A 115,343-nucleotide genomic window follows, 5' to 3' on the forward strand; every position below is an offset into this window, starting at 1 on the left:
TGCTGCGTCAGGCTTTCGCCCATTGCGCAAAATTCCCTACTGCTGCCTCCCGTAGGAGTATGGGCCGTGTCTCAGTCCCATTGTGGCTGATCATCCTCTCAAACCAGCTACTGATCGTCGCCTTGGTAGGCCTTTACCCCACCAACAAGCTAATCAGATACAGGCTCATCCTAAGGCGATAAATCTTTCATGATTAGTATTTCAACTAAGCACATATGGGGTATTAGCAGTCGTTTCCAACTGTTGTCCCCCTCCTTAGGGCAGATTTCCTATATATTACTCACCCGTCCGCCACTGTCCACAGGAGCAAGCTCCTGTTTCTCGTTCGACTTGCATGTATTAGGCACGCCGCCAGCGTTTGTCCTGAGCCAGGATCAAACTCTCCGTTGTCGAAAAGCTTTTATGAAATCGAGCTTTCGCTCGAAACGCTAGCTAATTGTTGTCCAGTTAATTGTTTAAAGAATTAACGATTGTATAGTTTTCAGTTATTCAATTTTCAAAGTTCACTTGCCATTATAACTCGAGCCTAGCTCGTTGTAATTTGTTCGCTTGAAAAAACTTAAATTTTTCTTTAGCTCACTCATTATAAAACCGCCATTCGTTTGACGGTAATTGTTATGTTATCACCAGCAATTTTTGAAGTCAAGCGTTTTTTTAAATAAATTTTTATTTCAAATTTTTTTTAAAAGTACTATCCCAATTGCTTCTGACATATTACTAACTTACGTTAGTTGCTTGTCATTTGCGTCACAATTAATAATGTAAAACAAACATATTTTTTTGGCTAGTTTTTTTTCATTTTTTTTAAGAAAATGTAAAAATTTTTCAAAAGCCTTATTTTACGCCTGTTTCAAGCTATATCAATCTAAAACAAACCCGACAAAATCTTAACCGCCTTAAGCGATTTAAGCTCATGCCTGTTCATTTTTTTAATATCGTTAGAAAGTCTGGAACCAAAATTGTCATGGTATCTCTTATCTACTTGCTGCAGAAACTCGCTTCCAATATTGCCATGATTAAAGACGAAATCCACGTTATTTTGTTCCGCAAGGATTACATTTCTAAGTGCAAAAGCCGTATTTGTAGGGGATACAAGGGCTGTGCGCTTAAGGTTATTTATCAAATTCTGCACAAAATTAGTGAGTTTAAAGGCATGGATAATATCAGAACTCAAAAGAGAGGCATGTTTATCAAAGTACATAATCTCAAAAGCCGCTAATTTATATATATCTTTGGATAGACCCGTAATCAAGTTTTGCAAAAGCTCAAACTTTTTCTTTTGGATAGCCATATTTACTGACTCAATCAGCATTTCAAGCTCTGCTGCAAGGTCTTTATCGTTTAAATATCTAAGAATTTTAGAATTATTATCAAGAATTTCGGTATTGGCATGCCCTTGCGAACTCATATCCATATCAGAAAGCACTTCCATACGGCATGCCGCATAATTTTTATATAACTCAGAATATTCCGATTCTAACTGCTTTAACATATTCGCTCCTCTAATAAAATGTTTTTATCCTTACCTGAATAAAAACATTTCAAGAAGACCAATCCTATTTTTATAAAAAAACGAAACAATTGTTTACAAAAGCTATTTTAACAAGTCTTTTACCGCAACACCAAACTCTTTAGCTATCAATTCCAATCTATCAAGAGTTATATTTATTATACATTTTTCAAGTTTACTTATACAGGAATTATCGAACCCAAGCTTTAAAGAAAGTCCTTCTTTCGTAAAACCCTTTTCAATACGCAATTTTGCGACATTTTTAGCTAAAATTCTTCTAATATCTTGACTCATATTCCAATTTTGCTATATAACTCAACCTAATAACAGGAATGACATTCCATTTTTACCCGCAAACTCAATCCCGGCTTCTTAACTTCCTCAAGCTCTTTACCTCTTCACCCCTTCACCTCTTAAGCTTAATCCCGGCTTCCTAGCTTCATTCAAACTGCTAGTCGATAAAGCCCCAGGGTAAAATTTTATCATTATCTTTTGTTCTATATATATATTTGGAAAAATGTATGAGCGGTTGTTTCAGCTTGGAGTTTTTAAGGCGCATAAAGTTTTTATATTCTTTAAAAATATCTTTAATCGGAGTGTTTTTAGTAAAAATATGTTTAATAAACTGACCCAGACGCCTGTCGCCCTGTGAAATCAAAGTATTGAAAGCATCGTTTTGCAGGACGGGAAGCTTAACACCAATGTCGTTTTCCTTAAAGAGCGTTTTGATTTTTTCCATTTCAGTTTTAAGGTAAGCGTTATTCTTACGAGGCTCACGCTCGTACGGTGTTTGGGGCTTAGGAATAAATGCACTCACAATATGTGTAAAAGCCGTTCCCTCAAAAGTATTCTTCAAATCAACCGCAAGTTTTATATATTCATCAATATCGCCGGAAGTTTCATCAGGCAAGCCTATCATAGAATAAAGCGTTATTTTTTTAACACCGCCTTGCGCATAAAATCCTATCGTATTAAAAATATCATCGTTAGAAAGCTGCTTGCCAAAACTCCTTCTGAGCGCTTCGCTGCCTGATTCTATAGCAAGAGAAATTTCGTTATTGTTGTAGGAAACAAGCCGCAATGCTCCTTGCGATACTTTCTTAACGTTTAAAGAAGACAATTCAACCTGAAAATCCCGCTTAGGTTGAAGTTTCAAAATACAATCACAAATCTCTTCAAAATCAGGATGTTCACTAATCATCGCACCTATAAGCACAAGTTTTTTGGCATGTCTGGATGTTTTTTTGACAGCTTTTTTTATGGATGTCAAACAAGCAAACCTGCAAGGCATGTTATGATAGTGCGCCGTGCAAAATTTACATTCATAAGGGCATCCCCGTGCTATTTCAATAAAAGCGGTTTCATTGTAAAAAGTTTTGTCTGAAATAACAGGAGAAAAAAGACACTCGCTCAGGTCGGCTTTTCTTTTTTGAACTTTTGCAGGCACTTCCAAGCTCTGCGGTTTAAATCCGCTTATTAATCCGTCTTCATAATTTACGTCGTATAAAGACGGTACATAAATCCCTTCTGTTTTTGCAAGTTCTTTAAGTATCTCATTCTTATTCTTATGACGGTTAAGCTTATAAACTTTAGCGATTTCACAGGAAACACCTTCGCCATCCCCTATAATAAAAAAGTCAAAAAACTCTGCAAAAGGTTCGGGGTTAGCGGTAATAACAGGACCACCCGCAAAAATAAGCGGTTTGTTTTTTCTTTTTTGGGCAGATAACTCAAGCCCGTATTTTTTTAAAATTTTTAAAATCTGCAAAATATCAAGCTCAAAAACACAAGAAAAACCAAGCATATCAAAATGTTTAGGGTCAAATGCAAGAGTTTTTGTATCTGTAAAAATCCTCTGCGCCGAAACAAATTCGCAAGAATCCAGCTCTTTAAACATCGACAAAAAACCCAGCACACTCATACCGTAAAAATATGTCGAAGGGTATGCAAGCCCGACAGATACGGTATAATCTTCTTTTTTAGGGGTTTTATATAAATAAATTTCTTTCATACCGTCTTATTTTATGGCTGTTTATGAATTTTTGTCAAATCCAGAATACTTACGCGAAAAAGTTCATAAAAGCAAAGAATGCATGATAATATATATATATGTTTAAAAAAATTTTTATTTTTGTCATATTGTTTGCCATAATATATTTTGCCTTTGCGTCCGGCTCTTACGCTAAAGTAAGAAAAGTCAAATGTAAGACTCCCATATATTTTTTTACTGAAGTTACAAAACATGATTTTTTCGGCATTATTGATGAATATTTGCAAAGCAAAGAAGCAAAAGTTACAAAATTTTATCCCGAAATTGGTTTTATTTATGTGCAAAAAACAAACGGCAAAGAACCCCAATTTGCGGCTATTAATATGAAACAATTCGGCAATGATGTATATATGTTTGTTAATGAAGACAAGGACAAACGTGATTTTCAAGAGAAAATGTATAAAGTAATCAGGTATAAAAATGACGCCAATTATAGAATTGTGGATAATTATTTCTGCGAAGAATTTAAAAAAGACACGAACTCCATACTCAATAAGAAAAAAATATTATTGCAGGATGATATTTATAATCCTTTTGTCTATACAATCAGCGTTAAAAGATATGTCGGGTATAAAAAAAGCAAAAACTCCAAAGATAAAAAAGAGAAACAAGATAAAAAAGAAAAGCTGTAATCACCGGTATTTTTTATTAACTACCGCAAATTATATGCTATAATCAAAATCAATAAATCAATGGAGAGAGTATGTTTAAAGATATCAGAAACCAATACGCGGTCAAAACATGCCCGCTTGACGATGCGCAGGGGCTGGAACTTCTTCTGAACACTATGGCATTTGAAGGCTGGGATTTATACACAATGAACGAGGCGGAAACACCCACGGGCAAAGCTTGTTACAATTGTATTTTTGTCAGAGAAATTGAAATTCTGGAAGAGCAGGACAATTCTGATATCGGAGATTTAAAAAGCCCGCTTGAAAAAATGTTTGAAACCTCAGATGCACCATACAACCAGTGTTTGCAAATTCAACGTAAAATCAAAGAAAAAAAAGAAGAAATAAAAAAAATAAAACAAGCGCTTGAAGTTGTAGGTGATGAAAAAAAACATCAGAAGCTTAACAAACAAATAGCCGAAGAATTAAGAGAGTTAAAAGAGATGAAGCTTGAACTTTCTTTGGCTATAAACCCCGAAAAAATGTTTGAAGGTATTGAAACAAACAAAATAACAATTATGCTAAGTGAAGAGCTTTCAAGGTTAACCGATACCAACGGTGAGAATTTGCTCCTAAATGAAACCGTAAAATCAAGACAAAAATTAACCGAAAAACTGGGATTTGTGCTGCCTTATGTCAAATTTGACAGCTGCCAGAACCTGGAGCCCAATGAATTCACCATACTTATAAGAGATATCGAAGCTTATAAAGGAACAGCATTCCCGGGTTATAGAGTATTCGACAAAGACGGATTAACCAAAAAACCCAAAAGTGCCATTGCATCTTTTAACTCAATTACTTTGGAAGAAAATTTTTGGGTGGAAGAATCAAAGACAAAAGACTTTTGGAATAAGGGCAAAAGTACGGTAGAATTCATAGTTGAGGCGCTTGAGTTTATAACAGTCAAGAATGCCGACAGCATACTGGATTATTCGGATATTAATAATTATATGGATTTAGCGCTGAAGAAAAACCACTACCTTGTAGACAGTCTTATCCCTGAAATGATTTCTATCGGCGAAATCCGTACAATCTTGGCGCAGCTTATAAGCTCCTATGTAAGTGTGCGTGATATAGTTTTCATTTTTGAAAAAATTAACGACTACATAGGAGAAGATGAAGAAATCGATATTTTAACGGAACTCAGAATCGGGCTAGCCAGACAAATTAGTGCCATGTACGCTGATGAAAACCGTGAAATAACTGTGATAATGTTAGGAGATAAGGTTTCAAAGAAATTTGAAAGCCTTATTTACATCAGCCCTGATGAAGAAATTCAGGAAAGAAATATTGAAATAGATATCAAAGTTATTCAAAAGGTAATTACAAATATTATGAAGGAAATCAAAGAAAATAATCTTGAAATCAGCAATACCCCTGTTATAACCTCTTGCGAGATAAGGGACATCGTTCACAATGTATTAAGAGAGTTTATACCTCAAATAAGAGTATTGGCAAGGGAAGAAATTGCCAAAGACTTTAACCTTAATGTCGTAGGAGTTGCTGACAGTTAATTTATTTAAGGGAGGAAATTATCATGGAAACAATTAGTGCGATATTTACAAACAAATTCGTTATATTGCTTATGACGTTGATTTTATTTGCAATTATCGTCAAAATAATGGACATCGTAGTGAATAAAATATTTAAAAATTTACCATATACGGATAACCCCCAACGTGTAAAACAGCTGCAAACCATTAAACAAATTATTCAATCGACAATCTTGGCCGTTTTTATAGTTATTGCGCTGCTGCAAGCTATGACAACCTTTGGCATAGATATTAAACCGCTTATAGCAACAGCCGGTGTTGCCGGTGTTGCCATAGGTTTTGGCGCAAAAAGATTTGTGGAAGATTTGATTATGGGGGTATTAGTACTCTCCGAAGGTCAAATAAACGTGGGCGATTATGTTGAAATTGCAGGGCTTAAAGGCAATGTCGAAAAAATAAGCCTCAAAATGATAGTTTTAAGGGATACATCGGGTCAGGTTCACTATATCCGCAACGGATTAATTACGACCGTAACAAATTATACACAAAATTACGGCTACAATATTTTAACTGTAGCCGTGCCTCATGATTCTAATGTAGAAAGTGTTTATGACGCTATGCGCCAGGTTTATGCCGATATGAAAAACAATCCGGAAATCTCAAAGATGATTTTGTCAGATATAGAAATTCTTGGTGTAGACAGAATTGTACAAACCGTTATTTATACGTTATGCAAAGTCAAAACAACATCAGGTTCGCAGGCAACTTTTAAAAACCAATTCAACCAAAGAATTAAAGAAAAACTTGATGTAAGTAATATAAAGCTTATTTCAACGCTATCAAGTTAGTAGTAATTCCAAGTTCCTGCTGAATCATCTTCGCCTTAGAAATTGCCATGGAACGACGTTTTTTGCATGCACGTAATATAAACCTGTTTGCATTAGACGTGTTTGAGTTATTTGAATAATTTCTAATCATAGAATTTCATATCCCTAATAAAACTGACATTTAATATATCGGCAAGAATTCAAAATTCTTTAACGATTTATCCCATAATTCCGTTAATTATTAACAAAAATTTACAATGTGGGTCTGGCATGAAAAATATTCTATACTCAAATTAATATAAAGAGGCAATGTAATCGAGGGAAAGAATATGAAAATAAGAACAGGATTTTGGATATTAATACTAATATTAACCACAACTTTAATACAAACAGGCAGCAGTGTTATGTCGGCGCCCGGTTCGTCAGGACCTGTAAAAATAGAAGTTTCATCAAGAAGAATACCTGAAGGCACTGTTGTTCCTTTGAAAATGGAATCAACCGTAAGTTCAATAACATCAAGTGTAGGCGACCAGTTTAACGCTTCAATTACCGAAGATATTATTCTCGGCGATAATATTATTTTACCGGCAGGAAGTATGATCAGAGGTACCGTAGGAAAAGTAAAAAAAGCTAACTTACTTGTTAAAGGTGCAAGAATTTTGTTATTTTTCGACCATATCGTAACGCCTGTAGGCAAACAAGTTCCTCTTTATGCCTACATTACGGATAATCCTAACGTAAACTACGAAGGTGATATTGTTTCCCCTACTTCTTACGGCAAAGAATTCAAAAAAGATGCCTCTAAGAGCAAAGCTATAATAGTAAATTCTACAAAATGGGGAGTAGATACAGGGCTTGAACACCTTGCAGGAGTGCCTGTTGTTCTAACCGCACCTGTCGGCGCTATCGGCGGTTCATTGGGCGGCAGCGGATTTTTGGTAGGCAAATCCATCTATAATATATTTAAAAAAGGCGGAGATATTGTAATTAACCCCGGGCAGATTATTCATATAAAAACAGCACAGCCTTTGGACATTCCTGTTAATTAACAATATTTTTCAAAAAATTTAACGCGTCTTTTTTTGAAAGAACTTCACCGCAAGCCTGCGCTTCCTGAAGTTCTTTTATTATCCGACCCAGTTCTTTGCCTCTTGGAATATTCAAAAATTCCGCTATTTCATTTCCATCCAGAAGCTTTGGCAAGGGTTCTTTAGTTTGGGCAAACGCCTTATACTGATTTAAAAATATTGTCAAGGCATTAAAATTATCTTCTGAAATTTGCTTTGTAATCTCAGGACCAAGAGCAGAAAATCTGTCTGCCATAGCCAAAATTATGACATCTATTGTTTCATTATCAAGCTTTCTAAACATCCTGTTTATTGCTTTTTGAGAAGCAGCTTCCTCGCTTCTTGTCAGCTGCGAGGGGTAAATATGATATCTAACAAGCTTCGTTACATAAGCTGTTTGAGCCTTGCTGAATTTTAACTGTTTTAAAACGGGCTTTAAAAGCATAGCGCCGACTTCATCATGGTTTATAAAGCGGTGTCTGCCGTTTTCTTCGATTGTCCAGGTTTCCCTTTTACCAATGTCATGCAAAAGACAGGCAACTTTAAACAGAGAAGAAACTTTCAGCGCATGGTTAAAATTCTCATCAAAACGGGCGGAAACCCATTCAGGCATTTCTTCAATCAAATACTCTGCCTGCCTTAAGGTTTCCATGGAATGGTGAATTAAATCCAAGTGGTGATGGCTGTTAGGCGGAATTCCTTCCTCTATTTCCAAAATCGGCAAAATCTTATATAGCAAACCGATATCATACATAAATTCAACATACTTTGCGCTGTTTTTAGCTTCCAAAAGTTTCAAAAACTCCGCCAGTATTCTCTCTTTTGACACACTATCAATCAAATCCAAATGCTTTTTTGCATACTTAAGCGTTTCAGGGTCAATTTTAAAGCCAAGCTGAACAGCAAAACGAAATACCCTCAGAATTCTAAGCGGGTCATCTATAATATTTTGCTCTGATATAACCTTTATTTTTTTATCATGAAAATCTTCAATCCCCTTGTTAATATCATAAAGTTTAACGGAAGGGAAAATCTCAAGTGCTATAGAATTAACCGTCAAGTCCCTTCGCTTTAAATCCTTCTCAATATCATCTCCCAGACACCTTGCAAAATCAAAATAATGAAGTTTATCATCTGCAACAACCCTTGCTATTTCATAATCCTTATCAAGCAAAACAAAACTCCCGCCTATTTTTTGGGCAAATTTTTCAGCAAGTTCAAGTGCATTTTGGCCCTGAACTATAAAATCCATGTCAAAACTTTCTTTAGCGCAGAGTTTATCACGCAAAAAGCCTCCCGCTAAAAATAATTTAGCTTCTTTACCGGCTAAGCATGCTAAAACCTTTACAGGCTCTAAATCTAATATGTCATCATAGTTCATATTCATAAATCACACTCGCTATTGCAGCAATAGAAGCTGTTTCGGCACGATAAATCAAATTCGACAGACTGACTCGTTCCATGCCCGCCTGTTTAAAAAATTCCGTTTCAATATCTTCAAACCCGCCTTCAGGACCTATTATAACCAAAACCCTGCGTGCTTTGGGGTACTTTTGCATGGCGGTTTTGATGGAATTATCGCTTGAGCGCTCGACACATGCCAGACATACGTCGTAATCTTTCGCCAAGCATGCCAACTCCTCAAACGACGGCAAAAAATGCACTGCCATCTTGTCCGCTCTTTCGCACTGTTTGCAGGATTCTTCGACAATTCTCTTCCACTTTGAAATCTTAGATAATATATCTTTGCCCGTTAACTTCGCTACACTTCTTTTAGCCGGCATGGTAAAGAAATTTCTCACCCCGAGCTCTGTCATCTTTTGAACAACCAAATCTTGCGCCGTCGATTTTAAAAGGCTTTGCGCCAAATCCACCTGAACGGAAAGCTTTTTATTTGAAGCATGCTTATCTATAACTTTAGTTGTAATAAGAGTAGGGGAAATTTCTAAAATTCTTGTTTGATAAACAATCTCATGCTCATCAATCAAAAGAATTTCATCATTTTCCTTTAATCTCAATACGTTTAAAATATGCTTAATATCTGATTTTTCAGAAATCTTAGCAATGTCATTATCTATATTTATTGAGTTTAAATAGAATTGAGGCATTTATTTTCCTTTATTATTAATGATTTAAGCTAAAATAATATCCTAAAGCGGTTGTGTCGACCGAATTTTAGGGCTATTTTGAAAATCAGTTCTACATCAAACAGAGGATATTCAAAAAAAACGTTAAAGCAGCTGAAATCATCTAATACTTTAGTTGTAGAGGTATTTTACCATAAAAACAAGGGTTTTTAAGGTTAAAGTTTCAAAAAAAAATGCCGATTACTTTTTTGTGAAGAGAAATCACAGAGACTTTAGAACAGGGTAGAAATACACAAGGAGAGTTATTATGCCACTTTACATTAATTCTAATGTCGCCTCGATGGTTTCACAGAGGTACTTATCGAAAAATACGGACGCTTTGGCAAAAACGTATGAAAGATTATCAAGCGGGTACCGAATAAACCATGCAGGAGACGACGCCGCCGGACTGTCCTTATCAGAGGGGTTAAAAGCCCAGGTAGCAGGAACAGAACAGGCAACCAAAAACATCCAGGACGGTATTAACATGTTGCAAATCGCAGAGGGCGGTTTTGAGATTATCGCAGACAATTTGCAAAGAATTCGCGAATTATCTGTACAAGCCGCTAACGGAACGTATGCAACAGCAGAAAGACAAGCTATGTTGAACGAAATTCAACAACGTGTTTTAGAAATCACAAGAATTTCACACACAGCTACTTACAATGGAATATCATTGTTGAGTTCCGAGGCAACAAGCATTATCCTACAAATCGGTGCAAGTACTGACGAATACTCAACTTTAAATATAAGAGATGCATTTACTACATGTACTGCAACAACTTTGGGTATTTTAATCAACGAGACAGGTTCAAGCTGGACACCGGACAAAATCCATGAATATATGGATAAGTTAGACAAAGCTATTGGAACGGTAGTACAAAGCAGGTCAATGATTGGCGCTTATCAAAACCGTGTAGAAAGTGCTCTTGGGAACTTAACTATAATGTCAGAAAATCTGACTGCAGCTGAATCAAGAATCAGAGATACAGATATAGCCAAGGAAACATCAACACTTACTAAATATCAAATATTGCAGCAAGCATCGTCAAGTGTATTATCACAGGCGAACCAATTGTCTGCAGTAGCTCTACAGTTACTACAAGGATAGATTAGCGTTTTTAAAAATGTTAATCTCCCCTAAAAATTATAATATACTCTCCCTGTATGACCGGCCAATTTGTGCCGGTCTGTTTTTATGTTAACTAAAACAAGCCCTCAACAAGAACAAATCGTCCCAGCTTAACCACTGTGCAATAATTAGCCAGTGCATCAACAAAACAGCCGTTTTCACAAAATCCGCCCGATAAATAAATAACATCAGGTTTTTGCGCAAAATTCCAGGCATTAAACGCAATTCCATGGATATATTTTGCAACAGCAGCGTCAGGTTTTTTTGTTTTCGAGATTTCATCCATAATTTTTTCCATCCCGAAAACTCCGCATGTTACGGGAAAGCGTTCCTTAACTGCCCGCAGCTCGTCAGAATTAATATTATAAAATTTACATATCATCTCAATAGTAGCTCCTGTTGCACTGGCACAGGCGCTATTCCAATCAAGCTCACGATATTTGCCGTTTTCAAATTTTACCCACTTTGTGTCACGGCTGCCTATGTCTAAAATCGTTCCGTCTTTAAGTTCAGGTACAAGCTTCTTAGTCCCTAACGCCAGAGCTATGATTTCATTCTCAAGCTTTGCCCCCTGTTTAAGATAATTTTTAGCGCTATGCCCCGCAGCGGCATCAAATTTTATCTGCAAAGCCCCAAGCTCATCTGATGGCAAAATCCTGGTTGTTTTCAGACCATCTTCGCCAATTTCTATAATTTTACTAAAACTTGTTCCCGCATCAACGTATATCATTTTATCCCAACCTTATAAATGCTTCTATCTTTGCCTTTGCAGAATTATTAGCCGTATCATCAACATCAATAAATAAGCCGGAATGCTTTTTCGCCAAATATTTTGCTATCTGGTTTTTTGAACAAAAAGTTTGAGAAAAAAACACAGTCGGCAAATTCTCATCTACCATAAGCTCAAGTTCTTCATCAGCAGGTCGTTTCGCCTCCACACAACGCACCCAGCCGAAAAGATGGGTAGCGTCAGGCAGCAAATCCAAAAAACTAAAATCATTCGGCGGCACACCCCAAAAACCCATAACAGGCTCACAGTATGTATAAGTTTCAAAATCTTCTTTAATTATATTAGTTGTAATTCTTGTGATTTTTTCTCTGACAGACAAACCGCTTGTCGAAATGGGCGTTAAAATCTCACCGTCAGCGTAGCTTTCATATTTTGACTCTATTATACTGAACCCCATATCTTTTAAAATCTTTGCAATATATCTGCCGGAATCACATTTTTCCTTGCCGACAGATGCCACAATACACTCCAGTTTATCTTTAAAGAAAATAGCATTATCTAAAATATTGGCAATAATTTTACAGTTAGCTTCCGGGATAACAGCCGATTTTGGCGCACCATATTCCACACATAAATCACAAAATTCATATTCATCATGCTTTCGGGTATATTCCTGCATAACTTTTGGATTGGGAAACCCCCAGAAACCTATTAATTTTTTCATTTTTCTTCCGAATTTTTATAAAATCTGAACAACCAAAATGCCATAAACCCTATCGCATAAATAATAATTTTTTCGATATAAAGAACCGTCTTGGAGGGATTAATGTGCAAAAAGGCTAAAATATCCTGCAAAAACAAGCCTGTTATCAAAAAAACAGAGCCTATAATTAAAAGTAAACTAAATAAAAATGTTCTTTTCATATAAGTTAAAAATCCTGACTTTGTAAAACTATTTGCAACATCGACAATTTAAAAGGTATAATTAATTAAGTAGTTATAGGAAGAGTATACTCAAAAAATGAATTTAAAGGAAATACTTTTAGAATTACCTGACGTTTTAAATGCACAGCTTGAACCGCAAGAAGCCTTGCATTTAATCCAAAATAAAATAAAAGCCCGTTTAAATGCCGATTTCGCAATGATTGCATACCTTAGCAGCAACGGCATAGATATTAAAGATATTTCGGATTTTGACAATACTAAAATAGAATTCCATTATAACAACATTGCGGGGTTTGCGCTGCAAACTTTTTTGAAAAATAAAAAAACAACTCAAATAACCGGTGAAAAAGGCAAAAATACTATACTTAACGAACTTGGTATTAAAATAAAAAAAAGTTATTCGCTGCTGATTTTGCCTCTGAATATCAAAGAAGCCGTTTTCGGTGTGATATTTTGCGTAAGGTTCAACAATAAAAAACCGTTTTCGGAAGAGGAGATTATTGTAGCACAGGCACTAAGTTCCATAGGCTCTTATATAGTAAAAGACGCTGAATTAAGCAATGTATTTAAACTGCAGTTAAAAATGCTTAATGAAAACGTAATAGAAAAAACTCATGCAATTGAAAATGTTCGGGAAGAAAATGACAAAATACGTGAAGCCGACAAAATAAAAAGCGAATTTTTAGCTAATATGTCGCATGCTCTTCGCACCCCGTTAAATGCTATTATAAGCTTTTCAGAAGCGCTTGATATGGAAATATTCGGAAACTTAAATGCCAAACAGCAAGATTATGTACTGGAAATCCAAAACAGCGGCAAAGAAATGCTGGCATTGGTTAATGACTTGCTTGATATGTCCAAGATTAAAGCCAAAGCAATGAAAATAATTAAATTAAAGTTTGATGCTAAACGCTCTATTTTAGAGGTTATAAACGTGGTAAACAGCCTTGCTTTGAAAAAAGAAATAACAATTTTTACAAAATTACCGGCAGCAAAAATAGAAGTAACCGCCGATGAACAAAAATTTGACCAGATTATGTATAACCTGCTAAGCAATGCCATTAAATTTACCGACAAGAAAGGTAAAATTGAAGTAGGTATCAAAAAAAGCAAAAACAAAATCCTATTCTATGTCAAAGATAACGGCATAGGCATAGATGAAAAATATCACGGCAAAATTTTCGGAAAATTTGAACAGGTAGACAGCTCCTACAGCTCCAAATACTCTTCTACGGGATTAGGGCTTACTATTACAAAAGAGCTTGTTGAAATGCACGGCGGCAAAATATGGCTCGAAAGCCGTCTTAATAACGGTACAACTTTTTGGTTTGAATTACCCGCATAACTCGGTTTAAGCGGAGGCTGAGGACAGATGAAGAGCTTAGGGATTAGCTCTTTTAATCATATTGAGTGAAGCAATTCGGTCTGCAATTTTATGTAAAGAAATCTAAAGTTTTTAAAAATTGTGCAATTTTTGCATGATTTTGAAAATTTGCAATAAAAAATCCCGATTTTTTGTCGGGAAGAAGAGATCATGAGGCAGATAAATTCTTATATAAAATAAGAATTACTATGTTTATTCTACAACGATTTTACCTAATTGAAATTAGCCTCAAGAATATAAAATATTATTCTTAAGAACTAGTAAAAATTAACGATTTAACTTGGGAAGAAAAAACACAACAAATTTTCTTATCACGTCAAAAAGCAAAATCGTTTTTTTAAATTTTCCAAACGGCAAAATCGTGAGGGCAAGAGCCTTTAGCGGCTCAACAAAAAACAAAGCCCAACGTTTTTTCTTGTTGTATATAATTATTCTGGATATAACAGCCTTAATATTTCTGCATTTATTTTGAAAGGCACGAAGTTTTCTTTTAATATTTTTTCGTTCTAAGGCAATTTTATACGTACAGGCTGATATTTTTTGGCTTAAAGAATAGAAATAAATCATAAGCAGCGATGTGATACTTACTAAAAGAAAAAAACTTAAAACAACCAAAAAGATTTCCATACAACCTTATACTATGCTAACTTGTTTCTGTGTTCTATAATTATATAGTAGAAATTAAGATAATACCACATGAATAAAGATATAATAGCTGTAAACGCTGCTAAATTAACAAGCCTGATATTAAAAGTACTGCATTTCGGTGCAGCAACAAGCATGCCCGGAATTATCGCAAGCAGTATTTCGCCCAAAATCCTGTCCCGTCTTGTTAACCAAACAAAAAAAGAAATCATCGCCATAACGGGCACAAACGGCAAAACGACAAGCGCAAACTTTTTATCAGCTATCTTGCAAAAAGACAACCGTAGAGTCGCCCATAATAAAAAAGGTGCAAATATGCTGACAGGTGTAACAGCAGCCGTAGTGGAATGCGCCGATATAAAAGCCCGCCTGAATGCTGACAACTGTATTTTAGAATGCGACGAAGCCTATTTGCAAAAATTCGCCGACTATTTTTTAGCCGATTATCTTATTGTAACAAACCTGTTTCGCGACCAATTAGACCGATACGGTGAACTTGATACAACAGCTAAGATGATAAAAAAAGCCGTAGATAAATTTCAAAAGAATGACAAATTCACAACGGTCTTAAACGCCGACGACCCTACTATTCTTTCTCTTGCAGGCGCAAACAGCATTTACTTCGGATTTGACGATATAGAATATGAGAAGCCCGACGAAAATATCAGCGCCAATGCAGAAGCGGCAACCTGCAAATGCGGCAAAGACATCAAATACACAAAAATTTACTACGGGCATATAGGTCACTATTACTGCGATTGCGGGCTTGCCAGACCAAAAACCTTTGTTTCAGCAAAAGCAAAAATATTAGTCGACCATTCTATTATAAAAATTTATTCGGAAGAATACGGCTATGACTTTGAAGTAAGCGTAAACCTTCCGGGTGTATATAACGCTTATAATGCTTTAAGCGCTATAGTCCTGTCTTTAAAGTTAGGTATCAAACCTGAAATAATCTCGCAAGCGTTTGAAAATTATCAAACGGTTTTTGGCAGAGCGGAAAAAAGAATTATCAACGGCAAAAATGTACTTGTCCAGCTTATAAAAAACCCCGCCGGCACAAGCGAAGTACTCAGAACCGTTAAAGATGACCCGAAAAGCAAAATTTTAATCATAATTAACGATGACTATGCTGATGGTCGTGATGTATCCTGGCTTTGGGATGCAAATTTTGAACTGATAAATTCGAATCAAAAACAAATTATCACAAGCGGTATTCGCTATGCTGATATGGCTGTCAGGCTAAAATATGCAGGAATACCCGCCGAAAATATAGTTATGAAATCTAATATCAAACAGGCAATAGATTATGCACTAAAAGAAACCATGCCTGATGAAAAACTGTATATTCTGCCGACTTATACAGCGTTATTAAAAATGCAAAAAATACTAAAATAGAACTGATAGGCTGCAAATAGGCGAACAGGCGAATTTGTTAGCATTGTGCCAAAAGTCAGGACTCAATATGACAAAGGCTTTTACGGCTGTGTTTGTTCCGATTGATTTATCATCTTTCCATCGTTTTTCAAGCCAATTGGGTTCTTTTGCTTGTTTTTTAGCTAATTCTTCATTTGTCACTTCTCCCGCGACATAAGGTACTAATACATCTGCAATTCTCGGTACAGACATGTTTCTTTCCATATATAAGGATTTATATTAGAATACACACAATCTGTTAAAAATTATTGCGTTTCGTAAACAAATATGTATCAAACTAACACAAAATCTTAAAAAAATGGTTTAATATATCCAGAACAGCGCAAGCAGTGTGTGAAGCCTGAAAAGGCTTGCTAAAGAGCAAGGCTTTGGAAGGCGAAACCGTTCTACACCGCCGTTGTGAATGAATTTGCGCAAGCAAATGAATGAACGAAGCAATCTATATTGAAACAAATTGCGACAGCAAATTTGCTTTCAATGATTGCACAGGCGGAGAACAGCGCAAGCAGTGTGTGAAGCCTGAAAAGGCAAGACGGGTGATTGGTGGAATAGTGTTAATAAACAGACTCGGGCAGAATTTTTACAATGCTCCTTCATTTAAAGCTATAGTTGTGAAGCCTCCTATAATTACTGTTGTAGGTCCTACGGAAGAAAAAAGAAAAAGGACAACCTGCCATTTTGACTTTAAAAAAATACCCCATATGCCTTGTGCATGCTGCGGGAAAGAAGTACTTACGTTCAAAGAAATTGACGGGTTTCAAAATACACTGAAAGATGCGACAGGTACTGAGTTAAGACATCATTTAAGAAAAAGATGGAACAATTACAAAGCAACCGAAAAGAAAGTAGTAAGAAAAATAATAAAGACTTCTTATGATTATGAAGATAAGAATTTGCAAGAACTATTACAAGTAACGTTTGATAATTCACGCAAAGAATTAGTTGAAACACAAAAAAACATAATTATTAAACTAAAAAACATATCCAATAATTTAGAAGGTCCAATCAAGCCGAAGTTAAAACATTTTTTTGATAAAGCAATAGAAATCGTTGAGAGTGAAGACATAGCATTTAAAAGAAAGACTTTTTTGCAAAGTTTAGCGATGAAAGCAGCAGAAGACAAAGACCCTCGTAATATAAAAGCTTTAACATACATATTAGCCAAAGCCGAAACAATCCCGACATCTGCCGAAGACGTTAATGCTTTTATTGTTAAATATTCCAGACGCTCACCCAAAGAAATTGCTTACAGACTTCTTTCAAGGAATGCGGCTACGGCTGAACATATCAAAGCTTTTACACGAAACGGCTTAAACGATAAATCAAATTATCTGCTTGAATGCAATAAGTGTAACGAAGCAAGGGGCAGTATTCGATTTAAAGACTGGGTAAAACAAACCCCCCAGTTTATAAATAATGTACAAAAGTTCATAGAAGAAGCAATAGCGGTAATTAAATCAGGTAAAATGAACGGTTATGAAAAGTACCCGTTAGAAGTAAAAGAAACGTTGAAACGGGAATCCGGCGGAATTATAGACATAGACCTGGGAGACTATGAAAAATTTTTAAGCGCAGGATGATAAAAGACTTAATAGTTCAGGCAGCGGTGAAAGGTATAGCATTTTGAAAATTAATACTCTGTTTATCAACAATTTAGCAGCCTATCAAATATTTTTTAGCGGAGATAAAAAATATAAAAATTTTTCTGCGAAAACTTTACCTGCCGAAGATACATATGTGTCATTAAAGCAAGAGCGCCCACCCTGTACGTTTGAATTAAAAAAAGTAAAAGGCTTATGCTGCGCAGCATGCGGAAATGATGTAGTAACTTATGAAGAAAGCAAAGACTTCCAAAATCTGATTGAAAACGCAAAGGGAAAACAATTACGCAATATTTTACAAAGCAGACAGCGTTTATATAACGGGAACGAGCAAAAAATTGTAACAAAATTACTGGGTTTATCTTCACAGCATGAAGACAAGAATATTCAACAGCTTTTTCAGGTCGCTTTTGAAGATTCAAGAAAAATTCTCGTCCAAAAACAGATTGAAACTCTTTATAAACTGAAAAGGCTAAGTAAGCTTGTACAAAATCCCGAACATAAAAGAAATCTTAAAGAGTTTATAGACAATATGATTGAGCTTGCTCAAAGCAGAGATAAAATCTTTAAAAGAAAAGATGTAATTTATGAATTAAACAAAATTCTAAAAGCAGCAAATTCTGAAGCAGACCGTGCTGTTTTGGGTACTACAATTAAATACGCAAATTATCTGCCTACATCGTTTAACAATGAGCATGCATTTATAGTTAAATACAGCAGGCGCCGTCCCGGTGAAATAGCGTCGATGCTGTTATCACCGCGTATGTCAACAGCCGAACATATCAAGCCTTATTCTTTAGAAGCATCTGACGATAAAAACAACTACATTATAGAGTGCAAAAAATGCAATCAGGAGCGAGGGAATATATTATTCGCCGATTGGATTAAAATGAACCCTCAAATACTGCAAAATATCAAAAAATTCATAGCCAAAACCATAAATGCTATTAAATCCGGCAAGGTTGAAAACTTTGAAGACTACCCGATTAAAGTCAACGAAACATTAAAAGAAAGATCTGCAGGGTTAATCTATTTTTACTTAGATGATTATCAAAAATCAATACGACAAGATAAAGAAAAAACAGGTTAGAGTAAAAATAATTACCCCAAGAAAAACATCTGCAGAAAAAAGCTTTTGTACTATAATAGTGTTTAACAATCGTTGAAAATTTAATACCTGTTTTGATGTCGGTGTGGCACTCTGCCGAACAAAACGATTGCGGATTTTTGGCAGGGCGACGGCTTGCGAAGCAAGACTAGTCCCGTAAGCGCAACTAGCCGAATTGAGCGAAAACTTTTTCATTAGAAAAAAGCTGTAGCGAAATAGAAGGCTATGCGTACCCAAAAATTCAAGACGAGTATCGTTTTGTGAGAGGGGTAGACGCGCCGAAAAGCTTTTGTACTATAATAGTGTTTAACAATCGTTGAAAATTTAATACCTGTTTTGATGTCGGTGTGGCACTCTGCCGAACAAAACGATTGAGTATCGTTTTGTGAGAGGGGTAGACGCGCCGAAAAGCTTTTGTACTATAATAGTGTTTAACAATCGTTGAAAATTTAATACCTGTTTTGATGTCGGTGTGGCGGAATGGTAGACGCGCACGTTTGAGGGGCGTGTGGAGAAATCTGTGGGGGTTCAAGTCCCCCCACCGACATTTTTAAAATTTGATAAATTAAATTAATCGGACTTAGAACCCCGGTTGTGTCTTTCGACACAACGGTGGTTGCCGATACTCGGCATCCTAAGGCGTAATGCTCGGTGTCCATCACCTCGCAAACGCCTCAAGACAACTCCCCCCACCGACATTTTTAAAATTTGATAAATTAAATTAATCGGACTTAGAACCCCGGTTGTGTCTTTCGACACAACGGTGGTTGCCGATACTCGGCATCCTAAGGCACTAAAAGACTATAGCTTTTAATCACTCAAATCAATTCCGTTGTATTTATTTTGAGCTTCAACAATACCGGATTTTAAATACTCTTCAACAGCGTCAACAGACGCGGGAATAACCCTTTGCAAAATCTCCGTTTCCTGCGCCGTAAATTTGCCCAAAACATAATCTTCCGATTTCATATAATCAGGCTGAGGACCTATACCTATTTTTAAACGGGGAAAATCATTGGAAGATAAATGCAGTGTCAATGATTTTATACCGTTATGCCCGCCGTCAGAACCTTTGGACTTAAACCTCAACTGCCCTATAGGGATAGAAATATCATCAAAAACAACGAATATATTTTGCGGTTCAATTTTATAAAACTGTGCTATTTTTACAACGGCTTCGCCTGATAAATTCATATATGTAAGCGGTTTGGCTAATATAACTTTTTCACCAAAAACATTTCCCGAAGCAATCTCTGCTCTGAATTTAGGTTCGGTTTTAAACGACAAACCATGCCTGCGCACAAACTCATCCGCACAGATAAACCCTGCGTTATGTCTTGTTTGTTCATATTTAGGACCGAAGTTTCCCAATCCGACAATTAAAAACATTTTAATCTTTTAAACCAATTTTCTGACAATATTTGAAATATAAGGAACTTGTGAATAAATTCCTGATAAAGAACATATTATCAAATAAATATTCAAACCCAAAACCAAAATTCCTAATATAGAAAATCCCATAAAAAGCTGGTATTGAACGAGATAAAAAAGTATAAAGTCAAAGAAGCTGTTAATAAACCCGCCTATAAAAGGTATGACTCTTACAATGGATAATATATTCATAATAATGTTAACAGACATAGAAAGAACGGCGAATACAAGTGCGATAAAAATACTTTGAATAATATTAAATTTCAAAAACGGTTTGATAGTTTTTTTGCCAAGCGCAGCAATAATCAGCCAAACAAGCCCGACAAGTCCATACGTCAAATATGACAAAGCCGAAAGTACCCGCTCTGCCATAATTGGTTGTTTATCATAATTGTAAGAATAGTTGCTCATTTTCCCCCAAAGGATAAAGAATTATCCTTCAAAAACATAATCTAACAAAGCAGCTTCTCTGGCTCTTTTAACAGCAAGAGTAACTTGTCTTTGGTGTTCTGCGCAAGTTCCTGTAATTCTTCTTGGGAGAATTTTTCCTCTTTCGCTTAAATATCTTTTAAGTTTATGTGCATCTTTGTAGTCAATATATTCCACTTTGTCAGCACAGAAGTTACAATTTTTTTTCTTATTAACCTGTTTTTGTTTGTTGTACATTGCCATGTTTATTTATCCTTCCTAAAATGGTATTTCATCATCGCCTATTAACTCATCAACTTCGTCCGAAGGACCGTATGAGAAAGAATCGTCATTGTCAGCTAAACTTGAACCTGAAGCTGAAGAAGAATTAAATACGTCAAAATCCGCTGCCTGCAGCTCAATAATTCTCTTTTCTTCGCCTTTGCTGTCTTTAACGGTATTAGTTTGCAATCTGCCTTCAACAATAACTTTGCTGCCTTTAGTAACTTGCTCCGCGGCTTTTTCGGCTAATTTACCGATAGTGATAACGCGCAAAAGTGTTTCTTCACGCTCGTCTATATTCATAACAAAATTAGCAATTGCTAAATCATTGCCGGTAAATCTTTTTTCCGGTTCTCTGGTTACAATACCCGAGATAACTGCTTTGCTGACTGACATTATTAATCCCTTATGCTTGTGCTTTAGTTTCTACATCTTCTATAATCATATCTCTTAAGAAGTTGTCGTTCAATTTTAAGTTTCTTTTTAAAGTCTTAATGGCTTCTTGAGGTAACTCTAATTTTGTAACGGTATAAAAACCGTCGCGGTAGTTATCTATATCATAAGCAAGTTTTTTTCTGCCTATTTTATCGGTATTTGTAATAGTACCGCCAAGATTTTTGATGGTTTCTTCAAGCTGCGATAATACTTTATCTACTTCTTCAATATCCAAGTTGGGTTTAATGATTGATAATAATTCGTATTTTTTCAATTGATTACTCCTGTTTTTTATACTTACATGTAAGGATTATACTAACATAAACAAAAAAAATATAACAAGACTTTGTAAAGTTGGGCAACTTAAAAGATAATTTATACTAGCCTATAGCGTAATTTTATTTTAGAATTAAAAGGATTATGATAAAAAGTCAACAAAAAACGAAAGGAGTTTTAAGATGACAAACCAAGCAGAAGTTTACAAATGTAATATTTGCGGCAACATAATAGAAGTTCTGTTTCCGGGTGTAGGCACGTTAGTATGCTGCGGAGAAGATATGCATCTATGCGCTCCGAATACAACAGACGCTGCGGGTGAAAAGCATGTTCCTGTTTGTGAAGATGAAAACGGAACAATCATGGTAAAAGTAGGGTCAGTTCCTCATCCAATGCTTGAAGAGCATTATATTCAAATGATAGAAGTCTTTACAAAAGACGGTGTTATAAGAAAATATTTAAACCCCGGTCAAAAACCTGAATTTTCATTGCATTGCGAATGCCATACAACATCACCATGCGATTGCGGCTGCAGCGAAGAAGTTTCAAATAATGAAGAAAAATCCGAATGTGATTGTATTGCCATTAACTGCGATTGTGATATTGTTGAAGTTAGAGAATATTGCAATCTGCACGGACTGTGGAAAGGAGAATGCAAATGTTAACAAAAAGAATAGAAGACGCTTTAAACCAGCAAATTAATAAAGAATTTTATTCGGCATACCTTTATTTATCTATGTCGGCGTACTGCGCTTCAATAGGGCTTGAAGGCTTTGCTAACTGGATGAAGGTTCAGTACGAAGAAGAAGTTTTTCATACTATGAAAATTTATAACTATCTTTTAGACCGTAAAGGCAAAGTTATATTAGAAACTATTGAAAAACCTGATAATGAATGGATAAACGTTATAGAGTTGTTTGAAAATGTACTGAAACATGAGCAATTCGTAACACAAAGTATAAATCATCTTATGGATATCGCAATTGAAGAAAAAGACCATGCGACAGTATCTTTCCTAAAATGGTTCGTTGATGAACAGGTAGAAGAAGAGGTTGCGGCAGAAGCCATCATTGACAAGCTAAAACTTATCAAAGGCGAAGGCAACGGTATCTTTATGATAGATAAAGACTTAGCGGCAAGAGTATTCACGGTTCCCGCAGATACTCAACAATAGTAATATACAAAAATCCCCTAAGCGTCAATGCCCGGGGGATTTTTCATTTAAAAGGAATTAAGAATGCTTTTGGCTCTTGATATAGGTAATTCATCAATTTCAATAGGAATTTTTAAAGAAAATAAATTAGTAAAAACTTTTAAGGTCGCAAGCGATAAAAAACGCTCCTGCGACGAATACGGGGCTGTTTTGACTACCATCTTAGAGCAACATCAGCTAAAATCAGAATTAAAATCAGCTGTTATAGCAAGCGTTGTTTTACCGCTGACCGATGTTTTAAAAGAGGCAATAGACAGCTATCTCAATATCCCTGTTTTTAAAATCACCTCCAAAGTAAACACGGGCGTAAAATACAAAGTGGATAACCCCAAAGAAATAGGCGCCGACAGAATCGCAAACGCAAGGGCTGCTTATGAACTTTACGGTAAACCCTGCGTAGTAGTGGACTTTGGAACAGCAACAAACTTCGATGTTGTGTCAAAAGAAGGCGAATTTTTAGGCGGAGTAATAGCCCCCGGGCTTGGTATAAGCGCTAATGCTTTGAGTACTTACACTTCACTTCTGCCAAAAGTAAAAATAGAAAAACCATCCTCCGCCATAGGCAAAAACACTATAGACAATATTTTATCGGGGCTTGTCATCGGGCATGCCAAAATGATAGACGGCATGATAGAAGAAATAGAAAAAGAACTGGGCGAAAAAGTAATCACCATAGCAACAGGCGGATACTCGGATATTTTAGAAAGCAGCCTGAATCGCCGGTTTGACTATATTAACCCCAACTTGACCTTGGAAGGTCTGAGGTTAATTTATAACAACATTAAGAGTTGAACAGATGAATAGGTGAAAATATTAACAAATAATTGTCATGCTTGTATATGTCAACTAATTCGATGACAAAAATTCTTCAGGTAAAATGTTAATCAAACCTTAAAATCCCGCTGCCCCAAGCGAGTCCCGCACCAAAACCACTTATTGCAATAGTACAGGGTCTTTCAAATTCTTTCATCTCAAAAGCTTCTGTTAAAGCCACAAATATTGAAGCAGCGGAAGTATTACCGTATTTGTGAAGGTTATGAAATACCTGTCCGTCATGAAAGCCCAATCTTTCCTGCACCGCTTTTATAATTCTTACGTTAGCCTGATGAAGCACCAAATAATCAATATCACCGATAGTTAAACCCGCCTGCTCTACCACGGATAATATCGAATCAGGGATGGTATTTACCACAAATTTATAAATCTCTTTGCCGTTCATATAAAGGTGTTGAGGCAAAACTTCTTTTTGTGCAACTAAAGGTGAGTTTTGTGTTCCCATAGGCAGCGTTAACTCCTGCCCCCTTGAGCCATCGGCATGTATCGACATAGAAAGAATGCCCTCAAAATTATCCGAAGCCTGCAAAATCATAGCTCCTGCGCCATCACCGAAAATTATACAGGTATTTCTGTCTGTCCAATCAACAAATCTTGAGTGCGCGTCTGCACCTATGACAAGAATTGTTTTATACATTCCGCTTTGGATATAAGCTCTTGCGGTGTTCATTGCATAAATGGCACCCGTACAGGCAACTGCCATATCAAAACACGGAATATGTCTTTCTATGCCGAGCATACTTTGCACTTCGCTTGCTAAATTGGGATAAATGCTGTCATTAACGGAAGTAGCAACTATTATCATATCTATGTCGTTTTTGTCGATTTTGGCGTCTATAATAGCATCTACTGCAGCATCGTGGGCAAGCTCGGAAAGTCTTTCATCCCCTGCTAAAACACGTCTTTCTTTAATACCTGTGCGTGTAGAAATCCATTCGTCATCGGTTTCTACTAATTTTGCCATGTCAAAATTGGTTAAATATGTTTCGGGTAATGCTTTTCCCAGTCCTGCTATTTTTACTTTTGGAGCCATACTATTTTCTCTTCTGTGTTTTATTTAACCTGCGAACTTATTTTTTCATTCACACCTTTTTCGACGGCATCTTTAGCAACACGAATGGCATTTTTTACAGCTAATGCCTTGCTGCTTCCGTGAGATATTACGGAAATACCTTTAACACCTAAAAGCAAAGCTCCGCCGTATTCTTGATAATCAAGTTTTTTCTTAATGTTCATAAACAGCGGCTTTGATAAAAGCCCCAAAATTTTGGCAAAAGGCGATGATGTAAACTGCTCTTTAATCATCTTCATCATTGTATAGATTGTTCCTTCTGCTACTTTTAGCACCACATTACCTACAAAACCGTCAGCTACAATAACATGACAATCACCGATAAATACATCTCTGCCTTCAACGTTGCCTATAAAATTCAATTCTTCTTTTTTTGCCGATAAAATATTAAATACTTCTTTCACAAGGTTGTTACCCTTGCCCTCTTCTTCGCCGATATTCATAACTCCGACGGTAGGGTTGTCATAACCTAAAATACTTTGAGCAAAAACCCTGCCCATGATAGCAAACTGATAAAGCATATTCGCATCACAATCGCTGTTTGCACCGGCATCAATAAGAACAACAGGGTTTTTAAAACTGGGCAGAGTAGCACATATTGCGGGTCTTGAAATTCCGCTCAGCCTGCCCAGCCCAAATAAACTCGCAGCCATAGCAGCACCTGTGGAACCCGCTGCAATAAGCCCTTGCGACTCACCTTTTGCAACGCTTTCAACCGTTAAAACTATTGAAGCTTTTTTCTTCGTTCTCAAAGCTTTCGCAGGAGACTCACCCATTTCAATAACTTCATCAGTATGGGTTATTGCTATATCAAGCCCTTTTGTGTCATATTTTGCAAGTTCTTTCTCTATCTCGGGTTGCACCCCGATAAGTTGAATTGCAACACCGTATTCTTTTGCAGCATCAACCGCCCCTTTAACTGTCTCTAAAGGTGCAAAATCTCCGCCCATTGCATCTACTGCTATTCTAATTGTCATTGTTGTTCACTCTAAAATGTAACTAGTCTTCAACAACTACTTCTTTTTTGCTTGCTTTTTTGTCTTTGTCATAATAACCGCAAGCAGCGCAAACAGTGTGCGATAATTTTGTTTCACCGCATTGTCTGCATGTTGTTGTAGTCGGTAATGTAGCTTTCCAGTTAGCTCTTCTGTGCGCTTGCGCTGATGCGCCTGTTCTTTTCTTTGGTACTGCCATGATTTTTTCCTTTACTTTATTATTTATTTTTATCGTTTTTCTTTAAAGGGATTTCTATTCTAACGGTATTCTCATCATCTTTGAGACACCTTTGAACTTCATCCGTTCCTATACAATTTATATCACAAAGTTTTTTATTTGGGACATTTAAAATTATACTTTGGTAAATTAAATCTCTCAAGTCAATTTCTTCCCTGCCGTATAATTCTTCTGCAAAATTACTATGCTTAATTTCGTATTCTTTAGTATTTTCGGGGATAAACGACTCTTTATAAAATTTTTCGTCAATATTTATAATGAAATTTTCCGTGTATGTTTTTAAACATCTGTCGCATTCACACTCAAGCTCAGCTTCAATCTCGCCTGTGATTTCTATGATATCACCATTCATGGACGCTTCAACTTCACCTTGCGCATGTGCTTTTAAATCTTCAAAATCCTCGTCAATGGAAAATTCCTGCACTCTGTCGATTTCTAAATCTTTAATATTAATAATCATACCTGTTCCAAACTCTGATTTTTTAATGTTAACACAAAAAAACCAAGGCATGAACCTTGGCTTTTTTATATATAAATACTTCTATGATTTTGATGTAACTGCTTTGTAAATACCGCCTATCGCAGCCCCAATTGCAGCAGGAATAAGCGCACCCATTGCAAGAGCACCAACAATAGGTAGTTTTAATGCCTCTTTTGTTCCAACAATCTTGACGACCGATATCATATTATGTATAAAATTTGCTCCAAAAACTAATAAACCTCCGCCTAAAAGACCTTTGCCTATAGCAGACGCCTTAGAAGGAGTATAACTATCCGCAGTTGTCGCAACGGCAGCTGAGCCAAAAGATTGCGCCTGCACCATATTATCTTTTGTTTTAATCGGTTGTGCGCCTTGTGCTAAATTTACAGATTCTATGCCCATGTTTATACCTCGCTTTACCTTATGCACTAATAAAAACACAAAGGCGCAGAAATTTGTCTGTTATTACAAAAACTTTACAAATTCGGCATTTGTGGCTTGTTCATAGCTGTAAGCAAAGTTCAAAAGTTTCTGCTCCTCAAGTACATTGGCTGTAAGCTGCAGCCCTATCGGCATATTTTCTTTATCAAAACCGCAAGGAACGCTCATAGCAGCAACACCCGCAAGGTTAGCCGTAATAGTACCTATATCCATTAGATACATGCTCAATGGGTCTGAAATTTTGGAATTCAAATCAAACGCTGTAGTCGGGCATGTAGGAGATAAAAGCACGTCCGCCTGTTCGAAGGCTTTGTCATAATCCTGTTTAATTAAAGAACGGATTTGCTGTGCTTTTTTATAATAAGCATCATAGTAGCCTGAGCTTAATGCGTACGTGCCAAGCATAATACGTCTTTTAACTTCATCGCCAAAAGCTTCGGAGCGTGTTTTTGTAAACATTTCAATCAAGCTTTCGGTGTCTTTTGCCCTGTAGGTATAGCGAACACCGTCATACCTTGCAAGGTTAGAGCTTGCTTCTGCCGTAGCGATAATATAGTAGGTGCCGATTGCATATTTTACGTGGGGTAAAGAAACAGGCACTATTGCTGCACCAAGGCTCTCATATAACTTGATGGTACTTTCTACGGCAACTTTTACCTCATCCTGCACGCCTTCTGCCAAAAGCTCTGTAATAACACCTATTTTTAGACCTTTTAAATCAGAGGTTAAATTCTTTGAATATTCTCCAACAGGGGTATTGATAGAGGTAGAGTCGTTTTTGTCGTAACCTGAAATGACTTCTAAAAGCATAGCTATATCTTTTGTGCTGCGGGCAAAAGGACCTATTTGGTCCAAACTGCTTGCAAACGCAATCAAACCATATCTTGAAACCCTGCCGTAAGACGGTTTTAAGCCGAAAATACCGCAAAAACTTGCAGGAAGTCTGATGCTTCCGCCGGTATCGGAACCCAAAGACAACAAAGCCTCGCCTGCTGCAACGGCTGCAGCAGAACCGCCTGAGCTTCCGCCCGGAACTTTTGTTGTATTATGAGGGTTTTTGGTAATTTTAAAAGCGCTATTTTCGGTAGAGCTGCCCATCGCAAATTCATCCATATTAGCTTTCGCTACAACAGGGATAAGGTTTTCTTCAAGTTTATTTGCAACGGTAGCGCTATACGGAGATACAAAATTTTCAAGCATTTTACTGCTTGCTGTTGTCAAAGTGTTTTTTACACAAATATTATCTTTAATGATTAAAGGCACACCTGCAAGCAAAGGCAGCTTATCACCCTTAGCAATTTTTTCATCGACATTTTTTGCTGTTTCATAAGCCAATTCTTTGGTTAAAGCGTTAAGCGCTTCGACTTTTGGCTCTTGCTCTTCTATCGTTTTATAAGAAAAATCAACAAGTTCTTTTGCGCTGATTTTTTTTGATAATAATGCTTCTTGTGCTTCTGTGGCGGTTTTGAACATTAAATTTTCTCCAAGTGCTATTCTTTACTTATATTTTACAACAAACAAAAAGAAGCTAAATGTTTCGGTCCTTATTTTTATCATCAAAAATTATTTAAAATATTCTTTATCTTCTGTAGGATTTGCGCCATCATTAAACTACATCCATCGACAACCTCATTTTTTTCTTCGCTATATTTTAGCGCAGAAAGCAAAACTTGAGACATTAAAATTATATCTAACAACTCTTTTTCTATATTAACAATTTTTTTATAACTTTTCATATATTACCCGCAAAAAGAAGCATAGTTTGCTTCTTTTATATACCTGCATAATTTTCTATATAATAACATCCATTGTTTGCACATGCAATAAGAAGCATAATACTGTTATATAGTTGTACAGGTATACTATGAATAAAACTGAAAGAATATCCGATTTAAAAACAAATAAAACACACAAGGTCGCTTTTATGTTCAATGAAGATTTATGGCAAATGTTTAAAGTTACTTGTGCGAAAAATAGTACAAAACCCACTTGGGAACTTGAAAAATGGATTTTAAGCTATTTAGATAAAAATAATATGCTGGATTAAAACCCTATTTCATTGCAGTATGATAAACTTGGAATACCGACGAGAAAATAATACTTATGTCAAATAAAAACGAAAGTTTAGTGAAGCTGGGTGAGCAAATAAAAAAACTAAGGAAAGAAAAAACTTTTTCTCAGATTAAGCTTGCTCTTTTATTAGGTATTAGCAAAGAACATTTATCAAAAATTGAGCGAGGCGCAACCGCACCAAGTATCAATTTATTGCTTGAAATTTTAAAAATTACAGGCGGTCATTTTATTATTCAATAAACTATCCTTGGCAATTATGGCTTTGTTTGATTGAAGCTTATAAATATATAATTGTGTTTTATATAAATTTAAAGTATAGTATCAGTGTAATAACTATTATTTTAAGGTTTGTCGGAAGTGCATAAAATAACATTTTTGGATGGCACAATAATTTTTTGTTTTATTATTGCAGTTTTGCTTTATATTCAACTGATTACATTAACGGGGCGTATTACTCCTGTTGACTTAGTTTTTGTGTTGTTTGCATTAATACCCTGTTTTTTGTTAGTACTGCTAAAAATTGCCGAGGATTACCTGAAATGGAAGAAGACTTCAATTATTTCTATATTAGCTCCCATTATACCTTTAAGTATATTTTATTTCGCACTATTGTCCGGAATTATTTTCATAGGCTCAGAAATGTTTCCGGATGGACCTGAAACACCCTCGGCTTACTCCTATTCTGGAAAAGTTAGAAATTTAAAACGTTATGCAGGATTTGAACATTTCCCAAACCAACTGCCTGATGGTATTTCGGATTACCACTTTCAAATTGATAGGGCTATGAATGATAATACTCATTATGTAAAATTTAATATCAATAAACAATATATTGAAAACATAATGAAAGAATATGGTTCAAAATGTATCATATTTACGGATAAAGAAAATTTTGACAAGTATGATATAACAATCTATCCGGATGAAATAACAGACGCCGACAAGATTTGTATTTTACATAAGGCCTCTTTTCAGGACAATGCTCCTTATACAAGCGGAATAGCTATTTACAATACGAATACCATTTATTTTTTCCTTGCAGATTACATATGATGATATCATTACTGCTATACAAGCTTACAAAAAATCGCACAACCCTTTGATAAAGTTTTATTTTTCCTATAATATTAGTTTTGTTGTAGGGCTTTATTCAAAAGTATGTTAAAAGATAAAATAAAAAAAATAATCACAGCGGCGATAAACAAAGCTTGCGAAGGAAAAAAACTGGGTTCACTTGAGAGCGCAACCCAAGTGGATATCATCATAGAAAAACCGAAAAATCCTGACTTCGGCGACTTTTCAATAAATGTTTCGCCCTACGCACGAGCGGCAAAAATTGCTCCGCCTCTTATTGCCCAAAACCTTGCAGAATTTTTAACATCAACTTCATTTGAGGTTAATATAATAGGCGGATTTATGAATTTTAAGCTGTCAGACGGGTTTTTTAACGAAGCTTTGCAAAACATCCTTACAAAAAAAGCGACTTTCGGCGCAAATACCAGCGGCGGCAAAGAAAAGGTTATGCTTGAATACATAAGCGCCAATCCCACAGGACCTTTGCATATAGGACATGGCAGATGGGCTTGTATGGGAAGCGCTTTGGCAAATTTATTAAAGTTCTCGGGCTATGACATTTATCAGGAATTTTATATTAACGATGCAGGCAACCAGATAAACAATCTGTCGCATTCTCTTTTCATAAGAGTTATGCAGGAATTAGGCGAAAATATTAATTTCCCGACCGATGAAGCGGAAGTTAAAAACTTCTATACAGGCGAATATCTAATCCAAACAGCAAAAGACTTTATTGCACAAAACCCCGAAACAGCGGCAAAAATCAAACAGGGGAAAAAACACTCTGAATTTAAAGAAGAGCTTGCGGATTTTGCGAAAAAATATATGCTTGATGAGCAAAAAAGGCTTTTGCAAAAACTCAATGTAGAATTTGACAATTATTACAGCGAACTTGACCTTCACAGACAAAATAAAGTGGTTGAATGCCTTGAAAAACTTAAGCAAACGGGTCATACCTTTGAAAAAGACGGCGCTTTGTGGTTCAAAAGCACAACTTTTGGCGATGACCAAGACAGAGTTTTGATTAAAAATGACGGGGCTTACACTTATTTGAGCGCGGATATAGCTTACCATATCGATAAAATGCAGCGCGGTTTTGAAAGGCTTATAAATATTTGGGGGGCAGACCACCATGGTTATGTAGCAAGAATTAAAGCCTCATTGGAAGCTTTTTCCTACGACCCGACCCACCTGGAAGTTCTTTTGGGGCAGCTGGTAAACCTTTTAATTGACGGCGAGCAGGTAAGAATGGGCAAGAGAAAGAAAATGATTACACTTGAAGACCTTGTCGATGAAGTCGGAGCAGATGCCACAAGATTTTGGATGATAATGCGAAGCATAGATACAACGCTTGATTTTGATGTTGATTTGGCAAAATCAAAAGCCGATGAAAACCCTGTTTTTTACGTCCAATACGCTCATGCCCGGGCTTGCAGCATAATAAGAAACGCACTGGCAAAAAGAGTTGATACCGTTAACAAAATAGAACTTGAACCTGCTTTTTCACAAGATGAAATTGACGAAACATTTAATACCAAAGAATTTTCGCCGCTGTATGACAAAAAGGACAAGGCTTACAGTGCAACAAAAACACTGCTTTTGAAGCTTGATTCTTTTGAAGATATGATACTTTCAGCAGCAAAGCTTCGTGCGCCGTATTTGATAGCAAAATACGCCCAGGAGCTTGCGGGAGATTTCCACAGGTTTTATTCCGTAGCAAGGGTAATTACAGAAGACAAAGACCTTTCTAAATCAAGAATAGCTGTTGTTTTAAGTGTTCAAACCGTGCTTAAAAATGCGCTTGACCTTCTTGGCGTAAGCGCCCCTGAAGCTATGTAGAATTATTTCGAGCGGTAATAGCCCCTGACTTTTGTGCCGTCGGCTCTTGTATAAGAATTAACCCAAACTAAATTCCCAGATTGAACTTCTTTTTTAGCATTCTCTTCTGATAAAATCTTTTTATTGGCAAAATCCTCAAGAATTCTTTGCCTGTTTTGTAAAAACTCTTCTTTCGGCATATTTTTGATTTCTTCAAGCGTGTAAACTCTGTTTATGTCATCAACAGGAGCAGCAAAACCCGTTAAATTGGTATTTTGAAGCCTATTATAATTTTTTCTAAAATCTCTTTTATCATTTGGGTTAGTTATCAAGTCACATTTTCGCATACGCTGCATAACTTTTTCGGCAATAATATCATCCATTTTACCGGTGGCTTGTAGCCTTAATACTTCTAAGAAATTGTATTCTTGCCTGATTTCTTTGGCAATATCTCTTCCTGCTTGATTATTCCACCAATCCATATTTGATTCGTTATATGAACTTTGGGCTTGCAGATTTTCTTTTTCATGTTTATCTCCAATTATTTTACTTCCGGCTTGAGTTAATTTTAATGCTAAATCTGCAGATGCAAAAGCGTGTTTAAATGCATCGGCTTCATTATTCCAAGTATCATTTTTAGAATTCTTACCTATTTCAAAGCCGTATTTTTTTTGATAATGCTTTGTTTTTCTATAAATTTCATTATTATAATGTTTAGCAGGATTTAACTTATCTGTTAATTTTTTAAAGCGGTCTGACATAATTGTAATTCTCCTATTTTTACAGTAAACTTTGTATATGCTATATAAATATATTTCCTTAAAAATCTTATCTTTGTTGGGTTATTTGGGCTTTATTTTTAGCCTATATTTTCTTTTTCAAGAAAATTTTTTTAGTGTTGGTTTTTCATTACCTTACTTAACAATTAGTAATTTTGCTCTATACTATACGATATATTCGATTGTTTGTTCTTTAATATTTTTACTTTTTATTTTAGAAATTGTTATAAAAAAAAACATTGATTTTAAAAATGAAAAACCAAATGTTAAAACCATGCTCAAATTTATTTATTCCTTTTTTTTCTATTTCGGTTTAATAACTGCTCTCTTATTAATTACGGGTAATATCTATCTTTGGGTGATAATAGGTTTTTAGATTTTGTATGTTTTATTTATAACCACTATACAAGCTTACAAAAAACCCTCATAATAAAATATTCGATAAAAAGGCTAACAATCAATCTCATCTATACACGCAAACTTATTTCGTGTATATTTAGGATGAAAGTTTTATCTTGTCCACGTAGTTCAGCAGGATAGAACGTCACCCTCCTAAGGTGGATGTCGCGCGTTCGAATCGCGCCGTGGACAGTTTTCAGAGTTTGGAATAACAATGGTTTCACAAGTTTTTACAGGTACAACCGTTGCAATAGACGGATATAAGATAATTACAGAAGTAGATATGAACAACTCTATTCCGGGTATTACAATTGTCGGGCTGCCTGATACAGCCGTGAGCGAGGCAAAAGAGCGTATCCGCTCCGCCATAAAAAACTCCGGCTTTACAATCCCTGCCAAAAAAATCATCATTAATCTTGCCCCTGCGGATATTAAAAAAGAAGGCTCAAGCTTCGACCTTCCTATGGCAATAGGCGTACTTAGCGCAATAGGTGAAATAGATGAAATGAAGTTAACCGATATTGCTTTTTTAGGCGAACTTTCACTCGATGGCAGCTTAAGAGCAGTAAACGGGGTTTTGCCCATCGCACTCGGACTAAAAGAGCAGGGAATTCAAAAAATAATAGTACCAAAAGATAACGCAAAAGAAGCAGCTCTAATTGGAGGTATAGCTGTTTATCCTGCCTCACATCTGAGTGAAGTAATAGAATTTTTATCGACCGAGCAAACAGAAGAATTAAAAATTAACGAGTTCAAAGTCAATATAAATGAATTTTTAAACAATGCTTCATCAGCAGTACCATTGTTTGATTTTAAGGATGTCAAAGGACAAACCAAAGCTAAGCGTGCTTTAGAAATAGCAGCTGCAGGCGGACATAATATACTAATGGTAGGCTCCCCGGGAGCAGGTAAAACTCTTTTGTCAAAGTGTTTTACAGGTATATTGCCGCCGCTTGAATCAAGCGAAGCTATTGAACTTACCAAAATTTACAGTATAAGCGGACTACTTGACAAAGATGTACCTTTAATAACCCAGAGACCCTTCAGAAGCGTTCACCACAGCGCTTCAGCTATAGGAATAATAGGCGGGGGCAGCAATCCAAAACCCGGAGAAATCACACTTGCCCACAGAGGGATTTTGTTTTTGGACGAGGTCGTAGAATTCCCCAGAAGCGTGCTTGAAGTTCTGCGCCAACCGTTGGAAGACGGCGTAGTAACAATTTCAAGAGCGCAACAGAGCGTCAAATATCCCGCCGATTTTACATTGCTTGCCGCTATGAACCCCTGTCCTTGCGGACACTACGGAGATAGCGAAAAACAATGTATATGCCCTGATTTTCAAATACAAAGATACTGGTCAAAACTTTCAGGTCCTCTGCTTGACAGGATTGATATTCAAATTAATGTACCAAGACTTAAAGAAAGTGAACTGATGGCAAAAACCGAAGCCGAAAGTTCTGCCTCTATAAGAAAAAGAGTAATAAAAGCACGTAACATTCAAGTTAAAAGATTTGAAAAGGAAAATATTATCTGCAACTCTCAAATGATTCCAAAACAAATTAAAAAGTACTGCCAACTAACTCACGACTGCGAAAACATAATAAAAACCGCAATCACAAAATTCAAACTTTCAGGCAGAGCATTTGACCGTGTATTAAAACTTTCAAGAACAATCGCCGACCTTGATAATTCAGATAATATTGCACCAAAACATATTTTAGAAGCAGTACAATACCGAAACCTTGATAGAGAGTAGTGAAGAGGTGAAGGAAGCTGAGAAAAGTTGTCATGCTGAGGAGCGAAGCGAGCTCAGTATCTTACCGACTCGGGGCTAAGAGGCTGAGAAGCTGAGATTGAGTTTAAGAGTTCATCGCAGCCTTTTTGCATTGCATCGGCTTGCGCATGCAATAAAAAGAGGCTTTTGTAAGCCTCAAGTTAAACCCCTATATGAACCCGTTGGAATTAATTTCTTTTTAAACAGGTATATACCTGTAATTCTTGTACGCTGATTTAGCTAACAATTTGTTACCTAAAACATTTAATTTATCTTTCATTTTAAGCATTGCCAGCTTATCATTTGCAAAATTTTGCATATTAGCTAACATTTTTTGCTCATCAATTTGAGTTTCTTTAAGACTTTCGTGATTTTCAACTTTTAATTCTGCATATTTACGAACTAATAGTTTATCAATATGATCTCTTGCTCCAACTGCCATAGTTAAATTCCTTCCGGGTCTTCCTAATTTCTTCTTTCCATATTTATATAAAAACAAAGTATGAAAAAAAATTGCGTTTTTGGAAGGAAAATTTTTAAAACAGTGAATTTAAAGGGGTTAAGTCCCTATTAACCTAATGAACTTTGGAAATCTTTTTGTACGTTCTTTTCAATTTGTTTTTGAACAGATTCCTGCTGGGTTGTAATAGCTGTTACCTGAGTTTGTATATTAGTTCTTTGTAATTCTAAAGCTTTATCCTGATATTCAAGTTTTTTCTGTGCCGCCGTGTAATCAGCCTGGAATACTTCCCAGTTAAACGTATCAACATTATCCTCGGCTGCACCTGTTTCCTGCGAAGTCAAAGCCCATTTTTCCATATATTCTTCCATGAGCTTGCCGCCTTGTAATGTTAATGTTTGTCTTCTTCTGTCTATAACATTTAAAGAAAATTCATAATTTGCCTTTTGTGCTGTTAAAGTTAGATATGATGCCTGTAAAGCTGCAATGCCCATGTTTATCTCTCTTTCTTTATATCCTCTGTATATATTATTAAAAACGTTGAGTATATATTTATTGCTTATTTAGTATATATTCTGCTTAATATTTTGTTACATTCGGGAAATGCAAGTGTTACAAATTGTTAACAGGAGTACAATCATGTCCTATTGCATGTCTGACATGGGTTTTGGCATGTTTTGTAAAGTCATTAATAATAAGTATTTGAAAAAACTTTGTAGTTTTTAAAAATTGTATAATAATATAATAATCAGATATGTACAATGAAGCGCCTTTTGAATAAATGAACAATTTAAAAGCCAACTATAATGAAGTATTAGATGAGCTCAAGGAATTTGATTTAAGGATAATTGCGGCTTCTAAGTACATAGATGAAAATGGTATAATTGCCGCCTACAATTTGGGGATAAGAGATTTTGGCGAAAACAGAGTGCAAGACGCGCTTAAGAAGCTGAATAATCTGCCCGATGAAATCAAAAACAATTGTGAATGGCATTTTATTGGACATTTACAATCGAATAAGGTAAGAAAAGTTGTAGCAAATTTTGACTATATTCATTCAATTGACAGCCTTGATATCGCACAAACAGTAAATCGTGTGGCAGGCGAGATGAATAAAATTCAAAAAGTGTTACTGGAAGTTAATATTTCGCAAGAAAAATCCAAGTGGGGATTGAGCGAAAAGGAGGTATACGACATTTTTGAACAACTGCTGAAATTACCCAATATTAAGGTTATCGGTCTTATGGGCATGGCAGAGAATACATCAAACGAAGGATTATTAGAAAAAACCTTCACACATTTAGCAAATTTGCAGTATAATATACAACATAAATATCAGGTTGAGTTTAAAGAGCTGTCTATGGGGATGAGCGGGGATTACAAAGTAGCTGCCAAAGCAGGCTCAACAATGATAAGATTGGGACAAAGATTATTTAAGTGAAAAATATAACGGGGAGGATGAACATTGTCAGCATTAGTTAATCAAATTAAGAAGATTTTCGATTTGGGATTAGAGTCAGAAGACGGATTCGACATTTACGATGAAATCGGTGAAGAAGTGCAAGAAGAGCCAAAAAAGAGAGAAAAAGAATTAAAAGTAGTAAGACCGATTACAGGTCGCGGCTATGAAGTTATGGTTGTAGAGCCAAAAAGCTTTGATGATGCTTTATCTATAGCTAAAAACTTGATAGAAAGAAAAACCGTAGTATTAAACGTAGAAATGCTTGACAGCGAACAATCGCAAAGAGTTGTAGACTTCTTGGCGGGCGCTACTCATGCACTGGAAGGTCATCAACAAAGAATTGGCGACGGTGTATTTATATTTACGCCTAACAACGTAAACATCAGTGCTGAAAAAGCAAGAGAAAAATCTTTAACGGATGCTTTTTGGAATCCTGCTAAAGGTTAATTAAAATCATTAAAAATATTCCTAAAAACAACGACTTATTAATTAGGTCGTTGTTTTTGTGTGGAAAATTATATAATAAAAGCCACCTATACAAGCTCGGCTCCAGCTTGACCCAAGCGGATTTTACTCTCTTGCCCGATTTTGAATGTTTTTAGTGTCGTCATATTGTTTCCTCAGTTATTACACTATACTTAACCTTATCAAACTTAAAACAAATATTTATTTCATTATAGTTTGATAATATACGCAAAAACATTTATTGTCAACATTCATTTATAATGAACAATTATGGATGTAAAAAATGAAATAAAATCATTAATAGCTAAACGGGGAATGACTTTAAAGCAAGTTTGCCAAATTTTGAGTGAAAAAACGGGAAAAAGTTATTCGGGAAATAACATTACTAATAAATTGAGAAGAAAAACCATTAAGTTTGAAGAAGTCCAACTTATATTTGCAATATTAGGCTATAAATTAGAGTACTCAGAACAGTAAAGCTGCTTTAGGTATTCATCTTGTTCTATTACAACTTACCCGCCGGGCTTCCATACCTCTATTGCGCCAATTGAATATACTTGGAAGTAAGCAGGTTTTCGATTTGACCTGCTTTAATAGCAGCTTCTATGGTGTTTAATACTTCTTCCAACTCTGCTTTTGAATATTTTTTTAGCGGATTGCATAATTTTGGCAGTTTAAGGTCTTTGGTTGTTTTAATGTTTACAAAATAATGGTTGATATCTAAGAAATTCTCATATTCTGCGACTATAATTTTATAAACAGGGTTTATTTTTTGGGTGGCAAAGGGGCTTTTTTCGTGCATAGTCAGGAATTTTGCCAAGCTTTTGACTTCTGCTGTTACTTCGCTGCTGCGGCAATATTCTTCATCAAGACCGTAGAAATCATTGCCTTCAATTGATTTTGCTTCGTCAAAATACAGGTTTAAATATGCCGCATACAGCATACAGCCCAGATAAAACGCTGCAACGTTATCAGCTAAACGGAAAAGGGAAGGCTCAAGCGCTTTGTATTTTTGTTTTCTTTGAGAAATATTTTTGAACTTGCGGACTTCACCCTCAATATAATCATAACTTTCGCCAAAAGCTAAAACATAAGGCGCAAAACCCGGATCAAATTTAACTGAAGTATTTTCACTCATATTAATCCCCTCAAATAAATTAACTGTTTATTTTTTTAAGGTATAGTTCCTGAATTACAACATACAACGCCGCTGCAATTGCAGGGGAAAGAATAACTCCGAACACGCCCAACGTAACGCTTGCAATTAATATTGCACTGATTATAACGATAGGAGGCATATCCAGGAACTTGCCGTAGACAAACGGTGTAATAAGATTTTCCACCCTTTGAATAACTAAATAAGCTATAATTACACCGAGTGCAAGCCATGGATTAATCATAAATGCTAAAATTACAGCCGGCACCGCCGATAAAATCGGACCTATAATAGGTACAATCTCCAATATTCCTGCTATTATCCCAAGCAAAAGCGCAAACGGGATTCCCATCAGGTGCATTATTACCCCTGTAATCAAACCGACTAAAAACATTATCATAAGCTGCCCTCTGACGTAACCGCCTAATCTTGTTGTTATATTTTCAGCGATTTTGCTTATTTGCTCACGTTTGTTTTTGGGAAAGAAGCTTAATATTCCCTGTTTAATTTCATCTTTATCAATCAAAATAAACAATACTATAGCTGCTAATGTGAAAAACCCGACTATCATTCCAAACAACATCATGGTAAAGTCAAGTGATTTTAGCACAAGGCTTTCGCTGTAGTTTAACACTTTGGATAAGATTTCATGGTTTGATGGCAGGAAGTTTGAAATATAAGAACTTTTGTACGTTGCAAGTAACGCTTGTATTTTATTTATAATTTTCGGCAAATGGTTTATAAGTTCATGGATTTGGTCTACCAATAAATATAAAAACGGAACAAGGATTGTTATTACGATTACTAAAATAGCTATAAAAATCAAGGTAATTGCCCAGGCTTTCGGCATTCTTTTGCCCAAAAAATCTACCAGCGGAAACAAAGCGCTGGAGAGAATATATGCTGCAAATAAAAACAACAGAATATCTTTTATTAAAAATATTCCTATGCACAAAAGGATTAAGCCCAGAATAACCATTAAGGTTTTAAGTGAAATTACAACTTTTATTTCATTCATGTTTATCTCCGTTTTTTAAGTAACTTTTATAACAACTTGGGTGTGAAATTCTTTTTCCATAAGGAGTTTTTTCTTAGCAAAAATTTTCACATCCGGGAAGTAACCTTTTTGCAGCACCTCAAGAAGTAAGTACAGTATTTTATTCTCATTGTCAAGCTCAAAGTAGATATTTTTAACAAGCTCAAGGTGTTCTCTGTCTAAAACATCCGCTAAGCGCAAAATTCCCGCCAGAATTTTTACTGTTTTTTGCTCTGATTTCTCAAGATTTCTAAAATCTTTATCGTCTTTTTTAGGTATTTCGCCTGAATGATATCGGGCAACTAATGCAATAATTTCCAGCTCTGCGGGGGTTAAATTTTTTATCCTTGCAAAGTCAGACTCTTTGATAACTTTATAGCTGTTTAAATAGTGTTTGCTTGAGCCTATTATCCTGCCGATATCGTGATATTTTGCAGCGAGGGTTAAATAGTTCAATTCTTTTTCTTCAAAATCATGAAAAGCTTTTGTTTCTTCAAAAATCAGCCTGCTCAAAAACACAACTTGTTTTGCATGGGATTTTTCATTTTCGCTATAAGTATTATATACAGACTCCAAATCAAACATTAAATCTTTTCTATGCTTGCTTTAATCTCTTCACGGGTTAACCCTGTAGATTCAAGAGATTTCATAAAATTTTCCGCTACACTTTTTTGTACACTGGAAGGCACCACTCTTAACAGCTCTATTGCTTTTGAAATAACAGGGTCTTTGTCATACCAGCGTTTTCCGCCATCTACGGGTTTTACCATGCTGTAAAACCTGTCTACGGTTTCTTTTCCTGCCTGAGCTTCGATTTTTTCAAGAAAAATTGCCGCCTGCGCTTTAAGTTCATCCTGATAGTTTCTTAAAATTTCAATTACTTCAAGCAAGGTTGGGTCATAATCGTACCATCTTTTGTATTTTTTCATCTTATAGCCCTGTTGTTTTAATAACCTGATTATCTAACAAATTAGAATTTTGTTCAATTCTCTTAATATTTGCGCCTAAAAGACTGAGTTTCTCTTCCAGTTTTTCATAACCTCTATCGATATGATGAATATCCGTAATTGCAGTTGTACCGTTGGCGGCAAGCCCTGCTATTACCATTGCGGCTCCTGCCCTGAGGTCGCTGGCTTTTACTTGTGTACCGGTAAGTTCTCTGACACCTTTTACTATAGCATGCAAACCTTCATGCTGTATATCCGCCCCCATCCTTCTAAGTTCCGGAATTTGCATAAATCGGTTTTCATACAGGCTTTCCGTAATGATACTTATGCCGTCCGCTAAAGTTAAAACACTCATCATAGGCGCCTGCATATCCGTCGGAAATCCGGGATACGGCTGCGTAACAAGGTCTATAGCCTTTAATTGTTTATCTTTTGATATTCTCAAAGAATAAGGGTCAACAACCTCTATATTTGTTCCTATTTCAATTAATTTGTTTGTAAAAAATGTTATATGAGAAGGCAAAACATTTCTTACGACGACATCTCCGCCTGCTGCAGCCACGGCACAAATATATGTTCCCGCTTCTATTCTGTCGGGTATCGTTGAATATTCGACCCCTCTTAGTCTGCTGCGTTCCACTCCGTTTATAATTAATTCGGAGCTTCCCGCGCCTACTATATCAGCTCCCATCACGTTTAAGAAGTTTGCCAAATCTATAATTTCAGGCTCTTGCGCAGCGTTTTTTATCCGGGTTACACCGTTAGCGAAGATGGAAGCCAGCATTATATTTTCTGTAGCGCCTACAGACGGTATGTCTAAAAATATATCGGCTCCGTTTAATTCCGCTGCTTTTGCTATAACATAACCGTTTTCTATGACTACCTCCGCACCAAGCTGCTGTAGTCCTTTTATATGAAAATCAACACGCCGTTCGCCTATAGCGCAGCCGCCCGGCAGGGCTACTTTTGCTTCACCGCAACGACTTAATAATGCGCCTAAAACATTGAATGACGCTCTCATTTTGCTTACAAAAGCATAATCCGCCGTGCAGTTTGTAATATCTGCCGCATTGATTTCTATTGATTGTGAAGCCTTGCAATACTTGGTTTTTGCGCCTAAACAGTTAATAACTTCAAGCATTGTTTCAACGTCCGATAAATCAGGAACGTTATGTATAATGCAGACATCTTTCACCAAAAGAGCTGCTGCCATAAGTTTAAGCACGGCATTTTTTGCCCCGCCTATGTGAACTTCTCCGTGCAGTTTATTCCCGCCTTCTATTAAAATTTGTTTAGTCAATTCTTCTCTCAAGTACACCCTACATTACAATTTTATTACTCTAATCGAAATAAGTAAAGAAAAAGTTAATGTTTACAAGACATTGCTGTAAAAAAATGTAACAATATTATTGTAAACTGACAAAAAATATATTTATCTGTCTCTATAGTGGCAGAGGGAAAAAAAAGAGGTATTTATGCGCATAAAAAATATCCGGTTTTTTGAAAGCCATTTTGGCATTGCTTTTAAAAATGATGTTTTTGTTGCGTTTAAAACCCCAACTATTCTAGCACAGAATTCTTTGCCATTTGATAATGTATCTATCTCTCATCCTAAACAAATATCTTCTGTGCAACCCCAAAATAATATGCTAAAAACAACCTCAATAATTGCAGGGAGTGTACTGGCGGGTATTGGCGGGATTTTCTTAATCAAAAAGCTAGCCTCACGAGGGGTTAATAAATCGACAGAAGATGTCTACCAAACATTAAAAACCCAATATCAAAATATCTTACAGCAATTTCCTCAAGATAAATTTTACTATGAGCAATTGGCTAAAAGCGTAGGATTGCAAGCCGGAGAAGAATTTAAACTTGCTTCAATTGTAGGAACTACGCAGCTTAAAAAATTTTTAAACACTTTTACACCGCAGGATTTTCAGGTCGGTAAAAATATCGAAGCAATTGACAATTTTACATACAGAGTAAATTTGCACAATCATACAACCACTTCTGACGGTAAATTATCTGTAGAACAATTTTTGGAACATGCACGTAGGTGGTCTGATAAGGTCGCACAAAAAATCGGCGATGACGGGAAACCTCCTTTTACAATAGCAATAACCGACCATGATACAGTGGATGGTGCCAAAAGAGCAGTGGAAATTATCGCAAAAAATCCTGATGCCTACAAAAATCTAAGACTTGTTTTGGGCGGTGAGTTTTCATTAGTACATACTGACGCCAATGATGTCAACACTCCGCTTAATTATGAAATTTTAGGCTATTGCCTCAATCCATTTGATAAAGTGTTAGATGGATTTTTACAAAAACTTAGAAATTCAAGAATTATTGTTATGAAAAAAATTCTTGAAAATGCAAATAAACTTTACCCTGAATACAGATTTGATTGGAAAGAAGCTCAACTGTGCGGAAATAACTTGGGAAAAGCATTATCCAACGGCTATATTTATAATCTAAGAGATTATATGGCACTTAAAGCTGGGATATACGAGTTCGCCAAACAAAAAAATAATGATTTTATTACAAATCTACTCCACACCGTAGGAGCAGATTTTATAGAAAAATCAGCTTTTCAACGAGTTGATAATGCATACATAAGTCGTTATTTAGAAAACTCGAAATTATCCGCAAATTTTGATACGGTCGCATCAAAAATCAAGCCGGAATTTTTAGAATATATAGATAAAACAAGAGATAACTACACCAAAAGCCTTCAAGCGTTAATTGATACAAACGCTTCAATTACTTCAAATAAATTTTTCAACGAGGCAACTGGTACTGATTTTAACGGATTTTTCGGATTAGCACACCCCGGATTGGTTGCATTAGCCGAAGGAAAAGATTATGGGCACGCTTTGCAAGTATATTGCAAAGATAAAAATATAGATTGGAAAGAACATTTGTTTGAAAAATTTTTAAATAAATTGATTTCTGACAGTAACGACAGATTAAATGCAGTTGAAATCAACTATCAGTCTTATGGGCAACGGTATAACGGTTTTGAAGATTATATCAAATACATAACAACAACTGTAAACAAGGCTAAACAAAAATTATTTAATACAGGTGGCGTAGATTGTCACGGCGAAACCATTTTCAGTGCAAAATAAATTTTTGAAGTTGGGTAATTATTTAGATATGCATGATGATGCTTTTGCTCCGGAAAATAAAAAAATCAGAAGGACTAATTTAAATTTTTTAGATAAATTAACAACTGATATAAACAAAAAACGTTTTATAGATCATTATTGTTCGTTAACAGGCTTTCCAGATCTAAAAAAAGTTGCACAAATGATAGAAGATACCTTTTTAAATGCCATCACTAAAAGCTCTAATGACCTTAAAAATTCTAATAGCTATCAGAGCAGTTATTTTGACATAATAAAAGTTGGTTATGATGATACTTGTTCAGTTGGACTACAAAAGGCTTATCCTGGTTCAGATATTGATAAAGGGTACGTTATTATAAAAGGCAGCAATAATGATGAATTAAATGAAAAATTGGTTAATGAGTTCAAAGGAAAATTATGGGAAAATACTGATCAAAGAATCTTAAGTTTTAATCGTGGAGTATCATCAGTTCCTATAGTTTATACGCTAAAACAAATTATTGATATGTCAAAAAAGATTGAAAAAAATATGGGACAAAAAAATATAAATAAAGAACTAATAACTAAGGCTTTTACAGTATATGATACTGAATTTAAAACTTCTGCTTATTATAATGAGATGGTATCTGAAACTTTTCCAAGAGGACATTATACAAATATTAAGTATTTAAATCCTGCAAACCCAATAAAAAATGATATTAAAAATTTCGCCTTTTTTATCGAAATACTAAGAGAAGGTAAGACTCTATTTGAAACAGATAATAATAATTATTTGAGTTCAATGAACTACATTAAAAGTACGGATTTTTATAAATATTCGAATTTATGTCAAACAAATTATATTAAACTTTCACTAAAACCTAAAATAATAAGAAAGATCATCAAAGGTTTTTTCAAAGATACTATTATAGAAATATTTCAAGAACCTCAAAACAAAGGTAAATCAAAATTAATCAGAAGACAAGAATTAGCAACAAAATTTAATACTATGCCAATTTCAGATCAATATGCACTTATTAAATCAATTATATATGCGAGTTGTGATGACAAAATAGATAACAGCTTGATTTTTGAAAATGATTTTGATATGGCAGTGAAGCTAGAAACGATTTTTAATTATATGGTTACAGGGAATAGAAATTTATTATATATCCCTAAATTAGCTAGTTTTGCTGATGGTGAGTGGAGTTTCACATATGGTACACAAGCTCATCAAAGAGCAAATCTTTATTTGGGAAATTACGGTGGGGATAAAACAACATTATGGATAGATACAACAGACCCGGTAGCAATTGAACAAGCCATTAATAACATAGTTCTTATAAAGCAAATTGCAAAATTTAAAGATATAACAAAAATACAAGCACCTTGCTATACGACTGAAAAAGAAACAAGGAACATAAATCAAAAATCATTTTATAATAAAGATATTTACGAATATAAGGTTTGAGTTAGAAACAAAAGGGTTTATCAGAGAATAAACAAAGGTAATCATATTGAGATAGACCTAACAGATAATAGCGGTTATTAAAAAAATATTAAAATATTGTAAAAAAAGCTTTGATGGCTTAAAATTGTTTTACGTGGTAATTAGTGTGAGAGGAATTATTGTGAAAGATCAAAAGAGCTATACGCTGGAACAAATTAACGACATAGTGGGAGGTATACTAAACAAATTAGCCGATGGTATACAGGTCAGGAAAATTGCCCCGCCAAAATTGGCTGATGAGAATACCCTTGCGCTTGCCCTTTCTGAAGAAGAAATCGAAAATCTCTACACTTCAGAAGCAAAATGTGCGCTTGTTCCGTTGGGAGTGTCGTTGGAAAATCTTTCCACCATAGAAGTTGAACGTCCTCGTTTAGCAATGATGAAGCTTATTCATTTATTTTATATGCCGCCTGATGCGCCTCAAGGTGTCCATTCGAGCGCAGTGGTTCATCCCGATGCCAAACTGGGCAAAAATGTTTCTATCGGTGCAAATGCCGTTATCTCAAGAGGAGCGGAAATAGGCGACAGCACAAAAATTCTTCCTAACTGTTACGTAGGCAGAAACACAAAAATAGGCAACAATTGTTTCTTCCATGCGGGTGTTAATGTCGGTGATGATGTACAAATCGGCAGCAATGTAATTATCCAGCATGGTGCAAGTATCGGCGCTGACGGTTTCAGCTTTGTTACCGAAACCCCAAGCAATATAGAGCAGGCAAAAGAAGATGGTGCTATTCAAGGCGAGCAGGCACAGCAAAGAATTTATAAAATTCCTTCAATCGGTACCGTTATTATTCATGATGATGTAGAGATAGGCGCTAATGCTACCGTTGACAGAGGTACTATTGAAAATACCGTTATCGGCAAAGGTACAAAAGTCGACAATTTGGTTATGATTTCTCATAACTGTAAAGTAGGTGAAAATTGTATGATAGTTTCGCAGGTAGGTATTGCGGGCAGCTGTAATATAGGTGACAGAGTAGTACTTGCGGGGCAGGTAGGTTTGGCTGACCACCTTAATATCGGGCATGACTCTATTATTATGGCTCAGGCAGGTGTCAGCAAAAGCTTTGGTCCTAAGAGCATTGTCGTTGGTACCCCTGCTGTTCCGAGGAAAGAATTTATTAAACAGCTTAAATATATAAAAGAGCTTGAAGATATAGTTAAACAATTCAAGCAATATAAATCACAGCTTGACGAATTCATGTCAAAAGACGGCGGTAGTAAATAATGATTAATACTCCGGTTCCTTTTGAAGGAAAAGCATTAATGAGCGGACAAAATGCCTGTATTACTATCGAACGCAGCGGCAAACCCGGAATTTGGTTTTCCCAAAACGGGGAAGAAATTCAGGCGCTTGCCGATAACGTTATTTCTACAAATAACTTTGTCGTGGTTGGTAATCAAAATGTGCAAGTTGCTCTGATTGAACATTTGATGGCTGCATTTGCTTTTTGCAATATTAAAAATGCGTTAGTTAAACTTGACGGCAAAGAATTGCCGATTTTTGACGGCAGTGCTTCAAAATGGGTTGAGGCTTTAAAAAATTCTGACTTGGTTTCACAAGCACCTGTTGAAATAACAGAATTTGATGAGCCTTTATTTTATGAAGAAAACCTGACAAGTATTGTTCTTTTGCCTTCGGACAAATTCAGAGTTACTTATATGATTGATTTTGACCACAAAGAGCTTAAAAACCGCTATGTGAGTTTTGAATTCGGCGAAGATAACAGCGAAATTATTAACGCCAGAACTTTTGGATTTGTAAGAGATTTAGAGAAATTTCACCAAATGGGTATCGCACTTGGCGCAGGGCTGGATAATACGGTCGGGCTTACGGATGAGGGCGGTTATACTTGTGAATTAAATTCCGAATTTGAGCCTGTAAAACATAAGATACTTGATATGGTCGGTGATTTACATTTAACAGGCAAAAATCCTCTGGGCTTCAAGGCTCATATCATTGCTAAAAAAGCAGGACATAAATCCCATGTTGAATTTGCAAAATTAGTAAGGACAAGTTTTAAATAATAACAGGAGTAAATAATGACTGAAGAAACAAAAACAGAAAAACAATCTATGGATATACTGAAAATAATGTCTATGGTTCCCCACAGATATCCTTTTTTGTTGATTGACAGAATTACTGAATATGAGCCTGGGAAATATGTTAAAGGCTACAAAAATGTTACTATGAATGAAAATTTCTTTATGGGACATTTCCCTGAGAACCCGATTATGCCGGGGGTCTTACAGATAGAAGCTTTGGCTCAGATTTCTGCCGGCATGGTTATGACCTTGCCTGAATATAAAGGCAAACTGGCTCTTTTTGCCGGTATTGATAAAGCAAGATTTAAAAGAATAGTTCGTCCCGGCGACAGGCTGGATATGGAAGCTACGGTTTTAAAAGCTAAAGGACCTATTATAAAAGCCGGAGTCAGAGCCTCTGTTGACGGTGTTACAGCTGTTGAGGCAGAACTTTTGGTTGCTATAAATTAATATAACAACTTGCTTTGTATAGGCGTTTCTCCAATTTACCGGTTTTAAAATTTTCTTAAAAGCTGTATTATATAGCTATGGAAGAAATTTTGCGCATAGAAAATTTAAAAAAGAAATTTCCTAAGAACAGGGATTTTTTTGGACGCTCAAAAGGCTGGGTTTTTGCACTGAACGGTGTAAATTTAACTATTAACAAAGGCGACAGTATGGGTTTGGTCGGAGAAAGCGGCTGCGGTAAATCAACTGTAGGACGATGTATTTTAAAGCTTATTGAACCCACCGAAGGGAATATTTTTTTTAATGGGCAGAAAATAACCGCTATAAAAAATTCTGAATTTAAGACTATCCGCCCCAATCTTCAAATAGTTTTTCAAAACCCTTATTCCAGCTTAAATCCCAGAATGAAAATAAAAGATATTCTGGAAGAACCGCTTAAAATTAATACAAAATCGAATAAAAAAGAACGCCGCGGCAAAATCCTTGAAGTACTTGAAATGGTTGGATTAGGTGAAGACATACTGGATAACTTTCCCCATGAATTTTCAGGCGGTCAAAGACAAAGAATAGTCATTGCCAAGGCTTTGATTTTAAACCCCGAATTTATTGTTGCCGATGAACCTATAAGCGCTTTGGATATCAGCATCCAGGCACAAATTATTAACCTGCTTAAAGAATTAAAAGAAAAATTTAATCTCACTTATTTATTTATCTCTCATGACTTAGGTACGGTTAAACATTTTTGCAACAAAGTAGCGGTTATGTACTTGGGCGAAATTATAGAATTTGCACAAACAAACGAGCTTTTTGATAATCCTTTGCACCCTTATTCTAAACTGCTTTTAGGTTCACGACCGCTTATCGGCGTTAATAAAATTGACCGTGAAAATATTATTGATACTGAACCGCCAAGCAATGAAAATCTCCCCGGAGGCTGCAAATTTGCTTCAAGATGTGCTTACAAAATGGATATCTGTACCCAAAAAGAACCGCCCGATATACAAATTTCGCCCTCTCACTCCGTAAAATGCTTTCTTTATAACGAACAAAAAGAGCAGTAATCGAAAAAAACAAATTTTTCTGATTTGTGCAGCGGTCTTGTGACGTTGAGTTTCACAAGCTAAAGCATTGCTCAACGCAAGCGCTTCAGCTTGTTCACATCCGACAGGGTCGACTAATGCACAAATCGAAAAAAACAAATTTTTCTGATTTGTGCATTAGTCTCCGTCTGTAAAAATTTATTAAAAATTTTGGTTTTCGGCAAAATTTTAATATCATGGTTAAATGAACGAACAAAAAAAGTTTTTAATAATAAGATTTGGAGCAATAGGTGATGTAGTTGTAACTACAGGGCTTGTTCGTGCGCTAAAAAAAACAGGCGCACAAATAGACTATCTCACGACTAAAGCCCCGTCTTTGCTGCTTGAAAACGACCCTGATATAGAAAAAATTTGGCTGCTTGAGAGTAAATCCTATTTTAATATACTTAATCTGGCTGACAAATTCAGACAGGAAAAATATGATTGCATATTTAATTTGCAGCCTTCCGTAAGGACAAAAATCTTATGCACATTAAGCTTCCCTAAAAAAACAGTTACTTACAAAAAGGATTATAAATTTCATGCTGTCGAAAATTTCTTCGATACAGGCAAAAAATACTGCCCTGATTTAGAATTGGACAAAAATTTAAAACTCTTTTTACCTGAAGAACTAAAAGAAAAAATGAATACCCGTCTGGAAAACAAGAAACGTATTTGCTTCAACATAGGCGCCAACTCAAGCAGACAAGGCAGAAAATGGGAAGTCAAAAATTGGGCGCAGCTTGCTCAAATGATAAAGGAAAAATATGACGTACAAATTGTAGCGATAGGCGCACAGGAAGATGTTGAAAAAGTAAATGAACTCACCTCGCTTTACAGCGGCATAACGTCTTTTGCGGGCAAATTATCATTAACGGAGTCCGCCTGCTTAATTTCCTGCTGTGATTTAATAATCTCGGGCGATACAGGTCCGTTGCATATAGCAACTGCATTAGGACCCGTATGTATAGGGCTTTACGGTTGCCCTGCCCCCTCAAGGAGCGGGCCTTACGGTGAAAAACACAGTGTGATTGTCAGTACTCTGCCCTGCGCCCCATGCGACGGGCGTAAATGCAAACTTTACAAATCAGAAGATGATAATATGCCCTGCATGCAGGAAATTAAACCTAAAAAAGTAATGAATTTAGTTGATACCGTATTAAACCAAATAATATATAATTAAGTAAAACTTATATAAATAAAAAGAGGAGAATCGAATATGAAAAAAACAATTTTAACACTAGGTGCCTGTTCACTTTTAGCAATTGCGGCAAACCTCCCTGTTATGGCAAACGACGATATTTTCGGCGAAATCGATGTAAAAAACTACACGGAAGTTAAACCTCCTGCAGCAGCTGAACCTGCATTAACCTCTACATTAACCCCTGCGGTTACCAAATCTGCCGATAAAAACGCCGAAGTGATTGTACCGGGTGCAAATCAAATGAAAAAAAGTGAAGTGATGACTACCCAAAACCTTCAAACTTCTATCTCCAATCTGGAATCGGCTCAAGCAGATTTAAGAAGTAAGTTAACTACAGCCCAGCAAAATTATGCTACCGTTGATGCCAACTATGTTCGTATTAAAAAAGAAAGAGAAGCTTTAAACAAGATTGTTAAACAAACAACAAACAGAATTAAAGCTTTGGAAAAAACAAAAAAGAACATCCGCAAAACAATGGAAACTGCGCAGTAATCAAACATTTTCTATACAGCCGCCAAGACAGTATTCCCTACGCTTCGCTCCGGTCAGCCTGGTGTAGATTCGCCGTGTCACAACAGTTAAACACCATGTTCTAAAATCTTGCAACAATCCGACCCGCGTCAGCGGCTGTCTTGGATTATGCACAACTCATAATGCTTAGTTTCATTTCGACATTTTGCTATCGCAAAAGTCTTCATTGCACTGCATTATTCGAACAGACGGCATTCCCTACGCTTCGCTCCGGTCAGCCTACCGCAAATCCGCTGTCTTGGATTTTTGGGCGTGCATAGCCTGCCATTTCACTACAACATTTTTCTGACAAAAAAGTTTCCGTTCAATTCGGCTATTGCTCTTACGGGTTGGGTTCGGCTTTGCCTCACACGGCACCCTTCCAAAAATCCGCTGTCTTGGATTATGCGGGTCGTCGGAAAACTCATCGCTTCCCTCCGACTTACGGCGTTCCTTCACTATGTTCAGTCAGCCTACCGCAAATCCGCAAAAAAAGAGGCACTGTGTGCCTCGTACTTCCATTAAAATCTTCCCAATTTTTAGAGTTATAAAATCTTTTGATTAATCTTGTTTGTGGTGTCTTATGTTTATATAAACGTATCCAAAAAAGCTTAATTGCGCTCATTTTTCCGTCAAAATTTTTAAATTATCAAAAATAATGTAAAAGTATATACCAATGATATAAAAAATATTTTTCTTTAATATACATAAGTGATAAAAAATCAATAAAATTGATTTGTAACGGTTTGTTTACATTTGGCGGGTTTTGATTTTATTTATAATCATTACGGCAGGCGAAAGTTTTAGTTTCAACGACAACAGGAAGTAAACAATTGCGCACAAAACAGTTATTATAGTTAGTTTAACAATCAAAAATATAATTGTGTGTTCAGGATGTAAATAAATAAAGAAAATATTTGCCAAAATCGCAACACCCGACATAATCATTGTAGCGAAGAAAATTTTCACCACGGGTGTGGCAAACTTCAAATAATTCAACCCTATTTTTTTGCGTATTAAAAATGCCAGCAGCGTTGCATTAAATATCGTAACCATAGTCGTAGACAGCATAATACCGCCTATGCCCATAGATTTTACAAACAGGTAGTTGGTGATAAATTTTACCGCTATGGAGAAAAACGCAATGACAAAAGGAGTTCTTGAGTCATTAAAAGCGTAGAAAACCCTTGTTAATGTATCTCTTGCCATATAAGGAATCATTGACAAAGTTATATAGAACATGGCTTCTGATACCATTAAAGTTGCATTAAGACCAAAAGCCCCCCTCTGGAACAAAATTGCAATGATGTCCTGCGTAAATATAAGACAAAACGCCGTTAAAGGAAATGCCAGAAACCACAAAGAATTAAGTCCTTCGTGAAAATATTTTCGCAGCGAGCCAAAATCCTGTTTGCCGACAAACGATGAAAACATCGGAAACAAAGGCACAAGCATAGCGGTTATCAGCACCCCTACAGGGAATTGGAAAACTCTGTTTGCATAGCCGATAGCAGACCATGCACCTTCTTCAAGCCCTGAGGTAAAGAACATATCAACGTAAATATTTATCTGTCCTATAGTTGTGCCGAGCATTGCAGGGAAAAGAATTTCGCCTATATTTTTGAGATTATCATCATTCAAAAAAAGTTTCGGATAATAAGAAAATCCTATTTTTGCAAACACCGGCAGCTGGATTAAAAGCTGACCTATTGCCCCTGCCAATGTTGCATAAGCAAGTACCAAACCGCTTTTATCCACAGGTAGAAGCAAAAGCGCCGCTATAACTACGAAGCTTAAAATTGTAGGGCTTAGCGACGTGTAGAAAAATTCTTTATAAACGTTGGAAATACCGTAAAAAATCCCTATGATACCGCCTATAAATATCATAGGCGACATTATGCGCAAATGCTCCACTGCAAGGAATTTTAGCTGACTGCTTCCTGCTTGTGCTATAAAATCAATAATTTGCGGAGCAAAGAAGAAAAACAACAGTGAAAATATCAAAAACACTATACCCGTGAGGGTTACAAAAGTATTAAACAACCTTTGGACATTAATTTCAGGTTTTTTCTCCACGTCGGGAATTAATTTTGAAAACACACTAACCGTAGCTGTGTGGAAAGGTCCGCCAAGTCCGCCCAATAAAATAATGGCAAGCGCCGGAAATTGGTATGCATAAAAGTAAGCGTCGCTCACAAGAGTTGTCCCGTAGCACTTTGCTATGACAACGTCACGCAAAAAACCTGCTAATTTGCTAAAAATAGTAATTACGGCTATCATAACTGTCGTTTTGTAAAGATTACTTTTCATCGCTGCTGCCTGATATTTCTACATAAAATTTTACATTATTCGGGGAAAGTTCAAACAACCGTTGATTATTTTTAACAAGGTTTATTTGATTTTGACCTTTAATCAGATAGTCTTCTACATTGACTTTGGCTTTTTTGTTTGAAAATTCGTTAGCGGAAATTTTCAGTTCTTTGCCGTTAATTTCAAATAGGGTATCATGCGCTATAAATGAATATTCTACGATTAAATTCCCTTTCGGCTGCGGGTCATAAAAAGAAACCCCGCATACTGCATTTGATTTCAAATGACATACCAAAGGAAAAGTTCCTATGGCTATTCCCGTATAATAGTGTTTTAAAATATCATCGTATTTAAAACCGTGTTTTGCCATGTAACCTGCGCCGTATTGGCTCAACCCCACTCCATGCCCAAATCCGCCGCCAAAAGCCCTAATGTCCGTGATTTTGCCGGTATCATCGCTTTTAATATCAAAGAAAACATTTCCGCTTGGCAGCCATTTGTTATTATATTGAAAAATTTTTCTTATTGTAATTTCTTTTGCTATGTACCAAATTCCTTTTGTAGTTTCGATTTTAACGTACATTGCTTTGCCGCTTACGCCTCTTTTTAAAACAGAAATATCAAGAATTTCGCCAAAATCGGCTTCATTTTCAAGTTTTGGTTTAACAAAGCCCGATGAAGATTGTTGTTTTAACGTTTTCTTCAAAATATTTTCAAGTTCATCCTTTCCCCAGGTATAATCCCATCTGTAGAGCGGAGAATCTATATCGTAAGTCTTTACTTTATTTTCCCAAAAGACCCTTGCAAGCGTCTCATCAGACAAATCATAATCACCTTTTGTGTCTTTTACCCCTTTTAAATAAGAAATCGGGTCTGAGGGATATTTGATTTTTTTGCCGTTTGATGTTGAAAAAACATTTTCATAATTCTCCGTATGCCCGCCTGCTGTTGATGAATAAAGCGATAAAATTATATCTCCGTTATAAAGCGCAAACTGCCCTTTAGTTTCATCCACTGCCCTGTCTGATAATTCATCGTGGGTATTTTTGCCGAAATATACCTGCGAGCTTGTTGTATCACTTACATCATAATCACGGTTTTGGTCGGTATTTTCTCTGAAAACATAACCCCTTGCAGCAACTGCTTGTGCTTTTAGCGCTTCCAGCCCGAAATACACAGGCATTTCGTTAGGTACAACACCTTTTAAATATTCTTCGACATCAAGAATATTTATAAGTTTCAATTTATTTGTATTGTTTATACTCAGTTCCAAAAGTCCGGCATACAATGCAGGCTTGGATTTTTTACACAAACTCGCAACAGATAAAGGTTGCTTGGAATTAATAAAAACTTTGTTCGCTTTTAATACTTTATAAATTTTTCCCGCATTAGCAAACAAAATAAAATCATTGTCTACGGTAATATTAGTTGTTTTATCAGGTTCTGATTTAAAAAGAAAATTCTGCCCGTCAAATACAAAATACTCCTCTGCCGAAGTTATAGCCAAGGAAGTATGGTCATATCTGCCGCTTTTGGTATCTGAAATTAAAACTCTTACCAGATTTTTTTCCACATCTACAGCATAAATCGGCTGCAAATAAAATAATTGCAGACAAAAAATAATTATTAACCCAAACAAAATTTGCTTCAAAAAGCTGTTAAACAATTTTAAAACCTAAAAGAAATGATACCACAGTAAAAATTACAGCAACTATTGTCGTCAATTTATTAAGCCCTGCTTCTGCACCTTTTTGACTTGAAAATAATTGCGCAGCTCCGCCAAGCATGCTCATTCCGTCGCCTTTGGGGGAGTGAAGTAATATTAAAAATATTACAAGTACTCCTGATAGGACTTGAACTATTTGTAATGCATTAACCATCTTTTTCTCCTTGAAATATTTTTAATAATACCACAAATAAAAAACAAATTTTAAAAATTGTAAATTATTATTACATAACCTCAAAACATGTAGCAACTTTATCTTTTCACCAATTTATAATAAACGTAAGCATCTTGAGGTTAAGGTTTTAGTTAAATGGTATCAGCTGTAAATCTTCCGTTAACAACGAATAAGCCGACCACACCGGCAGGATATCAAATGGAGTCTGTACAAGGCTCCAGATACCAGATGGCGCCTTCTGAAAAGGGCGCTTTTGACGCGACTACAGCTCATAATATGAAAGACACCATGCTTTCTAACGGTATTATCACCAAATTTAAGGTAGGGATAGAGCAAGGTGCTAAAACCCCTGAATATATGTATAGAGGGCTTAAAGGCGATCCTGATTTTAATTTCTTTGAATTTCTGAAAGTTTGTAAATTTCCCTATCTTATAGGTGGACCTGTTTTGGCATTAGTTTATCTTGCCGGCAGAAATACCGCTACCAATGCTTTAAAAAATTCTAATACTAACCTGTTTAAAAAGATGGCTTTGGGTGTTGCCCTTTACTATGCAGGCGTTGAGCTTGCAAAAATGGCTATAAATACACCCGTTAAATTAATGAGAGGGATTGACCTAAACCACCCATACAAAGATGTTGTTGACTTAAGAGAGGGTACACCGCTTGAACTTCCTGCCAATAAAAAGAAAGAATACCATAAGGTTTTTGAGAGCTGTGAGTTTACAAGATGGGATTTAATGTACAATTCCAAAGGCAAAAATAATAAAGACATTAATGAAAACTACAACCGCCTGGCGCGCAGATTTGGAATGAAAGGACCGATTGCAGACAGTGATTCTGCGGTTCAGGACAAAGTCAAAAAACTGATTATTATGTCAACGGCATGGAAAACCATGCTTATGATTCCGTTTGTTACCCTGGGTATTGGCTTGGCTCAGCAAGACAGCATTAATAACATAAGCTTTAGAAACATTATCAATAATACAAAAAATTTATTTACTAAAAATCCTAATAAATTTTTAACCTTTAAAGTTTCCATGCAAGAGGTCGGCAAAAATATTAAAAACGGTTTTATTGAATTATGGAAAGGCAATAACAAATTTTCGGGCGCTTTAGGCAAAGCTGTTATTTTATCAAGTATTATTTTACCTGTTTTAGCTAATACTCTGATTTTCCATAAGACTTCTTTAAGCGGTGAAAACACTCCTTCTAAATCAAGGAGGGCATAATAATGACTTCAATGCTTACGAATTATGCCAACCTGCTGCAAGTAAAAAACAATACTCAAGCACCTCAACAAAAAGGTGTAATCCCTGCTGTCATTAATCAGGAAAGTTTAAAAACAGGCGTAGCTGCTTATGCCCCCAAAGGACATTTGGTAAAAGACTCTTTCTTAAAATCTCTTGCCACTCCTTTTGTTCAGGATTATCAAAATATTAAAAATTTCTTCAAAGCAATAAACGGCAAAGGAACAGATTATTCAATCGGCAGAATTAACGACACCGCAATCAAGCTCGGCAGTTTAGGCATCGCTGCAATACTAGCTTCTTCCAAAGGTTCTCCTCTCAGAAAAGGTATGGAGTTCATAGGTCTGGGATGTTGGTTTGGAGCTATGTCGCTTTGGCCAAAACTGGCTGTTTACGCTCCTATCAAACTAACCAAAGGGGTTGACCTGGAATTAAAATACGTTGACAGCTACGGCAGAAAAAAACTCTTCTCTCAAGACCCTCAATATATTTGCTGGGATTTAATTTCTGATAAAGAACTTAATAGAATAGGCGATAAACTGGGTGTTCCTCGAAATATTGATGACAGAAAAGGTGCGATTAGGGATAAATATAAACAAATATCTGTTCAAGGCAATACTATTGCTATGATGACGGCAGGGTTCGCTACTCCTCTTGTTGCAAGTTTAGCCGCTGACCAAATAGGCAAACACGTCTACAGCCCTTTGTTAGGCAAAATCCAAAACGCTTCTGCGGCAAAAGCCTTAGCCAAGCTAGACGGACACATAGACAAAATTCATACAAATCAAACCCTTGAAACACAAATTGAAAACATGCTAAAAGGGTCTTCTTTGGATGAAAAGCTTAAATCATCGGTTAAAGCTTTATTTAAAGCTGAAGCAGTGGGAACAGAAACTCAGGAAACCGTTGCACTTACCGTAGATAAAATATTTAAGTCTTTGTCGGGCAAAGAAGCTGTTACGGTTGTTGATGACAATTTAGCTCAAGAAATTATCAAAACTATTCAAGGCTCACAAAAACGAGCCATTGACCCTAGAGTGCAAACAATTTTAGATAAACTTCCAAACAGTATCAAGGGTAAAACTTTAAACCGTATGGAAGTCGATACTTATATAGCGCAAGTTAAAAATACCTTGATAAAAAACCGTGTTTTAACAGATAACAGAAGAATAAATCAGGCGGTCGAAAATTTGAACAACTTATTCAAATCAAAAGCAACGGTTCAAATGGCAAATCCACAGGCAGCTGTTGATAAGTTAAAAGATGTTGCCCGTATGATTCAAACTTATAAAGTTTCTGTTAACCAAAGTATGGATAAGGTTCTAAAAGCAACTGTTTTGGGTGATTCTTCCAATATTGCCAAACTTTGGGAAAGTACTTTTAAAAAGGTTATCCAAGCCTTTGATATCAAAGGCGCAGCTCTGAAGGAACTTGCCGCTACACCTTCCATAGAAAGAAGAAATGAAATTTTAGAAAAAGCTCTCAGAGGTATCGTTAGTCCTGACGGCAAATTTGAACAAACTGTTAAATCTTTGCAAGTTATTGCAGACAACGCAATTGAAACTAACAAAAAGGCGCTTGAAACTTCTTTAAAATATCTTGATAATATGGAAGAAATGTTTGCTAAAAATTTCCCTGCAGGGGAATTAAAGGAACTGCACAACCAGTTTGCAATAATGATTTCACAAAGAAGACAAAATCTTATCGCAAAATATGTCAGCACTAATAACACCTTCCAGGCTCCTTTAAGAATGCTTAGTGTTTTTGATAACCTCAAGGCCGACCTTGGTACGGCATCGGATTACATGGCAAAGCTTACCCGCGATTACGGCTTTGATACTAAAACAATCAAATCCTTGTTTGATTCTGATGATGCCGGCGTGAGAAGTATTCTAAAGAACGTTAACCTTAATTTTGGCGAGGATAAAATTAAAGATATAATTGCATCGTTAAATTCCAACGAAGCTAAGATTGCAAAACAGTCTAATATCATTAAAAATATGTTATTTGATTCTCTTAACGTAGATAATTTTATAAACAAATTCGACAAGTACAAATTACAGATGAATAACCAAAAGGCTTATGATTTTTGTTTAGATACCGTGTTAGGTCCTTTGGGTAATCGTGTAAAAGGGGCAATGTCAAATTCAGCGCATAATACTGCTGATGTTATAGACCAAAATAATCGTATTTTCAGAGTTCTGTTTACTGATTTATGTGATGATGTAAATATGCGGTTTGGCAAAAGACCATCGCTGGTACAAACGGTTGAAACCCTCAAAGGCTCCGTCATAGGTAACTATATGGACGACTTCTTTAATATTGGCAAAAACGGTGAATCTACAGAATATGCCAAAGCTGTTTTATCCAAATTTATTCCTTCTGAAGGCAATGGTCTTGATGCTATACAAAAATTCAACTATAAACTGCCTATTGCCGCTCAAAAAGGTGTGGAGTTAAGTCAGGTTCCATACATTAATTTAAAAGAATTCTATAGTATTGCGGATAAAAGTGCATATGATCGTTTAACCCATATAAAACACTCCGGCAATAAGAATTTATCTTTAATTAACGAGTTTTACGAACAATTGAATAGTTATGCCAAAAACGGTAAGGCAAAAATCAGAACATTTTTTACTTTATTTAATGAGAAGGACTTAACTCTGGGTGCAGATAACAGTGCAATCAGAAAATTGTTCTATAATTCTAATCTTGGTTATGCAAAACCCGGCAAGTTAACCGATGTAGGAGGTAAAGTGTTCGGTGATTTCTTACAAGAATCTGCGCAGCAGGTACTATCTTACAAGTCATGGTTCACAAGAGTAGGCATAGCTTTAGGTGTCCTCGCAGGGGTTACGGCTGTGGCGGTAGCAATGGTAGGCAGAAAAAATGCATTTAATCCTGATGTTTATGAAAAAAAGAAAGGGGCGTAATTAAATGATAGTTAATTCCTCCTCTAATAAATATTCTTTCAAGGGCAGTGATTTTATCGCAAATTATGCGCAAAATTTTATCACTAAACCAATCCCTGAAGTAAAACAGGAACAAGCACCCGCAGCAAATACCGCTTTGACGGGTAATGACTTTATTGCAAATTATGCACAGGTTTTAGTAAACAGGACAAAGCCTGCGGTAAAAACTGAACAAGCTCAAACACCACAAATTGCGTGGAAGAATGATTTGCGCTCTATGTTTGAAAATAATAAAGTAGTTATGCATGCCTTAATTCCAAGAACCTTCAATGCCAAAGACAAAGACGGCAACCACCTTATAGAAGACGGCGAAGAGCAGGGAACTTTTTACAATGCGGTTGAAAGGCTTGATGAATTAAAAAAATACGGCGTAAATACTCTTCACCTTCTGCCTATTAATCCTCCCGGAACAACAGGAGCGTTTGGTACCGCCGGCAGTCTTTATGCACCAAAAGATTATCTTCAGATTGATGAAACCCTGGGCGGCAAAGAAGGGTTTAAATACTTCGTAGATGAATGTCATAAAAAAGGTATAAGAGTTATGGTAGACTTGCCAAGCTGTGCTTCTTTAGACTTGTTTAACGCAAGACCCGATTTGATGGCTGTAGATGAGCGCGGATACGCAGAAACACCGCAAGGATGGCAAGATATCAGAATGTTTGACCCTTATACGGACAAAGATAAGAAAATTTTAAATAAAGCTTTGGTGGATTATCATAAACAATTTGTAGATATGCTGCTTGAATGTGGCGCTGACGGTATCAGAGCAGACGTTGCAAGAGCGAAACCCGCAGAGTTTTGGGATGAGATAATTTCTTACACAAGAAGCAAAAATCCTGAATTTGCATTCCTGGCAGAAACTTATACCTATGAAGACGCTTCGCCGATGTTAAACATGCCCCATGACAGACCTGAAGAGCTTCTGGCTGTGGGTTTTGATTCATATTACGGACAATATCACATCTTCCCGTTACGCCAAAAAGCGAGTTACCTTCACGATTATGTTGTAGAAAACCTTGATATGAGCCACAGATTGCCAAAAGGGAAGTCGTTAATAGGTTCATTTGCCACTCACGATGACAAAAGCCCTATATCAAACGGCGGAGTGCCTTATTGTAATCTGACAACAGGTTTACAGTTTACTTTGCCCATGACTAATCCTTATTTTGTTACAGGCTTTGAATCCGGTGATACATACATTTATCCTTACAAAGATAAACCCGCTCAAAAAAGCGCCACTGATTCTTTCCAATATATTGTCCACTCTCAAATGGTAGATATATTTAACCTTTCAAGAAAACCCGGCGGCGAACACCCTGAAATAGGTGATTTTATGGGCAGAATGGCTCAAATAAGAAAAGACCACGAAGATTTAATAGCTAAAGGTTCTTACATTCCTTTCAAAGATACCCAAAATAAAAATGATAAAATTATTGCTTATGCAAGACATAAAGACGGTAAAACCCTTTTGACAATTGCAAACAGAGATGTTAATGCAGTGCAAAAAGGTAAAATTACCATCCCCGGACTAAAAGCTTCACAACCTTTGGTAGATTTAACCCTTCCATACGGGCAGCCAAGCAGATACACGGCGCTAAATAATACCGTTGAAGTTGAATTAGGACCGGCAAGAGTTCATGTGTTTGAAATAGATACTCCTGATATAGAAAAAAAAGCAAAAGAAGTTTACAAGCAAAATATTTAAAAACGAAGTTGCAGTGGTGCAGGCGCAAGGGGCTACAGGTGTAGGTGGTGCAGGGGCGGCGCGGCGGTGGTGCAGAAGCGCAGGCAATACCTGGCTTAAACTGATTTTCGGTTCCTCACTGCGCCCGTTACGGCACAGTAACAAAAACATTAAGAAATGTTACAATTTTTCTGTTTGTTGAAATATCAGATAATGTATAACTTTTATATATAATATGTACGGGTAAAATAAGGAGTAGCAGCATGACATCAATCCAAAATAATATGAGTTATGATTTTAACAAAGACGGCAAAGTAACTTATGATGACTATGAATATGCCGTAGAACAAAAAATCACTTTGACTACGGATGAAGTGAACGCATTTGATACGTTGAAGTTGAATGAAATAGTCAATCAAATCGAAGAAGATAACGGTGAAATTGAAACAGCTATTGTTAATGAAGAAAAAGCATTAAGTTTTGCTACAAATTTATCGGAACCGCCTGATACCAATGATGCTAAAACGTTAAATGCATTACAGCTTATAGCTGCCGATTTGTCAGCCTATATCAAAAATTGTGCGCAATCTATAAAATATTTGGAAAGCGTCAACGAAGATTTAAAAATTGAGTTAAAGGAAGTTGAAAATGAAATTAATATAGCCAAAGAAAAATATGAAGCTAAGACGAAAGAGCTTGCTCAATATCAAACTGAATTGACACATGAATTACAAAGGGCGCTGACAATTTCCGAAGAAGAAACGGATGCTATGAATGCCCGTTCAAAAAATGCAATAGATAAAGCCATATCGGATTACAAGGATGGTAACTATCCGAACCAAGATCTTCAAGATGTTATTACCGCTAAATTATCAAATATAGGTATTGATAAAACCCGAATTGATGCAGCATTCAGCATAGCGGACTCAACAGCGAGCAATATAAGAAGATGCGTAGCGGGTATTGAAACTATAACTTATAATATAAAAACAGCTAATGAAAAATATAATTCAATAAATGCACCTTATAACAACAATGTAAATTTGATAAATTCTCTGTTATCGTCTTCAAAAAAAGCGACAGACAGTTTCCAAAACGGATTTACCGCAAGACAAAATTTAAGGCAAGCATTGGTTGATAAATATTACGTGTCAACAGGCGGTGTTAAACCATCGTCCATATCAAACCCTCAAGTACAAATGCTTAATGAATTTTTGAAGAATAGAGAACTTGATAATATGCCTTTTTCTGATGCAAGAGTCTTATTAATACAGATATTCGGAGATTGTATTTCTTATAATGAAAGTAAAAATAAATTTACTATTCCAAAAGGGCATGGTGCAGCGGCCAATATCTACAACGCTTTAGTAGCTTCATTAAAGGTAAACTATAATACTGACGTTGTCTTTATAGACGAATTAACAGGTGAAGCAGATGAACAAAGCGGAAGTGACATAAAAACTAAACGCCGCGACCCTATAGGGTTTACATATAATAATACCCAATATGAATTCATCGCAGACAAAAATAATGACGGTAAATTTAATAACGAAAATGAATTTCTCGGAGCAGACAAAGGCTGGAATGAAATGATAGCCTATGATGTTGACGGTAACGGATTAATTGAGGGCGAAGAGCTTAAACAACTTAAACTTCTCGGAATATCTGAAGACGGCAAATATTCATTCACCAGTGCCGATAAAATCGGAATTGACAAAATTGACCTCAATAGCTATAACAAAATCAGCGAGAAGCAAATTAACAACAATATATTAGAAGGTACTTATACACTTTCAATCAACGGTGAAGATGTTGACGGTATACAAACTTTTGATACGGTAAAAAATCTGGAAAATACTTTTTCCACTGTATTTGATCAAGAAATATCCGATGAAAACCAAAGTTATAAAGAAAATCCTTTTATGGCAGAATTTGCCGGAAAAGTAAATACTAAAACAGTTTTATCTGATACGGATTTTGATAAATCTAAAACCGAAAACACCGTAGATATAAACACTTCAACTGCTGAATCAAAAGCCAAAAACTATACAGTAACTGCTCAGGATAAAAGTTTAAGCGAACCCAAAGATACTTCAAATGCGGAAGAACCGGCGGTAGCAGAAGAAAATACGGTAGAAAAGAAGTATAAATAAAAATTGCTAAGATTTTTTCCATTCCTCCAAATGGTTGTCGAAATATTAAATAATTAAGAAATGTTACAATTTTTCTGTTTGTTGAAATATCAGGCAATATATAACCTTTATATATAATATGTACGGGTAAAATAAGGAGTAATGGCATGACATCAATTCAAAATAATATGAGTTATGATTTCAACAAAGACGGCAAAGTAACTTATGATGACTATGAATATGCCGTAGAACAAAAAATCACTTTGACTACGGATGAAGTGAACGCTTTCGATACGTTGAAGTTGAATGAAATAGTCAATCAAATCGAAGAAGACAACGGTGAAATTGAAACAGCTATTGTTAATGAAGAAAAAGCGTTAAAATTTGCTCAAAATTTGTCAACGCCGCCCAATACTGATGATGCCAAAACATTAAACGAATTACAGCTTATAGCTGCCAATTTATCAGCCTATATCAAAAATTGTGCGCAATCTATAAAATATTTGGAAAGCGTAAATGTTGATTTAAAAGCTGACTTGAATAAAATAGAAAATGAATTAAATATAGCAAAAGAACAATATGAAGCTAAGACGGTAGAGCTTGCTCAATATCAATCTGAATTGACACGTGAATTGCAAAAGGCGCTGACAATTTCCGAAGAAGAAACGGATGCTATGAATGCCCGTTCAAAAAATGCAATAGATAAAGCCATATCGGATTACAAGGATGGTAACTATCCGAATCAAGATCTTCAAGCTGTTATTACCGCTAAATTATCAAATATAGGTATTGATAAAACCCTTATTAATGCGGCATTTAGTAATGCGGATTCTGCGTCCAGTAACATTAGAAGATGTGTAGCAGGGATTGAAACTATAACTTATAATATAAAAACAGCTAATGTTGAATACAATTCTGTTAATACTAAGTACAATGCAAATGTTACTTCGGTGAATTCACTATTATCTGCTTCAAGAAAAGCAGCCGATAGCTTCCAAAACGGATTTACCGTAAGGCAAAATTTAAGACAGACTCTTATTAATACTTATTATACCGCACCGACCGGCAGCGACCCCGCTTCAACAAGTAATGCACAAGTACAAATGCTTAGTGAATTTTTGAATAATAAAGAGCTTGATAATATGCCTCTTTCCGATGCAAAGGTGCTATTGCCTCAATTATTTGGCAGCTGCGTTGCTTATAATGAAAATACAAACACATTTAGTATCCCTAAAGGGCATGACTCAGCGGCAAATATTTTCAACGCTCTTGTAGTTTCATTAAATAATTACAATACCAACGTTGCTTTTATAGACGAATTAACAGGTGAAGAAGAGGGCGAGGAAGTCGGTACCACACGGACAGATCCCATAGGGTTTACATATAATAATACCCAATATGAGTTCATCGCAGATAAAAATAATGACGGTAAATTTAATAATGCAAGCGAATTTCTCGGAGCAGAAGACGGCTGGAATGAAATGATAGCCTACGATGCTGACGGTAACGGATTAATTGAGGGCGAAGAGCTTAAACAACTTAAACTTCTCGGAATATCTGCAGACGGTAAATATTCTTTCACCAGCGCAGATAAAGCCGGAATTGACAAAATTGACCTCAATAGCTATAACAAAATCAGCGAGGAGCAAATTAACAACAATATATTAGAAGGTACTTATACACTTTCAATCAACGGTGAAGATGTCGATGGCATACAAACTTTTGATACTGCAAAGAACCTTGAAAACACTTTTGCTAACGTCTTTGATAAAACAATAACCGATAAAACAGAAAATTATGTTGAAAATCCGTTTATGGAAGAATTTGTAGAAAAAGTAAATACAAGATCAGTTTTAGCCAAGACTGAAACCAACAAAACCCAAAATGAAGATACTATAAATGCAAACGTTGCAAAAGCAGAAGAAAAAACAAAAAACTATACGGCAACCGAGCAAGATAAAAAACTAAACGAGTCAAAAGATACTTCAAATGCGGAAGAACCTGTAGTAGCAGAAGAAAATACGGTAGAAAAGAAGAAAAAAGAAGTATAAATATAAGCACAAGCATTTAGAGGCGCAGAAGATTTTTAACTTCTGCGCCTCTTGATTTTCGATATAATTTATTTTAATTTTTACTACAATTGTAACAAATTGTGTAATACTCTAAATATGTGATTTAAAATTTGCAAAAATGTGGAATAATATACATGTAAAGAATTAAAGGTTATAGTTATGAAACAAAGACTATCAGCTTTTGATGACTTTCACAAAAAGTATTTTGTGATAAATAACTATTTTCTGTCCTTTAATTCTGACGAGATTTTTAAATTTGAACCGCAAAATAATACCTGCTCATCAAAAAGCAGGTATTATTTTGAGCTGAAAAAAATAGTTAACCTTCCTTGTCCTTGCTGCGGAAGGATTATGACAACCAGAGATGAAATGAACGATTTTGTAGAAAATATTAAAATGGCAAAAGGTCAGACTTTAATTGAGGAGTTAACAAAATACGAGGGGCGCATAAAAGGTATAGAAAAACAGGTATTAAAAAAAGTTAAAATTAACGCAAAAAAACACCCCGACAAAAATTTAAAAGAGCTTTTTAAACAAATGTACAGAAATTCCATACAACAGCTTGAAAATTCACAACAAAAAGTTATAGCTAAAGTTATGAAATTATCCGACGGGCTTGAGGGTCGGACTTATATAACAGTAAAAAAGGATATAAAAACCGTAAACACCCTTTTGCAAAAAAGGCGTAACTCACAAGTTTTCAAAAGAAAAACTTTTATTACAAGTTTTTATAAATTGATAATGGAAGAAGAAAACCCTCGTAATAAAAAAATTCTTGAACTTATTGCCCAAAAAGCCAAAGGTTTGCCGACATCAGGTAACAGCACGGATGCGTTTATTGTTAAGTATCATAGACGACGAATTGACGAAATCGCCCAACGATTGCTTGACGCTTCCCTTGCCAGCACAGAACATGTAAATCCCCGCAGCTGCGGCGGGGTAAATGACCCTTCTAACTATCTTGTACAGTGTAAGTATTGCAACAGCGAAAGAAGTTCGCTAGAGTACAAAGACTGGCTAAAAAAACACCCGGAAATGAAAAGAAATATTCAGGTTCATATAGATAAAGTGATATCTTTAATTCTTAACGAACAAATAAACGGTTATGATTTTTATCCTTTGGTTATAAAATATACACTTGTAAAAGAGTCAAAAGGCTTGCTTGATATTAATATTGAAAATATTATAGATTATTTAAAGTATAAGTACCTTGCCGCTTAAAAATATTTTCTCGCAAAACCGTATACTTTACCTATAATGTATAATTTGTTAATTTCTTCTTTCCTCAAAATAATTTGTGCATAGTCTTTATTATCAGAAGTTATAATGACTTCATTAATATTTTTGGACAGACGTTTAACAAAAATTTCATTCTCATACATAAAAATATAAATATGATTATCGATGATTTGTTCGTTTCCGTAATGTTCTATCAAAACCAAATCCCTGTCCTTGATTTCAGGCTCCATGCTATTTCCCCGGATTTTTATAACGGAGTATTTTTTACCCGGTCTAATTTGCTTAGGCATCAATTCTAAAGGAAGAGCAATTTTTTCTGAATTTTCAGATGCTGCAATGCCCCCGATTCCGCAAGATGCATAGATATCATAATAAAAATCTAACGTAACTAAATTACATTTTAATGTATTTTTTTCACTATCTTCATCGGTAAAATAAGATAAAGGAACTCTAAAATTATTACAAAATATCCTCAATTTATTTAACTGCGGTTCATTTATACCATTTTCCCAGTGAGATATGGTTTTCTGATCGACGCCTATCGCCCTTGCTACAACTTCCTGTGAAAGCCTTAGTTCTTTCCTTTTCAGCTTAAAACGCCGAGATATTGTATTTACCATTTCCATTCCTTTTTCTTATAAATGCCCTTGACAATTATTACAAATTATCCTATTATTGTTCCAACATGCATGTCATAAAAATAATAATAAAAAAAAATTGTTTTTACAAGTAAATTAATTAGAAATTGTGGAGTATGAAAATGTATCAAAAAACGAAAAAATGTGCGTATTGCACTGCCTTTTTGAGGTGCGAAATTTGCGGCGCTCAGACCTGCGACAATACTGCGGAAGAGAATTATTTAATTTATCAAACAGGGGAAAAAAGTCTTTTTTACAACTTTTTGGAGAAAAAAATTTACAAAAACTCCTTAACTAATGAGTTTAAGGAAATTGATTTTCAAACAGCAATCAGGGAAATTGATACCTTGCCGGATAAAACGTCAGACTGGAAACGGCTGCAAATTATCAATATAGCAACAGATTTAGGGTTGTTGGCTTAATGAGAATTAAACAAATTATTAATGAATTGGATAATATTGATAGAGTAATTTTATCAATAAGTGATTTGCTGGAATCTGCAGATAAGGCAAAAGATATTACTAAAATACAACAGGAAATTAATCAATTAACTGACAAATTAATACGATTAAAAGAAACAGTTAACGAAAAAAGGAGAATTTAGGGATATGAAACGTGATATTTACGGCTATTTAGAAGCCTTGGGGTTACTTTTAATATTGATAATCTATTACATATATTTTGTAACCGTGTAAAGGAGTAATATTGTGATAAATTTAGACGAAGCGGCAAAAATGCTAAAAATGAAAACTACTACTTTGCGTTATTGGTTGAAAAAAAATATCCTTGATTGTAAAGAAAACGGCTGTACTTTTGATTTGAATAACTTAACTTCAAAAACAAAAGTGTCAAAAACAATACAGACCCAAAGAACAATAAAAAGGTATTATGAACAAATTATGATAGAAAATCCAAATATATTTAAAAAAATCTTTGAAAATTACATGGAATTCGTAAAAAAGATAAAAAGTATAAACAAAATGTGCAAAAACCTTAACTGGACAACCTCTGCTATTGATTGTTATTTGGCAGGATTGAACTGCTCAAAATGCTTTAATGAGCGGATATGCAGTAAATTTACCAAGGAGGGGCAAACTCCTCCCATGAAAAAAACTGTCCTGCTGCTTATTAAAAACAGAGGAATTCCTGTATTTACAAGTCCTTTTGAAGAAGAAGAATCTATTCGTCTTCTATGATTGATATTTCGGGTTTGGAATTAAAATTGTCTATAAAGTGGGAGTATCTTTCCATTCTGAGTTTTAACCAGCTCACCATGGTATCTGAACCATATACTTCCACTATTCTTTTTCTTGAAAATTCTCTGTAAGGCGTGATTTTAGATTCTTCAAGGTAAGTATTGCACTTGCAATTAAGCTCTTCTATTAAATCGTAGAGCGTTTTAAGCCATGCAGCCTGAACGTTATTTTCTTCTACCTGAAATTTTAAAATCATTGTGTACGCTTATTCCTGACTATTCTCGATATATTACTACTATAATTGTAACATATTGTGTATTTTTTTAAAGTATTAAATATATATATTATAAGCATTTGTTGAGCATGTTTTTAATAGACTGAAACTTACAATAAAAAGTGTAAATTTTTCTTTACATTCTCGTTGAAAAGACTAAAGTTTTCCTTAAAACAGTCGATATACATGTTATCGGATAGAAAAGGAGTTATCGAACATGAGTTTTAATTCAGGAAACAATATTCAATTTAATCCGGAACGCTATAAACCGATTGAAAAAACTCAATTGGAAAAAACTATTGATAAGTTTTTGTTTCCCGTTTTTGATTTCTTTTCAAGAACAACCGAAGAGGATGCACCTGAAGCTGAAATTGCTATGGACAAAGAGTTCGCTCAAGAATATGAAACATACAAAAATATTAACGGTAATATAAGAGCAATTTTGACCGCTAATGATAAAAAAAGCGGACATAGCTTTAATATGGTTATTTAGGCTTATAATATTGAATGTCATAAGCCCAAACATTGCTCAACGCAAGCGTTTTGGCTTATTCTGTATAGTTTTGTAAATAAAATAATAAAATAGTTGAAAAATTTTTTTGTGGTAGTAATATAATAATATAACTAACCATAGATAGTAGGATAAATTGTTTCCTTAATAGTTACCTAACGCTGCTAGTAATAGCAGCTTTTTTATTATGTATAAACATGCCCGAAACTTGTATCATATCGCTAATTTTGTTAATATAAAACAGTGACTTGATAAATGGAGAAATAATGCCAGCCAAAGTAAAAGAAGTAAAAACGGTTAATTATCCGTTTTTGACTGCTCCGGTTGAAATTTACGAGCTTGAAAACGGACATAAGGTTGTCTTTGCGAAAAAAGAAGGCGATTTAATTAATATAAGCTCATGGGTAAAAACAGGGTCTATCAATGAAGATGACCATAATAACGGGATTTCGCATTTTTTGGAACATTTAATGTTTAAAGGAACAACTAAATTTAAAGCCGGCGAATTTGACAGACTTTTAGAGTCAAAAGGAGCTGTCATAAACGCCGCAACCTGGAAAGATTATACATTTTACTATATAACCATGCCTAAAGGCGTACACGGACAAAATGTTGATTTTGCCATAAAAATGCATGCCGATATGATGGTAGATGCACGGCTTCCTAGGGAAGAAATAGGTCCTGAATTTGACCCTGCCAATCCTGACGTAAAAGAAAAACGCGAAAGATACGTCGTTATTGAAGAAATCCGCATGAGAGATGACCAGCCCTGGACAAAAACTTACAACGAGGCTAACCATAATATGTATGATAATCACCCTTACGGACGTGATGTTATAGGTACTAAAGAAATTATTGCAAATATTTCCCAAGAAGAGATTGTGGATTATTATAACTCTTACTATACCCCTGAAAATATTACCACTATCGTCGCAGGGGATATAGATTTTGAAAAAGCACTTACATTAATCCGGGGAGAGTTTAAATTCAAACACCAAAAAGGCAAAGAAAAACCCGGGCTTGCCGAAGTTGAGCCTTTAAAGGCGCCCGTATACGTTGAAAACAAAGGCGAAATCAATACGGGATTTTTGATTATGGGCTTCCACGGGGCTAAGGCAACGGATAACAAAGGAACAATTTTGCTTGAGATTGTAAGTTTAATTTTAGGGGACGGTATAAGTTCGAGGCTTTATCAAAATCTTATTGAAAAAAGCACCAAATCTATTTTTAACGTAATTGACAGCGGGCAATACCAGTTTAAAGACGGTAATACTTTCTTTATTAATGCGAATTTTGACCCACAACATAAAGAGCAGGCAATCACAGCCATCAAAGAAGAGGTCCGCAAAATGCAAGATGAGCTTATCAGCGATGAAGAGCTTGAAAAAGCCTGTAAAAAACTAAAAGTCAAATTTGCAGACAGTGCGGAAACAGTTTCTGAAATAGCAGAAACTATCGGATATTATATGACGGTATGTGAGAGCCTTGAGCAGTGTGGAGAGTATCTCACGGTGCTTCAGGATATTACAAAAGAAGATGTACAAAAAGCCTGCCAAAAGTATCTTGATTTGAATACATATTCAATGTCTATACTTATGCCACAGTAATTAAGGAAAAATTATGATAAAGAAGTTTAATTTACATAACCAAATCAAAGTAGTGTATAAAAAAAATCAGTCAACGCCAAGAATTAGTATTAATTTGTTTTTAAATACCGGAATTATAGATGAGCCTAAGGCCGGGATTGCTTCTTTGGCGTGCAGACTGCTAATGCAGGGTACAAATAAGCGCAGCTCGCAAAAACTGGCTGATGAGATTGATTTGCACGGGATTGAACTGTCTTGCGACTCTAAGCAGGATTATTTGAAAATTCGGGCTACTTTTTTAAACGAAGATATCGAAACAGCGTTAGATTTAATGAACGATATTGTTTTAAATTCAACTTTTGAAGAATTTGAAAAAGAAGTAAATAAGATAAAGGGCGAAATTATTACCGATTTAGACTCACCTCGTACAAAAGCGCTTGATAATCTTATAAAAACTCTTTATGAAAATCATCCTTACGGCAACAGCCATACAAGAATTTTGGGAGAAATTGATACTATTACAAAAGAAGAGGTAAAAGAATTTTTCTTATCCGAATTATGCGCTGAAAATGTAATAATAAGTGTAGTTGGAGATATTGAAGAAGATACAATCAAAGCGTATTTGGAAAAATATTTCGGCGCTATATCTCAAAATCCTGCGGGATACCGTAATCGCAAGACCCCTGTTTTAACAGAATCAAAAACCGTTAAAATCGCCAAAGAAGACGCCTCACAAGCACAGGTTATTCAGGCATGGTTTGGACCGACACTGATTAATGAAGATTTTCCCGCTTTTATGGTTTTAAATACCCTCTTGGGTGCAGGCGGGTTGAGTTCACGCTTGTTTTTGGAACTGCGTGATAAAAAAGGTCTTGCTTATGTTGTAAGAAGCAATATAGACGGTATGAAATATGCGTCAACATTCAGTATTTATATCGCAACAGAGCCTAAAAATATACGAGTAGCGCTTGAAGGGTTTAAAGAAGAAATCGGCAAAGTCCAAAACACGCCTGTTTCACAGGAAGAGCTTGAAGGGGCTAAAAATAACATAACAGGCAAAAGAGCCTTCTTACATGAAACAAATTCGCAGCAGTCATACTACCTCGGGTACTATGAATTGTTAGGGCTAGGGGCAGAGTTTGATGAGCATTTAAATGAAAAAATTAATGCAATAACCCCTCAAGACGTTCAAAACATTGCAAAAAAATATCTTAGTGAAAAATCGGTTATCTCGCTGCTTGCACCTAAGGATTATTTATAAAGGGGGCAATCCTTTCACCTCTTAACCTTTATGAGCAGGTCTTTTTGCTCTCTTGTTAAAGCTTTTATTCTAAGCTCTTCTTTCATTGCTTCTGATTTTGTAGCAAACTCCTGTGAATAGACAACTTTTACGGGTTTGAACGCACGGGTGTATTTCGATGCTTTACCTTCAAGATGTTTTTTAAAACGTGCCTCGACATCATCCGTATAACCACAGTAATATGTGTTATTTTGGGTTAAAAGTATATACACAAAGTAACTTTTAGGCATTTTGTCTAATTTCCTCATAAACCTTCAAAATCTCATCAAAAGTGGGGATTTTCACTAATCTGTCACGATATGCCGCTGCGCCCCTGATATTTCTTATGTAATGAGAGTGAAATTTCCTCATAAACCTGACGGCATGAGGCTCTGAACGGTAAAAAATCTCCCGTTCAAAATGCTTTATAAGAATGTCGATACGCTCATTCAAAGAAGGTTCGCTCAAAATTTCACCGGTTTTAAAATAATGCTCTATTCTTGCTATAAGACCCGGGTCGCCTATAATTCCCCTGCCTATGGCTACTCCGCTGCAATTTGAGAGTTTTTGGCATTCAATGGCGTCTTGCGTTGAATTTATATCACCATTGGCGAAAACAGGGATGCTGACCTCGTCTGTCAATTCCTTTATTGCTGCCCAATCCGCTTTGCCTGAATACATTTGACTACGTGTTCTGGCATGAAGCGTAATCATATCTGCGCCGGCATCTTGCATAAGCTTGCCGAATTCGACGTAATTTTTGGAGTTGTTATCCCAGCCGAGTCTGAATTTAACGCTTAAAGGCACGTCAATCACGTCTTTTACCGCTCTTACTATATCAAATGCCAATTGAGGATTTTTCATCAAAGCTGAACCGTCCTGATTTTTGACGATTTTATTTACGGGGCAGCCCATATTAATATCAATCATATCAGCTCTTGAGAGAATTTTTTTGGCTGCTTTTGCCATAATATCGGGCTTGTGTCCTGAAAGCTGGTATGCAACAGGGTGTTCAAAATCTTCGCAATGCAAAATTGATTGTTCCTTGTTCCACAAAACAGCCTCTGAACTCAGCATTTCCGTGGTAAGCAGACAATCAGGCGACAATTCCCTTACAATCTGCCTGAAGGCGGCATCCGTTACTCCTGCCATAGGAGCAAGTGAAACTTTTGAATTTAATTTTAGTATTCCTGCTTCCAAACTGTTTTTATACATTTTATTTAATTTGAGATAACCTTTGTTTTGCATATTTTACATATTCATCGTTAGAATTTCCTGAAAGTTCAACAAATTTTTGATACATTTTTTTAGCTTCAACATAATTTTTCAAAGCGTCATAATCCAGCGCTATTGAATAGTATGCCATATGTAAATCGGGGATAAGCGAAACAGCTTTTTTATAATCTGTTATTGCTTGAGCGGGTTTACTCTGAACATCATAAACCATTCCCCTGTAATAATATGCGTAACCGTTTTCAGGACTTAGAGTAATAGCGGCGTTTAACATAGTCAACGCTTCCGTATAGGAATTCTTATCAAATAATTCCACGGCTTTATTCATTTTTTCTTCACTTTGAGCAAATTTGACGGTTTTTAGAGCATCCTGAATATCGGGATTTATATTATCCAAAGAGGCTGCTTTTTTCAAAGAAGCTTCGGCTTTTGCATAATCTTTTTTATAATAGTATGCTAAGCCTAAAAAATAGTGCGCATTAGGATTTGAAGGGTCCATAGCGGCAACTTTTAAATAGTTTGCTATGGCATCATCATATTTTTCCATCGCCTGATAACAAGCCCCTATTCCTAAATAAACATCTTCTGTGGGTTCAGAAATAGAGCGGTATATATCAATTGCTTCCTGATATTGCTTTTTATCATATAATTCCGCCGCTTTATCCATTTTGGAAAAAGATACTTCCGCATTAAAGTCCTCAAGCATTTGAACAATTCTTTTATCGGACGGCAAGACAGACTTTGCCGTCTGCAGCTCTTCAATAGCTTTAGCGGTGTTATTTTGGGATTTATAAATCGCGGCTATATTCAAATAAGCATCCGCTGATTTATTGTTAAGCCTTAAAGCTTTTTGGTAATACGAGAGGGCTTCATTGTACCTTTTATTCTGATGAAGCATATAAGCAAATTCATACTGTATAGTATAATCATTCGGATTTTTTGCCGCAAGGTCATACATGTTATTTAAGGCAGCTTCTGTGGGCATTTCTTTAATAGTGGTAATGATATCTTCTTTTATTTGTGAGTTATTGGGGTTAGAAGCCAAAAGCGTTTTATAAATATCTATTGCTCCGGCTTTTTGCCCGCTTTTTCTTAATGCACTTGCTTTGTAAGAATTAGCCAAAACATCATTGGGATTGGCTTTCAAGACAGAGTCATAAATAGCGAGCGCATCTTGCAAATTTCCCTGCTGTTGGTATAAAGTTGCCATATTTAAGCGTATCATTTGATTTTGAGGGTCGATTGTCTGAGCAAGTTTGTATTGGTTAAGAGCTTTGTCCAATAAGCCTTTTTCCTGATAAACCGCGCCTAAATTCATTTGTGCAACGGGGTCTTTTGGGTTTTGTCGGACTTTTTCACTCCAGATGGCTTCCAATTGCGCCAATGCATCGTCTTTGGTAGAGGGATTTTCCATTGCTATATCAAATTCTTTTACCGCCAAATCTATTTTGCCTAAAGCAAGCAGTACTCTTGCGAATTTCAAATGGGTATTGGGGTCTTTTAAATCAATAGCAAGCGCTTTATCATAATAAACAGCCGCGTTATAGTTATCACCGAGAATTTTTGTAATATCACCCATGGAAACATAGCTCTCATAAGCAAAGTTTCTGTCTTGAGCTGCTGCTGCATATTCTACTACCGCAGGAATAAGTTCGCCTTTACCGCGCAGTTCTTTTGCTTTTTTCAAACGGGCTTGAGGCGATAAAGAAGCTTTTTGCACCTGCATAACAGAGGCAAGATTTTGTTCCGCTATTTTTATATTTTCATTTATAGTCGGAGAGTTCTCATAGTTTCCGTAATATTTTAGATAATAAATAGCGCTTCTATAGTCATTTGCGGCTTTTTCAAGGTCTGTTCCCTGATTATAATAATAAGTTCCTCTTGAGGTGTAAGCTACGCATAAATTATTTCTCACAGAAGGTTCCGACGGGTTTTGTTTAAGCGCTTTTGTCAAACTTTCAATAGCTTTTGTGTATTCACGATTTTGGATAAATTCCATGCCCGCATCATAATGATTAATATTATCATTGTAACTTTGGACATATTCGTATGAAAACGCAGGCAAAGAAGCAATATTCAAACATATTAACAAAGCAGCTACGGCATAATTTTTTTTCATATTAATATCCTCAACTAAATCCTACATCAAGTATAGCAAAATAATTGAATTTACGACATTACCATTGTAGTGATTTTTTAATTTTCTTCGTGGTGTAGTATTTCAAATACAGTTTTTAAAAAGTTTTTTTCCGAAAAATCTTTTTTAGATATAAATTCCTGTATGGCAAATTTTGTGCATTTTTCTCTATATTCTTTTGAATCAAAAGAAGAAAGAACTATTGTAGGGATGGAAATATTCTCTTTTTCAAGTTTTTCAAACAATTCCAATCCGTCCATTTCAGGCATTTCCAGGTCGCTGATAAGCAAATCGATTTTTTCATGCAAGAGTATTTTATATGCTTCTAACCCGTTCACTGCTTGAACTACAGTATATCCTGCGGATTTTAATATATTTTTTTCCAATGAAATAGTAGTAACAGAGTCATCTGCTATTAAAATTGTTTTCTGCTTTATTTTTTTGATAGGAATAGCAAGCATTTCCTTTGCTCGTGACAGTTCTTTGTTTTCGGTGGCGGATTTAATAATATCGCTTATGTTAAGCACCAGACAAACTTCGCCGCTGCTTAAAGACGCCACTCCCGAGATATTTTTAACTTTTATCAAAGGCGCATCGAGTCTTTTCTGCAAAATTTCTTCGGTTCCCGTAAATGTGTCCACTTCAAGAGCAAGCATATTATCCTCAAAATGTAAAAGAACTGCATTATATTTATCTTTTTCACTCAAAGTTGTATTTAGGGGATTAAGCAGTGCGGACAGATTTGCCAGAGGAACTGATTTCCCGTCGTGAATAATATATTCTTTATTTTCCCGCTTAATTATATCTTCTTTTTTTAACACCATGGCAGAAATAATAAAATTAGAAGGTATTGCAAAATTTTGGTTATCGGTTTTTATCAAAAATCCTTTTATCGTAGCTAAAGTAATAGGAATTTTTATCAAAATTTTAAACCCTTCTTCAGCTTTTGATTTTATTGAAACTTTGCCGTTAAGCTGGCTGATTTTTGTATGCACAACATCAAGCCCTACCCCTCTGCCGGAAAGCTCCGTTACGTTTTCTTCGGTAGAAAACCCCGGCCAAAATATTACGTTCATAAGCTGTGATTCGGTTAATCTTTCCAGCTCTTCTCTTGCTAAAATATTTTTTCTTAATATTTTTTCCTTAATTTTTTCCAAATCAAGCCCTCTGCCGTCGTCGGTAATTTCAATATTAATTGCATTATCTGAATAATAGCAGCTTAAAACAATTTTCCCTGTGGGGTTTTTACCTGTTGCAATTCTTTCTTCCGGCGTTTCTATCCCATGGTCCAGCGCATTTCTTATAATATGTATAAGCGGGGATTTAAGCTCTTCAATAATAGTTTTATCGGCGCTTGTTTCGCTGCCCGAGATGATTATTTCAGCCTGTTTATTGCTTGTTCGTGCAATATCCCTGACCATGCGCGGAAACATATGAAAAATAGTGGATAAAGGCAGCACCCGTATAGTCTTTACCATATTTTCAATTTCATCCACCAAAAAGTTAAGGCGGGTGTCATCATTTTGGAGAGTTCTTTGTAATAAGCTTGTTTCATCAATAAGCTCGTGGGTCTTTTCGTTTATTTTTTCAATATAGCTGCTAAAATTCTTGAGTATGTTAGTTCTGCCGGAGGTAAAGCTGTCAGAATAGAACTTTTTGTCAAAATATTTTATATAATTATATGACTTGATTACATCTTTTTGAATTTCCGTCATTTTTTTTATAACTTCGGCAATATGCTTAAGATGGCGTTTGTTTTTAATTTTCATAACAATAAGCTCTTCCACTTCATTTTCAAGCTTATCAAGTTTTTGGGTATCAACACGCAGTGTTTTAAATGTTTCTGCTTCATAGCCTTCAATAATTTCGTTGGTTTGGAGGAAGGTTGATTTGTTTGTTTTTATTATTCCGTTTGTTTCCTGAATTGCCGTTTGTTTAATGACTTCCTGTATTTGGTTGTCTTTATTCAACTCCAGCATTTGTTTAAGTATTGTAAGCCCCTGTTTAATTAATGTTATATCTTCCTCGGAGTTTTCATTATTCGCTATGGCAAATGCCGTATCTAAAGTCTTCTCTATTATTTTCACGGATTCCTGATCGGGAATAACTTTGAATTCTTTTATATATAACAGGATTTCTTTTACTAAAGAGAAAATCTCTTTAATTTCATCTTCTGCAACTTTTTTTGAAAAATCGTTCAGCAGCATAATTATTTCATTTACGGCTTCTGTTTGCTGATGTTTGTTATTTATATAAGCAACATTGTGCATTATAATTTTTATTTTGGCGTCATCTAAAACATCGGTAGTTCCGTTGGAATTCTGTTTAATTGTAACAGAATCATCTTCTTTTTTTTCTTTTTCAAAAAATTTAATCGGGTTTAATCCGAGGTTATGAGCAATGGAGTTTGATAATTTAACAAGATTTTCTATTTCATTTCCAAGCGTATAGTATATTTCCTCATTTTTTTGCTGTTGATATTCATTGGCTAAAGAGAAAATTTCCGACAAAAAATAATCCAGTTTTCTATTGTCAATATTAGAAGCAAATTCCTGAATACGGAACAATACGTTCAAGAAACTTTCCATTCTTTTATTCTGAAAATTCTTAATTAAAGAAGGTAAAAGTATTAATATATCAGCGAAAAGCTCGGGAGTTAAAATTCTTTCCTCAACTATTTGCGGCTCAGGCTTTTTTTTTTGAGTTAAAAGGTTGTTTTGAACTTCTTCAATTTCCTCGACAATCAAGTTGCTTAGAGGGTTTGGAACAGAAAGATTTTCCCGATTTATAGAGTTAATAATATCGGTTATACAATCAACCGCTTTGCAAAAAATATCAATAATAACAGAATCCAGCACAATTATGCCGTCTTTTGCAAGACCCAGTAAATCTTCCATCTTATGTGCGATAGTCTGGACGGAATCAGCATTAACCATTCTCGCAGAGCCTTTAATACTATGGGCTTCTCTAAAAAGCATAGAAATAAGTTCCATATTATCGGGTTCTTTTTCAAGGTCCAGCAGGCATTTGTCTATACTTGACAAATGTTCCAGCCCCTCTTCCTTAAAAATACGTAAAATTTCATCTAATTCTTCGGGAGAAAAATCCATTTAATGCACCTTATTTTTCGTCTACTTCCTCTTTTAGAGAATTGGAAATTTCCAATGTTTCTTTAACTACTTTAATCTTGTCCTGTAATTCAACGCTTGTTAATTCGAGGTTATTATTAATATTTTTTGTAGTTTGTGAAACATATTCCGCATTGTCTGACTGTACATTAAGCGAACTTACAATTCTGTAAATATCGTCAACCGTTTGGTTAATATTAACTTTTAATACATCAATATTTTCAGCAATTTTTTGGATAAGTTCGACCCCTATTTCCACTTCTTTAGAGCCTTCTTCTGCCGCCATTACCGTGGAGTTGGTAGCATTTTGTATTTCGCGAATCAGCTGAATGATTTTAGAGGTAGCTTGTTTACTTTCATCGGCTAATTTACGAATTTCGCTTGCCACTACTGCAAAACCTTTCCCATGTTCGCCTGCGCGCGCTGCTTCAACTGCCGCATTTAACGCAAGCATATTGGTTTGTTCCGCTATATCTTCAACCGTTCCTATATTATTGCCAATAAGCTGGGTCTGTTCCGATAATTCCAAAATTAACTCTGCAATTATTTGAATTTTTTGTTTGATGGTGTACATTTTTTCAATATTCTGTTTAACAAATTCCTGCTCTTTTGTTGATACCATGAGCGTTTTTTGTGATTTTTCAACAACATTTTGTGCAATTTCTTTTGAATCAAACGCGTTAGATTTCAGCCCTTCCGAATAAAGCAAAACTTCATCTACAAGTTTTTTATTCTTATCGATGAAATTCTCCTGCGACAGTACAACATCCAAAATCTCCGATGACACCAGTGATGAATTTACAATAACATTTTTCACATGTTTTGAAATTACCGTAGAAAAGATATGTTCTACATACTGAAGAAATAAAATAATTATCACAGCACAAACAGTAATCACCGCGGTTAAAACAATTCCGAATATATTGTAAAAAAATAAACTTGCTGCAATAAGCCCCAGCAAAAGCAATTGTGAAAACTTGATTAAAAAATTAACTTGTTTTCTTAAACTCATATTCAAAAACATTCTAGCTCCTAATTTTCCAAAACATAAATATAACAAAAGTATATTTTATTTAATCATACAACAATTTATCGCTTTTACTCAAGCTTTTATTATATAATTTATTATCAATGAAGGGAAATAACAAGAATGATTTTAGAAGGCGCTGCTTTATTAATAATAGCAAAATCAGACCCGGTTAAATATTTGCCGCAAAAAACCATGTATCCTTCAGGGGTTAAAGAAATAGATAAGTACAACCCTTATGCGAAGCCTGCAAGCAAAATGCCTTTATTTGCGCTTGAGCGGACTTTGGTCGACAAGGATAACCACAGCGTTTTGCCGGGTCAATATTTGGCTGCGATTTCTAAAGATAAAAAGTATATTATGCTTTTTGCAAACGACCAAGTTGAAGGGGTGTTTTTGATAGACAACTTTAACGTGCTTGAGAAACAATTAAAAGTGAACAGTGCGGTTTTGACGTTAAAAGCAAACGGTACCGTTGCCGAAATCAGAGTTTGTCAGGATATGTTTATTGCCACAGCGCAAATAAAACTTAACCCTTAAATGAAAAGGTATCGCAAATAAGCTTTTTGCCCTGTATTTTTCTTATATTCTTAAAGATAAAATTCAAAAATTTTGATTTTTCTGTTCGTTCAAGCTTTTTTAAAAGTACTGCTTTTTGTATCAAAAGTCTGTTATAGATAATATTAGCAATATCTGTTTGCAGTTTTTCCTTTCGCATTTGTTTTATGCGGTGATTCAAACACAAAATTTCTTTCTGCAAATTTTCTTTGGTATTATTCATATACAAAGCCTAAATAGTAATGGGAGTATTGATACCATTATATTAAGTGTGTTTTAAAACTTTTACTTCCTCTGAATAGCGGATTTTTGCAAGGCTGACCGAACAAGGCGAGGGAATGCCGTCCAAGTGAGGAGAGTGGTGAAATGAAGCCTTTTGCTTTAGCAAAATGGCGGAATGAAATCCAAGCTCTACGAACTGCAAAAATTCAAGAAGCGGATTTTTGGGAGGGTGCCGTGTGAGGCAAAGCCGAACCCAACCCGTAAGAGCAATAGCCGAATTGAACGGAAACTTTTTCGTCAGAAAAATGTTGGAGTGAAATGGCAGGCTATGCACGCCCAAAAATCCAAGACAAGTATCGTTTTGTGAGAGGGGTAGACGCGCTGAAAAGCTTTTGTACTATAATAATGTTTAACAATCGTTGAAAATTTAATACCTATTTTGGTGTCGGTGTGGCGGAATGGTAGACGCATACGTTTCAGAGGCGTACGAGGAAACTCATGGGGGTTCAAGTCCCCCCACCGACAATTTTAAAATAGACCTTCTAAAAGGTCTATTTTTATTTTCCTCATTGGGGTTTAAAAGTTCAAGTGTAAAACCTTAATTTCTTATTAATAATTTTCGTAAAATAAACCAACTAATGTATTTAAAAAGTGTTTCTTAAGAGTATAATATTTCATGTGGTACTGCTGAAAGGTGTCAATTTATGGAAGATAAACAAATTTCAGAACTTATAAGTGCCCCAAAAAAGATAATTAAAAATCCTAAAAAAGAAACAAAGTTGATTCAAGGTTCTTATAGAAATGATTTTGAACTTGCTCTGATTGATAATACAAAAGTAACATTCAAGGTTCATTTGCGTAAAAATAAAAAGTTTTCTGAGAATTTTTCAGTTATTTTGTCATATTTTGCCCCAGAACTTAATAAAGATATCTTTTTAGTACGATATAATGGCTCACATGGTATCCACAAAAATAAAATAATTGATGATGAAGTTTTAGGAAGTTTTCATATTCATAAAGCTACTTCAGAAGCTCTCAGAGAAGGTTATAATGCAGAATGTTGGGCTTTTGAATCAAATGACTATAAAACATTTGAAGAAGCTGTTACAAGATTTTGGCAAGATATGAATATACAAGACGATATAAATAAATTCTTTGGAGATTATAAAGTAGTACAATTGTTTTTATTTGAAGAACAGGAGTCACGATGATTACAATTGATGACGTTAAAAAATATATAAATACAGAAATAAAAATCAAGGAAAAACGTCCAAATATTTATCAAATTATAGCGCCATTTTTTCATGAAGACGGCGACATGGTTGAAATGTTCTTAGAAGTGAATCAAAACAATATGTTAAGATTTTGCGACTATGGTCTCACTGTAATGAAATTGTCATACTATTTAGAAGAGTTATCTAAAACTAATCAAAGGGTCTATAATGAGATATTAAAAGAAAATTCTCTTGACCAAGAAAATGGAAATATTTTCTTAGATACAGATTTAGATAATTTAAATACTGACTTTTTACATTTTGCCGAAACTTTGAGTAAAATATCAAGTTTAAAATATTTTGACTCTCATAGGCAAAAAAGCATATTTTACGATGTTCTTTCTGAATTGATTTCCGATTCATTTAAAGATATTAATGTAAAAAAAGACTTCGTACCAATAAAAGAGTATCCTGAGAATAAAGTTGATTACGCTTTTGAAGGCAAAGAACGGTCATTATATCTTTTTGGAGTCAAAGATAATAATAAAGCCTTAGATGTCGTTGCGTCTTGTTTAGAATTTAAACAAAAAGGCTCCAAGGCTCAAAGCGTTGTTGTTTATGATGATTTTTCAAAAATGAACTTAAGCACTAGAACTCTAGCCCGACTGCTTAGAAATACAGATAAACAATTTATGGATTTAACCCAATTTAAAGAAGAAGGACAAAATTATATATCAGGAATGATAGCTTAAAATCACTTTTTAGACTTTATAAGATCTTGCAATTTTTCAAAGAATAAAAAATTGTCTGGATTTCTGATTCCATTTAATAAATTAATGGCTAAAAGTTCAAACTTTGTCACCTCCGACAATTTTAAAATTTGATAAATTAAATTAATCCGACTTAGAACCCCGGTTGTGTCTTTCGCCACAACGGCGGTTGCCGATAAATCACCGGCTAAGGCTCATGCTTTAATAATCTTTATGTTACAATGCAGGCATGGATAAAAAAGTAAGATTAAATAAATATATAGCCTCCTGCACTGATATATCAAGACGTGCTGCGGATGAATTAATATCCCTGGGCAAAGTTAAAGTTAACGGCAAAATAGTGTCGGAACTCGGAATAACGCTCGGCGGCAAAGATACTGTAATAATAGACGGCAAGCCTATTGTGCCTCAAAAACATGAATATTATGCGTTTCACAAACCTGCGGGCTATATAACGACAAAATCAGACCCGCAAAAACGCAAAACCATTTATAATATACTTCCGGAAAGCTTGAAATCTTTAAACCCCGCAGGAAGATTGGATAAAGATTCATCAGGTTTAATAATTTTGACCAATGACGGTGATTTGCTTTTGAAATTAACCCACCCAAAAATAAAAGTGGCAAAGGTTTATAAAGTAACAATTAAAGGTAAATTAAGCCAGGGTGATATATACAAACTCGAAAACGGTATTGAAATTGAACCCGGCAAAGTTGCTTATGCGGAAGTTGAAATGCTTGAATACAAAAAAGGCATAAGCATGCTTAAGGTAACCCTTCACCAGGGCTATAACCGGCAAATCCGTAAAATGATGGAAAGCATAGGACATCCGATTCAGGCGCTTAAACGTATTTCACATGCGACAATCAATATTTCGGGGCTTGAAAAAGGTCAATATCGCAAGATAAATATTAAAGAATTGAAGAATTTAAATATATACTTAAACAAAAAAATGAATGATTTGTATAAAAAAGAAAAAAAATCATGCGCTGAAACTCAACTATAGCCGTATAATTGTATTTTATATGAACAAATGTTAAAATAATATAACATCTGAATACGCAGTATAGCAATTTTATATAACAGAATGTTTTTATTAAAGTATAAGAGATAACAAATTGTACAAAATACAGAAGAGGAGAAAAACATGGCTAGAGTACTTATTTCAATGCCCGACGAATTTTTAGAGAGAATTGACAGCGTTGCAGGAAATGAATCAAGAACACGCAGTGAGCTTATCAGAGAAGCACTTCGTTCTTATATTCATAAAGCAAGAGTTAAAGAAAGTGCTGTCGCTAACAAGAATGCAGCTATTTTAGAGTCGCTACTAGACTAAGAGCAAATTTTGAGGAATGGGAAAAGCCGCCGAATATTTCGGCGGCTTTTTAAATTGAGAAGATTACAAAAAAACTAATTTTTACATTTTAGTACTTAAGGGCTAAAACCAATTCAAATTCTTCTTTATATTGTTTAGCTTTTTTAGTTACATCTGTTAATTTTTTTTCGTCCTTAACGTAATTTTTAAGCAACGAATACTGCTCGGATGCTTTTTTAAGTCTGAAATATGCTAAATTCAACAGTGTTTCGAAGTTGTAAACTGCTTTATTTTCTTCAAAATATTCAACGACATCCTGTTTCAAGTCAAACAGATATTTTTCCAAATACTTACCCTGAAGGTCAGGTTTTTGCAAAAATGCATAGTTAAAGAAAGTTTCATACAATACAGAATTAGTATTAAATTCCTCATCAAAAATAATGTAGTTATCTAAATTGTCTCTAAAACTGTTTTTGGATTTTTGTGCTGTTTCAAGTTCGTTCATAATACCGCCCCTTACATGATTTTGTTACCCTTAATTTAATAAAGTCATTTTATGAAAAAAAATTGCCTTTTTATTTTAAATTGTAGTATCCATGCTCTCTAGCTGTTCTTTTGTAAGAGGTTCCGAGTTCTCACCTGTAATAAGAGCTGAAGTATCTTTATAATTTGCAAGGTAAATAAATTTATAGAGCATAAACGGATTAAACGAGCGGCTGCCTTCAGAGAGCATAATTTTAATTGCTTCGTGGGATTTCATTGCTTTTTTATAAACTCTTTCTGAAACAAGCGCATCATAAACATCGCAAATGGACGCTACCTGTGCGTACAGGTGTATGGCTTTGCCTTTTAAGCCGCCGGGATAGCCAAAGCCGCCGTATTTTTCCTGATGTTCAAGCGCTACTCTTGCTATATCTTCTTTAAGTTTTAATTCTTTCGTTATAATGTTATAGCCGTATACTGTATGATTTTTCATTTCGGTAAACTCGTCAGGGGTAAGTTTGTCAGGTTTATTTAATATAGCCTTTGAAACTTTCATTTTGCCTATGTCATGCAGCAAACCGCCCATAGCAAGGTCTTTGATATCTTCTTCGCTAAAGTTCAACATCATACCAAGCGCTGTTGCCATAGATGAAACGTTAATTGTGTGAGAATATGTGTAGTGGTCAAATACCCTCAGCTGCCCCATACATTCCGCTTTATCAAGTTTGTCTGATATTTCGTCAACAATAATATCTCTTGTCGCTTCGCATACGGACATATCGGGTGTTTTTTGGTCAAGTATTTTGTACAAAATCTTTTTAGTATTATCAACCAAATTATCGGTGATACTCTGGGGAATAATTGACTTAATTTCAGGTTCGCCAATCAATTCCATATCATCTTCCAGAAGCCGGCCTCTTTTTGCAACAGGTTTTATAAACAGCTGTTTATAATTCATTTGCATAATAATATTAGGGTTCAGTTTTAATCCCATAGGGTAGATAACTACACCGTTTTCATCATATATATCAACATCTAAAATAGTTTTGCCTACAAGCTCAAGGGGTGATATTCTTCTCATTTTTTTCCTAAAACAAAATATTTAATTACATTATACTCTAAATTAAAAAAAATAGAACAAACTGTTAATATTCTATTCCTTTACGGGCATGTATCCCTATATCCCAATAATGCTTGACAGGGTCAATGTTGGAAACCAAATGTGCCAGCTCTGTTATTTCTTCATTTGCTCTTCTGCCTGTTAAGACAATTTCCAGAGCTTTGGGCTTATTGCTGAGAAATTCCTTCATTTCTTCAACGGTAATTAAGTTCAAATCTATAGCTATATTAGCTTCATCCATTATTATCAGCTGGTATTCTTTAGATACTGCGGCTTGTTTTACAATTTCCCATCCTTCTCTTACTGCTTTTTTATCATCTTCATTTTGGTTGTTTGAATAAACTATTCTGTCCAATCCTGCTTGCACAATGGTTAATTGTTTTTTGAGTTTTGGGGATAATTCTCTTAATGCAAAAAGTTCACCGTAATCATCACCGCCTTTGGTAAAAAATACAATTAAGACACGCCAGCCCCTCCCCAGCGCACGCAGCGCCAAGCCTAAAGAAGCTGTGGTTTTCCCTTTTCCGTTGCCTGTGTATATCTGTATATAGCCTATTTCACTGAAATTAGGATTGATTAAATTATTATTTTCCATGTATATAGTATGAAAGATTATATAGTGAAATGCAACTATTTTTTGGCTGCGATGCTTAATAAAATTTTTGTTTGTTTTACAAGGCTTAACAGTTCTTTTGGGCGGTTAAAATCATATTTCATATAAACAGATGTAAATGCCGAGGTGTCTTTTTCGATTATATTAACTTTTTTCAAAGCTCTTTGATATTGCAAATTTTGTATATCAACAAGAGTTGAATTTACCTGTGCAATAATTGTATCGAAATCTTTTCTTTCTTTTGCACTCATATCATAAGCAATATTAGAGTACAAAGTCAGATTATCCTTAAAAGTATTTAGCATGCTGTATGCGCATTTGGGCTGATTGTAAGACGGGTTTGCCGCATTATCCGAAAAAATACCGTATTGAAGAAAATTGGCTTTTTTCTCATCCAGCTGTGCATAAGCAAATATGGTAGAGCCCAGCATTCCTTTTTCCTGTTCAATGTAGTTAAGCTGTTTAAGCATTTCAATTTCATCGACGTGTTTTAAGGCAATACCCGGATATATCAGGCATTTGGAACTAACTTCGTTTGTAAAACACTCAAGGTTTTTGGCAAGACTTTGAACGTTCATGGAGTAGGTCATAGGGTTTATAATATCAACCCAGTCATTTTTTGCCCAAAGCTCCCAATTTTGTCCTACGGTTTCACGTCTTTCCTGTTGGCTTTTGCCAAACACGGCACAGGAGATTTTGAGGTTAGGGTTTATTTTTTTTGTTTCATAATTAAAGCGCTGAACAAAGTTATCTATATTTTTTTCTTTCCATTGCATCCAGAGAATAGATGTTTCATAGTTGGTATTGAGCAATTTTTCGCCTGTAATATTTTCAAATTGTTCTACCGAATTGCTGTTTAATCCCATAAGGTTGCTTGAATTTTGGAAGGGATATCTTATATAATCAAGCTGAATGCCGTCCACCTGGTATTTGGCAACGATTTCTTTGCCCAGATTAAGCAAGAAGTTAACCCCTTCTTTATTGGACGGGTCAATCCAAAATTCGGGCTGGTTTTTGGGTCTTAGATTGCCGTATTCGCCGATTAATGCCCAATCGGGGTAATTGCTTAAAACAGGACCTTCAAAGTCTTTTGGTTTATTAATTATAGGGTTATGTCTGTCATTGCCTACCGCAAATACCCAAATCCAGGCATGAAGTTTAATATTGCGTTTATGAGCTTCCTCCACCGCCCATTTTAGCGGGTCTGAATTTATAGTTAAAGGGTTTTGGGCAGCCATTTTTGACGGAAAAATACTGTATCCTGCGTTATAGGTTTCTATATAAACGGTATTAATACCTGCCTGTTTAAGCTTTTCAAACACTTGCCCCATTTGTGCCTGGTTTTTTATATTAACTATGCTGCCTCTGTCCAGCCAAATTCCCCTGTGCTGGGCAGCTTTTAACGGTTTAGCGTAACAAATAGTATTTAAAATATTAGCATTTGCATTGTACAGATATGTTTTACACAAGTCGTAACTGCCTTTTTCGTAAGCATCTTGAGCAAGTATTTCGTTTATTTTTGAGCGCTGCGCCTGCTCTTGTGCATTGCATAAATCGCCGCTGTAGCATGAGATGTTGTTTGAATAATTATCTGCAACCTCTCTTGCCTCTTGCAGTTTTTTAAGGTCATTTTTGAAATCGGATTTTGTATAAACCACGGATTTTATAATTTGAGTTTTAGGCAGAATATACTCAAAAATATACTCCATAGATTTCGCGTTAAAGTTTTTATCGGCATCCTTACCCCAGCGCCAGCTGATAAAAACCCCGTCAGGGTTGAAGGATATCGCGCATTCATTCTTTTCTGTTTCATCAAATACCGCTAAAGCCGTTGTATTCCCTGTCAGAGATATTTTAGCGACAGTGGTGTTTTTCTCCAATTGGTTATCGCTAAGAGTTTTTTCCACCCAGTTAATTTCCTTTTTTTGAGCTGTTGTTTCAATACCTTCAACATTTACACCGATAATAGAAGCCAGTTTTTTAAAAAACTCCGGGTTTGAATCTTTGGCAGGGGTTATAAGAACCAGCTTTCCTTTTGAATTGACATACTCTTTCAGGGAATTATAATCATTGGAAGTCAGTTTATCATAGCAAGGAATAACCAGTACCTGCACGGATTTGATACTTAAAGACGACAGGTTCGCTTTGGGAATTAATACTGAATCTATGTTAGCAGCTTTAAAAGTTTCATTGAACGAACCATCGCAATCTAAAATTCCGACAGGAGCGGCGAGTACATAGGGTGAGGTCAAAAAAATAATAAAAACTGATATGACTTTTACAATTAATTTTATCATTTTATGCGGCTGCCTTCCAATGTCCTGTATACCTGCCATTTGTCCTGATTTTTAGAAAAACTTAATGCCGCGCTGTATTGGGTGGTATCTGCAAAATAAGGAATCGGGGTTTTTGTCTTTATTGTTATTGTATCTGTTGTTTCTTGCGGGCTTAAGATATTTTTTTCGTCTATAATCTGTTTTTCAAGCTCTTCTGTTTTTTCTTCCGTTTCATTAAACAGTACTATTTTTGCTCTTAAATCTTCAATATTTTTTGCTGACAGGTTTTTCACCTTGAATGTGAAGATTGCAAATACATCATCCTTTCCTTTGTCTTTTTTAAATTCAAGTTTTGCATCTTCAATAACTATATTGAAAAATTTTTCGCTGGCAGGAATTAAACTTTCTTCCAATATTTTTAATAGTTTTTTTGTGTAGTCTGCCTGGAATTCTTGCCCGTCTTTTTCAAAATAGTTGATAAAGTTAATTAAATTAGCTTTGGTTGCAAGCTTTTCTTCATGTGTTTTAGACAAAATAACCGCCTGCTTGAGGTAATTTACGGCAGCTGCAGGGTTATCTACCAAAAATACTATGGCAAGTTTGTTATTAGTTTCCGCCGTATTTTGATATTTTTCAATAATTTTTAAAATATTTGCAGCACCCTGGACATCACCGGACTGGAACTGCTTGTCGGCTATTTTATAGTAGTTATTTACAAGTTCTTTTAAAGCCGTATTATATTTTTTTTCATCATATTTTTTGTAATAAGTTAACGCTCTGTTAAGGTTTATAATTTTGTCTTCGGTAGAATCGCTTTTTTGCGCCATAAGAATATAAAAATCGCCTTTGGCTACGAAATTTTCTTTTTTATTAAGCGGCAGCATTTTCATCGCTTCTTCCGCCATATTAAGTTCATTTATTTCTAAATACAATTTTGCAAGTTCAATATAGTTGTCTGAATAATTTGGTGCAAGTCCTTTTGAACCAAAAAAATAAAATTTTGCACGGTCATATTCCTTTATTGCGCTGTAAGCCATGGCAAGCCGTGTCATTGCCTTATAATTATCAGGATTTTTATCAACCTCGGATCTATAATATTGAATTGCCTTTGGATAATCTTTAGCGGCAAATGCTTGCTCCCCTGCGGTTTGAATACCGGGTAAACTTTCATTTTGAATGATTTTTTTGGGCGGTTGTTTTTCACCGAATATTACATACAATGTAAAAAAACTGGTAAAGTAAATCAACACGAGGAATATAATCCTTAGTATAATTCTTTTTTTATTATATTTTTTCTTTTTTACGATTATGCTCATGGTTCAAAGTTTAGGTTTGTAATATATACATTTTCAACATGTTCAATTTTGCTGATTTCACTATACATATCAAGAATAGGGTCTTTTGAAACAACTTTTGTAACGAAATAAATTTTTTCTTTTCCCTGTTCCCTGTCGCTTTTTGTATGATTAAGTTCAACAATTTTCCTGAATTTTTTGCCTAATTTTGTTATAACTTCGTTTAAATTTGCACTGTCAACAACCAAGGTTGCCTTAATATTGGCGGTTTTTTGGGAAAGTCCTCTTAAGAAAGTAACCTCAAGATTTCTTATAAGAATAAGAACCATTAAAGTTAAAATCGTGGCAAAAACAGCAAGGGATATGGAACCTGCTCCTGCAGCCATTCCGATACTTGCGGTAGTCCACAAAGTCGCCGCCGTAGTAAGTCCGAAAACTGAAGGACCATGACGCAGCACTGTACCGCCGCCTATAAAACCTATACCCGTAAGTATTTGGGCGGCAATTCTGGCGGGGTCACCGTATGCTACCGGATTTCCGCCTGCGGAAATTGTAGGGAAAGCATAAATTGATAAAATAGTAAACACACAGGAACCTAAACAAACAAGTATGTGGGTTCTAAGCCCCGCAAATTTGCTTGTTATTTCACGCTCAATACCGATTGCAAAGCCCAAAACCAATGCCAATGTCACTCTCAACGCCATATCCGTATAGTATGCAGGTATGGAAGAAAAATCAAAATTAAATAAATCCATTGTTATACCGTATTATGTGTCTTATTCAGATTAAATTGTAGCATTTATGAATGCACTGCACAAGAATTTAATCTTTTTACGGTTTTTATATATGATTGTCCTGTATAGCAAGCGTTTTCACGATAGTTGCGGTAAAATTTCCTGTTTTTAGTGTGTTAATTTTCTCTTGCCTTTGAGGTATGTTTGGAATATAAATTAAGATGATAGAATATTTAAGAAAGTGAGGCTTTCAAATGGTAAAAGTAGCTATAAACGGCTTCGGCAGAATTGGCCGTAACACATTAAGAGCAGCTATTAAAGAAGGTATTTTCAACGAACTTGATTACGTTGCAATTAATGACCCGGGGTTATCTCCTGAAAACGCAGCACACGTATTCAAATACGACTCGGTTATGGGTAGATTTGACGGAACTGTTGAAGTTGCGCAAGATGGTCTTGTAATCAACGGTAAAAAAATTAAATTTTATGCAGAAAAAGACCCTGCAGCTCTTCCCTGGAGAGAGCTTGGAGTAGACGTAGTTATTGAATCTACAGGTTTCTACACGGATGCTGAAAAAGCAAAAGCCCACATTGCAGCAGGCGCTAAAAAAGTTATCATCTCTGCTCCTGCAAAGAACGAAGATATTACAATCGTTCTCGGGGTAAATGAAGACAAATACGATTCTTCACTGCACAATGTAATCTCTATGGCATCTTGTACAACTAACTGTTTAGCTCCCGTAGCTAAAGTTGTTTTAGAAAAATTCGGTATCGTTAAAGGTTTGATGACAACTGTTCACTCATACACAGGCGACCAAAGACTTTTAGACGCCGGACACAAAGACCCTCGTCGTGCGAGAGCAGGCGCTTTGAACATTGTTCCTACAACTACGGGTGCCGCTAAAGCTGTTGCTTTGGTGCTGCCTGAATTAAAAGGAAAGTTGAACGGTTTCGCTATGCGTGTTCCTACCCCTGACGTTTCAGTTGTAGACGTTGTGTTTGAAACAGAAAAACCTGTAACCGCAGAAGCTGTAAACGCTGCTTTAAAAGAAGCCGCTGACGGTAAAATTCTTGCTTACGAAGAACAACCGCTTGTTTCTACAGACTTCATCGGCAGTTCTCAATCTTCAACCGTTGACGCTGCATTGACAATGGCAATCGGTGACAACATGGTTAAAATTATTTCCTGGTACGATAACGAAATGGGTTATTCTACAAGATTAGCTGAATCTACAAAATATGTTGCTGACAGATTATAATTTCTGTTTAACATAATATTTTTAAAAAACCGCTTCAAAAGAGCGGTTTTTTGTTACAGTGAGGCGGCTATCTCTTCCGCTCTGAAACTTAATCCCAGCTTCCCAGCTTCTCAGCTGCTCAACTTCTTAGCTTCTTAGCCGCCAATCTGATTTATACTCCAAATCCTTTATAGACATAAAGCACCCAAATGACCTATAATAAGGTGTTAATCACATAATCAAATTTATCAAAAAGGGGATATTATGCTGCAAGAAGCATCAAAGTTAATAAACAGTGCTTTTCAACAGAGCTTTTTAAAAAGGCTTTGCCAGTATTTGCACGATTGTATAAGAGAAGAAGTTAAAAGCGCTACATTCAGAAACCTAAATCAGGATAAGGACAATCAATGGGTGTTTTTGGAAGAAGAGGCAGGAATGCTTATTTCGCCGAATAATCCGCTGAAACTTTCTGATTCTGACGGTCATTTGACTAAATTAATGGTACATGCCGATACCTCACAAAAAGACAAATATCTTATGTTCGGATTTCTCTTTGTAGAAGGCAAATCAGGCAAGAAAAAAGTTTCAAACGAGTTTTTAACCCCGCTTTTGTACATACCTTGCAGGCTTGAGCGAAGCGGGACAAATCTGGCTTTGATTTTGACCGAAGAAACCATTTCACTTAATACAGGCGCGCTTTCAGGTTTGCTTAACTATGATGATGAAGACCAGGCAGAAAACCTCTTTGGCGGCTTGATTGACGTAGTGCCTGATTATCCCGTTACCCATGAAAAAATGCAAATATTTTTAACCACCTTAAAATCAATTATCCCCGAGCTTGATATAAGCGAATGCGCAAGCTTCTTTGCTAAAAAACCCGAAGTCGACAAAGACAGCGACATAGCCATAACCAACAAATCTGCGGTTATTTTAACCAAAAGACCAACCGTTACGGCTGGTGTTTTGCATGAACTTACACAAATGGCGGAAAAACCGAGCGGAGTGTTCAGAGAAACTTCTCTGCGTCCGATAAACGAAGAATTTATGGGCACAAAAGGCAAAATAAGCGTACGAAAAAGCGACAAGGATTTTTGCCCGATTACCCCCTTGTCTTTAAGCGAATCTCAAACAGAGGTGTTGAAAGCTGTTGACGATAATACTTTAATAACTGTTTTTGGTCCTCCGGGAACAGGAAAATCACAAACCATCGTTAATCTGGTTACGCACCTTGTTGCTAACGGCAAGAGTGTACTTGTTGCTTCACGTATGGATAAAGCTGTAGATGTTGTGGTAGAAAGGCTCAGTGAATTTGGCGCGCCTTATTTGGCATTGAGGGCAGGAAGAGCCAATTACCAAAAGCAGTTGAATTTCGAAATACAGGATATTTTATCAAACAAGCTTGATTTAGACACAGGGTTTGAGGGGGCTGTTTTTGCCGATATTGACGATATGAAAACCCTCTTGAAAAACATTTCCGACACGCAAAAGAAAGCCGATGAAATAATTAAACTCGAACATATCTGGTATGAAATTTTGGAAGAATATAAAACAAATGCGGCAAAGCTTGAGAACGAATATATCAACAAAAAGCTTTCTGATATGGATATTTCCATAGGCAAATCAATTTTGAAAAAAATTGAAAAAGTGTCGGAAGGAACAAACTTCTTTAACAAGATTTTATTCTGGATTTATAATTTTCAGCTGAGAAAAAGCCTCATGCTCAAAAACCTTGAATTCACTCATGAAGCAGTTATCGCAATCAGCGAAGAGCTTGAAGTGAAAGAATTATATAACCGATTAAAATCAATCGAGCAAAAAATCAATAAGATAGGAAATTTGCACGTATTATTGCAGCAGGTGCGGGATTTAAAGACAAAGCAGCGTAAACTTGCCATAGATATTTTGAAAAACAAACGCCGCAAGGCATTGAACGAAATAACCCGCGACCAAGCGAAACGCCAGCGTTTGATGGTGCATTCCAAAGCGTTAATAGAACGCAAGAAAAACCTGCAAAACAGACTGCTTGAAGATGAAGATTTTCAGCCGTTGGTTGAGGCTTTTCCCTGCTGGGCAGTTACAACCTATGCTGTCAGCGAAAGTTTACCGTTAAAAGCAGGGCTTTTTGATGTGGCTATTATCGATGAAGCTTCTCAATGTGATATCGCAAGCTGCTTCCCTATAATGTTCAGGGCGAAAAAGACGATAGTCGTCGGCGATGACAAGCAGCTGCCCCATTTATCCTTCCTTGAAAAAGCAAAAGAACAGTCGTTCTTCACCCAGTACAACATACCCGACAAGTACCAGTTAATGTGGCGGTTCAGAACAAATTCGGTATTTGATTTGGCAAATTATTATTCAACCTGCCCGATATTGCTTGATGAGCATTTCAGAAGTTTGCCGCCGATAATAGACTTTAGCAATAAAGAATTTTACGGTTCAAGGCTTCGTATAATGAACAAAGAAACCAAGCTTGGCGGGATTTTGGAACTTCATATTGTCGAAGATGCTAAAGTTGACCCCGACGCAACCAGAAATGCGGCAGAAGTTGAAAAACTTCTGGAGCGCCTTCAGGAAATAATGCAGGAAGACGCGGCCAAAAAGCCTAAAAAGCCTGTTTCTATAGGTATTATCTCGCCTTTCAGAGGTCAGGTTGAACTTATTAAAAAAGCTGTTGCACAGGTTATACCTGACAAACTCGTCCGCAAACATGAAATTGATATAGGAACAGCCCATACTTTTCAGGGTGATGAGCGTGATATAATTATGCTTTCTTTTGCGCTTGCGCCTAACAGTCATAACCAAAGTTTAACCTTTGTACAGAAGCCAAACCTGTTTAACGTTGCAATAACAAGAGCACGCAAAAAATTAATCTGTTTTATTTCCAAAAAACCTCAGGATTTACCCGCAGGTTTAATGCGTGATTTCTTGAATTATATTCGTGATTTTAACGAACATTATGAAATATCAAAACGGTTAGACCCTAATTTGGCGGATTATAACAATAAACTTGAAAGAGAAATTGCACAAATGTGCATAGATGAAGGATTAGAAGTTTTATCAGGTTTTGAAACCGCAGGCATGCGGGTTGACCTTATTACAGGCGACGGCGAAAATCAGATTGCCGTTGAATGCGACGGCATGGACGACGAGTTTGAAACCTGCCAAAAACAGGTTTACAAACAAACTATTCTTGAAAGATGCGGTTTTAAAGTTGTCCGAATAACCGCCAGAGAATGGTATTACAGCCAAATAGCCTGCATAGAAAAAATTAAACGTGAATTAATTGATATAAAAATATCTAAAGGCGGCTAAGCTGATATTTAGCAAGAGCCTATACAATTTTTGCGCCGTAGCTTATAATATGGTAAGCAAGTGAGGTTAAATATGAACGAAAATCTTAGAGAGGCCGGCTCTTATTTTATTCAGAAAAATTATAAAAAAGCTATTGAATTATATTACAAAGTTCTGGCGGATAACCCCGAAAATACCTTTGTGTTGAGCAAAATAGCACAATGCTACTTGTTTTTAAGCAATTATGACAAGGCTATTTCTAACTATGAAAGAATTTTAGAGCTTGAGCCACATAATATTGAAGCTTACCTGAGCGCTGCAAAAGTTTATGAGAACACAGATGATATTGACTCTGCTGTGGAATTTTTGAATCTTGCTCTTAAATACGAACCTAATAATACCTCTATTTTGGAAAATTTATATTTTTTGTATGTTGATAATGAAGATTATGAAAAGGCCTTGTATGTTCTCAGGGATAAACTTATTAATATCATGCCCACCTCGGCTAACTATTTTTTGCTGGCTCAGGCTTATGAAAGATTGTTTAACTACGAACATGCGCTTAAATATTATTTAAAATCCATTTCCATCAATGAAAATAATATTGATGCAAAAATGGCCGTCGCAAGAATACTTTTTGCAGACAAAGACTATGAAAAAGCCAAAAAATATGTTGTGGATATTTTAACGCAGGATATTTCCAATTATGATGCGCACAAGCTTTTGGGGCAGCTTTATATTGAAGAAGAAAAATATGCTTTGGCGGTTGATGAATTTAATTTTGCATTGAATATCAACCCTAAAGATGATGAACTTTATTATTATATCGGATTTTGCTACAGTATTTTGAAAAAACATGATAAGGCAATTACCGCTCTTAAAAACACGCTGCAAATTAATCCGATTAACCATACCGCTAAAATTCTTTTGGCTAATAATTACTTTGCCGACGGTGATATTGAACAAGCCCAAATTCTTATTAATGAGGTTCTTAATTTTATGCCCGTCAATGACGATGCGCAAAAGCTTACTGCAGAAATTTTAATGGCTAAACACAGATATGAACGTGCTTTAGACAGATTTAATTCAATCTTGAAAAGAAATCCGAATGATTCCTATTGTTTGTATAAAAAAGGTGTTATTTTAAGTATTTTAGGGTTAGGCGAAGAAGCCCAAAATTGCTTTAAAAAAGCTATTTCTTATAACAAATACGACCTAAAATCCTACATAGCGCTGGCTAATTCTTATATTGATACAGGCAAAATTATAAAAGCGCTTAATTGCTTTAAAAGGGCTTTGACTATATCTGCAGATTCTTACGATGTTATTTTAGGTATTGCAAATGCTTATTACCTTAAAAATGATTTTGAAAATGCCCGTGAAAACTATATTAAGATTTTAAAAATCAATCCCGGCGAACACCAAATTTCTTATAACCTCGGCAAGATTTATTTTCGACAAGAAGATTATATGCTTGCCTTCAAGTATTTTAAAGATGCAGTCCTATTAAACTCTGATGATTATATGTATCATTATGACTTGGCAAAAACTTATATTGAACTTGCGCAAGTTGAGGATGCGCTTGAAGAGTATTCAAAGTCTTTGGACTTAAACCCGGCTTTTCTTGATTGCAAGCTTGAATTCGCGGATTTATTAGCAGCCTCCGGGAATACGGAAAAGGCGATAACCGTTTTAAAAAGAAGCATAAGAATGTTTCCGGAAGAGTTTACTATTTATATCCGCTTATCCGAACTGTACCAAACTACGGGCGATATCAAAAAATCTAACGAAATACTTGATAAATATCTAAAAGACAGGAATGATATTGATGAAGATATTTTAGAAAAAATAGAAAATATGAAGTCAACCCTGCTTGAAGTTAAGTAAAGGAGTTTACTATGGAATGCAAAATCAGCCAAAACAAAGCACATTGTACCTGTTCTTATCCCTGCCAAAGAAGAGGGCTGTGCTGTGAATGTGTAGCTTATCACCGCAGTGCGGGGCAAATTCCCGGCTGTTTCTTTACTCCTGCCGGCGAAAAAACTTACGACCGTTCTTATAAAGCTTTTATCAGAGATTGCGAAAATAGATGATGAAAATACCCGAATTGCCAAAATTTTTTAAAGAAATATTTTTCTCTTCCAATAATGAAATATTTATCCTGCACGAAAACGGTGAAATTATCTCCATGAACTCAAGCGCTGTAGAAAGATTTTCGAATTTGAAAAATATTTACGAGATTAACCATTTGCTAAACTTTGAAATTTGTATTCTCCAAAGCGATGAAATTATGACTTATACCCCGCTTTATGCTTGCCTTAATTCTAACGAACCGTTTTTTGCAAATGTAATATTACAACAGGGTGAGGACCAATTTTCGGAATATTTTTTGTATTCTTTTCAAGAAGCAGGCTGCAGGATTTTATTCTTGCAAAACCGATTTAGTAAAAATCTTGAAAACAGGTGTTTTCAGCTGCAATCCGAAGTTTCGCAAACACGAGAACTTAAGCAGAAACTGGAATCACAGTTTTTGAGGACAAAGCTCCTTAACCTCATTTCTTCTAAAATAAGAGAACATATTGATACGGCTAAAATCCTTGAAATAGTTGAAGAACAGCTTAAAAAAACTGTTAATCTTCAGGAGTTTATGTTTATAAAATCAGAAAACAACACCGTTAACTACAAAAATAATATTTTTAAAGACAAGGTTAAGACTTTCAGAGAGAATAGTTTTAGTGAATTGTATGTTCCGGTTTTTCAAGGTCAAAACCTTGCAGGCGGAATGGTGATTGCGAAGGACAGCGATTTTGCGCAGGAAGAAGAAGATTTAATTAAAAATTTATCCAATCTCTTATCAACGGCATTCAATCAGGCGGCGTTATTTGAAGAGCTTGAAATGCAGAAACAGTCTTTGGAAACAGCATTGCAGCAGTTGAAAAATGCGCAGCTTCAAATTGTACAATCAGAAAAAATGGCAACTTTAGGGCAGCTTGTGGCAGGTGTTGCACACGAAATTAATACTCCGTTAGGGGCTATTTCAAGCAACCTTGATTTGGTTGAAAAACTTATTAATTCGGGCAAAGACGGGCATGAGCTTATTAATTTGCTGCAGCAGATTTATCCTGTGAACAAAGAAGCCATTCAGCGGATAGAAAAAATAGTTAAATCGCTGAAAAACTTTACCAGACTGGATGAAGCCAAGCTTAAAAAGGTCGATATAACCGAAGGAATCAAAAGCTCGATAGAGCTTGTGCGCCATGAAGCTAAAAACAGAGTTAAAATTATCGAAAATTATGCTGACATTCCGCCCATAAAATGCTTTGCCGACCATATTAACCAGGTTATAATGAATATTTTGATTAATGCTATTCAAAGTATTAAAAATGAAGGTATCGTTGAAATTACAACTGCTGAAAAAGGTGATTTTATATCCGTTGCAATTAAAGATAACGGGGAAGGTATCGACCCTGAAATCTTAGACAGAATTTTTGAATTCGGCTTTACAACCAAAAAAATCGGTATAGGCACAGGGTTAGGTTTATCTTTGGCTAAAAAAATTATTGAAGACCACCATGGTGAGATAAAAGTTTACAACAACGAAGGTGAAGGCACTACCTTTGAAATACTCTTGCCCGTTACTTGTTGAGGATTTTGTATTAAGTTTTGTAACTATTACATTGAAATACGCAATTTTTGGACGAGAATATACTTTATATATACAGAAGAGATAAATTAATAAGAAACGAGCAATTAAATTTCCTTCCAACTTCCTTCCAATTAAATTCCCTTTTTTTAAACAAGTATTCGGCTAACCCAAAGTTAGCCCTTTTTTTGCGGATTTGCACTAGGCTGACCGAAACACAGTGTAGGGAACGCCGTCTGTTCGAAGCAACCCGATGAGGGTTGCGAGTTGTGCAAATCCAAGACAGCGGATTTTTGGAAGGGTGCCGTGTGAGGCAAAGCCGAACCCAGCCCGTAAGAGCAATAGCCGAATTGAACGGAAACTTTTTCGTTAGAAAAATGTTGGAGTGAAATGGCAGGCTATGCACGCCCAAAAATCCAAGACAGCGCCGCTGACGCGGGTCGGATTGTTGTACGATTTTAGAACAGTGTGTTTAATGGTTGTGAGGTGGCGTTGACGTAGGCTGACCGAAACGCAGTGAGGGAACGCCAACCAACTCTTAAGCTTTTCACCTTTTCACCTCTTAAACTCCCAGCTTCCCAACTTCCTTAAGCCCTTTGTGAATGCTTGACTATATTTTATGGTTGAATGAAAATTTATAGTGTATAAACAAAAAAATTAGAAGGAGAATTAGATGGATACAATACAGATTTCTCACGAAGTAGAATCAATGTGTTGCGTAAAAAGAGGGGTAAAAGGCGAACCTGCTCCGATTCCTCAAGAAGGCGGATGGACTAGGTCTAAAGAAATAACAGATATTTCGGGTTTAACTCACGGCTGCGGCTGCTGCGCACCTCAACAAGGTACTTGCAAATTAACACTTAACGTTAAAAACGGCATTATTCAAGAAGCTCTTATTGAAACTCTTGGTTGTTCGGGTATGACCCATTCCGCTGCAATGGCGGGCGAAATCCTTCCCGGCAAAACAATACTTGAAGCATTAAATACAGACCTTGTTTGTGATGCTATCAACGTTGCTATGAGAGAATTATTCTTACAAATTGCTTACGGCAGAACACAAACAGCGTTTTCTTTAGGCGGACTTCCTGTAGGTGCAGGGCTGGAAGACCTGGGAAAAGGCTTGCGTTCACAAGTAGGTACTATCTTCTCAACAAAACAAAAAGGTCCAAGGTATTTAGAAGTAGCAGAAGGCTACATCTTAGAAACAGGTTTGGACGAAAACGACGAAATCATAGGCTACAAATTTGTTCACTTAGGCAAAATGATGGAACAAATCAAAAAAGGCGTTGACGCTAAAGAAGCTTACGAAAAAAATATCGGAACTTACGGCAGATTTAACGACGCCGTGAAAACAATTGACCCGAGATTACAATAAGAGGATAGAAATATGATTAAATTTGAAGGACAAGATAGAAGACAGGCAAAATTAGACAAAGTTTTACCTGAATACGGCTTCAAATCCTTGGAAGAAGCCAGAGATTTATGTTTATCAAAAGGCATTGATGTTGATGAAATCGTAAAAGGCACTCAAACAATTGCATTTGAAAACGCAGTATGGGCATATACTTTAGGTTGCGCCATTGCCATTAAAAAAGGTACAAAAACAGCTGTAGACGCTGCTTGTGATATCGGATTAGGCTTGCAGGCTTTTTGCATTCCCGGTTCTGTAGGCGACCAAAGAGATGTAGGGATAGGGCATGGTAATCTTGCTTCCATGCTTTTGAGAGAAGAAACAAAATGTTTTTGCTTCCTGGCAGGGCATGAATCTTTTGCAGCCGCAGAAGGCGCTATCGGTATAGCAAGAAATGCAAATAAAGTAAGAAAAGAGCCTTTGAGGGTTATCTTAAACGGTTTAGGCAAAGATGCCGCTTATGTTATTGCGCGTATCAACGGTTTTACTTATGTTGAAACCGAATATGACTATGCGACAGGCAAATTACATATCGTAAGCGAAAAACCTTTTTCAACAGGTGAAAGAGCAAGCGTTAAAGCTTATGGCGCTGATGATGTTTCAGAAGGTGTTGCTGTTATGGTTCACGAAGGCGTAGACGTTTCCATCACAGGGAACTCTACTAACCCTACCCGTTTCCAACACCCTGTTGCAGGCACTTATAAAAAATGGTGCAACGAAAACGGAAGAAAATACTTCTCTGTAGCATCAGGCGGCGGTACAGGCAGAACTCTTCACCCTGACAACATGGCTGCAGGACCTGCAAGCTACGGTATGACGGATACTATGGGAAGAATGCACGGAGATGCGCAATTTGCCGGTTCTTCTTCAGTACCCGCTCACGTTGAAATGATGGGTGTAATCGGTATGGGCAACAACCCGATGGTTGGAGCTACAGTAGCGGTTGCAGTTGCAGTTCAAAACGCTATGAATTAATTAAAATTCATTATAAAAAAGCCCTGTTCTTATTGAATAGGGCTTTTTACTAAATACTTGTACCGATGGCACGCTCAAGGTCGCTTATTGCATTTTGATAATCTTTGATTAGTGTTATGTAGGAATACTTTACTTTAATAGCGGCTTGCTGTGCCATTATAGCCAAAATTATGTCATTATTGTCTTTATCAAAACTTTGTTTAGATTTTGCAACAACTTCATTTGCTTTTCGCAAAAGTTTGTTCTCATATTTTTCTATCAAAATCGTATCCGCTACTATCCTTGAGTAAGCATCTTGAATTTCGTTAGTTATCTCTTTTTTTTGCAGCTCATAATTCTTTTCGCTATAGTATCTTTGGGCTACAGCTTCTTTTATAGGTCCTTGCTGGCGGTTGAAAACAGGAACCTCAAATGCACCCATGATAAAAGCACCGAGATTTGTACCGTCAGTTGTTACCATGTCGGGTCCGCCTGCCAAGAGTAAATTGGGGACTCGGTTTGCTTTTGCTATTTCTAAACGTTTCACGGCAAGTTTAATGTTATTTTGTTCTATTTTTAGTTCGGGGCGGTTTTCGTATGCAATTATTTGCAGTTTTTCCAAATTCTGACTATGCTCTTCCTGACTAAGTTTATGAATATTTGTAAGTCTTTCTGCCAAATTGGGGGTTTCAAGTGAATATTTGACACCCGCATCATGTCCCAAAAGCAGATTTAAATCGGTATGCGCCCTAAAGATTGCCATTTTTGTGTCTTCAATTTCATTTTCAGTGTTAATCCTTGTAATTTCAATCTGCAAAATTTCTTCATCCCGCAAAAAACCTTTTTTCTGTTTTTCATGTGTTATTCTCAGCAATTCATCGATTGTATTCAAAATTTCCATTGAAGCTTTTTCTTGTTCTTGCAATGCATAAAGTTCAATGTATGCTTTTCTGACTTTTGATTTTATATCAAGTATTTTGGCATTTATTTCTTCTTTGGTTATATCAAGCACTACATTAGCGGCTTCGGTACGTTTTTTTCTTTTTGATGCCGTTTCTATAACTATCTGAACACCTAAGCGGTAAGTCTCTTCAGCTATACCGTTATCGGAAATAATTACAGGGTTAAGTATGCTGTTTGCCGTAAAGACCCTCGATTCGCTTATTCCAAATCTTGCTTGTTCGCTTCTTAACTCGTGTGAGTTTTCAACCGCAATTCCTATTGCTTCGTCAATCCCGCCCAAAAACATGGTGGTTGCATTTGCATGATGTTGAAATATTAATATAGCTGAAAATATTGCCGTAAGCCTGATATAGAACTTCATAACGCTTAAACTTAATTACTCTGACAAAAATTATTCTACATCACACATATGAGTTTTTCAAAGAAACATTAAAGTTTTCAAAAAATTTGCCGATATATAAATCAAGTAAGGAAAGACCGATAAGGTCATATTCCAAACCTCCTCCCCAAGTCTAGTAGCCGCCCATATAGAGCGGCTTTCTTTTTTTTATAACTTTAATATTTTTTCTACTTTATTCACTTTATGTTTTAAAATTAAAATCCGTCCACATCAAACACTAGATAAGTTCTCAGTATCAGAATATTTTAAGTTATCACCATTTCTTATACATTCTATAAGAATATGTAAAGAAAAATTTGCAAGAATAAGGTTATAAAGGGTAATAAGTTGGCGCGCCGTATTATTCATCGTATAATAATGCTATGCCTAAGATTTTAGTTTTTTCAAACCAAAGCGATGATTTTATCAACATTGTTAACCCTTTAAAAGAAATAGGTTACATTGTTGAGTATTTGAGTGATGAAAGTAAAATTTTTGAAACCATATCGGCTTTTGTGCCTGATATTATGCTGCTTTGTTCTTACACTGCGATAAAAGATATTGCATTTGCCCTCAGGAAAATCAGGCTTCAGGACGAAGGCGGGGACATCCAAATCATTTTGCTGGTTAATAAAGACGCTGAGATTGATGAAGTTTTTTCAGGCGCCGACGGCTATGTTACCCGTCCTATTAACCCAAATATCCTCGTGGCAACGGTAAATGCGCATTTGCGTTTAAAAAACCATCTCGATATTTTCTCCGCCAACAACAGCGAACTTGCCAAACGGTTTTATCAGCTGAAGGTTTTATACGACACCAATTCTAATCTTGCAGGGACGTTAAACAAACGCAGGCTTATTAATATTATGAATGAAGGCTTGGAGCAAAGTATCAGTTATTCTTTATGCTCTACCCTTGTAATGGACAATCCTGATGACATAAGCCTCATTATAAATTCTCATTACCCTATAACAAAAAGGCTTGAGCAGGCGTTAAAATTGCGTGCCATGATTGCTTATAAATCCATGTTTAAAAATGAATCTCTGCCGTTTGAAATAAATATAGAAAAAGTCAGAACGGAGGTGAATTTTAAACAGGAAAACGGGAAGTATGACCTTGAAGTTATGAGTTACGGAAGTGTATTCTCACCCATATCAACTTCCGACAAATTTTTTGGCACGGTAGAAATTATGCGCGATACCGAGCTTTCCAATGAAGATATAACGTGTTTTCAAACAGTTGTCAGTCAGGTGGCATTGCCGCTTGAGAGCGCTATTCTTTATGAAGAAATTCAGGATAAGAACGTTAAACTTGAAAAACTTGAAAAACTCAAATCCGAATTTGTGTCAATAGTATCACACGAGTTGAGAACTCCTCTTACCGCTATCAAAAACTCAATAGATATAATGCTCAGCGGTAAATCAGGCGAGCTTACGGACGGGATGAAGAACTTCCTTTCTATGGGAGATAGAAATGTCGTAAGACTTTCGGGTATTATTAATGATTTGCTTGATTTGTCCAAGATAGAAGCAGGCAAAATGCAATACAGGTTTGAAGAAATCAACCTTGTTAACCCTATTAATTTTGTAATTTCAACGCTTAAATCAACGGCGGAAGCTAAAAATATTACTTTTGGGGCGAAAATTAATATTGATGAAGCCCGGGTTTATGCCGATATGCAAAAAGTCGAACAAATTCTTACCAATTTAACTTCAAACGCTATCAAATTTACAGGCAAAGACGGCAGCGTAAGTATTACTCTGGACAAGATACAAGCCAAAAACCTTGATATATCAAAGTTTTATGAATATAACAAAGAACCTCTGGCAGAAAATTATTTTCTGGTGCAGGTACAAGATACAGGGATAGGTATTGCCAAAGAAAACATGACAAAAGTATTCGATAAATTCCAGCAGATAGAAAGCTCCTTAAGCCGCAAAGTCGGCGGCACAGGCTTAGGGCTGCCCATTGCAAAAGAGTTTATCAATGCGCATAAAGGTTTTGTATGGGCAGAGAGCGAAGAGAGCAAAGGGTCGGTTTTTTCTTTTGTACTGCCTGAATATTCAACAAAAGTTAAAGGATTTAACACGGACGAAAAAAATGTTAATATGTTAGTAGGAAATGACGACTTCGGGGAAGAAAATGAGTAGAAAGACTGTTTTAATTGCAGACGATGAAGCTGATATCGTTGAAACCATGCAATTTATGCTTGAAGCTGAAGGTTTTAATACGCTTGTTGCTTATAACGGCGAAGAAGCATTGATGTACGCCAAAGAAAATATTCCTGATTTAATTCTTTTGGATGTTATGATGCCGAAAATGAACGGCTATAAAGTATCACGTCTGTTGAAATTCGACAGCAAATATAAAAACATCCCTATTTTAATGCTTACCGCACGTTCTCAAGAGGAGGATAAATTGATTGGAGAAGAAACAGGAGCGGATGAATATATTACAAAACCCTTTGAAATTACCGCTGTTATTGATAAGATTAAGCAGTATTTAAAGGTGTAGCATGCAGCTTTTAACCAACAAAACAATGGAAAAGTTAAAATATGATTTAGTCAGGGAAAACGTTGTAACTTATGAACAACTCACCCGGGCGCAAAATGCTGCTTCGCAAAATGCCACCAATATAGGGGTCGAACTTATTCGGGAAAAATTTATAACCGAAAAAGAACTTTTGCAATTTATAGAGAAAAAACTCCACATCCCTTTTGTTAATTTGAACGATTATGAAATAGACAAACATTGCCTTCATTTTATCGGAGTTGAAGACGCTCAGAAATATAAAATTATACCTCTGTTCAAAATAGAAGAAGTCTTAACCATAGCAATGGCAGACCCGTTGGATTTATTTGCCATTAATCAGCTTCTGAAATCACTGGATATTACCATTGAACCTGTTTTGTCTTCCCAAAGCGACATAAAGCGCGCCATAGAAAAATTCTACCGAAGTGAAGAAGCCGATACCCCGCAATGGCAAAGTCAAATTTTTGAAGAAAATATGGACGATACGTCATTCAAAAAAGTAGTGGAAGGAATTTTAGATTCCGCAATTAAATCAGATGCTAAAACCGTTACGATGGAAACCTCTAAAAACGGACTGAGCATCTTTTTTAATAAGGATTTAAAAGGATTAATACCTGCTATTTTTACGCACAGATTTACCAATGAACTGAAAAGTTTGTTCAATATGGCGCAAGATGAAGAATTTAAAGCCGCAACATACCACTACAGAGGGTTTTGTTTCCTGCTGTCTACCTTGCAAACGGTTAACGGCGAGCGCCTCTCAATAAAAATCTTTCCTCCGTTGAAAAAATTCATCGACTTTTCTTTTGAAATAAAAGACCTCGAAAAACTCTCCAATATTATCAAAGACCCTTGTCTTATAGGTATAGAAGAAGAATATTCAAACGCATTTGCCCTTGCGTTATTAGAATTTTTAAGCACGGACAAATCGGTATTATCGGTAGAAGCGGTTGTAAAGCACCGAATTGCAGCTGTAACACAAATTCAGAGCGATTTAAATGTAGGGTTAAACTTTGAAAAAATAGTTAATGCTATTGATTATCAGGGTTTTGAAGTTATTTATTTTGAAACCCTGTATACAAACGAACAAATTGAAAAATTAAAACTTTTAGCCAAAGAAAAAACCGTTATTTTTTCAAAAGCGTATAATGAAAAAATAAGCGGTTTAAACTGTAATATAAAAATTTATAATTCAAAAGCTTCTGTACTAACCGACTAATTCGCCGTCATCATTTTCACTGGCTTTAATCATAATTGCATGCTGAACAGGTTTTTCTTTTTTTAAAGAAGACTCATAAGTATTGTCAAAATCGCCAAAGTCATCTGTAGGGCGGCGCATTTGCATTTCGTCAATCATTTTTTTTGCCAACTCTGCTATTTGATATACAAGTTCATATCTGTTTTCGCTGCTTTCATTTAAGTCCCATGCGATTTTTGTAATTTGATCCATTAAAAATTCTCCTTAGACGACCGTTTATTAAATCATACTATGAGAACAATACTCAATCAAGGGAATTTTTTATAATCTCAAAAATTTTCAACTCAACAGCATGCCTGAATTATACTATCCGGTTATATTTTTCATTTTTGTATTTCAATTTTAAACTCCATAATCGGACAATCGACCAATAACAAAACCAGGCAGCGTAACTTAAACTTTAATTGGAGAGAAAAATTTGCTTTCAAGGAGGAGAAATGGTAATCAGACAGAGAAATTTGCAATCATCGGAGGTATATTTTGCAGAATTTTATGACGTACCGAAAACATTGTTAAATTGGTTTGATGCTATAGCTTACGAAAATAATTGCTATATTGAAAAAAAAGAGTGGAAAAGCAAATATAACAGCTACGTAATTTATGATTATGAACCTTTCTGCTCGGACGGGTTTGAAATAAATATTGTTTTATCTTCAAATTCTCTTAACAATGTAGGCTTTGTCAAATACTTATATACAAAAAAGCTCAAGACTATCAACTTTTTTAACAAATGTATGGATGTATAGATAAATTCTATTGAATATACACACTAAAAAAGCTGCTTTTGCAGCTTTTTTAGTGTAATTTTTCTTATCGTTAAGCATTCATATTAAGATTTCCGCCTGATGCTGCGGGATATTTTTGTTTTAATTCCGCTTTAATGGCGATTTCGGAACTTGCAGGGGATTTCTTTTTAATGGCGGCTACAACTTCGTCAAGAGTTTTACCTGTTGTTAGAACTACCTGAGCTTTATATCTTACTAATCTTGGTAATTGCACGCCGTCTTCTTTTCTTGAATCCAAAACTTCCTGAGAAGTTCCTTCGCCTGTCGAAGCTTTACTTGCTGTTGCTGTTACGTTGTTTGCTATACTTTGATTATTATTATAAACATACTTGATAAAATCAGATGATGACATTTCCGCCATACTTTGGGTTGGTTTGGTTGTTGATTCTTCTTCATCTTTTTGTGTGAATAATGACTGTGAATTAGCTGCAGCGGTTGTCGATTTAGCGTTTTGTGTTTTGTTTGTTGTAAAAATGTTAGTTTTTTTAATGGCATTTAACATTGTTAAAAAACTTGTGTCTGAAATACTCATGCTCTCTTCTCCAAAAAATTTTTGCTCTCTTAGTTTAATAAAAAAGAATATACAAAATATATTGCCTGGAAATATCAAATATATTTATTTTTGTTAAGAAGATGGGATTAGGCTTAAGAGGTGAAAGGGTTATTTTGCCGTCATTGCGAAAATGCGCAAGCATTTGAAGCAATCCATAGGAAAGAAGTTGGGAAGTTAGGAAGCTAAGAAGCTGGGAGGCTGTGAAGTTGCAGAGGTTATTTTGCCGTCATTGCGAAAATCCGCAAGCTCGAGGCTCAATTATCCTACGTCGCCATAGAACGGTTTTGCCCTACAAAGCCTTGCCCTTCGGCAAGTCTTTTCAGGCTTCACACTCTGCTTACGCGTTTTCTTCTTCGGGGTTAGTCAATCTTTTTAAGAAATCTTTCACAAGGTCTATCATTTCATGTTTAGGATAGGTCTTGATAAACATTTTCAAAAGTTCCATGGCGCTTTCTTTATCTCCTATTTTATCGTATGCGAACGCAAGGTTTGATAATGTTATAGGGTCATTTTGATTTAATTTTAATGCTTTTTCATACATTTCTATCGCTTTGTTAACTTCGCCTTTGCAATAAAGAGCCAAGCCATATTGACCGTAAGTTCTGGCAGAGTTAGGATTTTTGGCAATAATTCTCTCGCAATAGCGCACTGATTTTTCCCAATCACCGTTTTTCGCATGTGTAACAGCTATTTTATAAACCAATTCTTCATCATCGGGATAAATTTCTAAAACTTCATTACATACTTCAAGTAATCGTACAACAGCTTCTTCATCTATTTGCATATCGGTAATTTTTTCCAGCACTTTTATAAAAAACATTTTATAGTCGGTTTTTTCCGGACTGATTTCGATTGATTTTTCAATATTTTCTTTTGCTTCTTCAAACTCATTTTGTTCATATTTAATATATCCTATATTAAAATAGGCGTCAGAATCTTCGCTGTTAGCTTCAATCACTTTTTTAAAATAATTCAAAGAGTCTTCATATTCCTTGTTTTTTAAAGCTATAATTCCAAGGTTAAAAACACTGTCAATATCAGCAGGGTTCAATTCTATAGCTTTCAAAAAACTTTCCTTAGCCTTGTCATATTTGTCAATATTAAGATAACTCAAGCCCAAATTATAATAAGCCTGATATCTGCCGGGATTTTTCTTAATAGCGCTTAAAAATTCTTTGACAGCAGGATGATATTGCCTTTTTTTATACAGAGCAAGCCCTTCATTGTACAAATCGCTGTAAGTAGTTTCATTTTCAGCAAACCGCCACATTACAATGCCTGATGCGACTGTTATCAAAGTTGCTATTAAAGAAAATTTAAAGAATTCCATTTTTATACACTATAGGTTTTTTAATCTGTTATCAGGGCTTAAAATACTCGTTATTCTAAGTCCGAAATTATCCTCAATAACTACAACTTCACCGTTAGCAATAAGTTTACCGTTTGCATAAAGTTCCACCGGCTCACCTGCAATTTTATCAAGTTCAATAACAGAGCCTCTTGCGAGTTCGAGTACTTTTTTAATAGGCAGTTCAGTCCGCCCGAGTTCCACGGTTAATTTAAGCTTAATATCCATAAGCAGGTCCAAATTTTTACCCTCTGAAGTAACATGCGGAGCGTTATCAAAAGGCGAAAATCTCACAGGCTGAACGGTAACGGTTTCGTTGTTATAGGCTTTTGATTTAGGCTGAGCCTGTCCGCCGTCTTCCGCATAGTTTTTAAGAATTTCATAGTTCGGGATTTTAGCAAGTTTGTACGCTTCACATATTCCATGCACCAAAGACAGAGGTAAAATCTGATAGAATTTACTTTTATAATCGGCACCGATTTCAAAATCATATTCTACCGTAAGAATTTCTTCTTCTGCCAAAGTCGAGGATATATTCGGTTTTTTAGCCGTAAATACTTTCACCGCAGGGGAAAGCGCACCTATTTTAGTTTCCAAAACTGATGCCAGATTTTCAGTAATTTTGGTGGAAAATTGCCCGAAAGTTTCTGACAGAATACTTAATTGCAGCTCTCCTATTTCCGCTTCTTTTGTTTCTTTTTCATCCATTTTTGCTCCCATAAGAGAGTTGGATATCAAAAGAGCATCTTTCGTAAGTAAATTAAAAGCACAAACACCGTTAATACCGGCCTCATAATTAATTTCGGCACTTACACCGTCGCCTAAATTTTTATAAAAAGCCGTGACATTTTTTTCTTCTTTAATATCGGTAAGCAGCAGCTGCGCAGGCTCATTCAAGAGCATAGAAAAGATGGAAGCGCTATCACAGGTTGTTTTATTTAAAACCTCTAAAAGAATTTGCAAATCTTCCATTTGAACATTTTTCAATTTTAATTTACCAATCAATTCCTGGTTAAAACTTTCACTCATATTTGCTCCATTCTTCTAATTAATTATCACTTTGTGTGTAAACATCAGTAATCTTTATAGCTAAATACTTCCTGTTTGTACCCGGACGTGCATAAAATTTTCTTTCACCGTTTACACATACCAATAAATTTTCATTTACCGTATTGTTTAATTTTACCACATCTCCCTCTTTTAAATCGAGAAAATCTTTCAGAGAAATATCAGTTTCACCAAATAAAACATTCAAGCCGATATCGGCTTTCTCAATATGTTCAAGAAGGTTTTCCTGATCCTCGGGAGTAGCCATAACGCCTTTTGCCTGAAATATATGTTGTGAACTTAACTGGCTTAAAACAATTTCCAAAACAGGATAAGGGAAACATAAACTCAAAAGCCCTGCCTGTTTATTGGATATCTGCACTTCAAAAGTAACAAGGGCAACGATTTCTCCCGGGTTGCATACCTGAATAAAGGAATAGCTGTTATCGATATCAATTACACTTCCTCTAACCGGAATAATATTTTTCCAAGCTATTTCGAGCGACTTTATTAAACGTTCCAAAACTTTTCTTGCAAGTGATTCTTCAATATCGGTCAATTCCCTGGGTATATCTTCACCGTTACCGACGCCGCCAAGCATTCTGTCAACAACACTTGTTATAACTTCATGGCTCAGCCCTGTTAAAATTTGTCCGTTTAAAGGGTCAAATTCCACAATACCAATGGTTAAAGGGGATGGCATAGATCGGGTAAATTCATCATAGGTGAGCTGGTCAACAGAAATAATATTAATTTCAATAGGCATCCGCAAATAAGCTGCAAGCACCAATGAAAATTGTCTTGAAAATTCTTTGTGAATATCCTGCAAAGCCCTGAGATGATCTTTTGAAAATTTATCAGGACGTCTGAAATTATAGAGTTTATAGCCTTTTTTCTCATCATAAATAGACATATCTTCAGAATAAACAGACATAGCTTTCTTTTTCTGGAGTTCCTGAAACGCTTCGTTATTTTCTAAATCATCACTGCTTTTTAAAACTTCCAGTAAATTATCTATTTCATCTTGTGATAGAATATCTATTTCTGCGTTCATTTATCATCCTTACTGTATGAAAAAGCTTCCGAAACTAACTCTCAAAACCTCACGGTCCCCGTCAAATACTGAATTTATAGATTCCTTTATCTGTTCTTTAGCAAGTTCTTTTCCCGGAGTGGTAGCAAGCTCTTCTGCTGTTTTACTCGATAAAATAGAAATAACGGAATCCCTTATAGCAGGCTTATATTGATTCATTTCAGCTTCTATTTCTTTCATTGGATCAGCAGCAGGTTCAGCGCCATGTCCATGTCCGCCGCCGCCTGACGGTTTGGCATTCGGAGACGGGTCAGTTTCTTTTTTACTCAATTCTATTGCAACGTCAACCTTTAAAAATTTTCTTGCATTTGTATCTGCAAGGTTTAAAATAAACTCACCTAAGTCAAGTATAATTCCTCTTTCAGGAGCAGCATCTTCCTCTTCTGCGGCAGCTTCTTCTCCTTCTGCGGAGGAAGAAAGACCCGCCAGCTTCTGACCTAAAGTAACATGCATAATATAATAATTCGCTCCGACAGTAATAAGTGATACCACTACCGCTATAATAACTGCAAGAATTACAGGACTCAGACCACCTGACGAAGGAGGTTTTTGAGTCGTAATGTGTTCCATATCTTCTGACTCTGCTCTTGGTTTTGCGTCTTTTGGTTTTGTCGGATTAGCCATCTTAATCTCCAATTTCAATTATTAAAACACTATTATTTTCTAAAATTATATCAAAATTACATTAAAAGTAACCCCATCATTTAGTTGAAAATAGTTGTACTTAATTAAAGTATACCACAAATTATTAACTAAACTTTCAATTTGTTGTATCATAATTTTAGCACTTATTCGGACAAAATTATGCTTAATTTGGAAAATACAATAGAAAGATTTAAAATCTTGCTTACGGCAAAGGATGACGTTCAAATTCGCGAAGAGTTTGAAAAATTTCACAATGCGGATATTGCAGAGATTTTTGAAGGCTTAACGGAAGAAGAGAGGTTATATTTCTTTAACCTTCTTGATGAAAGCGAAGCAGCCGAACTTTTGGAGTTTTTAAGCCCTCAAATCCAGGTTGAGTTATTAAGCGATTTAGATGAAGAAAAAGCGGGCAGAATAATCTTGAAAATGCCGCATGACAACCTTGCCGATGTTTTGGGTGATTTAGAAGACGTAGACTCCGAAACATATTTGAACAAATTGCCGGAGCGGGTATCTAACCAAATCAGGGAACTGTTAAGTTACCCCGAAGATTCTGCCGGCGGTATTATGAACTCGGACGTCATTACGGTTGATAAAGATATGACCGTTGATGAAGTTGTTTCGTTTTTAAGAATTAAAGCCCAAACAGACAAAGTAGAACTTTACTACGTTTACGTAACCGACAAAGTCGGTCATTTATTAGGGGTATTAAGTTTAAGAAGCTTATTTACCACACCTACCTACGTAAAAGTAGAAGATATAATGATTACCGATTTAGTCAAAGTCCATGTGGACGAGGACCAGGAAGTAGCAGCCGAAACGCTTTCCAAGTACGGGATTTTAGCAGTTCCTGTTGTGGACCATTACGGGAAATTAAAAGGGATTGTTACCTGGGACGATGCGCAGGATGTTGTTGAAGAAGAAACAACCGAAGAAATCCTGCAAGCATCAGGTATCGCTACCAATGACGAAATTGATGAAGAAGAAATTTTAGAAGGTCCTATTTATCAAGCTATAAGAGCCAGAACGCCCTGGCTTTTAATCACGCTGGCAGGGGAATTTATTGCTGTTAACGTAGCAAAGCATTTTTCGATAACGTTGGATGCTATGCCTATTATAGCTATTTTTATGCCTCTTTTAGCGGGTCTTGGCGGAAATATAGGCACACAAAGTATTACTCTTATGGTTCGCGGTCTTTCGACAGGACAGGTTACAATGGGCAGTGCGGTTTACCACATTTTCAGAGAAGCAAAAATAGGTTTGCTTATAGGAGTTGTTTTCGGCGCTCTTGTTACACTTTCGACTTTCGGCTGGCAGCACAATATTGCGCTGGGCATAATAGTCGGTTTGTCCATGGCTATAAATATGACTATGGCAACAATTATAGGCACAGTTACTCCGTTTATGCTTAAAAAAATTAACATAGATCCCGCTGTTGCGAGCGGTCCCGTTATTGCCACAACCATTGATGTTATGGGATTAACAGTGTATTTTTCTCTTGTTACGATTTCTTTGGGCTGGCTGCTTGCCAAATAATTTTATGGAAAATATGACCTTGCTTAACCGTAAAACTGTTATTAAAGAATTAACAAAAATTACAAACTCTGCACACGATGCAGCGGCAGAATTCAGTATGATTTTAGAAAATGTACTCGGTACCAAAAATTTCTATGAACAAGAATACAACACCACGCCCGAACAGTACGCCAAAATTCGGGACATCTTAACATCAAGAAAGCAAAATCTGCCTCTTCAGCAAATTTTGGGTAAGGCGTTTTTTATGGGGGAAGAATTTTTTGTTGATAAAAACGTTCTTATCCCCCGTCCCGAAACAGAAATTTTAACCAAAAAGTTAATAGATACGGCAAAAAAAATCAATGCAAAATCTATTTTAGATATAGGTACCGGTTCAGGCTGTATAAGTATTTTAGCGGCAAAAAATCTTGCAAATACCGCAATCACCGCTGTTGATATTTCAGCCGAAGCGCTAAAAATTGCCGCAAAAAATGCCCAAAAACTTGAAGTTGGGGAAAAAATAACTTTTTTAAACTCCGATATTTTTTCTGCCGTGCAGGGAAAGTTTGACATTATAGTTTCAAACCCGCCGTATATTTCGCCGCGAGAAGCTTCAAAACTTGAAAAAGAAGTTTTGCAAGACCCTCATCAGGCTCTTTTTGCGCCCGATGACAAAGGGATTTATTTTTATGAAAAAATCATCAAAGAAGCCGATAAATTTTTGAACAAAAATGCCTGCGTTATGTTTGAACTTGGTATAAATCAATCAAAGCTTGTTAGAGAGTTGTTTTTAACCGAAGGCTTTAGCGACGTTGAAATAATCAAAGATTTTGACGGTATAGACAGAGTTATCTGTGCGAAAGGGCTTAAGGGAGCTAGGCAGCTTAAAAGGTGAAGAGGTTAAGAGTTGAAGAGCTTGAGGAAGCTCAGCTTCTCAGCTTCTTAACTTCCCAGCTTCCTTAAGCTTCCTTAAGCTTCCCTGCTTCCCTAAATTTTTGCCGCAGCAATGTTCAATCGGGCATTCATTACATTTTGGATTTATCGGCTTGCAGATATTTTGCCCGAAAGTTACAAGCAGCGTATTAAAATCCATCCACAAGTTTTCGGGTAATTTTTTTCGCAATACCATCTCTGTTTCATCCGGAGTTTTGGTTTTGACATAACCTAATCTGTTACAAATCCTGTGAACATGAATATCCACACAAATTGCAGGTTGATTAAAGCCCTTGGCAATAGTCAAATTTGCGGTTTTGCGCCCTACACCCTTAAAAGTACACAGCTCCTCTATATCGCAAGGAACTTGAGAGTTATATTTTTCTACAAGAGTTTTAGAAAGCTCAAGAATTTGTTTTGCCTTATTTTTATAAAACCCCACAGGGTAGATTGCTTTTGATATTTCTTCCTCTTTTCTTTGAGAAATTTCTAACGGCGTTGTTCCTAACTCTCTTAACCTCATACTTCCGCCAAAAGTCGTTTCATCTTTGGTTCTAAGGCTCAAAATACAGTATATAAGCACTTGATACGGGTCTTTTAAGGTTTCCATAAAGTTCACAAAGTCCGACCGTGGCAGGTCTTGTGCCTTCAAAATTTCCACTATATTGTCGATTTTACACTTATTATTCATCTCTATTCCTTCCGTAATCAGGCTCTCACTATGATTAAATGTCTAAAATACACGTTATAAGGGGCTTGAAACCTCTTTTGGTATATGCTATAATTGTAGTAGATAAAAGATAAAAAAGCAAAAGAGGCATGACATGATTAGTCAGTTGAGGCATGATGAGCGATTACTTGCGAAGCTGGTCTTCAGCATCATCTCCTATTCTATTCTAATAACAATACTGATAAATCACAACATACCTATAAATAAAATTAAGGCGCAGGAAATAGCTATATCTAATAAAGTGTACGCTGGCTCGGTTATTATGACCGAGCCATTTTTTTTAGGTGCAAACGAAGCAACAAAACTTTCACACAGAAAACAGCTCTGGGATAAAGATGTTCAAAAACGCTACCCCGGCAGTTTGATTTTAACCGTTCAGGACGGGGTTAAACATATCAGGTTAACAAAGTACGTCAACGGCAGAAAAGTCAGAATTAATGTAGTAGAGATAAACACTTCCATAAATAAAAATATTTCGCTAAAACCTGTTTTGGCATCAAATACCTTAAGCAATAAAGCTTCCATAAGAACAATAGCCCAAAAAGAGAATACCATCGCCGCAATAAACGGCTCTTACTTTAAGCCCCAGAACGGTATTCCGTTAGGGACAATGATGGTAAACAAGGATATCTTGACAGGTCCTGTTTACAACCGCGTGGCTTTAGGTATAGCAGACGGTTATTACAGGATGTCAAGGGTAGACCTCAATGCCCGGCTTCAATCAAAAGATACGGTTTTAAAAATCGACAATATAAACCAGCCGAGAATGCTCTCCACTTATGTGTTGGTATATACACGTAAGTGGGGAGCTGTTTCTCCCCCTCCGCCGCAATACGGAGTTCAAATAACTATTGAAGATAATAAAGTAACACACGTAGGTTACGGCTCTAATGCAATTCCGGAAAACGGTTATGTAATCGTAGGACCAAAAAGCAAATTGGAGCCGTTTTTTAATGCCAAAGATATAAAAATTGATATCAAAACTACCCCTGAATGGGATGATGTAAATCATATCATCAGCGGCGGGCCGTATTTGGTCAAAGAAGGAAATGTCTATGTTGATGTCAACGAACAAAAATTAAATTCTATCGCAGGCAAAAACCCGCGCACCGCCATCGGCTATACGCTGGATAATAATTTCATCATGGTAACGGTTGACGGCAGAGAAGAAACTTCTGTCGGAATGACGATTTGGGAACTTGCGAAATTTATGAAACAAATCGGCTGCCAAAATGCAATGAACCTTGACGGCGGCGGCTCCAGCGTTATGTATTTAAACGGCAGCCTTATAAACAGCCCCTCAATAAAAGGCGGAATTGCTATAAGCAATGCATTGGTGCTTTATACAAATAAAGAGCTTTCCGCTTCAAAAGAATAAAAAACTGCTTGTATCAGTAGGTTAAATATGCCATAATAGACTTAGTTATATTAGATGATTGTTAATTATGATTTCTATAAAAATATCGTCATAACTAAATAAGAAATAACGCAGAGCCTCTCTGCGATAGTGTTATAGACTGAATAGAAAGGTATATCATTTATGAACATTATGATGATTATACTGGCTATTTTGGGATTACTTGCCCTCATATACGCGGTAATCTTACAAATTAAGCTATCAGAGAAAAATAATTCTCTGAAGGAAGTTGAAAAACTTACCGAAAAAAAATTAAA

The 115,343-nt window shown here is 35.8% G+C and carries 116 protein-coding genes, 3 tRNA genes, 1 rRNA gene and 1 pseudogene (1 of these 121 running past the window's edge); 63 read left to right on the forward strand and 58 right to left on the reverse strand.

Annotated features, from left to right (window positions below; all coding sequences use genetic code 11):
* The 4 genes from PHX18_04455 to PHX18_04470 form a co-directional block, all read right to left on the reverse strand.
* A 16S ribosomal RNA gene (locus PHX18_04455) occupies window positions 1-390 on the reverse strand; the annotation flags it as partial.
* A gap of 475 nt (window positions 391-865) precedes the next feature.
* On the reverse strand, window positions 866-1,492 hold the full coding sequence (locus PHX18_04460) for a hypothetical protein (GenBank protein MDD3593862.1): 627 nt from the start codon (window positions 1,490-1,492) through the stop codon (window positions 866-868).
* Window positions 1,493-1,594: 102 nt separating this feature from the next.
* Window positions 1,595-1,804 carry a helix-turn-helix domain-containing protein gene (locus PHX18_04465; GenBank protein MDD3593863.1) on the reverse strand — a complete coding sequence of 70 codons (210 nt, stop codon included), beginning with the start codon at window positions 1,802-1,804 and terminating at the stop codon, window positions 1,595-1,597.
* Between the two features lie 157 nt (window positions 1,805-1,961).
* The gene (locus tag PHX18_04470; protein ID MDD3593864.1) at window positions 1,962-3,521 is read right to left on the reverse strand and encodes a radical SAM protein; all 1,560 of its coding nucleotides are present in this window, start codon (window positions 3,519-3,521) and stop codon (window positions 1,962-1,964) included.
* Window positions 3,522-3,619: 98 nt separating this feature from the next.
* On the opposite strand from PHX18_04470, the gene PHX18_04475 reads away from it, so the two are divergent.
* The 3 genes from PHX18_04475 (at window position 3,620) to PHX18_04485 (ending at window position 6,572) form a co-directional block, all read left to right on the forward strand.
* Window positions 3,620-4,192: a hypothetical protein gene (locus PHX18_04475; GenBank protein ID MDD3593865.1), complete on the forward strand. Its 573-nt coding sequence runs from the start codon at window positions 3,620-3,622 to the stop codon at window positions 4,190-4,192.
* Window positions 4,193-4,263: 71 nt separating this feature from the next.
* Window positions 4,264-5,745, forward strand: a complete 1,482-nt coding sequence (locus PHX18_04480; GenBank protein ID MDD3593866.1) for an FHIPEP family type III secretion protein — start codon at window positions 4,264-4,266, stop codon at window positions 5,743-5,745.
* A 23-nt stretch (window positions 5,746-5,768) separates the two neighbouring features.
* A complete protein-coding gene (locus tag PHX18_04485) occupies window positions 5,769-6,572 on the forward strand; it encodes a mechanosensitive ion channel (protein MDD3593867.1) in 804 nt (267 codons plus the stop codon).
* Here PHX18_04485 and PHX18_04490 read toward each other — a convergent pair.
* Entirely contained in the window at window positions 6,550-6,702 is a 153-nt protein-coding gene (locus PHX18_04490) for a hypothetical protein (GenBank protein MDD3593868.1), read from the reverse strand. The genes PHX18_04485 and PHX18_04490 overlap by 23 nt on opposite strands.
* Window positions 6,703-6,880: 178 nt before the next feature.
* On the opposite strand from PHX18_04490, the gene PHX18_04495 reads away from it, so the two are divergent.
* A complete protein-coding gene (locus PHX18_04495) occupies window positions 6,881-7,600 on the forward strand; it encodes a hypothetical protein (protein ID MDD3593869.1) in 720 nt (239 codons plus the stop codon).
* On the opposite strand, the gene PHX18_04500 is transcribed toward PHX18_04495, so the two are convergent.
* Both PHX18_04500 and PHX18_04505 read right to left on the reverse strand, forming a co-directional pair.
* Entirely contained in the window at window positions 7,593-9,005 is a 1,413-nt protein-coding gene (locus PHX18_04500) for an HD domain-containing protein (GenBank protein MDD3593870.1), read from the reverse strand. The genes PHX18_04495 and PHX18_04500 overlap by 8 nt on opposite strands.
* Window positions 8,989-9,726, reverse strand: a complete 738-nt coding sequence (locus PHX18_04505; GenBank protein ID MDD3593871.1) for an RsmE family RNA methyltransferase — start codon at window positions 9,724-9,726, stop codon at window positions 8,989-8,991. The genes PHX18_04500 and PHX18_04505 overlap by 17 nt, the downstream gene beginning before the upstream one ends.
* Window positions 9,727-10,012: 286 nt before the next feature.
* On the opposite strand from PHX18_04505, the gene PHX18_04510 reads away from it, so the two are divergent.
* Window positions 10,013-10,855, forward strand: coding sequence for a flagellin (locus PHX18_04510; protein MDD3593872.1), 843 nt, complete (start codon window positions 10,013-10,015; stop codon window positions 10,853-10,855).
* Between the two features lie 94 nt (window positions 10,856-10,949).
* Here PHX18_04510 and PHX18_04515 read toward each other — a convergent pair whose 3' ends face one another.
* The 3 genes from PHX18_04515 to PHX18_04525 are packed head-to-tail and all read right to left on the reverse strand — an operon-like array spanning window position 10,950 to window position 12,530.
* Complete coding sequence (locus PHX18_04515; GenBank protein MDD3593873.1) at window positions 10,950-11,606, reverse strand: BadF/BadG/BcrA/BcrD ATPase family protein; 657 nt, start codon at window positions 11,604-11,606, stop codon at window positions 10,950-10,952.
* Between the two features lies 1 nt (window position 11,607).
* Window positions 11,608-12,330: a hypothetical protein gene (locus PHX18_04520; GenBank protein MDD3593874.1), complete on the reverse strand. Its 723-nt coding sequence runs from the start codon at window positions 12,328-12,330 to the stop codon at window positions 11,608-11,610.
* Window positions 12,327-12,530 (reverse strand): hypothetical protein, encoded by a 204-nt coding sequence (locus PHX18_04525; protein MDD3593875.1) that lies wholly within the window; start codon window positions 12,528-12,530, stop codon window positions 12,327-12,329. Before PHX18_04525 ends, PHX18_04520 begins: the two co-directional genes overlap by 4 nt.
* 97 nt (window positions 12,531-12,627) lie before the next feature.
* Between PHX18_04525 and PHX18_04530 the strand changes: the two genes are divergently transcribed.
* A complete protein-coding gene (locus PHX18_04530; protein MDD3593876.1) occupies window positions 12,628-13,896 on the forward strand; it encodes a GAF domain-containing sensor histidine kinase in 1,269 nt (422 codons plus the stop codon).
* Between the two features lie 306 nt (window positions 13,897-14,202).
* On the opposite strand, the gene PHX18_04535 is transcribed toward PHX18_04530, so the two are convergent.
* A complete protein-coding gene (locus tag PHX18_04535; GenBank protein ID MDD3593877.1) occupies window positions 14,203-14,562 on the reverse strand; it encodes a hypothetical protein in 360 nt (119 codons plus the stop codon).
* Window positions 14,563-14,631: 69 nt separating this feature from the next.
* Between PHX18_04535 and PHX18_04540 the strand changes: the two genes are divergently transcribed.
* Window positions 14,632-15,978 carry a MurT ligase domain-containing protein gene (locus PHX18_04540; GenBank protein MDD3593878.1) on the forward strand — a complete coding sequence of 449 codons (1,347 nt, stop codon included), beginning with the start codon at window positions 14,632-14,634 and terminating at the stop codon, window positions 15,976-15,978.
* Here PHX18_04540 and PHX18_04545 read toward each other — a convergent pair.
* Window positions 15,970-16,209 (reverse strand): hypothetical protein, encoded by a 240-nt coding sequence (locus tag PHX18_04545; protein MDD3593879.1) that lies wholly within the window; start codon window positions 16,207-16,209, stop codon window positions 15,970-15,972. The two genes, PHX18_04540 and PHX18_04545, sit on opposite strands and share 9 nt — an antisense overlap.
* A 233-nt stretch (window positions 16,210-16,442) precedes the next feature.
* Between PHX18_04545 and PHX18_04550 the strand changes: the two genes are divergently transcribed.
* From PHX18_04550 to PHX18_04560, 3 genes are all read left to right on the forward strand, one after another.
* Complete coding sequence (locus tag PHX18_04550; protein MDD3593880.1) at window positions 16,443-17,597, forward strand: hypothetical protein; 1,155 nt, start codon at window positions 16,443-16,445, stop codon at window positions 17,595-17,597.
* Window positions 17,598-17,640: 43 nt separating this feature from the next.
* The gene (locus tag PHX18_04555; GenBank protein ID MDD3593881.1) at window positions 17,641-18,708 is read left to right on the forward strand and encodes an HNH endonuclease domain-containing protein; all 1,068 of its coding nucleotides are present in this window, start codon (window positions 17,641-17,643) and stop codon (window positions 18,706-18,708) included.
* A gap of 484 nt (window positions 18,709-19,192) precedes the next feature.
* Window positions 19,193-19,273, forward strand: a tRNA-Leu gene (locus PHX18_04560).
* 263 nt (window positions 19,274-19,536) lie between these two features.
* Here the strand turns inward: PHX18_04560 and pth are convergent.
* The 5 genes from pth to rpsF are packed head-to-tail and all read right to left on the reverse strand — an operon-like array spanning window position 19,537 to window position 21,556.
* On the reverse strand, window positions 19,537-20,115 hold the full coding sequence (gene pth, locus PHX18_04565; protein MDD3593882.1) for an aminoacyl-tRNA hydrolase: 579 nt from the start codon (window positions 20,113-20,115) through the stop codon (window positions 19,537-19,539).
* Between the two features lie 9 nt (window positions 20,116-20,124).
* Window positions 20,125-20,568 (reverse strand): hypothetical protein, encoded by a 444-nt coding sequence (locus PHX18_04570; protein MDD3593883.1) that lies wholly within the window; start codon window positions 20,566-20,568, stop codon window positions 20,125-20,127.
* A 21-nt stretch (window positions 20,569-20,589) separates the two neighbouring features.
* Window positions 20,590-20,823: a 30S ribosomal protein S18 gene (gene rpsR, locus PHX18_04575; GenBank protein MDD3593884.1), complete on the reverse strand. Its 234-nt coding sequence runs from the start codon at window positions 20,821-20,823 to the stop codon at window positions 20,590-20,592.
* Window positions 20,824-20,844: 21 nt separating this feature from the next.
* Window positions 20,845-21,243, reverse strand: coding sequence for a single-stranded DNA-binding protein (locus PHX18_04580; GenBank protein ID MDD3593885.1), 399 nt, complete (start codon window positions 21,241-21,243; stop codon window positions 20,845-20,847).
* 10 nt (window positions 21,244-21,253) lie between these two features.
* Window positions 21,254-21,556 (reverse strand): 30S ribosomal protein S6, encoded by a 303-nt coding sequence (gene rpsF / locus PHX18_04585; protein ID MDD3593886.1) that lies wholly within the window; start codon window positions 21,554-21,556, stop codon window positions 21,254-21,256.
* 184 nt (window positions 21,557-21,740) lie between these two features.
* On the opposite strand from rpsF, the gene PHX18_04590 reads away from it, so the two are divergent.
* The 3 genes from PHX18_04590 to PHX18_04600 all read left to right on the forward strand — a co-directional run bounded on the left by PHX18_04590 (window position 21,741) and on the right by PHX18_04600 (window position 23,563).
* Window positions 21,741-22,223 (forward strand): desulfoferrodoxin FeS4 iron-binding domain-containing protein, encoded by a 483-nt coding sequence (locus tag PHX18_04590; protein MDD3593887.1) that lies wholly within the window; start codon window positions 21,741-21,743, stop codon window positions 22,221-22,223.
* Window positions 22,217-22,732, forward strand: coding sequence for a ferritin (locus PHX18_04595; protein ID MDD3593888.1), 516 nt, complete (start codon window positions 22,217-22,219; stop codon window positions 22,730-22,732). The genes PHX18_04590 and PHX18_04595 overlap by 7 nt, the downstream gene beginning before the upstream one ends.
* Window positions 22,733-22,795: 63 nt before the next feature.
* Window positions 22,796-23,563 carry a type III pantothenate kinase gene (locus PHX18_04600; GenBank protein MDD3593889.1) on the forward strand — a complete coding sequence of 256 codons (768 nt, stop codon included), beginning with the start codon at window positions 22,796-22,798 and terminating at the stop codon, window positions 23,561-23,563.
* Window positions 23,564-23,651: 88 nt separating this feature from the next.
* On the opposite strand, the gene PHX18_04605 is transcribed toward PHX18_04600, so the two are convergent.
* The 7 genes from PHX18_04605 to PHX18_04635 all read right to left on the reverse strand — a co-directional run bounded on the left by PHX18_04605 (window position 23,652) and on the right by PHX18_04635 (window position 28,568).
* On the reverse strand, window positions 23,652-24,638 hold the full coding sequence (locus tag PHX18_04605; protein ID MDD3593890.1) for a ketoacyl-ACP synthase III: 987 nt from the start codon (window positions 24,636-24,638) through the stop codon (window positions 23,652-23,654).
* Between the two features lie 20 nt (window positions 24,639-24,658).
* A complete protein-coding gene (gene plsX, locus PHX18_04610; protein ID MDD3593891.1) occupies window positions 24,659-25,654 on the reverse strand; it encodes a phosphate acyltransferase PlsX in 996 nt (331 codons plus the stop codon).
* Window positions 25,655-25,676: 22 nt separating this feature from the next.
* A complete protein-coding gene (gene rpmF / locus PHX18_04615; GenBank protein ID MDD3593892.1) occupies window positions 25,677-25,871 on the reverse strand; it encodes a 50S ribosomal protein L32 in 195 nt (64 codons plus the stop codon).
* A 19-nt stretch (window positions 25,872-25,890) separates the two neighbouring features.
* Window positions 25,891-26,370 carry a DUF177 domain-containing protein gene (locus PHX18_04620; protein MDD3593893.1) on the reverse strand — a complete coding sequence of 160 codons (480 nt, stop codon included), beginning with the start codon at window positions 26,368-26,370 and terminating at the stop codon, window positions 25,891-25,893.
* Between the two features lie 81 nt (window positions 26,371-26,451).
* The gene (locus PHX18_04625; GenBank protein ID MDD3593894.1) at window positions 26,452-26,793 is read right to left on the reverse strand and encodes a hypothetical protein; all 342 of its coding nucleotides are present in this window, start codon (window positions 26,791-26,793) and stop codon (window positions 26,452-26,454) included.
* Between the two features lie 63 nt (window positions 26,794-26,856).
* The gene (gatA, locus tag PHX18_04630) at window positions 26,857-28,305 is read right to left on the reverse strand and encodes an Asp-tRNA(Asn)/Glu-tRNA(Gln) amidotransferase subunit GatA (protein MDD3593895.1); all 1,449 of its coding nucleotides are present in this window, start codon (window positions 28,303-28,305) and stop codon (window positions 26,857-26,859) included.
* Window positions 28,306-28,388: 83 nt separating this feature from the next.
* On the reverse strand, window positions 28,389-28,568 hold the full coding sequence (locus tag PHX18_04635) for a hypothetical protein (GenBank protein MDD3593896.1): 180 nt from the start codon (window positions 28,566-28,568) through the stop codon (window positions 28,389-28,391).
* Window positions 28,569-28,696: 128 nt separating this feature from the next.
* Between PHX18_04635 and PHX18_04640 the strand changes: the two genes are divergently transcribed.
* The 4 genes from PHX18_04640 to argS all read left to right on the forward strand — a co-directional run bounded on the left by PHX18_04640 (window position 28,697) and on the right by argS (window position 31,818).
* Window positions 28,697-28,879, forward strand: a complete 183-nt coding sequence (locus tag PHX18_04640; GenBank protein ID MDD3593897.1) for a hypothetical protein — start codon at window positions 28,697-28,699, stop codon at window positions 28,877-28,879.
* Window positions 28,880-28,935: 56 nt separating this feature from the next.
* Complete coding sequence (locus PHX18_04645) at window positions 28,936-29,145, forward strand: helix-turn-helix transcriptional regulator (protein ID MDD3593898.1); 210 nt, start codon at window positions 28,936-28,938, stop codon at window positions 29,143-29,145.
* A 135-nt stretch (window positions 29,146-29,280) separates the two neighbouring features.
* On the forward strand, window positions 29,281-29,958 hold the full coding sequence (locus PHX18_04650) for a hypothetical protein (protein MDD3593899.1): 678 nt from the start codon (window positions 29,281-29,283) through the stop codon (window positions 29,956-29,958).
* Window positions 29,959-30,063: 105 nt separating this feature from the next.
* Window positions 30,064-31,818 (forward strand): arginine--tRNA ligase, encoded by a 1,755-nt coding sequence (gene argS / locus PHX18_04655; GenBank protein MDD3593900.1) that lies wholly within the window; start codon window positions 30,064-30,066, stop codon window positions 31,816-31,818.
* A 2-nt stretch (window positions 31,819-31,820) separates the two neighbouring features.
* Here argS and PHX18_04660 read toward each other — a convergent pair whose 3' ends face one another.
* Window positions 31,821-32,558, reverse strand: a complete 738-nt coding sequence (locus PHX18_04660; GenBank protein ID MDD3593901.1) for a hypothetical protein — start codon at window positions 32,556-32,558, stop codon at window positions 31,821-31,823.
* 535 nt (window positions 32,559-33,093) lie between these two features.
* On the opposite strand from PHX18_04660, the gene PHX18_04665 reads away from it, so the two are divergent.
* Both PHX18_04665 and PHX18_04670 read left to right on the forward strand, forming a co-directional pair.
* Window positions 33,094-33,167: transfer RNA gene (locus PHX18_04665), tRNA-Arg, on the forward strand.
* Between the two features lie 22 nt (window positions 33,168-33,189).
* On the forward strand, window positions 33,190-34,731 hold the full coding sequence (locus PHX18_04670) for a YifB family Mg chelatase-like AAA ATPase (protein MDD3593902.1): 1,542 nt from the start codon (window positions 33,190-33,192) through the stop codon (window positions 34,729-34,731).
* A gap of 217 nt (window positions 34,732-34,948) precedes the next feature.
* On the opposite strand, the gene PHX18_04675 is transcribed toward PHX18_04670, so the two are convergent.
* Entirely contained in the window at window positions 34,949-35,191 is a 243-nt protein-coding gene (locus tag PHX18_04675; GenBank protein ID MDD3593903.1) for a hypothetical protein, read from the reverse strand.
* A 128-nt stretch (window positions 35,192-35,319) separates the two neighbouring features.
* Window positions 35,320-35,703 (reverse strand): hypothetical protein, encoded by a 384-nt coding sequence (locus tag PHX18_04680; GenBank protein MDD3593904.1) that lies wholly within the window; start codon window positions 35,701-35,703, stop codon window positions 35,320-35,322.
* A 287-nt stretch (window positions 35,704-35,990) separates the two neighbouring features.
* Here PHX18_04680 and PHX18_04685 point away from each other — a divergent pair, with 287 nt between their 5' ends.
* The 3 genes from PHX18_04685 (at window position 35,991) to PHX18_04695 (ending at window position 37,613) form a co-directional block, all read left to right on the forward strand.
* Window positions 35,991-36,650 (forward strand): YggS family pyridoxal phosphate-dependent enzyme, encoded by a 660-nt coding sequence (locus PHX18_04685; GenBank protein MDD3593905.1) that lies wholly within the window; start codon window positions 35,991-35,993, stop codon window positions 36,648-36,650.
* Window positions 36,651-36,674: 24 nt separating this feature from the next.
* A complete protein-coding gene (gene sepF / locus PHX18_04690) occupies window positions 36,675-37,118 on the forward strand; it encodes a cell division protein SepF (protein MDD3593906.1) in 444 nt (147 codons plus the stop codon).
* A 288-nt stretch (window positions 37,119-37,406) separates the two neighbouring features.
* Complete coding sequence (locus PHX18_04695; GenBank protein MDD3593907.1) at window positions 37,407-37,613, forward strand: hypothetical protein; 207 nt, start codon at window positions 37,407-37,409, stop codon at window positions 37,611-37,613.
* Window positions 37,614-37,671: 58 nt separating this feature from the next.
* On the opposite strand, the gene PHX18_04700 is transcribed toward PHX18_04695, so the two are convergent.
* The 5 genes from PHX18_04700 to murA are packed head-to-tail and all read right to left on the reverse strand — an operon-like array spanning window position 37,672 to window position 41,587.
* The gene (locus PHX18_04700) at window positions 37,672-38,274 is read right to left on the reverse strand and encodes a hypothetical protein (protein MDD3593908.1); all 603 of its coding nucleotides are present in this window, start codon (window positions 38,272-38,274) and stop codon (window positions 37,672-37,674) included.
* A gap of 19 nt (window positions 38,275-38,293) precedes the next feature.
* Complete coding sequence (locus tag PHX18_04705; GenBank protein MDD3593909.1) at window positions 38,294-39,310, reverse strand: AI-2E family transporter; 1,017 nt, start codon at window positions 39,308-39,310, stop codon at window positions 38,294-38,296.
* Between the two features lie 15 nt (window positions 39,311-39,325).
* Entirely contained in the window at window positions 39,326-39,913 is a 588-nt protein-coding gene (locus PHX18_04710; GenBank protein MDD3593910.1) for an HD domain-containing protein, read from the reverse strand.
* Window positions 39,913-40,257, reverse strand: a complete 345-nt coding sequence (locus PHX18_04715) for a hypothetical protein (GenBank protein ID MDD3593911.1) — start codon at window positions 40,255-40,257, stop codon at window positions 39,913-39,915. The genes PHX18_04710 and PHX18_04715 overlap by 1 nt, the downstream gene beginning before the upstream one ends.
* Before the next feature lies 1 nt (window position 40,258).
* Window positions 40,259-41,587: a UDP-N-acetylglucosamine 1-carboxyvinyltransferase gene (gene murA / locus PHX18_04720; protein MDD3593912.1), complete on the reverse strand. Its 1,329-nt coding sequence runs from the start codon at window positions 41,585-41,587 to the stop codon at window positions 40,259-40,261.
* A 163-nt stretch (window positions 41,588-41,750) separates the two neighbouring features.
* Here murA and PHX18_04725 point away from each other — a divergent pair, with 163 nt between their 5' ends.
* From PHX18_04725 to PHX18_04760, 8 genes are all read left to right on the forward strand, one after another.
* On the forward strand, window positions 41,751-43,406 hold the full coding sequence (locus tag PHX18_04725) for a hypothetical protein (GenBank protein ID MDD3593913.1): 1,656 nt from the start codon (window positions 41,751-41,753) through the stop codon (window positions 43,404-43,406).
* Window positions 43,396-44,856: a hypothetical protein gene (locus tag PHX18_04730; protein ID MDD3593914.1), complete on the forward strand. Its 1,461-nt coding sequence runs from the start codon at window positions 43,396-43,398 to the stop codon at window positions 44,854-44,856. The genes PHX18_04725 and PHX18_04730 overlap by 11 nt, the downstream gene beginning before the upstream one ends.
* Before the next feature lie 160 nt (window positions 44,857-45,016).
* Window positions 45,017-46,126, forward strand: coding sequence for a UDP-3-O-(3-hydroxymyristoyl)glucosamine N-acyltransferase (gene lpxD / locus PHX18_04735; GenBank protein MDD3593915.1), 1,110 nt, complete (start codon window positions 45,017-45,019; stop codon window positions 46,124-46,126).
* On the forward strand, window positions 46,126-46,926 hold the full coding sequence (locus tag PHX18_04740) for a UDP-3-O-acyl-N-acetylglucosamine deacetylase (GenBank protein MDD3593916.1): 801 nt from the start codon (window positions 46,126-46,128) through the stop codon (window positions 46,924-46,926). The genes lpxD and PHX18_04740 overlap by 1 nt, the downstream gene beginning before the upstream one ends.
* Before the next feature lie 15 nt (window positions 46,927-46,941).
* Window positions 46,942-47,394 carry a 3-hydroxyacyl-ACP dehydratase FabZ gene (gene fabZ, locus PHX18_04745; protein MDD3593917.1) on the forward strand — a complete coding sequence of 151 codons (453 nt, stop codon included), beginning with the start codon at window positions 46,942-46,944 and terminating at the stop codon, window positions 47,392-47,394.
* 77 nt (window positions 47,395-47,471) lie between these two features.
* Window positions 47,472-48,452 carry an ABC transporter ATP-binding protein gene (locus tag PHX18_04750; GenBank protein MDD3593918.1) on the forward strand — a complete coding sequence of 327 codons (981 nt, stop codon included), beginning with the start codon at window positions 47,472-47,474 and terminating at the stop codon, window positions 48,450-48,452.
* Between the two features lie 223 nt (window positions 48,453-48,675).
* Window positions 48,676-49,653, forward strand: coding sequence for a glycosyltransferase family 9 protein (locus tag PHX18_04755; protein MDD3593919.1), 978 nt, complete (start codon window positions 48,676-48,678; stop codon window positions 49,651-49,653).
* Window positions 49,654-49,689: 36 nt separating this feature from the next.
* The gene (locus PHX18_04760; protein ID MDD3593920.1) at window positions 49,690-50,166 is read left to right on the forward strand and encodes a hypothetical protein; all 477 of its coding nucleotides are present in this window, start codon (window positions 49,690-49,692) and stop codon (window positions 50,164-50,166) included.
* 311 nt (window positions 50,167-50,477) lie between these two features.
* Here PHX18_04760 and PHX18_04765 read toward each other — a convergent pair whose 3' ends face one another.
* The 4 genes and pseudogenes from PHX18_04765 to secG all read right to left on the reverse strand — a co-directional run bounded on the left by PHX18_04765 (window position 50,478) and on the right by secG (window position 54,374).
* The gene (locus tag PHX18_04765; GenBank protein MDD3593921.1) at window positions 50,478-50,612 is read right to left on the reverse strand and encodes a hypothetical protein; all 135 of its coding nucleotides are present in this window, start codon (window positions 50,610-50,612) and stop codon (window positions 50,478-50,480) included.
* Between the two features lie 322 nt (window positions 50,613-50,934).
* Window positions 50,935-52,494 carry a murein biosynthesis integral membrane protein MurJ gene (gene murJ / locus PHX18_04770; GenBank protein ID MDD3593922.1) on the reverse strand — a complete coding sequence of 520 codons (1,560 nt, stop codon included), beginning with the start codon at window positions 52,492-52,494 and terminating at the stop codon, window positions 50,935-50,937.
* Window positions 52,495-52,795: 301 nt separating this feature from the next.
* Window positions 52,796-54,067 (reverse strand): annotated as a pseudogene (locus PHX18_04775) (SpoIID/LytB domain-containing protein).
* A gap of 85 nt (window positions 54,068-54,152) precedes the next feature.
* The gene (gene secG, locus PHX18_04780) at window positions 54,153-54,374 is read right to left on the reverse strand and encodes a preprotein translocase subunit SecG (GenBank protein ID MDD3593923.1); all 222 of its coding nucleotides are present in this window, start codon (window positions 54,372-54,374) and stop codon (window positions 54,153-54,155) included.
* A 156-nt stretch (window positions 54,375-54,530) separates the two neighbouring features.
* Between secG and PHX18_04785 the strand changes: the two genes are divergently transcribed.
* The 6 genes from PHX18_04785 (at window position 54,531) to PHX18_04810 (ending at window position 65,724) form a co-directional block, all read left to right on the forward strand.
* Window positions 54,531-55,625: a hypothetical protein gene (locus tag PHX18_04785; protein ID MDD3593924.1), complete on the forward strand. Its 1,095-nt coding sequence runs from the start codon at window positions 54,531-54,533 to the stop codon at window positions 55,623-55,625.
* Between the two features lie 2 nt (window positions 55,626-55,627).
* The gene (locus PHX18_04790) at window positions 55,628-58,576 is read left to right on the forward strand and encodes a hypothetical protein (protein MDD3593925.1); all 2,949 of its coding nucleotides are present in this window, start codon (window positions 55,628-55,630) and stop codon (window positions 58,574-58,576) included.
* Between the two features lie 4 nt (window positions 58,577-58,580).
* Window positions 58,581-60,320 (forward strand): alpha-amylase family glycosyl hydrolase, encoded by a 1,740-nt coding sequence (locus tag PHX18_04795; GenBank protein MDD3593926.1) that lies wholly within the window; start codon window positions 58,581-58,583, stop codon window positions 60,318-60,320.
* Window positions 60,321-60,562: 242 nt separating this feature from the next.
* Window positions 60,563-62,452 carry a hypothetical protein gene (locus PHX18_04800; protein ID MDD3593927.1) on the forward strand — a complete coding sequence of 630 codons (1,890 nt, stop codon included), beginning with the start codon at window positions 60,563-60,565 and terminating at the stop codon, window positions 62,450-62,452.
* A gap of 146 nt (window positions 62,453-62,598) precedes the next feature.
* A complete protein-coding gene (locus PHX18_04805) occupies window positions 62,599-64,482 on the forward strand; it encodes a hypothetical protein (protein ID MDD3593928.1) in 1,884 nt (627 codons plus the stop codon).
* A 180-nt stretch (window positions 64,483-64,662) separates the two neighbouring features.
* Window positions 64,663-65,724 (forward strand): hypothetical protein, encoded by a 1,062-nt coding sequence (locus PHX18_04810; protein ID MDD3593929.1) that lies wholly within the window; start codon window positions 64,663-64,665, stop codon window positions 65,722-65,724.
* Here the strand turns inward: PHX18_04810 and PHX18_04815 are convergent.
* Window positions 65,721-66,362 carry an XRE family transcriptional regulator gene (locus PHX18_04815; GenBank protein ID MDD3593930.1) on the reverse strand — a complete coding sequence of 214 codons (642 nt, stop codon included), beginning with the start codon at window positions 66,360-66,362 and terminating at the stop codon, window positions 65,721-65,723. The two genes, PHX18_04810 and PHX18_04815, sit on opposite strands and share 4 nt — an antisense overlap.
* A 140-nt stretch (window positions 66,363-66,502) precedes the next feature.
* Here PHX18_04815 and PHX18_04820 point away from each other — a divergent pair, with 140 nt between their 5' ends.
* The 3 genes from PHX18_04820 (at window position 66,503) to PHX18_04830 (ending at window position 67,576) form a co-directional block, all read left to right on the forward strand.
* On the forward strand, window positions 66,503-66,802 hold the full coding sequence (locus tag PHX18_04820; protein MDD3593931.1) for a hypothetical protein: 300 nt from the start codon (window positions 66,503-66,505) through the stop codon (window positions 66,800-66,802).
* Window positions 66,802-66,984, forward strand: a complete 183-nt coding sequence (locus tag PHX18_04825) for a hypothetical protein (GenBank protein ID MDD3593932.1) — start codon at window positions 66,802-66,804, stop codon at window positions 66,982-66,984. The genes PHX18_04820 and PHX18_04825 overlap by 1 nt, the downstream gene beginning before the upstream one ends.
* A 103-nt stretch (window positions 66,985-67,087) precedes the next feature.
* Window positions 67,088-67,576, forward strand: a complete 489-nt coding sequence (locus PHX18_04830) for a hypothetical protein (protein MDD3593933.1) — start codon at window positions 67,088-67,090, stop codon at window positions 67,574-67,576.
* On the opposite strand, the gene PHX18_04835 is transcribed toward PHX18_04830, so the two are convergent.
* Complete coding sequence (locus PHX18_04835) at window positions 67,560-67,832, reverse strand: hypothetical protein (protein MDD3593934.1); 273 nt, start codon at window positions 67,830-67,832, stop codon at window positions 67,560-67,562. The two genes, PHX18_04830 and PHX18_04835, sit on opposite strands and share 17 nt — an antisense overlap.
* Window positions 67,833-68,067: 235 nt before the next feature.
* Between PHX18_04835 and PHX18_04840 the strand changes: the two genes are divergently transcribed.
* The 3 genes from PHX18_04840 (at window position 68,068) to PHX18_04850 (ending at window position 71,208) form a co-directional block, all read left to right on the forward strand.
* The gene (locus PHX18_04840; GenBank protein MDD3593935.1) at window positions 68,068-68,343 is read left to right on the forward strand and encodes a hypothetical protein; all 276 of its coding nucleotides are present in this window, start codon (window positions 68,068-68,070) and stop codon (window positions 68,341-68,343) included.
* A gap of 284 nt (window positions 68,344-68,627) precedes the next feature.
* Complete coding sequence (locus tag PHX18_04845; GenBank protein MDD3593936.1) at window positions 68,628-69,968, forward strand: pitrilysin family protein; 1,341 nt, start codon at window positions 68,628-68,630, stop codon at window positions 69,966-69,968.
* 13 nt (window positions 69,969-69,981) lie between these two features.
* Window positions 69,982-71,208, forward strand: a complete 1,227-nt coding sequence (locus PHX18_04850) for a pitrilysin family protein (GenBank protein ID MDD3593937.1) — start codon at window positions 69,982-69,984, stop codon at window positions 71,206-71,208.
* A 14-nt stretch (window positions 71,209-71,222) separates the two neighbouring features.
* Here the strand turns inward: PHX18_04850 and PHX18_04855 are convergent, their stop codons facing one another.
* The 5 genes from PHX18_04855 to PHX18_04875 all read right to left on the reverse strand — a co-directional run bounded on the left by PHX18_04855 (window position 71,223) and on the right by PHX18_04875 (window position 78,748).
* On the reverse strand, window positions 71,223-71,477 hold the full coding sequence (locus PHX18_04855; GenBank protein ID MDD3593938.1) for a GIY-YIG nuclease family protein: 255 nt from the start codon (window positions 71,475-71,477) through the stop codon (window positions 71,223-71,225).
* Entirely contained in the window at window positions 71,470-72,474 is a 1,005-nt protein-coding gene (gene dusB / locus PHX18_04860; GenBank protein ID MDD3593939.1) for a tRNA dihydrouridine synthase DusB, read from the reverse strand. The genes PHX18_04855 and dusB overlap by 8 nt, the downstream gene beginning before the upstream one ends.
* Entirely contained in the window at window positions 72,443-74,578 is a 2,136-nt protein-coding gene (locus PHX18_04865; GenBank protein ID MDD3593940.1) for a tetratricopeptide repeat protein, read from the reverse strand. Before PHX18_04865 ends, dusB begins: the two co-directional genes overlap by 32 nt.
* Before the next feature lie 77 nt (window positions 74,579-74,655).
* Window positions 74,656-77,706 carry a hybrid sensor histidine kinase/response regulator gene (locus PHX18_04870; GenBank protein ID MDD3593941.1) on the reverse strand — a complete coding sequence of 1,017 codons (3,051 nt, stop codon included), beginning with the start codon at window positions 77,704-77,706 and terminating at the stop codon, window positions 74,656-74,658.
* 10 nt (window positions 77,707-77,716) lie between these two features.
* Window positions 77,717-78,748 (reverse strand): methyl-accepting chemotaxis protein, encoded by a 1,032-nt coding sequence (locus tag PHX18_04875; protein ID MDD3593942.1) that lies wholly within the window; start codon window positions 78,746-78,748, stop codon window positions 77,717-77,719.
* 126 nt (window positions 78,749-78,874) lie between these two features.
* Here PHX18_04875 and PHX18_04880 point away from each other — a divergent pair, with 126 nt between their 5' ends.
* Window positions 78,875-79,291 (forward strand): hypothetical protein, encoded by a 417-nt coding sequence (locus tag PHX18_04880; GenBank protein ID MDD3593943.1) that lies wholly within the window; start codon window positions 78,875-78,877, stop codon window positions 79,289-79,291.
* Here PHX18_04880 and PHX18_04885 read toward each other — a convergent pair.
* A complete protein-coding gene (locus PHX18_04885) occupies window positions 79,281-79,532 on the reverse strand; it encodes a hypothetical protein (GenBank protein ID MDD3593944.1) in 252 nt (83 codons plus the stop codon). The genes PHX18_04880 and PHX18_04885 overlap by 11 nt on opposite strands.
* Window positions 79,533-79,975: 443 nt before the next feature.
* On the opposite strand from PHX18_04885, the gene PHX18_04890 reads away from it, so the two are divergent.
* From PHX18_04890 to PHX18_04910, 5 genes are all read left to right on the forward strand, one after another.
* Window positions 79,976-80,056, forward strand: a tRNA-Leu gene (locus PHX18_04890).
* A gap of 179 nt (window positions 80,057-80,235) precedes the next feature.
* The gene (locus PHX18_04895; GenBank protein MDD3593945.1) at window positions 80,236-80,742 is read left to right on the forward strand and encodes a hypothetical protein; all 507 of its coding nucleotides are present in this window, start codon (window positions 80,236-80,238) and stop codon (window positions 80,740-80,742) included.
* Entirely contained in the window at window positions 80,739-81,497 is a 759-nt protein-coding gene (locus PHX18_04900; protein MDD3593946.1) for a DUF1828 domain-containing protein, read from the forward strand. Before PHX18_04895 ends, PHX18_04900 begins: the two co-directional genes overlap by 4 nt.
* 247 nt (window positions 81,498-81,744) lie before the next feature.
* Window positions 81,745-82,521, forward strand: a complete 777-nt coding sequence (locus tag PHX18_04905) for a pseudouridine synthase (protein MDD3593947.1) — start codon at window positions 81,745-81,747, stop codon at window positions 82,519-82,521.
* Window positions 82,522-82,662: 141 nt separating this feature from the next.
* Entirely contained in the window at window positions 82,663-82,851 is a 189-nt protein-coding gene (locus PHX18_04910; GenBank protein ID MDD3593948.1) for a ribbon-helix-helix protein, CopG family, read from the forward strand.
* Window positions 82,852-82,939: 88 nt separating this feature from the next.
* Here the strand turns inward: PHX18_04910 and PHX18_04915 are convergent, their stop codons facing one another.
* The 6 genes from PHX18_04915 to PHX18_04940 form a co-directional block, all read right to left on the reverse strand.
* The gene (locus PHX18_04915; protein ID MDD3593949.1) at window positions 82,940-83,335 is read right to left on the reverse strand and encodes a hypothetical protein; all 396 of its coding nucleotides are present in this window, start codon (window positions 83,333-83,335) and stop codon (window positions 82,940-82,942) included.
* 75 nt (window positions 83,336-83,410) lie between these two features.
* Window positions 83,411-84,394, reverse strand: coding sequence for an HD-GYP domain-containing protein (locus PHX18_04920; protein MDD3593950.1), 984 nt, complete (start codon window positions 84,392-84,394; stop codon window positions 83,411-83,413).
* Window positions 84,395-84,458: 64 nt separating this feature from the next.
* Complete coding sequence (locus tag PHX18_04925) at window positions 84,459-85,028, reverse strand: cob(I)yrinic acid a,c-diamide adenosyltransferase (protein MDD3593951.1); 570 nt, start codon at window positions 85,026-85,028, stop codon at window positions 84,459-84,461.
* Between the two features lie 35 nt (window positions 85,029-85,063).
* Window positions 85,064-87,343 (reverse strand): family 10 glycosylhydrolase, encoded by a 2,280-nt coding sequence (locus PHX18_04930; GenBank protein MDD3593952.1) that lies wholly within the window; start codon window positions 87,341-87,343, stop codon window positions 85,064-85,066.
* A complete protein-coding gene (locus PHX18_04935) occupies window positions 87,340-88,638 on the reverse strand; it encodes a hypothetical protein (protein MDD3593953.1) in 1,299 nt (432 codons plus the stop codon). Before PHX18_04935 ends, PHX18_04930 begins: the two co-directional genes overlap by 4 nt.
* Entirely contained in the window at window positions 88,635-89,372 is a 738-nt protein-coding gene (locus PHX18_04940) for an MgtC/SapB family protein (GenBank protein ID MDD3593954.1), read from the reverse strand. The genes PHX18_04935 and PHX18_04940 overlap by 4 nt, the downstream gene beginning before the upstream one ends.
* Before the next feature lie 233 nt (window positions 89,373-89,605).
* Between PHX18_04940 and gap the strand changes: the two genes are divergently transcribed.
* From gap to PHX18_04975, 7 genes are all read left to right on the forward strand, one after another.
* Window positions 89,606-90,610, forward strand: coding sequence for a type I glyceraldehyde-3-phosphate dehydrogenase (gene gap, locus PHX18_04945; GenBank protein MDD3593955.1), 1,005 nt, complete (start codon window positions 89,606-89,608; stop codon window positions 90,608-90,610).
* Window positions 90,611-90,853: 243 nt separating this feature from the next.
* On the forward strand, window positions 90,854-93,901 hold the full coding sequence (locus PHX18_04950; GenBank protein ID MDD3593956.1) for an AAA domain-containing protein: 3,048 nt from the start codon (window positions 90,854-90,856) through the stop codon (window positions 93,899-93,901).
* A gap of 72 nt (window positions 93,902-93,973) precedes the next feature.
* On the forward strand, window positions 93,974-95,767 hold the full coding sequence (locus PHX18_04955; GenBank protein MDD3593957.1) for a tetratricopeptide repeat protein: 1,794 nt from the start codon (window positions 93,974-93,976) through the stop codon (window positions 95,765-95,767).
* 11 nt (window positions 95,768-95,778) lie between these two features.
* Window positions 95,779-95,973, forward strand: coding sequence for a DUF6485 family protein (locus PHX18_04960; protein ID MDD3593958.1), 195 nt, complete (start codon window positions 95,779-95,781; stop codon window positions 95,971-95,973).
* Window positions 95,974-95,987: 14 nt separating this feature from the next.
* Window positions 95,988-97,526, forward strand: a complete 1,539-nt coding sequence (locus PHX18_04965; protein MDD3593959.1) for an ATP-binding protein — start codon at window positions 95,988-95,990, stop codon at window positions 97,524-97,526.
* 670 nt (window positions 97,527-98,196) lie between these two features.
* Window positions 98,197-98,898 (forward strand): hypothetical protein, encoded by a 702-nt coding sequence (locus PHX18_04970; GenBank protein MDD3593960.1) that lies wholly within the window; start codon window positions 98,197-98,199, stop codon window positions 98,896-98,898.
* Window positions 98,899-98,910: 12 nt separating this feature from the next.
* Window positions 98,911-99,909, forward strand: a complete 999-nt coding sequence (locus tag PHX18_04975) for a GGGtGRT protein (protein ID MDD3593961.1) — start codon at window positions 98,911-98,913, stop codon at window positions 99,907-99,909.
* 49 nt (window positions 99,910-99,958) lie between these two features.
* Here PHX18_04975 and PHX18_04980 read toward each other — a convergent pair whose 3' ends face one another.
* Window positions 99,959-101,212: a TolC family protein gene (locus tag PHX18_04980; protein MDD3593962.1), complete on the reverse strand. Its 1,254-nt coding sequence runs from the start codon at window positions 101,210-101,212 to the stop codon at window positions 99,959-99,961.
* Window positions 101,213-101,613: 401 nt separating this feature from the next.
* Between PHX18_04980 and PHX18_04985 the strand changes: the two genes are divergently transcribed.
* From PHX18_04985 to PHX18_04995, 3 genes are read left to right on the forward strand one after another with little or no spacing between them, the layout of a single operon-like run.
* Window positions 101,614-103,380 carry a hybrid sensor histidine kinase/response regulator gene (locus PHX18_04985; protein MDD3593963.1) on the forward strand — a complete coding sequence of 589 codons (1,767 nt, stop codon included), beginning with the start codon at window positions 101,614-101,616 and terminating at the stop codon, window positions 103,378-103,380.
* Window positions 103,373-103,744: a response regulator gene (locus PHX18_04990; GenBank protein ID MDD3593964.1), complete on the forward strand. Its 372-nt coding sequence runs from the start codon at window positions 103,373-103,375 to the stop codon at window positions 103,742-103,744. The genes PHX18_04985 and PHX18_04990 overlap by 8 nt, the downstream gene beginning before the upstream one ends.
* 1 nt (window position 103,745) lies before the next feature.
* Complete coding sequence (locus PHX18_04995) at window positions 103,746-104,981, forward strand: hypothetical protein (protein ID MDD3593965.1); 1,236 nt, start codon at window positions 103,746-103,748, stop codon at window positions 104,979-104,981.
* Here the strand turns inward: PHX18_04995 and PHX18_05000 are convergent.
* On the reverse strand, window positions 104,970-105,212 hold the full coding sequence (locus PHX18_05000; protein ID MDD3593966.1) for a hypothetical protein: 243 nt from the start codon (window positions 105,210-105,212) through the stop codon (window positions 104,970-104,972). The genes PHX18_04995 and PHX18_05000 overlap by 12 nt on opposite strands.
* Window positions 105,213-105,457: 245 nt before the next feature.
* Here PHX18_05000 and PHX18_05005 point away from each other — a divergent pair, with 245 nt between their 5' ends.
* A complete protein-coding gene (locus PHX18_05005) occupies window positions 105,458-105,766 on the forward strand; it encodes a hypothetical protein (protein ID MDD3593967.1) in 309 nt (102 codons plus the stop codon).
* 70 nt (window positions 105,767-105,836) lie between these two features.
* Here the strand turns inward: PHX18_05005 and PHX18_05010 are convergent, their stop codons facing one another.
* The 5 genes from PHX18_05010 to PHX18_05030 all read right to left on the reverse strand — a co-directional run bounded on the left by PHX18_05010 (window position 105,837) and on the right by PHX18_05030 (window position 110,470).
* Window positions 105,837-106,337, reverse strand: coding sequence for a hypothetical protein (locus PHX18_05010; GenBank protein ID MDD3593968.1), 501 nt, complete (start codon window positions 106,335-106,337; stop codon window positions 105,837-105,839).
* Between the two features lie 358 nt (window positions 106,338-106,695).
* Window positions 106,696-107,688, reverse strand: coding sequence for a tetratricopeptide repeat protein (locus tag PHX18_05015; protein MDD3593969.1), 993 nt, complete (start codon window positions 107,686-107,688; stop codon window positions 106,696-106,698).
* 9 nt (window positions 107,689-107,697) lie between these two features.
* Window positions 107,698-108,735, reverse strand: a complete 1,038-nt coding sequence (fliN, locus tag PHX18_05020) for a flagellar motor switch protein FliN (protein MDD3593970.1) — start codon at window positions 108,733-108,735, stop codon at window positions 107,698-107,700.
* Window positions 108,736-108,754: 19 nt separating this feature from the next.
* On the reverse strand, window positions 108,755-109,807 hold the full coding sequence (gene fliM / locus PHX18_05025; GenBank protein MDD3593971.1) for a flagellar motor switch protein FliM: 1,053 nt from the start codon (window positions 109,805-109,807) through the stop codon (window positions 108,755-108,757).
* Window positions 109,808-109,816: 9 nt separating this feature from the next.
* Window positions 109,817-110,470 carry a flagellar basal body-associated FliL family protein gene (locus PHX18_05030; GenBank protein ID MDD3593972.1) on the reverse strand — a complete coding sequence of 218 codons (654 nt, stop codon included), beginning with the start codon at window positions 110,468-110,470 and terminating at the stop codon, window positions 109,817-109,819.
* 180 nt (window positions 110,471-110,650) lie between these two features.
* Here PHX18_05030 and mgtE point away from each other — a divergent pair, with 180 nt between their 5' ends.
* Entirely contained in the window at window positions 110,651-112,027 is a 1,377-nt protein-coding gene (gene mgtE, locus PHX18_05035; GenBank protein MDD3593973.1) for a magnesium transporter, read from the forward strand.
* Between the two features lie 4 nt (window positions 112,028-112,031).
* Window positions 112,032-112,901: a peptide chain release factor N(5)-glutamine methyltransferase gene (gene prmC / locus PHX18_05040; protein MDD3593974.1), complete on the forward strand. Its 870-nt coding sequence runs from the start codon at window positions 112,032-112,034 to the stop codon at window positions 112,899-112,901.
* Window positions 112,902-112,940: 39 nt separating this feature from the next.
* Here prmC and PHX18_05045 read toward each other — a convergent pair whose 3' ends face one another.
* Window positions 112,941-113,630, reverse strand: a complete 690-nt coding sequence (locus PHX18_05045) for an endonuclease III (protein ID MDD3593975.1) — start codon at window positions 113,628-113,630, stop codon at window positions 112,941-112,943.
* 301 nt (window positions 113,631-113,931) lie between these two features.
* Here PHX18_05045 and PHX18_05050 point away from each other — a divergent pair, with 301 nt between their 5' ends.
* Window positions 113,932-115,047, forward strand: coding sequence for a phosphodiester glycosidase family protein (locus tag PHX18_05050; GenBank protein MDD3593976.1), 1,116 nt, complete (start codon window positions 113,932-113,934; stop codon window positions 115,045-115,047).
* Between the two features lie 162 nt (window positions 115,048-115,209).
* A protein-coding gene (gene rny / locus PHX18_05055) for a ribonuclease Y (protein MDD3593977.1) crosses the window boundary here: on the forward strand, window positions 115,210-115,343 show its 5' end (the start). It continues 1,408 nt past the right edge of the window; the window shows 134 of its 1,542 coding nt (coding positions 1-134); its start codon is at window positions 115,210-115,212; its stop codon lies beyond the right edge, outside the window.

The organism is Candidatus Gastranaerophilales bacterium, assembly GCA_028696075.1.
Lineage (GTDB): Bacteria > Cyanobacteriota > Vampirovibrionia > Gastranaerophilales > JAILCC01 > JAQVHS01.

Excerpts from the sequence above, each read along its gene's own strand:
- PHX18_04460 (MDD3593862.1), bottom strand. The coding sequence starts at position 1,492 with ATGTTAAAGCAGTTAGAATCGGAATATTCTGAGTTATATAAAAATTAT.
- PHX18_04465 (MDD3593863.1), bottom strand. The coding sequence starts at position 1,804 with ATGAGTCAAGATATTAGAAGAATTTTAGCTAAAAATGTCGCAAAATTG.
- PHX18_04470 (MDD3593864.1), bottom strand. The coding sequence starts at position 3,521 with ATGAAAGAAATTTATTTATATAAAACCCCTAAAAAAGAAGATTATACC.
- PHX18_04475 (MDD3593865.1), top strand. The coding sequence starts at position 3,620 with ATGTTTAAAAAAATTTTTATTTTTGTCATATTGTTTGCCATAATATAT.
- PHX18_04480 (MDD3593866.1), top strand. The coding sequence starts at position 4,264 with ATGTTTAAAGATATCAGAAACCAATACGCGGTCAAAACATGCCCGCTT.
- PHX18_04485 (MDD3593867.1), top strand. The coding sequence starts at position 5,769 with ATGGAAACAATTAGTGCGATATTTACAAACAAATTCGTTATATTGCTT.
- PHX18_04490 (MDD3593868.1), bottom strand. The coding sequence starts at position 6,702 with ATGATTAGAAATTATTCAAATAACTCAAACACGTCTAATGCAAACAGG.
- PHX18_04495 (MDD3593869.1), top strand. The coding sequence starts at position 6,881 with ATGAAAATAAGAACAGGATTTTGGATATTAATACTAATATTAACCACA.
- PHX18_04500 (MDD3593870.1), bottom strand. The coding sequence starts at position 9,005 with ATGAATATGAACTATGATGACATATTAGATTTAGAGCCTGTAAAGGTT.
- PHX18_04505 (MDD3593871.1), bottom strand. The coding sequence starts at position 9,726 with ATGCCTCAATTCTATTTAAACTCAATAAATATAGATAATGACATTGCT.
- PHX18_04510 (MDD3593872.1), top strand. The coding sequence starts at position 10,013 with ATGCCACTTTACATTAATTCTAATGTCGCCTCGATGGTTTCACAGAGG.
- PHX18_04515 (MDD3593873.1), bottom strand. The coding sequence starts at position 11,606 with ATGATATACGTTGATGCGGGAACAAGTTTTAGTAAAATTATAGAAATT.
- PHX18_04520 (MDD3593874.1), bottom strand. The coding sequence starts at position 12,330 with ATGAAAAAATTAATAGGTTTCTGGGGGTTTCCCAATCCAAAAGTTATG.
- PHX18_04525 (MDD3593875.1), bottom strand. The coding sequence starts at position 12,530 with ATGAAAAGAACATTTTTATTTAGTTTACTTTTAATTATAGGCTCTGTT.
- PHX18_04530 (MDD3593876.1), top strand. The coding sequence starts at position 12,628 with ATGAATTTAAAGGAAATACTTTTAGAATTACCTGACGTTTTAAATGCA.
- PHX18_04535 (MDD3593877.1), bottom strand. The coding sequence starts at position 14,562 with ATGGAAATCTTTTTGGTTGTTTTAAGTTTTTTTCTTTTAGTAAGTATC.
- PHX18_04540 (MDD3593878.1), top strand. The coding sequence starts at position 14,632 with ATGAATAAAGATATAATAGCTGTAAACGCTGCTAAATTAACAAGCCTG.
- PHX18_04545 (MDD3593879.1), bottom strand. The coding sequence starts at position 16,209 with ATGTCTGTACCGAGAATTGCAGATGTATTAGTACCTTATGTCGCGGGA.
- PHX18_04550 (MDD3593880.1), top strand. The coding sequence starts at position 16,443 with ATGAACGAAGCAATCTATATTGAAACAAATTGCGACAGCAAATTTGCT.
- pth (MDD3593882.1), bottom strand. The coding sequence starts at position 20,115 with ATGTTTTTAATTGTCGGATTGGGAAACTTCGGTCCTAAATATGAACAA.
- PHX18_04570 (MDD3593883.1), bottom strand. The coding sequence starts at position 20,568 with ATGAGCAACTATTCTTACAATTATGATAAACAACCAATTATGGCAGAG.
- rpsR (MDD3593884.1), bottom strand. The coding sequence starts at position 20,823 with ATGTACAACAAACAAAAACAGGTTAATAAGAAAAAAAATTGTAACTTC.
- PHX18_04580 (MDD3593885.1), bottom strand. The coding sequence starts at position 21,243 with ATGTCAGTCAGCAAAGCAGTTATCTCGGGTATTGTAACCAGAGAACCG.
- PHX18_04590 (MDD3593887.1), top strand. The coding sequence starts at position 21,741 with ATGACAAACCAAGCAGAAGTTTACAAATGTAATATTTGCGGCAACATA.
- PHX18_04595 (MDD3593888.1), top strand. The coding sequence starts at position 22,217 with ATGTTAACAAAAAGAATAGAAGACGCTTTAAACCAGCAAATTAATAAA.
- PHX18_04600 (MDD3593889.1), top strand. The coding sequence starts at position 22,796 with ATGCTTTTGGCTCTTGATATAGGTAATTCATCAATTTCAATAGGAATT.
- PHX18_04605 (MDD3593890.1), bottom strand. The coding sequence starts at position 24,638 with ATGGCTCCAAAAGTAAAAATAGCAGGACTGGGAAAAGCATTACCCGAA.
- plsX (MDD3593891.1), bottom strand. The coding sequence starts at position 25,654 with ATGACAATTAGAATAGCAGTAGATGCAATGGGCGGAGATTTTGCACCT.
- rpmF (MDD3593892.1), bottom strand. The coding sequence starts at position 25,871 with ATGGCAGTACCAAAGAAAAGAACAGGCGCATCAGCGCAAGCGCACAGA.
- PHX18_04620 (MDD3593893.1), bottom strand. The coding sequence starts at position 26,370 with ATGATTATTAATATTAAAGATTTAGAAATCGACAGAGTGCAGGAATTT.
- PHX18_04625 (MDD3593894.1), bottom strand. The coding sequence starts at position 26,793 with ATGGGCATAGAATCTGTAAATTTAGCACAAGGCGCACAACCGATTAAA.
- gatA (MDD3593895.1), bottom strand. The coding sequence starts at position 28,305 with ATGTTCAAAACCGCCACAGAAGCACAAGAAGCATTATTATCAAAAAAA.
- PHX18_04635 (MDD3593896.1), bottom strand. The coding sequence starts at position 28,568 with ATGAAAAGTTATAAAAAAATTGTTAATATAGAAAAAGAGTTGTTAGAT.
- PHX18_04640 (MDD3593897.1), top strand. The coding sequence starts at position 28,697 with ATGAATAAAACTGAAAGAATATCCGATTTAAAAACAAATAAAACACAC.
- PHX18_04645 (MDD3593898.1), top strand. The coding sequence starts at position 28,936 with ATGTCAAATAAAAACGAAAGTTTAGTGAAGCTGGGTGAGCAAATAAAA.
- argS (MDD3593900.1), top strand. The coding sequence starts at position 30,064 with ATGTTAAAAGATAAAATAAAAAAAATAATCACAGCGGCGATAAACAAA.
- PHX18_04660 (MDD3593901.1), bottom strand. The coding sequence starts at position 32,558 with ATGTCAGACCGCTTTAAAAAATTAACAGATAAGTTAAATCCTGCTAAA.
- PHX18_04670 (MDD3593902.1), top strand. The coding sequence starts at position 33,190 with ATGGTTTCACAAGTTTTTACAGGTACAACCGTTGCAATAGACGGATAT.
- PHX18_04675 (MDD3593903.1), bottom strand. The coding sequence starts at position 35,191 with ATGGCAGTTGGAGCAAGAGATCATATTGATAAACTATTAGTTCGTAAA.
- PHX18_04680 (MDD3593904.1), bottom strand. The coding sequence starts at position 35,703 with ATGGGCATTGCAGCTTTACAGGCATCATATCTAACTTTAACAGCACAA.
- PHX18_04685 (MDD3593905.1), top strand. The coding sequence starts at position 35,991 with ATGAACAATTTAAAAGCCAACTATAATGAAGTATTAGATGAGCTCAAG.
- PHX18_04695 (MDD3593907.1), top strand. The coding sequence starts at position 37,407 with ATGGATGTAAAAAATGAAATAAAATCATTAATAGCTAAACGGGGAATG.
- PHX18_04700 (MDD3593908.1), bottom strand. The coding sequence starts at position 38,274 with ATGAGTGAAAATACTTCAGTTAAATTTGATCCGGGTTTTGCGCCTTAT.
- PHX18_04705 (MDD3593909.1), bottom strand. The coding sequence starts at position 39,310 with ATGAATGAAATAAAAGTTGTAATTTCACTTAAAACCTTAATGGTTATT.
- PHX18_04710 (MDD3593910.1), bottom strand. The coding sequence starts at position 39,913 with ATGTTTGATTTGGAGTCTGTATATAATACTTATAGCGAAAATGAAAAA.
- PHX18_04715 (MDD3593911.1), bottom strand. The coding sequence starts at position 40,257 with ATGAAAAAATACAAAAGATGGTACGATTATGACCCAACCTTGCTTGAA.
- PHX18_04725 (MDD3593913.1), top strand. The coding sequence starts at position 41,751 with ATGCGCATAAAAAATATCCGGTTTTTTGAAAGCCATTTTGGCATTGCT.
- PHX18_04740 (MDD3593916.1), top strand. The coding sequence starts at position 46,126 with ATGATTAATACTCCGGTTCCTTTTGAAGGAAAAGCATTAATGAGCGGA.
- fabZ (MDD3593917.1), top strand. The coding sequence starts at position 46,942 with ATGACTGAAGAAACAAAAACAGAAAAACAATCTATGGATATACTGAAA.
- PHX18_04750 (MDD3593918.1), top strand. The coding sequence starts at position 47,472 with ATGGAAGAAATTTTGCGCATAGAAAATTTAAAAAAGAAATTTCCTAAG.
- PHX18_04755 (MDD3593919.1), top strand. The coding sequence starts at position 48,676 with ATGAACGAACAAAAAAAGTTTTTAATAATAAGATTTGGAGCAATAGGT.
- PHX18_04760 (MDD3593920.1), top strand. The coding sequence starts at position 49,690 with ATGAAAAAAACAATTTTAACACTAGGTGCCTGTTCACTTTTAGCAATT.
- PHX18_04765 (MDD3593921.1), bottom strand. The coding sequence starts at position 50,612 with ATGAGTTTTCCGACGACCCGCATAATCCAAGACAGCGGATTTTTGGAA.
- murJ (MDD3593922.1), bottom strand. The coding sequence starts at position 52,494 with ATGAAAAGTAATCTTTACAAAACGACAGTTATGATAGCCGTAATTACT.
- secG (MDD3593923.1), bottom strand. The coding sequence starts at position 54,374 with ATGGTTAATGCATTACAAATAGTTCAAGTCCTATCAGGAGTACTTGTA.
- PHX18_04785 (MDD3593924.1), top strand. The coding sequence starts at position 54,531 with ATGGTATCAGCTGTAAATCTTCCGTTAACAACGAATAAGCCGACCACA.
- PHX18_04790 (MDD3593925.1), top strand. The coding sequence starts at position 55,628 with ATGACTTCAATGCTTACGAATTATGCCAACCTGCTGCAAGTAAAAAAC.
- PHX18_04795 (MDD3593926.1), top strand. The coding sequence starts at position 58,581 with ATGATAGTTAATTCCTCCTCTAATAAATATTCTTTCAAGGGCAGTGAT.
- PHX18_04800 (MDD3593927.1), top strand. The coding sequence starts at position 60,563 with ATGACATCAATCCAAAATAATATGAGTTATGATTTTAACAAAGACGGC.
- PHX18_04805 (MDD3593928.1), top strand. The coding sequence starts at position 62,599 with ATGACATCAATTCAAAATAATATGAGTTATGATTTCAACAAAGACGGC.
- PHX18_04810 (MDD3593929.1), top strand. The coding sequence starts at position 64,663 with ATGAAACAAAGACTATCAGCTTTTGATGACTTTCACAAAAAGTATTTT.
- PHX18_04815 (MDD3593930.1), bottom strand. The coding sequence starts at position 66,362 with ATGGTAAATACAATATCTCGGCGTTTTAAGCTGAAAAGGAAAGAACTA.
- PHX18_04820 (MDD3593931.1), top strand. The coding sequence starts at position 66,503 with ATGTATCAAAAAACGAAAAAATGTGCGTATTGCACTGCCTTTTTGAGG.
- PHX18_04825 (MDD3593932.1), top strand. The coding sequence starts at position 66,802 with ATGAGAATTAAACAAATTATTAATGAATTGGATAATATTGATAGAGTA.
- PHX18_04835 (MDD3593934.1), bottom strand. The coding sequence starts at position 67,832 with ATGATTTTAAAATTTCAGGTAGAAGAAAATAACGTTCAGGCTGCATGG.
- PHX18_04840 (MDD3593935.1), top strand. The coding sequence starts at position 68,068 with ATGAGTTTTAATTCAGGAAACAATATTCAATTTAATCCGGAACGCTAT.
- PHX18_04845 (MDD3593936.1), top strand. The coding sequence starts at position 68,628 with ATGCCAGCCAAAGTAAAAGAAGTAAAAACGGTTAATTATCCGTTTTTG.
- PHX18_04850 (MDD3593937.1), top strand. The coding sequence starts at position 69,982 with ATGATAAAGAAGTTTAATTTACATAACCAAATCAAAGTAGTGTATAAA.
- PHX18_04855 (MDD3593938.1), bottom strand. The coding sequence starts at position 71,477 with ATGCCTAAAAGTTACTTTGTGTATATACTTTTAACCCAAAATAACACA.
- dusB (MDD3593939.1), bottom strand. The coding sequence starts at position 72,474 with ATGCAAAACAAAGGTTATCTCAAATTAAATAAAATGTATAAAAACAGT.
- PHX18_04865 (MDD3593940.1), bottom strand. The coding sequence starts at position 74,578 with ATGAAAAAAAATTATGCCGTAGCTGCTTTGTTAATATGTTTGAATATT.
- PHX18_04870 (MDD3593941.1), bottom strand. The coding sequence starts at position 77,706 with ATGGATTTTTCTCCCGAAGAATTAGATGAAATTTTACGTATTTTTAAG.
- PHX18_04875 (MDD3593942.1), bottom strand. The coding sequence starts at position 78,748 with ATGTTTTTGAATATGAGTTTAAGAAAACAAGTTAATTTTTTAATCAAG.
- PHX18_04880 (MDD3593943.1), top strand. The coding sequence starts at position 78,875 with ATGATTTTAGAAGGCGCTGCTTTATTAATAATAGCAAAATCAGACCCG.
- PHX18_04885 (MDD3593944.1), bottom strand. The coding sequence starts at position 79,532 with ATGAATAATACCAAAGAAAATTTGCAGAAAGAAATTTTGTGTTTGAAT.
- PHX18_04895 (MDD3593945.1), top strand. The coding sequence starts at position 80,236 with ATGGAAGATAAACAAATTTCAGAACTTATAAGTGCCCCAAAAAAGATA.
- PHX18_04900 (MDD3593946.1), top strand. The coding sequence starts at position 80,739 with ATGATTACAATTGATGACGTTAAAAAATATATAAATACAGAAATAAAA.
- PHX18_04905 (MDD3593947.1), top strand. The coding sequence starts at position 81,745 with ATGGATAAAAAAGTAAGATTAAATAAATATATAGCCTCCTGCACTGAT.
- PHX18_04910 (MDD3593948.1), top strand. The coding sequence starts at position 82,663 with ATGGCTAGAGTACTTATTTCAATGCCCGACGAATTTTTAGAGAGAATT.
- PHX18_04915 (MDD3593949.1), bottom strand. The coding sequence starts at position 83,335 with ATGAACGAACTTGAAACAGCACAAAAATCCAAAAACAGTTTTAGAGAC.
- PHX18_04920 (MDD3593950.1), bottom strand. The coding sequence starts at position 84,394 with ATGAGAAGAATATCACCCCTTGAGCTTGTAGGCAAAACTATTTTAGAT.
- PHX18_04925 (MDD3593951.1), bottom strand. The coding sequence starts at position 85,028 with ATGGAAAATAATAATTTAATCAATCCTAATTTCAGTGAAATAGGCTAT.
- PHX18_04930 (MDD3593952.1), bottom strand. The coding sequence starts at position 87,343 with ATGATAAAATTAATTGTAAAAGTCATATCAGTTTTTATTATTTTTTTG.
- PHX18_04935 (MDD3593953.1), bottom strand. The coding sequence starts at position 88,638 with ATGAGCATAATCGTAAAAAAGAAAAAATATAATAAAAAAAGAATTATA.
- PHX18_04940 (MDD3593954.1), bottom strand. The coding sequence starts at position 89,372 with ATGGATTTATTTAATTTTGATTTTTCTTCCATACCTGCATACTATACG.
- gap (MDD3593955.1), top strand. The coding sequence starts at position 89,606 with ATGGTAAAAGTAGCTATAAACGGCTTCGGCAGAATTGGCCGTAACACA.
- PHX18_04950 (MDD3593956.1), top strand. The coding sequence starts at position 90,854 with ATGCTGCAAGAAGCATCAAAGTTAATAAACAGTGCTTTTCAACAGAGC.
- PHX18_04955 (MDD3593957.1), top strand. The coding sequence starts at position 93,974 with ATGAACGAAAATCTTAGAGAGGCCGGCTCTTATTTTATTCAGAAAAAT.
- PHX18_04960 (MDD3593958.1), top strand. The coding sequence starts at position 95,779 with ATGGAATGCAAAATCAGCCAAAACAAAGCACATTGTACCTGTTCTTAT.
- PHX18_04970 (MDD3593960.1), top strand. The coding sequence starts at position 98,197 with ATGGATACAATACAGATTTCTCACGAAGTAGAATCAATGTGTTGCGTA.
- PHX18_04975 (MDD3593961.1), top strand. The coding sequence starts at position 98,911 with ATGATTAAATTTGAAGGACAAGATAGAAGACAGGCAAAATTAGACAAA.
- PHX18_04980 (MDD3593962.1), bottom strand. The coding sequence starts at position 101,212 with ATGAAGTTCTATATCAGGCTTACGGCAATATTTTCAGCTATATTAATA.
- PHX18_04985 (MDD3593963.1), top strand. The coding sequence starts at position 101,614 with ATGCCTAAGATTTTAGTTTTTTCAAACCAAAGCGATGATTTTATCAAC.
- PHX18_04990 (MDD3593964.1), top strand. The coding sequence starts at position 103,373 with ATGAGTAGAAAGACTGTTTTAATTGCAGACGATGAAGCTGATATCGTT.
- PHX18_04995 (MDD3593965.1), top strand. The coding sequence starts at position 103,746 with ATGCAGCTTTTAACCAACAAAACAATGGAAAAGTTAAAATATGATTTA.
- PHX18_05000 (MDD3593966.1), bottom strand. The coding sequence starts at position 105,212 with ATGGATCAAATTACAAAAATCGCATGGGACTTAAATGAAAGCAGCGAA.
- PHX18_05005 (MDD3593967.1), top strand. The coding sequence starts at position 105,458 with ATGGTAATCAGACAGAGAAATTTGCAATCATCGGAGGTATATTTTGCA.
- PHX18_05010 (MDD3593968.1), bottom strand. The coding sequence starts at position 106,337 with ATGAGTATTTCAGACACAAGTTTTTTAACAATGTTAAATGCCATTAAA.
- PHX18_05015 (MDD3593969.1), bottom strand. The coding sequence starts at position 107,688 with ATGGAATTCTTTAAATTTTCTTTAATAGCAACTTTGATAACAGTCGCA.
- fliN (MDD3593970.1), bottom strand. The coding sequence starts at position 108,735 with ATGAGTGAAAGTTTTAACCAGGAATTGATTGGTAAATTAAAATTGAAA.
- fliM (MDD3593971.1), bottom strand. The coding sequence starts at position 109,807 with ATGAACGCAGAAATAGATATTCTATCACAAGATGAAATAGATAATTTA.
- PHX18_05030 (MDD3593972.1), bottom strand. The coding sequence starts at position 110,470 with ATGGCTAATCCGACAAAACCAAAAGACGCAAAACCAAGAGCAGAGTCA.
- mgtE (MDD3593973.1), top strand. The coding sequence starts at position 110,651 with ATGCTTAATTTGGAAAATACAATAGAAAGATTTAAAATCTTGCTTACG.
- prmC (MDD3593974.1), top strand. The coding sequence starts at position 112,032 with ATGGAAAATATGACCTTGCTTAACCGTAAAACTGTTATTAAAGAATTA.
- PHX18_05045 (MDD3593975.1), bottom strand. The coding sequence starts at position 113,630 with ATGAATAATAAGTGTAAAATCGACAATATAGTGGAAATTTTGAAGGCA.
- PHX18_05050 (MDD3593976.1), top strand. The coding sequence starts at position 113,932 with ATGACCGAGCCATTTTTTTTAGGTGCAAACGAAGCAACAAAACTTTCA.